Origin of the sequence: Paenibacillus sp. FSL H8-0537 (genome assembly GCF_038051995.1) — a bacterium.
Lineage (GTDB): Bacteria > Bacillota > Bacilli > Paenibacillales > Paenibacillaceae > Pristimantibacillus.
Genome location: NZ_CP150290.1, coordinates 4,637,966 through 4,753,308, shown reverse-complemented (window position 1 = coordinate 4,753,308; position 115,343 = coordinate 4,637,966). Strand labels below are relative to the sequence as shown.

At 48.2% G+C, this 115,343-nt stretch carries 92 protein-coding genes (2 of these 92 running past the window's edge); 51 read left to right on the top strand and 41 right to left on the bottom strand.

Going from position 1 to position 115,343, the window contains the following annotated elements:
* Nucleotides 1-951: the 3' portion of a Glu/Leu/Phe/Val dehydrogenase gene (locus MHB80_RS20005; RefSeq protein ID WP_341278617.1), read on the top strand. Its footprint begins 102 nt before the window's first position; only the last 951 of its 1,053 coding nucleotides appear in the window; its start codon lies off the left edge, out of view; its stop codon occupies nt 949-951.
* A 421-nt stretch (nt 952-1,372) separates the two neighbouring features.
* Here MHB80_RS20005 and MHB80_RS20000 read toward each other — a convergent pair whose 3' ends face one another.
* Nucleotides 1,373-2,617 carry an MFS transporter gene (locus tag MHB80_RS20000; RefSeq protein WP_341278616.1) on the bottom strand — a complete coding sequence of 415 codons (1,245 nt, stop codon included), beginning with the start codon at nt 2,615-2,617 and terminating at the stop codon, nt 1,373-1,375.
* A 175-nt stretch (nt 2,618-2,792) separates the two neighbouring features.
* Between MHB80_RS20000 and MHB80_RS19995 the strand changes: the two genes are divergently transcribed.
* The 8 genes from MHB80_RS19995 to MHB80_RS19960 all read left to right on the top strand — a co-directional run bounded on the left by MHB80_RS19995 (nt 2,793) and on the right by MHB80_RS19960 (nt 10,595).
* Complete coding sequence (locus tag MHB80_RS19995) at nt 2,793-3,377, top strand: TetR/AcrR family transcriptional regulator (RefSeq protein WP_341278615.1); 585 nt, start codon at nt 2,793-2,795, stop codon at nt 3,375-3,377.
* 233 nt (nt 3,378-3,610) lie between these two features.
* A complete protein-coding gene (locus MHB80_RS19990) occupies nt 3,611-3,937 on the top strand; it encodes an urease subunit gamma (RefSeq protein ID WP_341278614.1) in 327 nt (108 codons plus the stop codon).
* Nucleotides 3,934-6,000: an urease subunit alpha gene (gene ureC, locus MHB80_RS19985; protein WP_341278613.1), complete on the top strand. Its 2,067-nt coding sequence runs from the start codon at nt 3,934-3,936 to the stop codon at nt 5,998-6,000. The genes MHB80_RS19990 and ureC overlap by 4 nt, the downstream gene beginning before the upstream one ends.
* A gap of 27 nt (nt 6,001-6,027) precedes the next feature.
* The gene (locus MHB80_RS19980) at nt 6,028-6,750 is read left to right on the top strand and encodes an urease accessory UreF family protein (protein ID WP_341278612.1); all 723 of its coding nucleotides are present in this window, start codon (nt 6,028-6,030) and stop codon (nt 6,748-6,750) included.
* A 56-nt stretch (nt 6,751-6,806) separates the two neighbouring features.
* On the top strand, nt 6,807-7,523 hold the full coding sequence (gene ureG / locus MHB80_RS19975) for an urease accessory protein UreG (protein ID WP_341278611.1): 717 nt from the start codon (nt 6,807-6,809) through the stop codon (nt 7,521-7,523).
* Nucleotides 7,516-8,355, top strand: a complete 840-nt coding sequence (locus MHB80_RS19970) for an urease accessory protein UreD (protein WP_341278610.1) — start codon at nt 7,516-7,518, stop codon at nt 8,353-8,355. Before ureG ends, MHB80_RS19970 begins: the two co-directional genes overlap by 8 nt.
* Before the next feature lie 35 nt (nt 8,356-8,390).
* Complete coding sequence (locus tag MHB80_RS19965; protein ID WP_341278609.1) at nt 8,391-9,059, top strand: sulfite exporter TauE/SafE family protein; 669 nt, start codon at nt 8,391-8,393, stop codon at nt 9,057-9,059.
* Between the two features lie 181 nt (nt 9,060-9,240).
* A protein-coding gene (locus tag MHB80_RS19960) for an IS1182 family transposase (RefSeq protein WP_341278608.1) occupies nt 9,241-10,595 on the top strand; the annotation gives its coding sequence in 2 pieces (ribosomal slippage) (nt 9,241-9,808 and nt 9,808-10,595; 1,356 coding nt in all).
* 136 nt (nt 10,596-10,731) lie between these two features.
* Here MHB80_RS19960 and MHB80_RS19955 read toward each other — a convergent pair.
* Both MHB80_RS19955 and MHB80_RS19950 read right to left on the bottom strand, forming a co-directional pair.
* Nucleotides 10,732-18,468, bottom strand: coding sequence for an Ig-like domain-containing protein (locus MHB80_RS19955; RefSeq protein WP_341278607.1), 7,737 nt, complete (start codon nt 18,466-18,468; stop codon nt 10,732-10,734).
* Between the two features lie 9 nt (nt 18,469-18,477).
* On the bottom strand, nt 18,478-20,313 hold the full coding sequence (locus MHB80_RS19950) for a 6-hydroxymethylpterin diphosphokinase MptE-like protein (RefSeq protein WP_341278606.1): 1,836 nt from the start codon (nt 20,311-20,313) through the stop codon (nt 18,478-18,480).
* Nucleotides 20,314-20,680: 367 nt separating this feature from the next.
* On the opposite strand from MHB80_RS19950, the gene MHB80_RS19945 reads away from it, so the two are divergent.
* From MHB80_RS19945 to MHB80_RS19920, 6 genes are all read left to right on the top strand, one after another.
* The gene (locus MHB80_RS19945) at nt 20,681-22,948 is read left to right on the top strand and encodes a helix-turn-helix domain-containing protein (RefSeq protein ID WP_341278605.1); all 2,268 of its coding nucleotides are present in this window, start codon (nt 20,681-20,683) and stop codon (nt 22,946-22,948) included.
* A gap of 283 nt (nt 22,949-23,231) precedes the next feature.
* A complete protein-coding gene (locus MHB80_RS19940; RefSeq protein WP_341278604.1) occupies nt 23,232-24,830 on the top strand; it encodes an extracellular solute-binding protein in 1,599 nt (532 codons plus the stop codon).
* A gap of 119 nt (nt 24,831-24,949) precedes the next feature.
* Nucleotides 24,950-25,852, top strand: coding sequence for an ABC transporter permease subunit (locus MHB80_RS19935; RefSeq protein WP_341278603.1), 903 nt, complete (start codon nt 24,950-24,952; stop codon nt 25,850-25,852).
* A 26-nt stretch (nt 25,853-25,878) separates the two neighbouring features.
* A complete protein-coding gene (locus tag MHB80_RS19930; protein ID WP_341278602.1) occupies nt 25,879-26,754 on the top strand; it encodes a carbohydrate ABC transporter permease in 876 nt (291 codons plus the stop codon).
* Nucleotides 26,755-26,765: 11 nt separating this feature from the next.
* Nucleotides 26,766-27,929, top strand: coding sequence for an MFS transporter (locus MHB80_RS19925; protein WP_341278601.1), 1,164 nt, complete (start codon nt 26,766-26,768; stop codon nt 27,927-27,929).
* A gap of 54 nt (nt 27,930-27,983) precedes the next feature.
* Nucleotides 27,984-29,675, top strand: a complete 1,692-nt coding sequence (locus tag MHB80_RS19920; protein ID WP_341278600.1) for a hypothetical protein — start codon at nt 27,984-27,986, stop codon at nt 29,673-29,675.
* A 173-nt stretch (nt 29,676-29,848) separates the two neighbouring features.
* On the opposite strand, the gene MHB80_RS19915 is transcribed toward MHB80_RS19920, so the two are convergent.
* The 8 genes from MHB80_RS19915 to MHB80_RS19880 all read right to left on the bottom strand — a co-directional run bounded on the left by MHB80_RS19915 (nt 29,849) and on the right by MHB80_RS19880 (nt 38,555).
* Entirely contained in the window at nt 29,849-31,003 is a 1,155-nt protein-coding gene (locus tag MHB80_RS19915; RefSeq protein ID WP_341278599.1) for a PQQ-dependent sugar dehydrogenase, read from the bottom strand.
* A 216-nt stretch (nt 31,004-31,219) separates the two neighbouring features.
* The gene (locus MHB80_RS19910; protein WP_341278598.1) at nt 31,220-32,029 is read right to left on the bottom strand and encodes an alpha/beta hydrolase; all 810 of its coding nucleotides are present in this window, start codon (nt 32,027-32,029) and stop codon (nt 31,220-31,222) included.
* A 190-nt stretch (nt 32,030-32,219) separates the two neighbouring features.
* The gene (locus MHB80_RS19905; protein ID WP_341278597.1) at nt 32,220-33,623 is read right to left on the bottom strand and encodes a discoidin domain-containing protein; all 1,404 of its coding nucleotides are present in this window, start codon (nt 33,621-33,623) and stop codon (nt 32,220-32,222) included.
* 285 nt (nt 33,624-33,908) lie between these two features.
* Nucleotides 33,909-35,042 carry a hypothetical protein gene (locus MHB80_RS19900; protein ID WP_341278596.1) on the bottom strand — a complete coding sequence of 378 codons (1,134 nt, stop codon included), beginning with the start codon at nt 35,040-35,042 and terminating at the stop codon, nt 33,909-33,911.
* Nucleotides 35,043-35,077: 35 nt separating this feature from the next.
* On the bottom strand, nt 35,078-36,367 hold the full coding sequence (locus MHB80_RS19895) for an ABC transporter permease subunit (protein ID WP_341278595.1): 1,290 nt from the start codon (nt 36,365-36,367) through the stop codon (nt 35,078-35,080).
* Complete coding sequence (locus tag MHB80_RS19890; protein ID WP_341278594.1) at nt 36,364-37,245, bottom strand: ABC transporter ATP-binding protein; 882 nt, start codon at nt 37,243-37,245, stop codon at nt 36,364-36,366. Before MHB80_RS19890 ends, MHB80_RS19895 begins: the two co-directional genes overlap by 4 nt.
* A gap of 1 nt (nt 37,246) precedes the next feature.
* Entirely contained in the window at nt 37,247-38,014 is a 768-nt protein-coding gene (locus tag MHB80_RS19885) for a hypothetical protein (protein ID WP_341278593.1), read from the bottom strand.
* Nucleotides 37,998-38,555 (bottom strand): sigma-70 family RNA polymerase sigma factor, encoded by a 558-nt coding sequence (locus tag MHB80_RS19880; RefSeq protein ID WP_341278592.1) that lies wholly within the window; start codon nt 38,553-38,555, stop codon nt 37,998-38,000. Before MHB80_RS19880 ends, MHB80_RS19885 begins: the two co-directional genes overlap by 17 nt.
* Before the next feature lie 227 nt (nt 38,556-38,782).
* Between MHB80_RS19880 and MHB80_RS19875 the strand changes: the two genes are divergently transcribed.
* From MHB80_RS19875 to glpK, 3 genes are all read left to right on the top strand, one after another.
* Nucleotides 38,783-39,430: a hypothetical protein gene (locus MHB80_RS19875; RefSeq protein ID WP_341278591.1), complete on the top strand. Its 648-nt coding sequence runs from the start codon at nt 38,783-38,785 to the stop codon at nt 39,428-39,430.
* A 243-nt stretch (nt 39,431-39,673) separates the two neighbouring features.
* On the top strand, nt 39,674-40,216 hold the full coding sequence (locus MHB80_RS19870) for a glycerol-3-phosphate responsive antiterminator (RefSeq protein WP_341278590.1): 543 nt from the start codon (nt 39,674-39,676) through the stop codon (nt 40,214-40,216).
* A gap of 50 nt (nt 40,217-40,266) precedes the next feature.
* On the top strand, nt 40,267-41,757 hold the full coding sequence (gene glpK, locus MHB80_RS19865; RefSeq protein WP_341278589.1) for a glycerol kinase GlpK: 1,491 nt from the start codon (nt 40,267-40,269) through the stop codon (nt 41,755-41,757).
* Between the two features lie 101 nt (nt 41,758-41,858).
* Here the strand turns inward: glpK and MHB80_RS19860 are convergent, their stop codons facing one another.
* Genes MHB80_RS19860 through MHB80_RS19835 form a run of 6 tightly spaced genes read right to left on the bottom strand, consistent with a single transcriptional unit; the run spans nt 41,859 to nt 45,401 of the window.
* On the bottom strand, nt 41,859-42,797 hold the full coding sequence (locus MHB80_RS19860; protein ID WP_341278588.1) for an ABC transporter permease: 939 nt from the start codon (nt 42,795-42,797) through the stop codon (nt 41,859-41,861).
* Complete coding sequence (locus tag MHB80_RS19855; protein ID WP_341278587.1) at nt 42,766-43,713, bottom strand: ABC transporter ATP-binding protein; 948 nt, start codon at nt 43,711-43,713, stop codon at nt 42,766-42,768. Before MHB80_RS19855 ends, MHB80_RS19860 begins: the two co-directional genes overlap by 32 nt.
* Nucleotides 43,710-44,060: a LytTR family DNA-binding domain-containing protein gene (locus MHB80_RS19850; RefSeq protein ID WP_341278586.1), complete on the bottom strand. Its 351-nt coding sequence runs from the start codon at nt 44,058-44,060 to the stop codon at nt 43,710-43,712. The genes MHB80_RS19855 and MHB80_RS19850 overlap by 4 nt, the downstream gene beginning before the upstream one ends.
* 16 nt (nt 44,061-44,076) lie before the next feature.
* Nucleotides 44,077-44,601: a hypothetical protein gene (locus tag MHB80_RS19845; protein WP_341278585.1), complete on the bottom strand. Its 525-nt coding sequence runs from the start codon at nt 44,599-44,601 to the stop codon at nt 44,077-44,079.
* Between the two features lie 12 nt (nt 44,602-44,613).
* On the bottom strand, nt 44,614-45,129 hold the full coding sequence (locus MHB80_RS19840) for a hypothetical protein (RefSeq protein ID WP_341278584.1): 516 nt from the start codon (nt 45,127-45,129) through the stop codon (nt 44,614-44,616).
* 41 nt (nt 45,130-45,170) lie between these two features.
* Nucleotides 45,171-45,401, bottom strand: coding sequence for a sugar ABC transporter permease (locus tag MHB80_RS19835; RefSeq protein ID WP_341278583.1), 231 nt, complete (start codon nt 45,399-45,401; stop codon nt 45,171-45,173).
* 208 nt (nt 45,402-45,609) lie between these two features.
* Here MHB80_RS19835 and MHB80_RS19830 point away from each other — a divergent pair, with 208 nt between their 5' ends.
* The 5 genes from MHB80_RS19830 (at nt 45,610) to MHB80_RS19810 (ending at nt 49,156) form a co-directional block, all read left to right on the top strand.
* The gene (locus MHB80_RS19830; protein ID WP_063892464.1) at nt 45,610-45,894 is read left to right on the top strand and encodes a hypothetical protein; all 285 of its coding nucleotides are present in this window, start codon (nt 45,610-45,612) and stop codon (nt 45,892-45,894) included.
* A gap of 272 nt (nt 45,895-46,166) precedes the next feature.
* A complete protein-coding gene (locus MHB80_RS19825) occupies nt 46,167-46,538 on the top strand; it encodes a metalloregulator ArsR/SmtB family transcription factor (protein ID WP_341283035.1) in 372 nt (123 codons plus the stop codon).
* On the top strand, nt 46,531-47,028 hold the full coding sequence (locus MHB80_RS19820; protein ID WP_341278582.1) for an SRPBCC domain-containing protein: 498 nt from the start codon (nt 46,531-46,533) through the stop codon (nt 47,026-47,028). Before MHB80_RS19825 ends, MHB80_RS19820 begins: the two co-directional genes overlap by 8 nt.
* 253 nt (nt 47,029-47,281) lie before the next feature.
* Complete coding sequence (gene bioB, locus MHB80_RS19815) at nt 47,282-48,286, top strand: biotin synthase BioB (protein ID WP_341278581.1); 1,005 nt, start codon at nt 47,282-47,284, stop codon at nt 48,284-48,286.
* Between the two features lie 108 nt (nt 48,287-48,394).
* The gene (locus MHB80_RS19810; protein WP_341283034.1) at nt 48,395-49,156 is read left to right on the top strand and encodes a fused MFS/spermidine synthase; all 762 of its coding nucleotides are present in this window, start codon (nt 48,395-48,397) and stop codon (nt 49,154-49,156) included.
* 97 nt (nt 49,157-49,253) lie between these two features.
* Here MHB80_RS19810 and MHB80_RS19805 read toward each other — a convergent pair whose 3' ends face one another.
* The gene (locus MHB80_RS19805) at nt 49,254-51,086 is read right to left on the bottom strand and encodes a UbiD family decarboxylase (RefSeq protein WP_341278580.1); all 1,833 of its coding nucleotides are present in this window, start codon (nt 51,084-51,086) and stop codon (nt 49,254-49,256) included.
* 406 nt (nt 51,087-51,492) lie between these two features.
* Between MHB80_RS19805 and MHB80_RS19800 the strand changes: the two genes are divergently transcribed.
* From MHB80_RS19800 to MHB80_RS19775, 6 genes are all read left to right on the top strand, one after another.
* The gene (locus MHB80_RS19800; protein WP_341278579.1) at nt 51,493-52,650 is read left to right on the top strand and encodes a glycosyltransferase; all 1,158 of its coding nucleotides are present in this window, start codon (nt 51,493-51,495) and stop codon (nt 52,648-52,650) included.
* Between the two features lie 24 nt (nt 52,651-52,674).
* Nucleotides 52,675-53,943, top strand: coding sequence for an aminotransferase class III-fold pyridoxal phosphate-dependent enzyme (locus MHB80_RS19795; RefSeq protein ID WP_341278578.1), 1,269 nt, complete (start codon nt 52,675-52,677; stop codon nt 53,941-53,943).
* Nucleotides 53,944-53,979: 36 nt separating this feature from the next.
* On the top strand, nt 53,980-55,011 hold the full coding sequence (locus MHB80_RS19790; protein ID WP_341278577.1) for an alcohol dehydrogenase catalytic domain-containing protein: 1,032 nt from the start codon (nt 53,980-53,982) through the stop codon (nt 55,009-55,011).
* Between the two features lie 96 nt (nt 55,012-55,107).
* Entirely contained in the window at nt 55,108-56,352 is a 1,245-nt protein-coding gene (locus MHB80_RS19785; RefSeq protein ID WP_341278576.1) for an MFS transporter, read from the top strand.
* 76 nt (nt 56,353-56,428) lie between these two features.
* Complete coding sequence (locus tag MHB80_RS19780) at nt 56,429-57,022, top strand: DUF1349 domain-containing protein (protein WP_341278575.1); 594 nt, start codon at nt 56,429-56,431, stop codon at nt 57,020-57,022.
* A gap of 75 nt (nt 57,023-57,097) precedes the next feature.
* Nucleotides 57,098-57,742, top strand: a complete 645-nt coding sequence (locus MHB80_RS19775) for an HAD family hydrolase (RefSeq protein ID WP_341278574.1) — start codon at nt 57,098-57,100, stop codon at nt 57,740-57,742.
* Here MHB80_RS19775 and MHB80_RS19770 read toward each other — a convergent pair.
* The gene (locus MHB80_RS19770) at nt 57,697-58,545 is read right to left on the bottom strand and encodes an AraC family transcriptional regulator (RefSeq protein ID WP_341283033.1); all 849 of its coding nucleotides are present in this window, start codon (nt 58,543-58,545) and stop codon (nt 57,697-57,699) included. The genes MHB80_RS19775 and MHB80_RS19770 overlap by 46 nt on opposite strands.
* 334 nt (nt 58,546-58,879) lie before the next feature.
* Here MHB80_RS19770 and MHB80_RS19765 point away from each other — a divergent pair, with 334 nt between their 5' ends.
* Nucleotides 58,880-59,707 carry a uroporphyrinogen-III synthase gene (locus tag MHB80_RS19765; protein ID WP_341278573.1) on the top strand — a complete coding sequence of 276 codons (828 nt, stop codon included), beginning with the start codon at nt 58,880-58,882 and terminating at the stop codon, nt 59,705-59,707.
* Between the two features lie 101 nt (nt 59,708-59,808).
* A complete protein-coding gene (locus MHB80_RS19760) occupies nt 59,809-60,702 on the top strand; it encodes a hypothetical protein (RefSeq protein WP_341278572.1) in 894 nt (297 codons plus the stop codon).
* 47 nt (nt 60,703-60,749) lie between these two features.
* On the opposite strand, the gene nagZ is transcribed toward MHB80_RS19760, so the two are convergent.
* Entirely contained in the window at nt 60,750-62,060 is a 1,311-nt protein-coding gene (nagZ, locus tag MHB80_RS19755) for a beta-N-acetylhexosaminidase (RefSeq protein WP_341278571.1), read from the bottom strand.
* Between the two features lie 199 nt (nt 62,061-62,259).
* Here nagZ and MHB80_RS19750 point away from each other — a divergent pair, with 199 nt between their 5' ends.
* Nucleotides 62,260-62,907, top strand: a complete 648-nt coding sequence (locus MHB80_RS19750; RefSeq protein WP_341278570.1) for a GntR family transcriptional regulator — start codon at nt 62,260-62,262, stop codon at nt 62,905-62,907.
* A gap of 63 nt (nt 62,908-62,970) precedes the next feature.
* A complete protein-coding gene (locus MHB80_RS19745) occupies nt 62,971-64,146 on the top strand; it encodes a helix-turn-helix domain-containing protein (protein ID WP_341278569.1) in 1,176 nt (391 codons plus the stop codon).
* A gap of 103 nt (nt 64,147-64,249) precedes the next feature.
* On the opposite strand, the gene MHB80_RS19740 is transcribed toward MHB80_RS19745, so the two are convergent.
* Together MHB80_RS19740 and MHB80_RS19735 are read right to left on the bottom strand one after the other, a co-directional pair.
* Nucleotides 64,250-65,086 carry an Rpn family recombination-promoting nuclease/putative transposase gene (locus tag MHB80_RS19740; protein WP_341278568.1) on the bottom strand — a complete coding sequence of 279 codons (837 nt, stop codon included), beginning with the start codon at nt 65,084-65,086 and terminating at the stop codon, nt 64,250-64,252.
* Nucleotides 65,087-65,246: 160 nt separating this feature from the next.
* Nucleotides 65,247-66,152 carry an RraA family protein gene (locus MHB80_RS19735; protein WP_341278567.1) on the bottom strand — a complete coding sequence of 302 codons (906 nt, stop codon included), beginning with the start codon at nt 66,150-66,152 and terminating at the stop codon, nt 65,247-65,249.
* Between the two features lie 258 nt (nt 66,153-66,410).
* On the opposite strand from MHB80_RS19735, the gene MHB80_RS19730 reads away from it, so the two are divergent.
* The 4 genes from MHB80_RS19730 to MHB80_RS19715 are packed head-to-tail and all read left to right on the top strand — an operon-like array spanning nt 66,411 to nt 70,621.
* Nucleotides 66,411-67,313, top strand: a complete 903-nt coding sequence (locus MHB80_RS19730; RefSeq protein WP_341278566.1) for a sugar ABC transporter permease — start codon at nt 66,411-66,413, stop codon at nt 67,311-67,313.
* Nucleotides 67,310-68,140, top strand: coding sequence for a carbohydrate ABC transporter permease (locus tag MHB80_RS19725; RefSeq protein ID WP_341278565.1), 831 nt, complete (start codon nt 67,310-67,312; stop codon nt 68,138-68,140). Before MHB80_RS19730 ends, MHB80_RS19725 begins: the two co-directional genes overlap by 4 nt.
* 60 nt (nt 68,141-68,200) lie before the next feature.
* On the top strand, nt 68,201-69,550 hold the full coding sequence (locus MHB80_RS19720) for an extracellular solute-binding protein (protein ID WP_341278564.1): 1,350 nt from the start codon (nt 68,201-68,203) through the stop codon (nt 69,548-69,550).
* A 48-nt stretch (nt 69,551-69,598) separates the two neighbouring features.
* On the top strand, nt 69,599-70,621 hold the full coding sequence (locus MHB80_RS19715) for a mannonate dehydratase (RefSeq protein WP_341278563.1): 1,023 nt from the start codon (nt 69,599-69,601) through the stop codon (nt 70,619-70,621).
* 186 nt (nt 70,622-70,807) lie between these two features.
* Here the strand turns inward: MHB80_RS19715 and MHB80_RS19710 are convergent, their stop codons facing one another.
* The 4 genes from MHB80_RS19710 to MHB80_RS19695 form a co-directional block, all read right to left on the bottom strand.
* Nucleotides 70,808-71,683 carry an aldose epimerase gene (locus tag MHB80_RS19710; protein ID WP_341278562.1) on the bottom strand — a complete coding sequence of 292 codons (876 nt, stop codon included), beginning with the start codon at nt 71,681-71,683 and terminating at the stop codon, nt 70,808-70,810.
* Between the two features lie 271 nt (nt 71,684-71,954).
* Nucleotides 71,955-73,343 carry a mandelate racemase/muconate lactonizing enzyme family protein gene (locus tag MHB80_RS19705; protein WP_341278561.1) on the bottom strand — a complete coding sequence of 463 codons (1,389 nt, stop codon included), beginning with the start codon at nt 73,341-73,343 and terminating at the stop codon, nt 71,955-71,957.
* A 45-nt stretch (nt 73,344-73,388) separates the two neighbouring features.
* On the bottom strand, nt 73,389-74,204 hold the full coding sequence (locus tag MHB80_RS19700; protein ID WP_341278560.1) for an SDR family oxidoreductase: 816 nt from the start codon (nt 74,202-74,204) through the stop codon (nt 73,389-73,391).
* A 2-nt stretch (nt 74,205-74,206) separates the two neighbouring features.
* Entirely contained in the window at nt 74,207-75,019 is an 813-nt protein-coding gene (locus MHB80_RS19695; RefSeq protein WP_341278559.1) for an SDR family oxidoreductase, read from the bottom strand.
* A 295-nt stretch (nt 75,020-75,314) separates the two neighbouring features.
* Between MHB80_RS19695 and MHB80_RS19690 the strand changes: the two genes are divergently transcribed.
* The 6 genes from MHB80_RS19690 (at nt 75,315) to MHB80_RS19665 (ending at nt 86,217) form a co-directional block, all read left to right on the top strand.
* Nucleotides 75,315-76,343, top strand: coding sequence for an AI-2E family transporter (locus tag MHB80_RS19690; protein ID WP_341278558.1), 1,029 nt, complete (start codon nt 75,315-75,317; stop codon nt 76,341-76,343).
* 164 nt (nt 76,344-76,507) lie between these two features.
* Nucleotides 76,508-77,548, top strand: coding sequence for an ABC transporter substrate-binding protein (locus MHB80_RS19685; RefSeq protein WP_341278557.1), 1,041 nt, complete (start codon nt 76,508-76,510; stop codon nt 77,546-77,548).
* Between the two features lie 265 nt (nt 77,549-77,813).
* Nucleotides 77,814-79,454: a helix-turn-helix domain-containing protein gene (locus tag MHB80_RS19680; protein WP_341278556.1), complete on the top strand. Its 1,641-nt coding sequence runs from the start codon at nt 77,814-77,816 to the stop codon at nt 79,452-79,454.
* Between the two features lie 119 nt (nt 79,455-79,573).
* Complete coding sequence (locus MHB80_RS19675) at nt 79,574-80,227, top strand: stalk domain-containing protein (protein ID WP_341278555.1); 654 nt, start codon at nt 79,574-79,576, stop codon at nt 80,225-80,227.
* A gap of 474 nt (nt 80,228-80,701) precedes the next feature.
* Nucleotides 80,702-82,456 (top strand): HAMP domain-containing methyl-accepting chemotaxis protein, encoded by a 1,755-nt coding sequence (locus tag MHB80_RS19670; RefSeq protein ID WP_341278554.1) that lies wholly within the window; start codon nt 80,702-80,704, stop codon nt 82,454-82,456.
* Nucleotides 82,457-82,536: 80 nt separating this feature from the next.
* Nucleotides 82,537-86,217, top strand: coding sequence for an amino acid adenylation domain-containing protein (locus tag MHB80_RS19665; RefSeq protein WP_341278553.1), 3,681 nt, complete (start codon nt 82,537-82,539; stop codon nt 86,215-86,217).
* A 90-nt stretch (nt 86,218-86,307) separates the two neighbouring features.
* On the opposite strand, the gene MHB80_RS19660 is transcribed toward MHB80_RS19665, so the two are convergent.
* Nucleotides 86,308-86,604, bottom strand: a complete 297-nt coding sequence (locus tag MHB80_RS19660) for a hypothetical protein (protein ID WP_341278552.1) — start codon at nt 86,602-86,604, stop codon at nt 86,308-86,310.
* 256 nt (nt 86,605-86,860) lie between these two features.
* On the opposite strand from MHB80_RS19660, the gene MHB80_RS19655 reads away from it, so the two are divergent.
* A complete protein-coding gene (locus MHB80_RS19655) occupies nt 86,861-87,964 on the top strand; it encodes an MBL fold metallo-hydrolase (RefSeq protein ID WP_341278551.1) in 1,104 nt (367 codons plus the stop codon).
* 232 nt (nt 87,965-88,196) lie between these two features.
* Here the strand turns inward: MHB80_RS19655 and MHB80_RS19650 are convergent, their stop codons facing one another.
* Nucleotides 88,197-89,810, bottom strand: a complete 1,614-nt coding sequence (locus MHB80_RS19650; protein WP_341278550.1) for an AraC family transcriptional regulator — start codon at nt 89,808-89,810, stop codon at nt 88,197-88,199.
* A gap of 217 nt (nt 89,811-90,027) precedes the next feature.
* Nucleotides 90,028-91,041, bottom strand: a complete 1,014-nt coding sequence (locus tag MHB80_RS19645; RefSeq protein ID WP_341278549.1) for an ABC transporter substrate-binding protein — start codon at nt 91,039-91,041, stop codon at nt 90,028-90,030.
* A 233-nt stretch (nt 91,042-91,274) separates the two neighbouring features.
* Between MHB80_RS19645 and MHB80_RS19640 the strand changes: the two genes are divergently transcribed.
* Complete coding sequence (locus tag MHB80_RS19640) at nt 91,275-91,409, top strand: hypothetical protein (RefSeq protein WP_341278548.1); 135 nt, start codon at nt 91,275-91,277, stop codon at nt 91,407-91,409.
* Nucleotides 91,410-91,678: 269 nt separating this feature from the next.
* On the top strand, nt 91,679-92,380 hold the full coding sequence (locus MHB80_RS19635) for a metal-dependent hydrolase (protein ID WP_341278547.1): 702 nt from the start codon (nt 91,679-91,681) through the stop codon (nt 92,378-92,380).
* 80 nt (nt 92,381-92,460) lie between these two features.
* Here MHB80_RS19635 and MHB80_RS19630 read toward each other — a convergent pair whose 3' ends face one another.
* The 3 genes from MHB80_RS19630 to MHB80_RS19620 are packed head-to-tail and all read right to left on the bottom strand — an operon-like array spanning nt 92,461 to nt 96,178.
* Nucleotides 92,461-93,582: a Ger(x)C family spore germination protein gene (locus tag MHB80_RS19630; RefSeq protein WP_341278546.1), complete on the bottom strand. Its 1,122-nt coding sequence runs from the start codon at nt 93,580-93,582 to the stop codon at nt 92,461-92,463.
* On the bottom strand, nt 93,579-94,682 hold the full coding sequence (locus tag MHB80_RS19625) for an endospore germination permease (protein WP_341278545.1): 1,104 nt from the start codon (nt 94,680-94,682) through the stop codon (nt 93,579-93,581). The genes MHB80_RS19630 and MHB80_RS19625 overlap by 4 nt, the downstream gene beginning before the upstream one ends.
* Nucleotides 94,679-96,178: a spore germination protein gene (locus tag MHB80_RS19620; RefSeq protein ID WP_341278544.1), complete on the bottom strand. Its 1,500-nt coding sequence runs from the start codon at nt 96,176-96,178 to the stop codon at nt 94,679-94,681. The genes MHB80_RS19625 and MHB80_RS19620 overlap by 4 nt, the downstream gene beginning before the upstream one ends.
* 224 nt (nt 96,179-96,402) lie before the next feature.
* Between MHB80_RS19620 and MHB80_RS19615 the strand changes: the two genes are divergently transcribed.
* The 5 genes from MHB80_RS19615 (at nt 96,403) to MHB80_RS19595 (ending at nt 103,888) form a co-directional block, all read left to right on the top strand.
* Complete coding sequence (locus MHB80_RS19615; protein WP_341278543.1) at nt 96,403-98,028, top strand: helix-turn-helix domain-containing protein; 1,626 nt, start codon at nt 96,403-96,405, stop codon at nt 98,026-98,028.
* Between the two features lie 127 nt (nt 98,029-98,155).
* The gene (locus tag MHB80_RS19610) at nt 98,156-99,160 is read left to right on the top strand and encodes an iron ABC transporter permease (protein ID WP_341278542.1); all 1,005 of its coding nucleotides are present in this window, start codon (nt 98,156-98,158) and stop codon (nt 99,158-99,160) included.
* 2 nt (nt 99,161-99,162) lie between these two features.
* The gene (locus tag MHB80_RS19605) at nt 99,163-100,179 is read left to right on the top strand and encodes an iron ABC transporter permease (RefSeq protein ID WP_341278541.1); all 1,017 of its coding nucleotides are present in this window, start codon (nt 99,163-99,165) and stop codon (nt 100,177-100,179) included.
* A gap of 83 nt (nt 100,180-100,262) precedes the next feature.
* Nucleotides 100,263-101,249, top strand: a complete 987-nt coding sequence (locus tag MHB80_RS19600; RefSeq protein WP_341278540.1) for an iron-hydroxamate ABC transporter substrate-binding protein — start codon at nt 100,263-100,265, stop codon at nt 101,247-101,249.
* Nucleotides 101,250-101,602: 353 nt separating this feature from the next.
* Nucleotides 101,603-103,888: a glycoside hydrolase family 3 protein gene (locus MHB80_RS19595; protein ID WP_341278539.1), complete on the top strand. Its 2,286-nt coding sequence runs from the start codon at nt 101,603-101,605 to the stop codon at nt 103,886-103,888.
* 102 nt (nt 103,889-103,990) lie between these two features.
* Here MHB80_RS19595 and MHB80_RS19590 read toward each other — a convergent pair whose 3' ends face one another.
* The 9 genes from MHB80_RS19590 to MHB80_RS19550 all read right to left on the bottom strand — a co-directional run.
* A complete protein-coding gene (locus MHB80_RS19590) occupies nt 103,991-104,929 on the bottom strand; it encodes a ribose-phosphate pyrophosphokinase (RefSeq protein ID WP_056029736.1) in 939 nt (312 codons plus the stop codon).
* Between the two features lie 430 nt (nt 104,930-105,359).
* On the bottom strand, nt 105,360-106,553 hold the full coding sequence (gene fabV / locus MHB80_RS19585; RefSeq protein ID WP_341278538.1) for an enoyl-ACP reductase FabV: 1,194 nt from the start codon (nt 106,551-106,553) through the stop codon (nt 105,360-105,362).
* A 182-nt stretch (nt 106,554-106,735) separates the two neighbouring features.
* The gene (locus MHB80_RS19580; protein WP_099519611.1) at nt 106,736-106,996 is read right to left on the bottom strand and encodes an HPr family phosphocarrier protein; all 261 of its coding nucleotides are present in this window, start codon (nt 106,994-106,996) and stop codon (nt 106,736-106,738) included.
* A gap of 61 nt (nt 106,997-107,057) precedes the next feature.
* A complete protein-coding gene (ptsP, locus tag MHB80_RS19575) occupies nt 107,058-108,773 on the bottom strand; it encodes a phosphoenolpyruvate--protein phosphotransferase (protein ID WP_341278537.1) in 1,716 nt (571 codons plus the stop codon).
* 70 nt (nt 108,774-108,843) lie between these two features.
* Nucleotides 108,844-109,995, bottom strand: coding sequence for a mannitol-1-phosphate 5-dehydrogenase (locus MHB80_RS19570; RefSeq protein WP_341278536.1), 1,152 nt, complete (start codon nt 109,993-109,995; stop codon nt 108,844-108,846).
* The gene (locus MHB80_RS19565) at nt 109,992-110,429 is read right to left on the bottom strand and encodes a PTS sugar transporter subunit IIA (RefSeq protein ID WP_341278535.1); all 438 of its coding nucleotides are present in this window, start codon (nt 110,427-110,429) and stop codon (nt 109,992-109,994) included. The genes MHB80_RS19570 and MHB80_RS19565 overlap by 4 nt, the downstream gene beginning before the upstream one ends.
* Nucleotides 110,426-112,216: a BglG family transcription antiterminator gene (locus MHB80_RS19560; protein ID WP_341278534.1), complete on the bottom strand. Its 1,791-nt coding sequence runs from the start codon at nt 112,214-112,216 to the stop codon at nt 110,426-110,428. The genes MHB80_RS19565 and MHB80_RS19560 overlap by 4 nt, the downstream gene beginning before the upstream one ends.
* Before the next feature lie 370 nt (nt 112,217-112,586).
* Nucleotides 112,587-114,032 (bottom strand): PTS mannitol transporter subunit IICBA, encoded by a 1,446-nt coding sequence (locus MHB80_RS19555; protein ID WP_341278533.1) that lies wholly within the window; start codon nt 114,030-114,032, stop codon nt 112,587-112,589.
* Nucleotides 114,033-114,461: 429 nt separating this feature from the next.
* Nucleotides 114,462-115,343, bottom strand: partial view of a CotH kinase family protein gene (locus MHB80_RS19550; RefSeq protein ID WP_341278532.1) — the 3' portion only. It continues 789 nt past the right edge of the window; only the last 882 of its 1,671 coding nucleotides appear in the window; its start codon lies off the right edge, out of view — the gene reads right to left on this strand; its stop codon occupies nt 114,462-114,464.

Sequence of the window (115,343 nt, the reverse complement as noted above, 5' to 3'; positions counted from 1 at the left end):
GATACGACACTTGGACCGGCGCTTGGCGGTACTCGCATGTATCCCTATGCAACGGAGGAGGCCGCCGTCCACGATGTCGTCCGGCTTGCGCGAGGCATGACCTATAAATCGTCCGTAGCAGGGCTTAATCTGGGTGGGGGCAAGGCGGTCATTATCGGCAACCCCATGACGGATAAAAGCGAGGAGCTGTTTCATGCGTTTGGACGATTCATTGGAACATTGAACGGCCGATACATCACGGCGGAGGATGTAGGGACGACTGTGGCGGATATGGATTTTATTCGTCAGAAGACGAAGTTCGTTACAGGAGTATCTCCAGAATTTGGAAGTGGGGGCAATCCTTCGCCATTTACAGCACTCGGTGTATTTCACAGCATCAGAGCCGCTGCCCTTGAGGTTTTCGGGTCAACTGATCTGTTGGGGAAAACGATTGCGGTACAGGGTGTAGGCAGTGTTGCCTATCATTTATGCCGCTATTTGCATGAAGCGGGTGCTAAGCTGATTGTGACTGATGTCGTGCAAGCAAATGCAGAGCGTGCAGTGCTTGAGTTTGGGGCAAAAGCGGTCGGCGTGGATAATATTTATGGCGTCGAATGCGATATTTTTGCCCCATGCGCGATGGGGGGAATAATTAATGATGATACCCTTCCGCTGCTTAAGGCGAAAGTGGTTGCGGGTGCTGCCAATAATCAGCTAAAGGAAGAAAAGCATGGAGATCAGCTCGCGGCTCAAGGCATATTATATGCTCCAGACTACGTCGTCAACTCCGGCGGCTTAATGAATGTCGCTGACGAATTATATGGCTATAACAGGGAGCGAGTGCTCAGCAAGGTAGAGGGAATTTACAGCCAGCTCCAGCGTATTTTTGAACTATCGAAAGAGCAGCAAATTCCTTCTTTCCGTGCAGCGGATCGACTGGCGGAGATGCGGATAAATAAACATCGGGTATAAATGAGCGGTATTTAGTAATAGCCAATTGAACGCTAAATAAAAATGGCTAGCTAAAAGCATTCGCAAGCTTGTTACAGTAGCCGTTATATGCTCATTTATTTCCTGGGGAATTACTAGCTTGTTCGCATAAGCTTTTCCTATGTATTTAAACAGATGGTTTGGAACAACTGAATTTGCATTAAAGGTTTCATCGCGACTAGTGCTGACAATTCATATTGTTTTGCGCCTTTCCGCCGCAATTGTATCGTTCATTAATGCAAAACGCTGATGCTGTTTTTTGCGCTTTGCTAAGTTATCCCCTTAGCTCAGAAACTTTGTGTCAAATGGTGAGCCGATATTTTTTTCTGAGCTAAGGGGATAAGGGCCTAAAGCAATGGAAACCCCAATACAATTGGCGGATGCACCGTGGAAAAATGGAGAGCTAGGAAGCTACTTTCGGCAAGCGGGTTGCCGCCCAAAATAGAAGTGCTATGGCGCTAACGCCTGCTCCTAGCCAGCATACGCCGCTCCAGCCTGCATAAGCGTAAATGCTGGTAGAAGCAATCGAACCAGCTGCGCTTCCAATGGAATAAAACACCATATAACCAGCGGTTAGTCTGCTTCGCGCCTCCGGTCGAACGCTGAGGATCATGCTCTGATTGGTGACATGTACGGCCTGTACGGCTAAATCGAGCAAGATAATACCTATTATTAATGGGAAAAGGGATTGGTCGGCATAACGAATGGCCAACCAGGAAATAAGCAGCAGGACAAGCGCGATGCCTGTTGTTCGTTGGCCAAAGCCGCGGTCAGCAAGCCGTCCTGCTCTCGCTGCTGCTAAAGCTCCGGCTGCGCCGGCTAGACCGAAGGCGCCAATAGCAGTGTGCGAAAGCGAGAAGGGCTGAGCGCTAAGCGGCAGTACCAAAGACGTCCACAATATGCTGAAGGCGGCAAAAATGAGCAGCGCGAGCACAGCACGGACCCGAAGCACCCGTTCTTCGGCAAATAAGGTGAGTACAGAGCGCAGCAGCTGCCAGTACGATAGGCTGTCACGCTGCCGGTCATCGCGTGGCAATATGCGGTACAGCGTGACGGCCATCAGGAGAGTAAGGGCTGCAGAAGCTAAATAAACAGAGCGCCAGCCAGCGATGTCTGTCAAAATTCCAGCAAAGGTGCGAGCCAGCAATATACCCATCACGATGCCGCTCGTAACGACTCCAACGATTTGTCCGCGTTCAGAAGGTGAAGCTAGCGCGGCTGCGAAAGCGACCAAGGTTTGGGTGACAACAGCAAGCAGTCCGACGACGGCAATGCCTGCAAACAGAACAGCTGAGTTTGTGGAGAAGCCGACGACAAGTAAGGCGATGACGGATAATAGCATTTGCGAGGCAACAAGTGTGCGGCGATTCAAGAAATCGCCAAGCGGCACAAGCAATAGCAAGCCAAGCGCATAGCAAATTTGGGTAACGGTAATGACCGCACCTATTGAAGAGGCAGCAATGCCAAACTCGCCCGAAATAGTGTCCAGCAAGGGCTGGGCAAAATAAATATTTGCTACGGCAAGTCCGCAGGCGAAAGCGAATAGTAGAGCTGTTTTTCGCGATAAAGCCGGGGCAGGGTTGTCGTTTGCTTGAGCTAGTACGGTTGTGGCGGCGTGATCCGCAAATGGTGATTCTTTTTTCAGCATCAAAAATAACTCCTTTATGAATGTGTTTTTATGTACTGAACAGTACATAATTATGCTTGATTACTATAAAATTAAAGGTGGAATATTGTCAAGGTTTAATTGATTTTACGTTGACAATTCTCCTATTAGATTTTAATATAATAGTATACTGATCGTTGTTTAATTGGAGGTTTCTATGGCTCGTTTACGCGAATTTAATGAGGAGCAGGCATTGGATGCAGCACTGCGGATTTTTTGGGAGAAGGGCTTTGAAGCGACTTCCTTAAGTGACTTGACCGCGGCGATGGGCGTTCAGCGTCCAAGCATTTATGCGGCCTTTGGGGATAAGAAATCGCTGTTTGAAGCTGCGCTGCGAAAATATACAAGAGAACATGCTGCTCAAGTACGTGCGAGCCTGCAGAAGAAGACTTCGGTTAAAGCAGCGTTTCGTGATTTTTTTGAGCAAAAGCTGGATATAGAATACCGGGAAGGCTTAAAGTTGGGGTGCTTTTGCATCAATACGATGGTGGAGCTGTCCCCTCACGATGAGAAATTTGAAATTTTGACGAGAGAGCATCAGATGTACCTTTCGGTTATTTTTGAGGAGACGATTGAACGCGGCATTAGCACGGGCGAGCTTAATCGCAATATCAACGCTAAGGTTTTGGCGCAGACGCTGGTCGTGTCGTTAATTGGACTTACGGTTTTGATGAAAGCTCGCCCAGATCGTTCTTTTGTTGACAATAGCATGAATATGATATTAAGTTTGCTAGATTCATAACCGATATGAAAACAGGTAGAAGGATAGGGAAGAAGCGCCTTTGCCCAGCTTTCAGAACCACGGATTTCGTGGGGCTGGAGGCTTTTTTTTATGAGGCTGGCTGGCGTTCGGACGCAATATTTATTTTTTTATTCAAAATATCCAAAAATAAGGATTTTCATGTTAGTATATATGACAAGTAACTTGTAGTTTATACAACATGACGAAGATGACGCTATAAAGGGAGTGTAGCTATGTATTTGCTGGAGAGAGAGAAGGAAAAGCTGTTTATCGTTTTGGCGGCTGATTTGGCACGGAGAAGGCAGGCTCGCGGCCTGCGTCTTAATTATCCCGAAGCCGTTGCCATTATTACTTATGAAATTATGGAAGGCGCAAGGGATGGGAAGACGGTAGCTGAGCTCATGAGTTACGGCCGCACCATTCTTGCTGAAGATGAAGTCATGGAGGGCATCTCGTCGATGATTCATGAGGTACAGGTTGAGGCTACCTTTCCGGATGGAACGAAGCTGGTAACGATTCATGATCCAATCGTTCCGCGAAGGAAGGAGAGTCAAGCATGATTCCCGGTGAGGTGGTTCCAAAGCAGGATATGGTATGGCAAAATACAGGTCGCATCGTAAGAGACATATTAGTTATGAACCGCGGGGATCGTCCGATTCAGGTCGGGTCGCATTTTCCTTTTGCACAGGTGAATCCGAAGCTGGATTTTGACCGTGCGGCAGCAGAAGGCTTTCGCCTCAATATTCCATCAGGCACGGCTGTGCGCTTCGAGCCGGGCGAGGAGAAGCTGATACAGCTCGTAGCTTATGGCGGGGGGGCTGCGCCGCTCAGCACGGAAGGAGAGGATAAACAGGTAGGCTTGCCAATCTCTAGAGAAGCCTATGTCAGCATGTTTGGGCCGACGATAGGCGACCGGGTTAGGCTTGCAGATACAGAACTGTTTATAGAGATTGAACGCGATTATGCCCATTATGGCGATGAATGCAAGTTCGGCGGAGGCAAGGTGCTGCGCGACGGGATGGGACAGTCCGCATTTCGTACACGGGATGAGAATGTGCTCGATACGGTCATTACCAATGCCGTTATTATTGATTACACCGGGATTGTAAAGGGTGATATTGGCATCAAAAATGGGAAAATCGTTGCCATTGGCAAGGCGGGCAATCCGGACACGATGGACGGCGTTCATCCTGAACTCATCGTTGGCGCTTCGACAGAGGTTATTGCGGGGGAAGGGAAGCTCATCACTGCAGGCGGCATTGATACGCATATTCATTTTATTTGCCCTCAGCAAATAGAGACGGCGCTGTCTTCAGGCGTGACGACGATGATTGGCGGAGGAACGGGGCCGGCCGAGGGGACGAAAGCAACGACCTGTACGCCGGGCAGCTGGCATATCCACCGCATGCTGGAGGCGGCTGAGGAATACCCGATGAATATTGGTTTTCTCGGCAAAGGCAACTCATCCGGTCTGGATACGCTGCGCGAGCAAGTAGCTGCGGGGGCGATTGGTCTTAAAATTCATGAGGATTGGGGCTCAACGCCAGCTGTTATCGACGCGGCACTCACAGTCGCGGATGAAATGGACATCCAGGTAGCGATTCATACCGATACGCTGAATGAAGCGGGTTTTGTGGAAGAGACGATTAAAGCCATTAACGGACGGACGATTCATACGTACCATACCGAAGGGGCGGGTGGCGGCCATGCGCCGGATATTATTACGCTCGCAGGCCATCCGAACGTCATTCCATCTTCGACGAACCCTACAAAGCCTTTTACGATTAATACGATAGAAGAGCATTTGGATATGCTGATGGTTTGCCATCACCTCGATCGCAACATTCCCGAGGATGTCGCTTTTGCTGACTCTCGCATACGCCCTGAAACGATTGCCGCTGAAGATATTTTGCATGATTTAGGAGCGCTTAGCATTATTAGCTCCGATTCGCAGGCGATGGGCCGAGTGGGAGAGGTCATTTCCCGTACGTGGCAGACAGCCGATAAAATGAAGCGCCAGCGCGGTCCATTGGCTGGAGATGGCGGGGCTGGCACGGATGTCGAGGCTGTTGCGGATGGCAAAGCCGGAGAGGTGAGTGCTAACGACAACAGCAGGGTAAAGCGTTTTGTAGCTAAATATACGATAAATCCTGCCGTTGCCCATGGCATTTCGAAATATGTAGGCTCGGTCGAGGCGGGGAAATGGGCGGATCTCGTCTTGTGGAAGCCGGAATTTTTCGGGACGAAGCCGGAAATGGTGCTGAAGGGCGGCATGCCTGCTTTCGCGATCATGGGCGATCCTAATGCTTCGATTCCAACACCGGAACCAAAAATCGGTCGGCTCATGTTCGGAGCGCATGGGAAGGCCAAATACAGCAGCTGTATTACCTTCGTATCGAAGGCTGCTGCCGATGCTGGCATTAAGCAGCAGCTGGGCCTTGCAAAGCAGGTACTGCCGGTATCGGGCTGCCGAAACATCGGCAAGCGTGACATGCTGTTGAATGATTTAACGCCGGAAATTACCGTTAACCCAGATACGTATGAGGTACTCGTAGATGGCGAGCAGGCGATATGTGAGCCGCTAAGCGAGCTGCCGATGGCACAGCGGTATTACTTGTTTTAGCAGCTCGCTTGGAGGGAGAAGCCGAGAATGATATCTTTTTTGCAGGTGGCGCAGCTGGTGGACTCGGCCTTTCCAACAGGGGCCTTTTCCCATTCGTTCGGCTTGGAAACGTATGTGCAGGAGGAGCGGATTCGCACCATTCCCGATTTTTTGGCGTGGATGGATAGCTACATTTGCGCTACGGTTGCCCCCATTGAAGGAACTGGCGTGTATTGGAGCGCGATATGGGTGCCTGCTTACTTGCAGCAGCCTGAGCAGCAGGAGCAGGAAACGATTAAAGCGAAGCTGCTGGATTTATCGCGCAGGATGACGGGGGCGCGCCTGGCGCGGGAGTCAAGAGAAGGGGCAAGCAAAATCGGCAAACGGTATTTGCATACCGTGCAGGCGGTATATCCCGAATCGCTGCTGGGCGATTATGCGGCTTGGATTAAGCAGGAGCGCGGGGACGCAAACGCGGCGATCGTTCATGGCTGGATTTGCGCCTATTTGCAGCTGACGCCTCATATGGCGGTGCTCAGCTTTTTATATCAGACGGTTAACAGCATGCTGCAAAATTTAATTCGAATGTGGAGCTTGGGCCAGACAGATGGTCAAAAAATGATGACGGCCTTGTTCCCGCTTCTGGAGCGTGAGGCGGCAGCGATAGAGGCAAAGCCGCTTTTGCCAAAACAGATGTATACCGCGAACGTCATGCAGGAAATTGCGGCGATGCGCCATGAGAGCTTGTATTCCCGTTTATTTATGTCCTGATTGTGGAGAAGGCTAGCCATGTTGGCAATAAAAAAAGATGAAGGAGAGATGATTGTATGTGTGGAGGAGCAAATCATAGCCATGCCCATGACAGCTGGAGCAGCACGCCGTTTCAAGGAGGAAGAGCGCTTCGAATTGGAGTTGGCGGTCCTGTAGGCTCGGGGAAAACAGCGCTGCTGGAGAAAATCAGTGGAATCATGTATCCGGACTACAGCATTGGTATTATTACGAACGATATTTATACGAAAGAGGACGCGGTCATTTTGACCAAAACAGGTGTTTTGCCGCAGGAGCGCATCATTGGCGTGGAAACAGGAGGCTGCCCGCATACTGCTGTGCGCGAGGATGTATCGATGAATATGGAAGCGGTCGAGGATCTGGAGGCGCGTTTTAGCGACCTGGATCTGCTGTTCATTGAAAGCGGCGGCGATAATTTGGCGGCAGCATTCAGCCCTGAGCTGGTCGATATGTTTATCTACATCATTGATGTTGCCCAAGGCGAGAAAATTCCGCGCAAAGGCGGGCCGGGCATTACCCGCTCCGATCTGCTCGTCATTAATAAAATTGACCTCGCCCCCTATGTTGGCGCCAGCCTAGAGGTGATGAGCGAGGATTCCAAGCGGATGCGCGGTGATCGTCCATTTGTAATGACCAATCTCAAAAGTGAAGAAAGTGCCGCTAAAGTCGTGGAATGGATTATCGCAGCTTGCCCAGCCCTTAAGCAAAGTCATACTCATCACCACCATCACGAGCATCATCACGACCATGCATAGCCGATGGCAGGGTGAGATTGATTATATTAATGAAAAAAATGTTTTGAGCTATTCGGCTCATCAAGCACCGCTGAAAATTACCCGCCCGTTCAAGGGGCCGTCCGGCGAGATGATTATTTATTTAATGGAATCGTCTCCCGGCCTGTTTGGCGGAGATGTTCAGGAGTTGGATTGCACAGTTGGGGAAAATGCTCATCTTCTGCTTACGACACAGTCGTCATGCAAGCTGCATCCGGGAATGGGCGGGACAACGAGTGGACAGAGCAATCTTTTTCGAGTCGGGAAAGATGCAGTGCTGGAGTATTTTCCCGGTCCGCTCGTTCCTTATAAGGATGTTCGCTATAGAGGAATTACGTCGGTACATATGGAGCAGGGGGCGCAGCTGTTTATGAGCGATATGCTGACGCCCGGCCGCGCAGGTTTTGGGGAGATGTTTGAATACGAAATGCTGCATAGCGAGCTGTCGATCTATTGGGGGGATCGGCTGGTGGTGTGGGACTCGCTGCGTCTGGAGCCTTTGAGATTTTCGCCTGAATCGGTACTCGGGGGATATTCTCATTTCGGAAGCTTCTGGTGCTTATCCGAGGCTGTCGGGGCAGAGCATGTGGATGCGGTGCGGCGGGTGCTTGATCGTTATCTAAACGTGAAGACGTCAAGTGGAGGAGGAGCAGGGCAGAGGGTTTACGGCGGAGTGTCGCTCTTGGAGGCGAACGGGCTAGTCGTGCGCTGCCTTGGATATAGCGGGGCAGAGCTTGAGGCGCTGTTCCATGTCATTTGGAGCGAGCTGCGTCCACTGCTGCTGGGTAAGGATGCTTTTAAGCTGCGGAAGTAATTGTTTTAGGCATTAAAAACAGGGGGTTATGGGAGATGGACGCGGGTATACTCTCTGTGCTGGCCATCGGGTTTCTGCTCGGCATCAAGCATGCGCTTGAGCCGGATCATGTTATTGCGGTATCCACGATTGCGATTAAAAGCAAGCATATCGGCAAATCCGCTTTTTCTGGCGTATTTTGGGGGATCGGACATTCGCTGACGCTGTTTATTGTCGGGTTTATCCTCATGGCCATGAGAAGTGAAATGACGGAAAAATGGGCGATGTCCTTAGAGTTTCTCGTTGGAGTGATGATCGTAGTACTGGGAGTGAATACGATTATTTCGCTTAGAAGCATGCGAGCGAATGCGAATGTGGATGCGAGTGCTAAGGAAAGCCAGCATTTTCATGGCTCCTATCGTAAATCTTTGCTGATTGGCATCATTCATGGCCTCGCTGGCAGTGGAGCGATGGTCATCCTCACGATGAGCACTGTGAACAGTATTAGCGAAGGGCTGATCTATATCGCTGTATTTGGTGTTGGTACGGTAATCGGCATGCTGTGCTTTACCACCTTCATCAGCATTCCGTTTATTCTCTCTTCCAGCCGCTTTAAGCTCAATCGCGTCCTAATTGGGGCAACCGGCATCGTTAGCGCTGTATTTGGCTTGTATTATATGTATAATCTAGGTGTGAATGAAGGATTGTTCGGATTATGGGTTTAGCTTATTAGAAGCCTTGGTGTATTTGCGATTTGAGAAAAAGAAAGCTCAAGACCTCGTGGTCTTGAGCTTTCAGGCTGTCGAGAAAGTCTCGACAGCCATCTTTATAAGCATTTGGTTTAACACGACACCGCGTTACTATGGTATAATAAAGATAACTTATACGAACGGAAGGTGTCGCCCTATGCTGCGTTCTAATCGAGATAAACAACAAAGTTACGAGTTCGTTTCCATAGAAGACTTAGTGCCTGTTGATCATATGCTTCGCAAGATCGACAAGTATATTGATTTTTCCTTTATTGATGAAAAGGTTCGACATCTGTATTCACAAGATAACGGGCGTCCAGCCATTGATCCGCTTGTTCTTTTCAAGATGATCTTTCTGGGCTATTTCTACGGGATTCGTTCCGAACGTCAGCTTGAACGCGAAGTGCAAACGAATCTCGCGTATCGTTGGTTTTTAGGACTGGGATTAACGGATCGTGTGCCTGACCATACAACGATTAGTTGGAACCGGCGTACCCGGTTTAAAGATACTTCTGTTTTTCAAGACATCTTTGATGAGATTGTGCTGCAAGCCGTCTCGCATCGCATGGTTGGCGGCCGTGTGCTGGTTTCGGATTCGACCCATGTCAAAGCGAACGCGAACAAAAACAAATACACGAAAGAACAAGTCAAGCAAAACACAAGAGATTATCTCGATGAGCTAAATGCAGCCGTTGAAACGGATCGTCAAACCCAAGGAAAAAAGCACTAAAACCACGGGAGGAGGTGAACGAGGACAAGGAAGTGAAGGTGAGCACAACGGATCCGGACAGCGGATATATGTTTCGGGAAGGCAAGCCAGAAGGCTTCTTTTATTTGGATCATCGCACCGTTGATGTGAAGTACAACCTCATTACCGATGTTTTCGTAACCGCAGGCAACGTCCATGATTCCGTCCCGTATCTCTCTCGATTAGACCGTCAGCGTAAACGTTTTGGTTTTGAGGTAGAAGCCGTTGCTTTAGATTCAGGCTACATGACCACGCCCATTTGCAAAGGGCTGGAAGAACGTAAAATCTTTGGTGTCATCGCGCATCGCAGATTTCATCCCACGCAAGGGTTGTACCCGAAGTGGAAATTCACGTATGAGGCCGAGCGAAACGTGTACCGCTGTCCCGAGCAGCAGGAACTGGTGTACCGCACGACGGATCGTCACGGGTACCGACATTATGCTTCGGATCCGAAGAGGTGTGCCGCTTGTCCTGTCCTGGAAAAATGTACGCGATCTCGCAACAAGCGAAAGATCGTCACGCGGCACATCTGGGAGAATAGTAAGGAGCAAGTGCGATTAAACCGCCTCAGCAAGTCAGGCAAAAGGCTATACCGAAAACGAAAAGAGACGATTGAGCGAAGCTTCGCGGATGCTAAACAGCTCCATGGGTTTCGCTATTGCCGGTTGCGGGGACTGCGCAATGCTACGGAGCAAGCGCTGATGACCGCAGCCGTGCAAAACATGAAGAAGATCGCCCTCTATCTTGAAAGGAGGGCGCAATAGAGGAATCCTCCTCCTTTAGCTTCGTTTGGATCCCCAAAACAAAGAGAAACCCAAGCGTCTTGGAACAAGACGTAGGGTTTCTCGACAATCTGAAAGCTCAAGACCTCGCGGTCTTGAGCTTTTTTGGTTTGAATATTTATTGATTCGGCTGTTGGATCAAATAATCCATCAATCGCGTGATGACGGCCGCCATTTCAGCGCGCGTCAACGTTTTATCCGGTTGGAAGCTTCCGTCCGGGTAGCCTTTGAAGATGCCAAGCTCGATAGCTTTCTGAATACCATCAGAGGCCCAAGCTGGAATGGTGGATTGATCTTTGAACGATGAAGCTGTATTATTTTGTGCTTCTGGCAAAATCCGTCCCAGCATGGCAGCAAGCTGTGCGCGTGTTATGGATTCACTGCCTTGGAAGCCTTGCGCGCTGCCGAGCATAATATTATTTTGCAGCAGGGCGGCGACGGCCGGTTTTGCCCATTCTGGAATGCTGCCAGAGTCGGGAAGGCTGTTTAGCATTGATGCATTTGTGTTATCCAGCGGCAAGCCGAGTACCTTCGCCACCATAACAGCCATTTCATAGCGGTTGGTCACTTGATTAGGCTTGAAGGTTTGATCCTCGTAGCCTTGAATGATATTTAAGCTCATTAGCTTCATTATGTCTTCATTGGCCCAATTGCTTACTGTATCTACGGGCTGATAGACCGCTGGATTGTCCATAACGGCAACCCAGCTTTCTGGAGGCATATTGGCAGTGAGCGTATTGCCATCATGCTGCGTAGGAAGTGCAATCCATTTCTTGTATTTATCATCGTAGTAGTATACAAGAGCGGATGAACTAGTCTGACCGGCAGGCAAAGTAATGCTTTTTTCTTGTCCAGTTTTAAATGGTGCAGCTACTACATTAGCCTGCGCAGAATTTGGAATTACTGGTGCAGCTTCGCTTGAGACGACTACAGGATTGGATGGTGTCGTTGTTGGGCTTGGCTGACTCGGTTGACTGCCGCCAGTATTTCCACCGTTATTTCCTCCGTTATTGGTTTGGGCAGCCGTCGTGAAGTTCCAGTACGAATGATGCAAGCCAGAGAAAGGCTTGCCTTTTATATCGACAAAGGCTCCGCTAGAAATCTGAACGTAGTAGGATGTTGACGGCTCCAAGTTCAGATTTGGGTCAAGGGTCATCGCATTGCCGCTGAAGGAAATAGCGGCCCCTTGAATTTGCCCGCTGGAAATGGTGAACTGCTGCGCAACCGAATCATCTGCTGCCCGAACGATAGAGACGTTACCATTAGCGAGATTAACATACTCACTGAAATAGAAAGTGAGATTGGTATCTACAGGCAAGCCGGAAAGATTGCTTGGGCTGAAGCCTGTGAGATAGGGTGCATCGTTATAAGTTGTAAAGCTCCAAGTAGTAGAGTCTAGCAAGCCCATGAACGGATTACTGCTGAGATCGACGAACGTTCCGGAAGTAATGTGAACATAATAGCTCGTATCCTGCTCCAATCCAAATTCGGGATAGAAATTGAAATAACCACCGGAATAATGATCGAAAGTAGCATTAATGGCCTGATTATTAGCAATGGAAATGACCTGCACAGGTGCAGACTCTCCCTGCTTAAAGATTTGAATTTCGCCTTGTCCCAGCTCCACGCTCTCATTGAAGGTCACAGAATACGGTCCGTAATAGGATGCCTCATTACTTACTGGCGAAGTATAGACTACAACTGGCGGTGTGAAATCGCCGGTTGTAAAGCTCCAATGGGAGGCAGGGAAGCCAGAGAATAGTTGGCCTTTCAGGTCGCTAAAGGCACCGCTAGTAATCGTGACATAGTAGGAGGTAGAACTATCCAAATTGGTATCAGGATCAAGGGTCATCAGATTGCCACTGAAGGTAACTGCAGCGCCATTAATGTGCCCGCTGGAAATGACGAACTCCTGTGCAACAGAATCATCTCTCTCCCGAATCAGGGAAATAGAGCCGTTGGCAAGTTTTATAGGCTCGCTAAAATAGAATGATAAGTTCGTGTCGATAGGGATGCCAGATTCTTGGCGTGGTGAATAGTACCATAAAGATGGCTTCTCATCAATTGTCGTAAAGCTCCAAGAAGTGGAATCTAACAACCCAGCGAATAGATTGTTGCTGAGATCGACAAAGGTCCCAGAAGTAATATGAATATAGTAGTTTGTATCTTGTTCAAGGTGGAAAAATGGATTAAAAGAGAAAAATCGACCAGAAACCTGCTCGTAATAAGCATTGTTAACCTTATTGTTGGCAATAGATATGGTGTGTGCAGGCGTCGCTTCTCCTTGTTTGAAAATCTGAATTTCACCGTGACCAAGCTTGACCTCCTCATTGAAGGCAAGGGATAAAGGCTCATAATTAGAAACATTGCCACTCACCGGAGACGTGGATACAAGAGCCGGAGGTGTGAAATCACCGATAGTAAAGCTCCAGTCCAAATGATAAAAACCAGAGAAAGGCTTGCCTTTTATATCGACAAAGGCCCCGCTAGAAATTTGAACATAGTAAGTCGTATCCTGCTCCAAGTCCAGATTCGGATCAAGGGTCATCACATTGCCGCTGAAGGAAATAGCCGCTCCTTGAATTTGTCCGCTGGAAATGGTGAACTGCTGTGCAACCGAATCATCTGCTGCCCGAACGATAGAGACGTTACCATTAGCGAGATTAACATACTCACTGAAATAGAAAGTGAGATTGGTATCTACAGGCAAGCCGGAAAGATTGCTTGGGCTGTAGTCTGTGAGATAAGGTGCTTCGTTATAAGTTGTAAAGCTCCAAGTAGTGGAGTCTAGCAGACCTGTGAACGGAGTGCTGCTGAGATCGACAAACGTACCGGAAGTAATGTTGACATAATAGCGTGTATCCTGCTCCAATAGAAATTCTGGGTAGAAGTAGAAAACTCTCCCGGAATATTGCTCAAAGGAAGCATGAGTAGCTTGATTATTAGCAATGGAAATGGTCTGTACAGGTACAGTTTCTCCTTGCTTGAAAAATTGAATTTCACCCTGTCCTAGCTTGACATCTTCATCAAAGGCAAAGGAATATGGCCCGTAATAAGCGGCGTCTTCATTCATAGGAGAAGTGAAGACAAGAGCTGGCGGCGTCAAATTAGCAGTTGTGAAATTCCAGTTTGAAGTATGCAAGCCAGAGAAAGGCTTGCCTTTTATATCGACAAAGGCCCCGCTGGAAATCTGAATGTAGTAGGATGTTGACGGCTCCAAGTTCAGATTTGGGTCAAGGGTCATCGTACTGCCGCTAAAGGAAATAGCCGCCCCTTGAATTTGCCCGCTGGAAATGGTGAACTGCTGCGCAACGGAATCATCTGCTGCCCGAATGATTGCGACGTTGCCTTTAGCGAGATTAACATACTCACTGAAATAGAAAGTAAGGTTCGTGTCAATAGGCAGTCCCGAAATGGCAGTTGGATAATAATTCAACAAATATGGCGATACATTAATGGTTGTAAAATTCCAGGTCGTTGAATCAAGCAACCCAGTGAATTTGTTATTACTTTTATCGACAAAAGCACCAGAGGTAACATGGATGTAATAGCTCGAATCTTGATCGAGTGTAAAATAGGGCAAGAAATAGGCCGTATTTTCTTCTGCTGCATTTGCGCGATAAAAGTAGGCGTTTGATACCTGATTACCTGAAATCGTAATAATGTGATCAGGAGTAACGGCTCCTTGTTTGAAAATTTGAATTTCTCCATAACCTAACTTAATATTTTCGTTAAAATTAAAAGAGATGGCTTCGTCAAGATAAGTGTTATCGCTCACAGGAGAAACAGAAACGATAGTTGGTGCTGTGAAATCACCTGTTTTAAAGCTCATATTAGTGTCGTAAAACATTCTAGAAGGATTACCGTTCAGATCAACGAAAGCCCCGCTTGTAATAGAAATAAAATACTCAGTAGAATCGTTAAGATCCGCATCAGGATCCAAAACCAATATATTTCCGCTCAAGGAAAAGGCAGCATTACTAATGAGACCGCTTGAAATGATAAATTCACGAGCGACATTATTGTTCTGCTTGTTGATAAGAGAAATAATACCATGAGCTAATCGGATGTCTTCACTAAAACTCAAAGTAATATTAGTATCTACCGGTAAATTAGATTCATAGCTCACAGAGATTTCTGCTAAATAGGGCTCATAATCAACTGTTGTAAAGCTCCAAGTTGTAGAATCGAGCAGGCCAGCAAACTGATTATTATATAAGTCTACAAATGTGCCGGATGTCACATGAACATAATAATCCGTGGATTGATCCAGTACAAAATGAGGATGGAAATAAGCAGTATTGCCGGAGCTGCGATAAAACACAGCATTGCTGACCGTATCTCCAGAAATCGAAATCGTATGAACAGGCGTGACTTCACCTTGTTTGAAAAATTGAATTTCTCCATAGCCTAATTCGATATCCTCATTAAAAATAAAGGAGTAAGGACCTTTCAATGCGGCAGCACCACTAATAGGCGAAGCGTCCAACATGACTGGTGGTGAGAAATCTCCAACAGAGAAAGACCACGATGAATGATATAGCCCTGAGAACGGATTGTTTTTAAGGTCGACAAAGGAACCGCTTGAAATCTGAACATAGTAGCTGGTCAACTCTTCCAAATCGAAATCAGGATCTAAAATCATCGTATTACCGCTATAGAAAATAGTAGCGCCGTTGATAGGACCGCTGGAAATCGTAAACTCTCTTGCAATTGTGCCATCCTGCTCGCGTCTCAAGGTTATTTCTCCATTAGCAAGCTGCGTTGGCTCACTGAAGTAGAAGAAAAGATTCGTGTCAGCAGGCAGTCCTGAAAGATCGCTTGGGTAATATCTCAACAAATAAGGCGATACATCAATGGTTGTAAAATTCCAGGTCGTTGAATCAAGCAACCCAGTGAATTTGTTATTACTTTTATCGACAAAAGCACCAGAGGTAACATGGATATAATAGCTCGAATCTTGATCGAGTGTAAAATAGGGCAAGAAATAGGCTGTATTTTCTTTTGCTGCATTTGCGCGATAAAAGTAGGCGTTTGATACATGATTACCTGAAATCGTAATAATGTGATCAGGAGTAACGGCTCCTTGTTTGAAAATTTGAATTTCTCCATAACCTAACTTAATATTTTCGTTGAAATTAAAAGAGATGGGTTCGTCAAGATAAGTGTTATCGCTCATAGGAGAACCGGAAACGATAACTGGCGATTCAAAATCTCCAATAGAAAAATACCAACTGCTAAAATCTGTTCCCGAAAAAAGATTTCCCGTAGTATCTATAAAAGAACCACTGGATATTTTAACAAAGTAGCTTGTGGCGTTTTCCAAATCAAAATCAGGATTAAGCGTCATTGTACGACCGCTGAAGGAAACGGCAGCACCGTTAATGTGACCGCTCGAAATGACAAATTCTTGTGCTACAGAGCCGTCCTGTTGTCGGATTAAGGAAATGGCACCGTTGTTTAGTTGTACAGTCTCATTAAAATAAAAAGTGAGATTGGTGTCAATTGGTAGTCCGGAAAGATTGTTAGGCTCGTTGTTTGTTAGAAATGGACGAACATCCGCTGTTTTAAAACTCCAGATATCGGAATCTAATATTCCATCAAAAGGATTATTATCTAAATCTAAAAAGACATTCGGATCAGCTGTAATATAATACTGTGTATCTTGTTCCAAAAGAAACTCTAAATAAAAGTCGGCCCGTTTCCCGTTGTAAGAAAAGAATCTGGCATTAGAAACATTGTCTCCGTCAACCGTAATTGTATGGAGAAGGGCGTTGGTGCCTTTTTCGAATAATTGTATATTTCCATGTCCCAGTTTAATTTTTTCATTAAAATCTAAGCTAATCTTGTCATAGATGGATACTTCGTTTCCATTTGGATAAGTATTAACAATAGATGGAGGCGCAAAATCACCAGTCGAGAAACCCCAACGTGAGTGTGTTAGACCAGAGAACAAGTTCCCTTTAAGATCTACAAAAGTACCGCTGGAAATATTAAGATAATAATCAGTCGAACTGTCTAGATTAAGGTACGGATCGATTGTCAAGGATGTACCGCTGAAAGTCGCAGTTGCACCTTGAATAACACCGCTGGAGACAAGAAATTGCCTAGCAACGGATTGATTATCGGCACGCATTATAGAGATGGCACCATTAGATAGTTGTACCAATTCGTTAAATGTAAATGTTAAATTGACATTAGGCTGGAGCTCACTTAGACCTCGTAGCGAGAAATACTCTATAAAGGGGTTTTCCATTATTGTTGTGAAGTTCCAAGAAGTTGTATCATTGATCCCTCTATAGTTATTGCCATGTAAGTCCACAAAAGCGCCTGAAGTGATATTTATATAATAAGAAGTGCCATCTTCGAAACTAAAGTTAGGGTAGAAGGTATAGTAGCTTTTACTATACGAATAGTAGTCTCCATTGTACATATTGTTTCCGGATATGGTGATTGTACCGACAGGAAGATTGTCCCCTTGTTTGAAAAACTGAATCTCTCCATATCCAAATTTAACGTCCTCATTAAAAGTGATATCATAATATCCATAAATTGATGATAATCCACTGTTCATCGGATAAGTTGCAATGGCTTCTGGAGGGGTAAAATCTCCTGTAGTAAAGCTCATTTTAGTATTAAACAATCCAAAGGAAGGACGGCCATTTAAATCAGTAAAAGCTCCGCTGGAGAAATTAACATAATAGGTTGTAAAATCTTCAAAGTCCATGTCTGGATTAAGGGTGAAAGAATAACCACTGGAAGAAATAGCTGCAGTTGCCCCATGAATGTTTCCGCTTGAAATAACAAACTGCTGGTACACCGAATTATTTTGTGCATTTTTAATCGTAATAAAGCCATCTGCAAACAGCATAGGTTTATTAAAGTGGAAAGTGAGATCCGTGTCGTTACGGAGATTCATTTCCAAATTCTGCTCCATATATCTAACATAAGGATCCTCATGCGTGGTTGTAAACTGCCAAGAGGTTGGGTCTAGCAGACCGCCGTAGGCATTAGAACTCCAATCTGTAAAGGCGCCTGATGTAATATTCACATAATAGGAGGTATCTTCATCTAAATTAAAATAAGGTAAAAATTCGACTTGATGGTCATCTGTATAAAAATAATAATTGGCATTACTTACTTCGCTGCCAGATATGGATATGACATATTCAGGAATGACTTCGCCTTGTTTAATAATTTGAATTTGTCCGTATCCCAATTGGACACTTTCGTTGAAAGTCAGGTAGTACGGATCATACTGAGAAACGATTCCGCTTCCCGGTGTTGTAGAAATCAGCACAGGCGGAGTAGTGTCCTCCGTCATAAATGTCCACGAATATGGGGAAACACCTGAAAAAGCGGTCCCATTGCTTGAAACAAAGGCTCCGCTGGAAATATAGACATAATAAGATGTATTTTCATTAAGGTCAACATCAGGATCTATAACAACACTATTCCCGCTAAAGGTAATAGCTGCGCCATGAATAACTCCGCTTGCAATGTTGAAAAATTGTTCAGAGAAATCATCATTATAACGTCGAATCGATATAATACCGTCACCAAGTTCAAAGGAATCGTTAAAGGAAAGCGTCAAATTGGAATCTACAGGGATTCCGCTATAAATAGGAGAATACTGAGTGAGCTCCAGGCTGGAAGATGAGCTAAGAGAATAAATTAAGCCTGGGGAGTAAGTTACTTCGGTGACAGTGCTCATCAAAGCAGGTGCTGCCAACGGAGCGCGGGGTGCTGCATGCATAACAAAAGGAGCGAATATATTCGCTATTTGTGTGGAGGCTGCAGTAAGGGTAATAATTTTTTTAGCTCTGCCAAGCCTATTTTGATTCTTATTTTTCATTCTAGATGTCTACCCCTTTTCTGTAGTAACAAAAGTGTCGATTTCTTGGTTTAGCTTTTGAAAAAATGGTTGGATAAGTTTGTAATCCTCAAAGCATTCATATAAATATTCTCCAAACCCAGACAATAGTAAATTTGCTTTACTGTTTATATCGGTTTTAACTTTAATATTTACAATATGACTGTATAAAATTTCATACTTCACTCGGCTAAGCGGATGAAGTATAAATTTGAAAAACAAATTGTCCTGAAGGGATTTGAATATCTGGTCGAAAGCATGAAACTTTTCTATCTCAGGCTTGCTCTTGATAGTAGCCATAGCTCGCTGCAGCGCTGTAAATATAGCCTCTATTTGACCTGCCTGTTCTAGCATTTTTTGTTGACGCTGCTTTAAGAAGGTGTGTGGAACAGCCATTCTCCTTGGCTTCAAATACCATTCGTTGTCTATTGTTTGTTCGACCAACAGGCTATCCATAACAGAAGATAAAGTTTGATAGGGGGCTCCTTCAATTTTAGCTCCTTCTCGAGTCGTGTTGATTATAGTTTGCTGTGGATTAAGACGTATGAAATGCTCCATTTCCCTACGCATTGCATTAAAGCTGTTGTTGCTTTCAAGTATAGTGCCATCTACACCGATGCTTTGCTCTGCTACAACCCCTTTGTTTTCTCCATAAGGAACGCCAGCAGCGTAGTAATTTTTGTTGCGATAAGCGAAATTTTGACCAACTAAAATAATGGCAGAGCAGTTCATAAACATCAATGCTTGTAGTGTCACATTGGCAATACTGCTGGCATCGCTCAACACAGGCGATTGCTTGTTTCCGCTAAGATAAAATCCATATAACATATCCTGATTAATTGGCATATGAATTTTGGTCCAAGGGAATTGCGAGACGGTTCCTTTTCCGACAGAGGTTCCAAAAATCATGGGAAAAGGTATTGTATTCTCATTAATTGCCCGAGAAAACACATTGCGGTTAAAATCTCCCGGGTCATAGGTAAAGGCGGCATCCGGTAAAATGCCATATTCAACCAAGGTGTTAATGGCAGAGCCGACAGATACAATATAAGCGGAACGACTTTGCTTAATGACGCGTAAATGGTCAATTTCATCCTGTAAAGAAGGGCCGGCAGCTACAAGCAATACCGGTTTCTTATGAAAATGAGCATGAAAATCGAAAAAACTAGGTGTATTCAGTGTGGCACCAAAATTTTCAAAGCTGTTGGTTATCCATTTTTTTTCAAAATGATGATTTATACCAAGGCTCAGCTGCTTTTGTTTGATCGTATGCTGTATAAATTGAATGAAATATCCATGAGATTTTTGAAATAATTTCAAATAAGATGGAAGCGTAATCAGCGTAAAGCTCTTTGGAATTTGATAGAGCATAGATTTAATTTCCTCCAAAGAAAAACGACTATCCGCTGTACCGATACTGATATTGCGCAGCAAAGGTAGATTAATTTCGCTCATAGAGACAGAGGATAAAAAAGTATGCATAATCTTGGCTGATGGTTCAAAAATAGAGTAAGGAATGTTGGGATATGCCGAGGTGAATTGTTTAATGTGGTATCCTAGACCTACACCGAAAAAAATAACATATGGATCATTTTTTTTAAATTCGTTCTCTAATTTCATTAAAATTTGTGAAGCTTCCATAACAGGATTGTCAGGGTGATGTAAGCTAATTACCAGCTCATTCACTTCACATATAAGGTTGGGAGGGGGGGTTGCAAGCCTCTTCATTGACAAAGGGTCGACATGAGAGAGTTTTTCTACGGTTTGCAACGTTTGGAATAGATCTGGACGATGTTCTTTGATGATGGTTAAATTTTGTAGGAACATAGAACCTCTGCTTTCTTCTTGAATATGGGTAATTTATCATGCGCTACTTCCTTTATACTACAAAGTTCTACATATTACATTCTTTTCTTTGAAAATAAATGATTTGACTTCAAATTTGCAGAAGCAAGTGGAACCATTTCAAGGGAATGTGCGGGCTTATCGAGGCCTGGAGGCATTCCTTTTTTCTTTGTCCATTTTTGCAGCCAGCCTATACTGCAAATGTAAGGGTTTTCCTGCCATCATTTTTAGAATTAAGCTTTGTTTTCTCGATATATCTGATACAATGTTAGAAAACCTATCATTGAATGGCGTTGGTAATGAATAATTACAAGCCAATTTCAATGCTGTCAGATATGGAGTGAGGATTATGTCAAAGAATTGGTATCGCAGATTGCTTTTCTCCTATTTTCCGATTTTCATCTTGACGATATCTATGGTCATTTTCCTCTCCTTCCTCATTGTAAATGAGATTTCACGGAACGAAACGGAGAAGGCGGGCCGCATTTCGACTTCCTACGTCGTCGATAGTCTCGACAGAGCGGTCAATCAAGTGGAGATGGAAATATTGCGCCAAATGGAAAATGACCCGGTTTACGGACATTTTCTCGCGGGTGATGTGGAGAAGGGCAGTCCCGAATTTATGGAGCTCGCCAAAAAGCTGTGGATCATGGAAAGTAATAATGAACTGCTGGATTCCATGTATATATACCGTCTGTCCGATCAGCGTATCGTTAGTAAATATGGATTTACGACGCAGGAGGCGTTTGCTGATCGCGCTTATTTGGAGAATGCGCTGGATGAACCATCCTTTCAGCGCTGGTCGCAAATCCGTTCCTTCAAGCTGCTGGAATCCGATAAGCCGGAGGAAGTGATCAGCATGCATAAACGGCTGCCGCTTCCCTTCGGTCAGGAAGGCGTTTTAGTCATTAATCTCGGCGCCTATCCTTTAGGCCGAATGATAGATGATATGACACGCAGTAGCGTTTCCTTTCTTCATGTAACGGGCCAGGAAGGCGAAACTATTTTTCCTAAAGGTAATTTAGGGCTGGGTAGTATCGACGAGAAAGGCACTGTGCTAACGACGCTAGTGTCGCCAAAGCTGGGCTGGACGTTCAGCAGCGGCCTCCGCGCGGGTCAACTGTTCGCCTGGGTATCTGTCATTTCTTATGTATGGATTATTATTGGGCTTGCTACCTTGTTGTTAGCCGTCCTCTACATCATTTATATTACCCGCAAAAACTATAGGCCGATTAAAATCATGATGAACCGAATTCAGGCGCTTCCGGTGCGCTCCCTCGATGTCACGACTAGAGATGAGCTGACGTTAATCGATCATGCGCTGGAGCAGCTTATCCAGCAGACCGCAGATTATGAGCAGCAGCATCATGAGAATTTGCTTATACGCAGGCGGCAGTTTTTTATCGATTTAATCGAAGGTCATGCTGAGGCTCAAGGGGAGAGGGCTAAAAAATGCCACTCCTTAGCCGTACTGCAAGCGTCGGAGCATGCTGTGCACGCCGCAGTCGTTATTGCGGAAATGCATGATTTTGAGGTCGCCTACGGCGACTTCTCTCATCAGGATCAGCAAACGTTCCGTTTGACGCTCATGAATCTTTTTCAGGAGCTGGCACGGGAAAGAGAACTGGACAGCTGGGCGGAATGGATAAGCAGCAGCCAGTTGGGCATTATTTTTACAAGTGGTGCCGCAGAGGAAGAGGAAGAAGTTGAAAATTTCAAAAAGAGGCTGCGCTTGGCCGTCAGGAGCTCTCACCAGTGGGCCACAAGCCAATTTGAGCTGACGATGCAATTCGGTATTGGCATTGTGACGAATCTGGACGGCAGCTTAAAGGAATCCTACCAATCTGCTGGATCAGCGCTGCAATATGTATTGTCTCTGGGTGAAAATGAAATGGTGTTTGGCTCAGATGTGCCGCTGCAGCCGCATATGGAGTCTTATAAATATTTCCCTATCATGGCTGGTATCGTCAAAATGTTTCGCTTGACCAATCAGGAATGGCGGGAGCAGGTGCACACGCTGTTTCAAAGGGTCGGCTCCGAGCTGCTTGCGGATCAGGACATCCGAATGCTTATTCATTGGCTGCGCCAAATGCTGGGCAGAGAGCTGATGGATCTCTCCGACAGTCTGAAGGATTACTTTGTGGGCGAGCAGGCACAGCTGTGGCGTTCGGAGCTGGATAAGGCGCAGCGGCTGCCGGAGATGGAAGCCTTGCTGCTGGAAATGATGAACGAGGTTTACCGGGTCTATGTGTCCACTAACGAAAATAAAAGCTATCGGGCGATGATTAGTGAGATGAAAGCTTACATTGAAGAGCATTATACGAATCCGGATTTGTCCCTTACGATATTGAGCGATCGCTTCCAAGTGTCTGCGAAATATGCGAGCCATTTGTTCAAGGAAGAGTTTAATACAAAATTCGTTGATTTTCTGGCGCAGCTGCGCATTGTGCACGCCCAAAATTTACTGAGCCAAACCGACGAGGTTATCCAGCAAATCGCTTTGCAGGTCGGCTACGCCAATTCCGTTACCTTCGGACGGGTGTTTAAAAGAATAGTCGGTGTCACACCGGGAGACTATAGAAAATATGAAATGAAGCCAGAACCTGCAAGTGAATAAGCAGAAGCTAGAAGGTGGCTCCCGAACAAGTTCGGGGGCTTTTTTGATGGCTAATTCAAGCGAATCGGAAAAAGGTATGTTTACAGGAATAGCGTCACATCAGCGGAAATACAGGGCTTGCGACGATTTTCCACCCGATTTTTGAGGCGGAATTCTGTTTATTGTCAGATTTCCTGTCATCGTGTCATACTTGGCTCATCTCCACAAGCGGCATCGTCAACGAGAGGTTAGGAAAGCTCACCTCAATAGGCGAGGCAACCAAACAAAAAGGGGCTGTGAACAAATGAAGCGTAGCAAAAGTAAAATGGCGATTAGAAAATGGATGGCGGGTACGTTCGCATTAACTGTATTGGTTACGGGCTGTTCGAACGGAGGAGGAGCAACACCTGGCGCAAGCTCAAGCTCGAATGCAGGCGGTGCAGCAGCTTCTTCATTAAAAGTAGAAATTTTCGACCGCGGCAATACGCCGCAGGGCTACACGATTACAGACAGCTACTTAACCCGTTACGTGAAAGACAACTTCAGCAAAACGAGCAATATTGATGTTCAATTCGTGCCGATTCCCCGTTCAGAGGAAATTGCCAAGCTGAATGTACTCATGGCAAGCGGCGACGATGTGCCGGATATTGTTTTTACGTATGATCAAGCGGTATTCGAGCGCTACGCTGAGCAAGGTGGTCTTGCAGATTTAACGGATTTGTTAAATGAGCATGGACAAAACCTTAAGAAGTTTCTGGGAGACGATACGCTGGCCTATGGTCAACTGGAAGGAAAGCAATTTGCCATCCCTGGCAAAAGAATGTTAACCGAAAGATACTCCTCCTGGATTCGTAAGGATTGGTTGGACAAGGTGGGCTTGCCGATGCCTTCGTCAACAGACGAGCTTTATGAAGCGCTTAAAGCCTTTAAAGAAAAAGATCCCGGTGAAACGGGGGGCAGCGTTATTCCTCTCGGTATGACGATTGAGCCAGCTCAGCTTGAGCCTCTTCTCTGGTCATTCATTCAGCCGCAAAACGCCTTAACGACGGATGAGCAGTTGGCGAACCGTGATTATTTGCCAGTGCTTCCGGGCTTTAAAGAAGGACTGCGCTTTATGAACAAGCTGTACAATGAAGGGCTGATGAGCAAGGATTTTGGACTTGACCAAGATAAAAAGCAGCTGACGCAGGATATTCAAAGCGGCAAAATTGGGATGTTCAGCGACGATTATCCTAACATTTATTACAAAGATGGGGTATATGACAGCCTAGTGGCTAACAGTCCGAATGCTATTCTCGCACCAATCGATCCGTTTACGAATGCAGAAGGCTTGCATGCAAAACCGGAATATGCACCTAATGCCCTGTACATTATGGTTCCGAAATCAAGCAAGCACGCAGTCGAAGCGATTAAATATTTGGACTGGATGTCCGCGACAAATGTGCTTATTGATATGCAAAATGGTGTATTAGGCGAGAACTACGAGCTGAAGGATGGCATACCGGTTACCTTAGACAATGCATCGAAGGAAGCGACGGACAGAATCTATAACTTTGGCGATATTGTCATAGTAGCTAACGGTAAAATCGGAGGCGATGAAGAGAAAAACAAGAAGGCCTTTACTTTCAGTGTGGAGTCAAAATTCCAAAAGGATTTTGCGCAATCGATGGAATTTGCTGATACCGATACGATTGCACCGGTCATATTTAACCGCCCAATCGCTAGTAAAACCAAATATGGCACTACGCTTGACGGTAAGCTTGACGAAATGATTGTGAAAACGACGATGGCGGCCCCAGATAAATTCGACAGCATTTATGATGCGGCAATGGCAGATTACATGTCTCGTGGCGGTAAGGAAGTAATGGACGAGCGTACAAAGGCTTATACAGAAGCGAAATAAAGCTATTTGCGTTTTGGGTTTTAGGTTATGAGGACAAGTAAAGAGCAGGAGGACAGGGCGAGCCGAAGCAGGCTCCCTCTGCGCCAACTGCATATGAAGGAAAGAAGGGGCGAACAACATTGAACACAAACATTTATTTACGCAGGTATTGGCAGCTTTACGCGCTGATTTCACTCCCGCTCCTTTATTTTCTGGTGTTCAAATATGGACCGATGTGGGGCGTGCAAATCGCATTCAAGGATTTTAACCTGTTTCAAGGCATTTCGGGCAGTGAATGGATTGGCTTCGATGCTTTTGTTGAAGTTTTCAAAATGAAGGATTTTTATTTGACGCTTCGAAATACGTTAATGCTTAATATTTTGGATTTAATCGTATCCTTCCCGGCTCCATTGATTTTAGCGATCATGCTATATGAAGCGAAATGGGTTTGGTTCAAAAAAATATCGCAAACGATTTTGTATATTCCCCATTTTATCTCATGGGTCATTATAGGCGGCATTGTTTATCAAGTGTTTGGCACGCAATCCGGCATGATTAACAATGTATTAAGCTCGCTTGGCTTTGATGCGATTCCGTTTCTGACGGATAAAAAGGATTGGCTCGTTACGTATTTGGCAACTGGCGTGTGGCAAAGCGCAGGCTGGGGAACGATTTTATATTTGGCCGCATTGACGGGCATTAACCGCGAGCTGTTCGAAGCGGCGGAGGTTGATGGAGCGGGGCGCTTCAAACGGATTTGGCATATTACCCTTCCAGGCCTCAAAACGACAATTGTAACACTGCTCATTATCAATCTTGGCAATATGATTACAATAGGCTTTGAACGGCCGTATATAATAGGCAATTTGGCGGTTCGCGAGTATTCGGATGTGCTCAGCACCTTCGTGTACCGCGTCGGTATTCAGTCTGGCGAATATACGCTGGCGACAGTCGTCGGCTTGTTTCAGGCTATTGTAGGACTGATCTTCGTCCTAGGTGCCAATTATGCATCTAAAAAACTAACAGATGAGAGCATATTATAGCTCTTACGGAAAGGTGCGGAGGATTAATGAATGAACGTACGGCTAACCGCGTATTTGACACGGTAAATATGGTTTTGCTTACATTGGCAGTTGTTGTTTGTATTTTACCGTTTATGCATATTATTGCGGTATCGCTCAGCTCCAACCTTGCGATTACGTCGGGCAAGGTAACCCTTTTCCCTGTCGGGTTCAACTGGGATGCGTATGGCAAGGTTTTTTCGGATATGACGATGATTCGCTCATTAGGCTTTACTGTATTTCTGACGGCGCTTTGCGCTGCGCTATGTATGGCGATGACGATTGTGGCCGCCTATCCGTTAACAAAATCGCAGCTTAAAGGACGCAAGGTATTTATGATTTTAATCGTCATCACGATGTTTTTCACAGGCGGCATCATTCCTGAATATATTCTCGTGCGCGACTTGAATTTGCTCAATACAGTGTGGGCGCTTGTGCTGCCGGGTCTGATTAGCCCTTTTTATCTGATTATTCTGATTTCTTTCTTTAATGGTATTCCGAAAAGCTTGGAGGAAGCAGCTGAAATTGATGGCAGCTCGCATTTTGGAACGCTGATGCGCATCATATTGCCGCTTTCCCTGCCTGTTATGGCGACGCTTTGTCTCTTTTACGCCGTTGGGCGCTGGAATGGCTTTCAGGATACGCTTATGTATATTTCCAAGCCGGAGCTGTATCCGATTCAGCTCAAGCTGTATCAAATGATTCAGAACAATATGGTTTCAGAGCTAGCGATCCTTGAAGGCCACGGTGGCGCGCAGCAAATTACACCAGAAAGCTTGAAATCAGCGAGTGTCATTTTTGCTACTGTTCCGATTTTGCTCGTATACCCATGGCTGCAGCGTTATTTTGTCAGCGGCGTCATGCTTGGAGCAGTGAAAGGATAATCAACCTCATCATGAATGACGCGAAAAAAATGCTGCTAAAGCTGCGAGCCTTGTACTTGTTTACAGGGCTCGCTGGCGGTTTATTCAACCCTTATTTAACGACGCTGCTCGTTCATCAAGGCATGTCGGCGGGTCAGGTAGGCATGATGATGTCGCTTGGCACGCTGCTGTCCATCATCGTTCAGCCGTTCTGGGGCTACATGGTGGATCGTTACCGCCAGACAAAGCTGGTACTCATATGCAGCATCGGCATGCCCGCTGTGCTTGCTTACTTTTACAATGTTCAACTATTTGCGCTGCTCGTCATCGTGTATACGACGTCGATTATTTTCAGCGTGACGCAAAGCCCGATTGCCGATTCCTATGCCGTTACCGCTGCCCGCGAAGGACACACCTCCTATGGCACGATTCGCAGCCTCGGGAGTTTAGGAACGGCGCTTGGCGGTTATGCGGGCGGCTTGTATTTATCTTTTTTTCACATTACCCAGCTATGGCTGCCGTTTTTTATATTCAGTGCGGCTGGAGTGGCAATGGTGCTGACGCTTTCGAATAAGTCGGATAGTTATCGAACGACGGTGAGCTTGACCGAAGGGTTCAAAAAAATGCTCAGCAATCGCAATTTCCTCTGGTTTCTCGTGGCCTGTTTTTTTGTCAATCAGACGCTGACCGCATACAATTCCTTTTTTGTGCTTTCCTTTCAGGAGGCAGGGGGAAGCTTCTCCATGGTCGGCTTTGCGCTGCTGCTCGCTTCGATGACCAATGTGCCCTCGATGCTGCTTGCCGCTAAAATTATTGCCAAGCTTGGCAGGGAACGAACGCTCGTCATTGCCGCTTTTGCTTATGCGCTGCGCTGGGCTGTGCAATGGCTGTTTCCGTACCCGCCTGTCATGATCGGCATCCAAGCGCTGCATGGTCTGTCGTTCGGACTCTTTTATGTCGCAGCGGTCGAGTATGTAGCGAACGTGTCGGGCAAGGAAATGCAGGCGACCGGACAAAGTGTATTTAATATGGTTTTTGTCGGGCTGGGAGGCATTATTGGCAACCTGCTTAATGGATTTTTGTACAATGCGGGTGGCGCACAATTGATGTATCTGGCATGCACGGTCAGTGCTATAATGGGCTTGTTGCTGTTACATGGCGTGAATAAAAGAAGTCGTTCTGTGCCTGGGCATTAATTTAGATATGGAAGCAGGGCAGCAAATGGCTGAACTTCTAGGGGGAGAAAGGGCATGGCATTGAATGAGTGGAGCCAGTTGTCGGAGGAGCGCCGTTATTTGGTCGATCAAGCGCTGGCATATATGGATGCAAAGTATGATGAGGAGGCTAAGCTGATTGGCGACAGCGAGGAGTACGGCAAGCATGGCACGAGGGGCAGCGGACATTACGCGCTTGGACTGCTGCTGCGAGGCGAGCCGGGCGACGTAGAGCGGGCTTGCGAAGTGCTCCATAAAATTATCGATTTGCAGCTTGATGCGCCAGATGAAATTTACCATGGCACCTTCAAAAGCGCACTGCAATCGATCGACCCGCCAGCCGGCAACTATCCTTGGAAAAGCTTAGGGCCGGGTCATGCTTATTTTTTGGCGCAAACCTTTGAAAAAATAACGCAGCGCTTGGTAAGCGGCATAGAAGGCGAGCAAGCGAAGAAGGAATGGACTGACCGGCTTGTGACGGCTGTAGATGAAGTGCTGCCACCGGTTTGGAAGAGCTATGATCCGAACTGGCGGGAGTTCATCAGCTGTATTTTTGCGGTCATCCTGGAGCATTTCGAAGGCAAGCTGCCGCAGCCGCTGCTTGGGCGCATGGAGCAGTCGATGATCAAGGCCGTTACCGGCTCTATTGAGCGCCGATTGTCGGATGTCGTTCCGATGAATTCCAATATTGAGCTGATGCATACGTTTATTACCCATTACTACGGAACGCGCTTGCAGCGCAGCGATTGGATGGAGCATGCTGACCGCGAGGCGGAGAAGCTTCACGCCCGTTATGCAGAGTTTGGCTCCCTGTCTGAATTCAATACTACGACCTATTACGGCGTCGATCTGACGGTGCTTGGTTTATGGCGGCAATATGGCAAGACGGCAGCCTTCCAGCAGCTCGGCCATGCAATGGAGAAGGGGCTTTGGTCCAACATCGCCGACTTTTATAATCCTTATATCGAAAATCTTTCCGGCCCGTTTGCCCGTGCCTACGAAATGGAAATGACTGCTCACAGCTCGCTGGGCGTTATGCTGTATTTGGCACTCGGCAAAGGCTATGAGCATTTTACCGCAATCAACTGCGAGACGGAGCATGATATTATGATCGCCCTAGTCGGAGTAGACGTGCCGAAGGAATGGCTTCCACAGCTTGCCGAGCATCAGCGCGACCGGCTTGTGGAGCAGCCGTTCCGGGAGTTGTGTGAGCGGGATCAGCCGGATGTAAATACAAATTTATGTACAGCGAGAGCCTGGATTGAGAAAGAGATCATGATGGGCGCCATGTCAGGCAGCAAAAATACGAACGGTCAGCTCCATCCCGCCACGATTCATTGGAAAACGGCTGATGGGCATAAATACGATCTCCGGCTCATTCGGCGTGAAGTCGGCAAGCATTGGAACACCCATTTGCGAGGTGTCTATTATGAAGCGGCAGTGAACGAACGCCAGCTTGAGATAGAGGTTCAATGCAGCGCCGCTGTCGACATTGAATTTTATTTTGAAATTACGGGGCAAGGGGTAGACGCACGCGGTGTTTCAGCCAATCGCTGGATGCTGCCTGGGCTAACGCTTGGAGTGGAGGTGGATGCTCCGATTCCTGTTGTACAAGCTTTTGACAATCGTCTGGAAATCATCTATTTGGCACAAGCGAAACATGCAACAGCGGCTCCCGCGACTCCAGCTACTCCTACTACGATGAAATTTTTGCTCAGCCGAATGTAACGGAAGTAAAATGGTTGTTTTTCGTAGTCTAATTCTATATTTAGCACAGTACCCCCGTTCAGTTAGAAACGGGGGTACTGTGCATCGTCCGCCAAGCGGCGGGTTATTGCTGCCGCTCCTGCTGCGTCACTTCAGCTATTCTCTCCGCCCGAGCAAAAAGCAGCTCTGTACGTTTACTTCAATCCGTTCACGATCAGCAAGCGATCATCTGTATTTGAAGGATTTCCTCTGCCATCGGTATTATTGGTGATGACATATACGCGGCCATCCTTCATCTTTACATCGCGGAGTCGTCCCTCTCCATCAAAGACGACAGACATATCCTTTGTCGCCGGGTCATAGCGATACAGCGCACTGCCCGCGAGCGTAGCAATCAGCATCCGATTCTGGCCGTCGATTGCCGCACCGGAAGGGGCGATAGCCGGCTCGCCGGTATGATAGACAGGCGGAATCAAACCGCTCCCCGTCTGATTGCCGTATACATTCGGCCATCCATAATTGCCGCCAGGCTCAATGACGTTAATTTCATCATGTCCGCCAGGCGAGCCCGATGGGCCATGCTCCGTAACAAGCATAACGCCTTTATCTGTCCAAGCCAGTCCCTGCGGATTGCGGTGCCCATACGAATAAACGTAGGAGTCCGGGAATGGATTGTCTGCCGGTACTTTGCCATCGAGCGTCATGCGCAGTATTTTGCCTGCCAGACTGCCTTTATCCTGTGATAGCTCAGGCTGCTGAGCATCGCCTGTCGTAATATACAGCAGCTTGTCCGGTCCATAGGCCATTCTTCCGCCATCATGATTATAGGCGCCTGGAATACCCTCCAGCAATGCATATGTCTCATCCCAGCTCTCGCCCGTAAACTTCAGCTGCACGACGCGGTTAAGCATTTTTCCATCTTCCTCATAAGTATGGTAAGCATAGGCCTGCTGCGACTGTTCGAAATCCGGAGCAAGCAAGAAGCCCAGAAATCCGCTCTCGCCAACTCCCTGAACCGATTTAGTCAAATTAACGGTTTGTCTCGTTCTTTGCTCGCCATCGATTTGGACGACATTACCTTCCCGCTCACTAACGTAAATAACGTCACCGGAAAACGCAATGACCCATGGAGCTCGCAGCTCCTCTGCAACGACCTCATACGGTTCAGTTGATTCAGCGTTTGCTTCCGGTGCAGCCGTTGCCTCAGTAGTTGCTGTATCCGACGTCGCTTCTGGTGATGCAGTCGTGGAGGGCGGTATTGCCCCCGGCTCTTCATTTTGCCCACAGGCCGTGAGCAATCCTATGCATACGCTCAGCGTAAGCACAGTCGATATTCGTTTCAAGCTCAAAATAGGCTCCCCCTTATATTTCTTGGAATGAAACGAGCCGCTCCGCCAGAGGACGGCGACAGCCGTTTCACCTTGGTCTATCACCTATTATTACGCCTCGGACACATCGCCGAAACATCAAAGGGGATATTTCAAATCATACGTAATGGAAAGTAGCATAGTTGCAGTGTTTCTTCGCTGATTTCTTTGCAGCCTGAGCACTGGAAAGTCTCATGCTCAACACGTTATAGATGTGATAAAACGCTCCAATATGCGATTAAACGACTCTGGCGCATCAAGCTGGGCGCAATGGCCGGCACCGGGCAGCAGCACGAGCTGTGAAAATGTTTCTGCCATGTGCCAATTGCGCGCGTTATCCAAAAGCACCTTTAAATCTTGATCCCCGTATACGATTAGCATTTGGTAGGGGACGGGCGACTCTTTCTTCGTGAAAAAATCGCCTAGACCCGTCATCGCTGCGATAGAGCTCCGATTAAACAGCTTCGCGCCTTGGGCAAATATATCCCGGCCATAGCTGCTGGCGCAGGAAAAGCTAGTCACATGGCGGCGAAATCGCCCCATGGAAAATAAAAAATAAAACAGCCAACGCAGCCCCGCAAGCTTCTGCTCCTTCCAAATTTCTGCATGTTCGCGATGAATGGAGTAGCCTCCGACGATTGTAACAGAATGCAACCGCTCGTTATAACGTTCTGCGAAAGCTTGGGCTGCTAGTGAGCCGAGGGAAACGCCGACCACATGGCAGGCGGCAATGTTATGCTTAGCTAAAATCCCAGCTACAATGTGCGGCATGTCTTTTAACGTCACTTTGGTGCCTTGAACTTGGCTGCGTCCATGCCCTGGCATATCAACAGCTATCACCTGGTAGCCGTCCTTAAAATAGCTTATCTGCCTGCAAAAGACCCGATGATCCGTGAAGGCTGGATGGAGAAACAGCAGCGTTTGTTTGCCAGGGTTGGGCATGAATTGATAAAAAATGCTGCTATTGCGATACCGCAGGCGACGGTCAATTACTAGGAGCTCGTTCATTGAATAGGCCTCCACATTAGGATGCTTATCAGTATATTCGATCGATTAAGCCGTCATGTCAATAGCATGCAAGATGGAGGGGAGGTTAGCAGCTCTTTTAGAAGACATATAATATAGAAGGCAAAAAAACGCCGAAAGGGGGAAAGTCTCCTTTGGCGTTCCTTTTCTGCTGCACTTCTAGGCTTTAATGCTAGCTGGAAGCTTTGACCTTCCACTCTAAAATGCCGGTGGATGCCGGGTTTTTCGATACCATTTCGATTCGCAGCGATGTCGTTGTTACGGGAGTAAACGTTGTTGTATTGTATTGGTTGATGCTCGTTCCAAGGCCAACGGCGTTTTGGACGTCAACCCAGGCGCTGCCAGTCCAATATTTGATTTTATATGAGCTTGGCACGTCGATGCCGCCATTGTCCTTGAACCAGTAAACATCGGATTGTGTAACGGTGTAGCTTTTATTAAATGTATATTGGACCCATTGCGTCCCCGTTTCCGGCCAGTTTCCATAAACAGCATGGTTGCGGTCATTGGAATGAATCGGATCAAAGCCGTCATTTAACGCGCTTATACTTTCCCAAGGGGACACATAAGAGGATGTAACGGAAGCGCTAAGCGCAATGTTGCTCAAATTCGTATTGCCATTATCGGTTGTAGCTGGGAAGCGGGAAGCATCCTTTTTAATTTGGCTCCACGTATATCGCAGCATCCAAATGTCCCAGCTCGTAATCGTTGGTGAATTTCCTGCCCACATAATCGTTGGAACTGGGAAGCCGCCAGGAGGACGCTCATTCACTTCATAAAAGTCGGTTAAACCGAAGCCATGGCCGATTTCATGCTCTGTAATTTGAATTTCATTGGAGTTAACGGTGCTCAAAATGTAATCATCGGACATACGCTGTCCCCAATCGCCGCCTGCTCCGCCGCCAAAGCCTGACGTTGCCCATAAATACATATCAAAGCGCTTGTCGAGTCCGCCCGGATAAACATAGTTGGGGTTCGTAAAATGATCAAAGCGCGACAAAGCGCTCGGTGCGACAGGCAGCTTCGATGGGATAGCAGGATTAGAGGTGCTCAGTTGGTCCGTTATATAGTCTGTATAGATGATTTCATCTGCTTGCTTATTTAAAATTTGCGCAGAATTGGCTACGGCCCAGCCAACGATTTTCACTTGAATGTCTCCGTAAGGCCAGCCGTCATAATCTTTCAAATGCTTCGTCCAGTTGTTCATCTGGCGCTGCAGCATGGCGGCAAGGTCCTTGCGCTGCTGAAGCGTCAAGTTTTTGCCTGATTGCCAGCGCACGACGTAATTAATCGTACCTTTTCCAGCAAATATTTGATCGAAAATCAAGTTTTTGCGAGTCGTCGAGCCTTCCGTTACCATGCGATTGGTCCATACCCATTCAATGGAGTTTTTGAGATTGGCAGGCATGTCGGCAAGCGTAATGCTGCTGACCGCCGCGGCTGAAGCTTGGTAAGCGACCGCTGGCGTAATCGTTGGAGCTGCTGAGGCTGCGCCTGCTGCGACTGTAAGACTGCTTGCAAGCAGGGAAGCCGAGAGCAAGAAGGAAGTCAAGGTGAGGCTGGTTTTCTTAAACATTTGTATTCCTCCATATTCTGAAATTAGATTTGCTTTAAAACGCTAGTTGATCCTCATCCCTTCGTATACTTTGATTTTGAAATTATGGATACATCTAGGAAAATATCATTTCTTCTATCATTTTACAATAGATTAAAAAAATGGGAAAGTATTATTTTGTAAATTGCTGCTGGAAATTGTGGATAACTGTCGAAAGGTGCTCCTAGCGGAAATAATAAAAGGCTTGGCTTCCTGGAAGACGACAGGAGCCAAGCCTTTGTTGCTGTTCGATCCTTAAAACATGTATTATAGGAGCAAATCTCCTTTTCGTTCCCGATGCCACCGGTACGCGAGCAAGCCAGCGACGATGGCGAAAAACAACCCATAAGCGAGTGGCTGTACGTACTTTGGTCTATACAACATAATGAGCTCTTCAATCAGCACGCGGGAAAGCGGCTGTGTAATGAGATAAATATAAGGGATTTGCAGCGCAACGAGCGCCATGTAATTTGCCGAGATGCTGGAGAAGAAAGCTGCCGCCAGAGCGGTAATTAAGCCAAGAACATAAAGGATCGCGACCGTAAGCATCATAAACTGGACAAACGTAAGATCATACCAGAAGTAGGGGAAATTAAAGGCCGAATTAATGGGCGCATCATAAAATAAATCAATGCCTGGCTGCTGACTGTACAATAGAAAGAAGCAGCCGAGCTGTAAGGTAATAATAAGCACAGCGGACAGCATTGCCGCAATCAGCTTGCTGCGGAACAGGCTGCGTCCGATTCGCGAGGCATGCTGGAGATGAACGACCCGGCTGCGCCTGTCACGCAAAAAAATCGGAGATACGATTAGCAAAATGCTGATTATGCTTATGGCATAAACATAAAACATCACATTTTTAAAATTGCCATAAATCATCGATGGGAAAATCGTATTCAGCGTGCCAGACGCCACCATTTCATCCATCCGCTGTAGAGTCGCCGCATCCTCATTTGAAAGATTTGCATAAGGTCGCTCCAGCCTGCGTTCATAATTCTCGATTAAATACGCTCTGCCTTGCAGCTCCCAGAACAGATCGATGCCGGGGTTGAACATGGCGTAGCTGTTCAATTCATCCCATTCCTTATTGTCGATGAACACGTCCATTTCACGAAAAGCCTCATAAGTAGAAATGCCGGCCTTCATAAACTGCGGGTCATCATGCATAAACTGCTCAGCTTCCTGAACTCTTTCGTGATAGCTCTGCTTGAACTGTACGAATTCCGCTTCATCAAGCTCCAGCCCATATTGCTGCTGCATCTCAATGACAACCTTATACGTATCTTTATCGGGCCTGCCGTTCGCAAAATGTTCAAAATAAAACTGGATGTACATCAAATAAAAAAGGACGTTCAGCACACTGACTAAAACGATCATTTTCAGGCTAAAAAGCTTTTTCATCTCGTGAAGGACGATCCTCACAGCTGCACCTCCGATTAATGAATATTTTGGCGTTTAAATTGCTTTAGGCATGTGTAACAGAGAACAGTCAGCACAACGGCCCAGCCGCCTGCGGTCATCCATTCCCAATCTCGGATCATATTGAACGCACCGCCTGCTGTGAACCATATATGTGGATTGAGCATGAGGTGAAATGGAGTAAAGCTCGCATAAAATAACAGCTCCGAGCTCGCGGGTACGACTCTTCCTAGCAGCAGCAGGCTGCCGAATAGCACGGCAAAGCTTCCATATACAAGGTAGCTGCTGCGGATAAAAGAGCCGAGTACAAAGGCCAAGGCAGCGAAAATCAGCTGAAGCCCATACATAAGTGCTACAGCGCAGCCAAAATACTCGCCGAACGTAAGATTGCGCCAGGTCAGAAACGGAAAGATCATGCCGGGCTCCCAAGTGAAAAAGCTGCTGATCGGCACCTCCCACAGTCCCTTGTAGCTGAATGTGAGAAAGTAGACGGAAAGGGTAATCCCAACCACTATAGTTGTGAATACTGCTGTAGAAGCAAGCGCGGCAAGCAGCTTGTCTGTTTGCAGCTTTCGCCCATGCTTGGATGAATAAAACAATAAATGCGTATGCTGCTCAAATTCATTTTTACTCAAAAAGACGGAAAGGAGCACCGCTATAATCATAAGCTCGAACAGCAGCGTTCGAAACAGGCTTTTAAATAACATGGAATGTGTGCCATACACCTGGCCATCGAAAAATAAATGCTTATGTTCGCCGCTTGCCTCAAGCTGCTGCAGCCGTGTGTCCAGCCCGGCATAACGCTCTTTCAAGACTTCGGCAGCTTGCCCGCTAAGGCCGTGCAATTGAATTTGGCCTTTAGCCAACTGGCTCGTATCCAGCTTGGCATAGGCTTCATCGATGCTCTGCATTCTCGCAGCATAATGCTGCACAAGGCTCAGCCGATGAAAGCGGGCAATTTCCTGCTCCAGAAATAGGCCCGGCTGCTCATAAACGACCTCGTTGAAATTATCATAGATGAAGAAATCATCGGCCTGTGCATATATTTTTCCCGCACGTTCCTTGGTCAGCGCGTTCATTTCCGCGAGCTGCTGCTGATCATAACGCTCAAGCTTGGCCTGCATCTGATCGGTTATCTGTACGCCAAACTGTTCTGCCATTGCATTCAACACGGTCATATCCGGTCGTTTATGAAGCTGCTGGACAATGAGCAGCAAATTGAACGCGATGAAGAGACCTAGCAGCGCTAAAAGGACGGGGGACAGCAGCGCTTTTCTTAGCTCATATCGCCAGATGACTGACCTCATGGCGTTTCATCCGCCTGCGCCTCATCCTGGTAAATATAAATAAACACGTCCTCCAAATTGGGAATAGCTATCGTCCAATCCGGCTGCGGCTCGCCGCTGCTGATAAAACGGATTTTTAGCCTTCCTTGCTCCTGCCGCTCCGAGATGGATAAATAGTTGCCGCGAAAGTGATCAGCTTCCTCATAATCGACAGTCGTTTCGTATACCATTCCCGCAAGCAAGCGGCAAATGTCCGCGATCGGGCGTTTGTGCAGCACCCGCTTGTCCTTGATCATAATAATTTCATCGGCAATCGATTCCACATCAGAGACGATATGGGTCGATAAAATGACGATGCGATTGCGCGCCAGCTGCGCCAGCATATTGCGGAAACGGACGCGCTCCTTCGGATCAAGCCCCGCGGTTGGCTCGTCAAGGATGAGAATGCGCGGATCATTCAGCATCGCCTGTGCAATGCCTACGCGCTGTATCATGCCGCCGGAAAACTTGCGCATCTTTTTATCCATGACATCCTCCAGCGCAACGAGCTTCAGTAGCTCGGCAATTCGCGGTTTGGCGTCTGCTGCGCGCATGCCTTTCAAGGCAGCGATATACAGCAAATAGTTGCGCGGGCTGTAGTGCTTGTAATAGCCGAATTGCTGCGGAAGATAGCCGAGCTGCTCGCGATAGCGCTCATCCGCTTTAATAATATTTTCACCGTTGTATAAAATTTCGCCTTCGCTTGGAAACAGCAGCGTGACGAGCATTTTAATGAGCGTTGTTTTGCCAGCGCCATTCGGGGCAAGCAGCCCATATACGCCATTTGTAAATTCAAGATTAATGTCCTCCAGCGCGCTAAAGCTGCCGAAGCGTTTGGAAACCTGCTGTACAGTCAGCATCTTAAATCGCTCCTTCCGGATTTTGCAATTTTCGCAATTGGTTTAGGCTTTTGATATATAACGCCCCGCAGACAGCTGTTAAAAGCAAATAAACGGAGACAGGTATCGTTTGAAGCAGCTGCATATAACCTGTGCTGTACAAAGCTTTCAAGCCGATATTGCCAGCGAACCAGAGCGAAATCAGCACATATTTCATCATGTCCGAGCGAATGCGGAGAACGATATAGAGAAAAACAATGGAAAACAGAAACAGCGACGAGGCTGACAGAGCCAGCGCAAACAGCAATTGAATTTGCTGAAACATAGCGGAAGCAGCAAGCACGAGCGCTGCATTTAGCGCCAGACAGATTATGCTGAAAGCCAGCATCCGCAGCGAAGCAAGCTGGTACACATTGTATTTGCACACCATTTCCGTCTCATACGTTTCGCTATGCTTAGGGAGGATGAAGAAGAGGGTGGATACAAGGAGGTAGAGGACGGGCGACCCCATAAAGATAGCTGCATAAACCTCCTCAATCATGACCTGTGAATGGCTTGATTTCACATATAGGGCGAATAGCATAAGCAGGGAGCCGGCAGAGAGCGCAAAGACAATTTCCGTCCAGTCATGAAATATATAGCGAAAGCCCAGACGAGCGTGCATCAAGCGTAAATAGGCTAAAAAGGTTTGCTTTGGCACAAGTCCGTATGCCACAATCCTATTCACTTGCTGCTCCATTTCCAGCTCGCTTGGCAGCTCAATCGTCTCCCTTTTATCGGTTTTCATCATGATCGTCTCCCAATCTGTATTTCAGCTTTCTGAGCATAGTGTAATATTTCGTTTTGACGGTCGACTCCGGCATATGCAGCAGCGGCGCAATGTCGGCAAACGTATATTCGGCGAAAAATTTGAGCCGGAAAATATGCTGAGCGGCAGCATCCATCTCATTGACAAGCTGCAAAACGGCTTCGACCTGTTCTTTTTGCTCAAATTCCAGTGTGAAATCCTCATCCCCGGCGAGCTCTGCATCCATCGCTGTCGTCCGTTGATCGTAGCGATAATAACGCGAACGGTAATAGTCGACGATCCGGTTCGTTGCAAGCTTGTACAGCCATGAGCGGAAGGAACCCTTGCCTCCATCATAGCTTCCGATCGCCTGCAGCATATGGATAAAGATGTCCTGTGTGAGATCCATGGACAGCTGTTTATTTGTCGTCTGTCTATATACATAGCTGTACATTTCTTTGTAATAATGGCGGACCAGCGCATTCGCTGCCGCCTCGCTTGATTGCTTTTGAATTTGCTTAATCCATGCTGCTTCCGTCTTCATGCGCCCTCTCTTTTCCTCAAACGTTAAGTTGCCAGTCATTTTTCGCCGCTTATGTATATATTCGTAGTGTAGCGTAAAATAGTTTGGCAGAAAAAAACTTTTTCCAGCCCAATCGAAATAATACTGCCAGTACTCGTATTTCGGAGCGGGCGGTACGTCGGGTGCTTTTGCTGTATAATGGGAAATATACAGCTTAAATAGGATCACCGAGAAAGAGGTAGATACGAATGATAATATGGGAGAAGCCGCGGTTGCCCGCACCGAAGCAATTGGAGAAGCAAATGCGCATACTCGCTGCGCTGGATTTGATTATGTGTGAGGAAGACTGGCTTCGCGTTCATCGCTATGATTCCACATGGTCGGATGATGAAACGATGGGCAGCTTGAACAATGGCTCGGGCGATGTTGTATTTGTTGTTTTTGCACCGGAAGGGGCCGTTATTAAGGGCTTTGACCATGAATCCCCGTACAGTCCGCATGCGCAGGAGGAATACGGTACTTGGCCGGGTATTTATAATGAGGTGCCGGAAGCGCTGCTGCATCGTATACAGGATGTGGCATTCACCCACGAGGATGTCACCTTTTGCATTTGGCGGGAAAATGGCGATTCTGCGTGGCACACTAGCGAATATGAGCAGCCAGAAGGCTGGGAAAATGGAGCAGATTTTCTGCTGGGTTATTTGTGCGATTCCCCTGAGAGCTATCAGGAATGGGCGCAGGACTATTTCGAGGAGAAGCTGGAATTGGCAGCCGTGCGCGCGGTTTTTGAAGGCGCCGAAATCACACAAGAACTCATTGCCAGCCTGAATCCGCAGCGGGACGCTGAGGAAGCGCTTGAGGAACTGGAAGAGCTTGGCCTTCTTAAGCTTTCTTAAGGAATGAGTGGGTTTACAGCTTGACCTTAGTATATTATAATCGTCACTGACAAGTAAATAAAACTCGCTGTGAGACTAATGAGAACAGCCGCTGGATTGAGTATATAAATTCCGAAGATGGGGTGTATACATTCTTTCTGTCGGCTTTTTTTAATTGATAGCCGTTGAAATCGTTTACAGCTTTACAGCCGAAGCAGTGATTTTAGCAGCCGTGAATGGTTGCGAGGTTTGGAGGGAACAAGCATGCAGCCGAATACGGTTATTCCAGCGATTCGGAATTTCAAGGAATTAGAGCAGGCGCTGGCCTCGCCGCAGCAGATCTTATTTTTGCTCGAGGGCGAGCTTATACAATTGCAGGGCATCGCGGATGCGGTGAGAAGTGCGGGCAAAAAGCTGTTTTTGCATCTGGATATGGTCAAGGGCATTAAGGACGATGAGGCCTCCATTCATTATTTAGCCAAGGCAATCAAGATTGATGGCGTCATCAGCACAAGAACATCCAGCCTTCTGCTTGCCAAGAAACATAAGCTGGCGGCGATCCAACGCGGATTTCTCATTGATTCGCATTCGGTCAAGACGATTATTAATACGGCGGCGCATGTGAAGCCCGATTACATCGAGCTGCTGCCAAGCTTCGCCCACTCCATGGTCGGCAAAATCAGGCAGGAGACGAATACAGAAATTATTTTGGGCGGCTTTGTGCATACGCGCGAGGATTTGCCCGCCTTGTTCGGCTCTGGGGCCATTGCAGTTTCATCCAGCAATGCGGCGCTTTGGAAATTATAAATCGATGATTACGATTAGGTATAACGTGTAAATCAGGAGGTTTTAATCGAATGGAAAAATATATATTGGCGCTCGATCAAGGCACGACAAGCTCACGAGCTATTCTTTTTAATAAAAAAGGAGAAAAGGTTCATACAGCCCAGCAGGAGTTTAAGCAGTATTTTCCAAAATCAGGTTGGGTCGAGCACAATGCCAATGAAATTTGGGGCTCTATTTTGGCTGTTATTGCTGCGTGCCTGTCTGAGTCGGGCATTAAAACACAGCAGATTGCTGGAATCGGCATTACGAACCAGCGTGAAACGGCAATTGTGTGGGATCGCGAGACAGGAGTTCCGATTTACAATGCTGTCGTCTGGCAATCCCGCCAAACGGCAGAAATTTGCGAGCAGCTTAAAGCGGGCGGTCACGAGCCTTTGTTCCGCAGCAAGACAGGCTTGCTTATAGATGCTTATTTTTCCGGTACGAAGGTAAAATGGATTCTTGATCATGTGGAGGGTGCGCGTGAGAAGGCTGAGCGTGGCGAGCTTATGTTTGGAACGGTTGATACATGGCTGATCTGGCGTCTGTCTGGACGCAAAGTCCATGTGACGGATTATTCCAATGCATCACGGACACTAATGTATAACATTAACGAGCTAAAATGGGATGAAGAGCTGCTGGAGCTGCTCACCATACCAGCTAATATGCTTCCAGAGGTACGTCCTTCCTCCGAAGTTTACGGCTATACCGATGAATATCATTTCTTCGGCTGTAAAATTCCGATCTCCGGTATTGCAGGCGACCAGCAAGCAGCCTTGTTCGGTCAAGCCTGCTACCAGGAAGGCATGGCTAAAAATACGTATGGAACCGGCTGCTTCATGCTGATGAACACCGGAGAAAAAGCCGTTGTTTCCGAGCATGGCTTGCTGACCACGATCGCTTGGGGGATAGATGGAAAAGTTGAATATGCACTGGAGGGCAGTATTTTTGTTGCGGGCTCTGCTATTCAATGGCTGCGGGATGGTCTTCGCATGCTGCAAAATGCGACGGATAGCGAGCAGTACGCAGCACGAGTCGATTCAACGGAAGGCGTCTATGTCGTTCCAGCGTTTGTTGGACTCGGTACGCCTTATTGGGACAGCGACGTGCGCGGTGCGGTATTCGGGCTGACACGCGGCACGACCAAGGAGCATTTTATTAGAGCGACGCTGGAGGCGCTCGCTTATCAGGCGCGCGATGTGCTTGCCGCTATGGAGGCTGATTCAGGGCTGACGCTCAAAACGCTGCGCGTCGATGGCGGAGCTGTGAAAAATGACTTCCTGATGCAATTCCAAAGCGATATTCTTGGCGTTCCGGTCGAACGACCGGTTAATGCAGAAACGACGGCACTTGGCGCAGCCTATTTAGCTGGACTCGCCGTAGGCTTCTGGACCAGCCGCGAGGAAATTATGGAGCAGTGGCACAAGGAGCGGGCTTTCCAGCCGGCCATGGAGGAAGAACGTAAAGAAAAGCTCTATACCGGCTGGAAAAAAGCAGTGAACGCTGCGAGGGCGTTTAAATAATAGAGCTGCCTCGGGTTGCCGGAGCAGTCATAAATAAGGGCAATTCCTTTTGTCATGTAAGGTGACTTTAGGAATTGCCTCATTTTGTTTATACGTGAGTTTTAGCTCATTTCCCTTCTAGTGAATACGAACCAGCCGGCTGCGTAAAAACATAGCATATAACCAGAAAGAACAATCAGTGAAAATGACAAGGTAACACCTTCTACCGTTGGGGTACCTGTAAAGTAAGTTTCTAGATTCAAATGAGAAAATAAAAAATATTTTGCGAATTCCGGTTGAATTCGACTTAAAAAGGCAGAGATCATATTGCCGCCAAACAAGATGAATACTGAGAAAGCAATGGCAAGAGAATTACTTCGAAACAGTATAGAGATGACAAATGCCATAGTGACAATAACGCAAAGGGTAATGATTTTTAATCCATATGAAATTAATACATGCATAACCATAGGGATATCCTGATAATTTTGTTTATCCTTTGAAAATATGAATGGTTCTGATGCACCATCGATCCCAAATAAAATGGCTCCAATAATCCAAGATGAAAGAAATATCATACAGATAAGCAAGGCTGAGAACATAAGGACGGAACAATATTTGGCTAACAATATTTTATATCGGCTAACTGGACGTATGAGCAGCAGCTTCATGGTGTCCCATTTAAATTCACTAGCTACGATATCACTGGCAACAATAAGCGTAAATAACGTGACGAATGGAAGGAAATTGGAGACTAGGCTTACAAATTTCCAAGAAGTCATGCGATGGGGAGACACTCCATTTTCCAAGGCATACTCGTTACGTTGAATTTGTGAATTTAAATAGGGCAGAACATCCTCTGGAGCCTCCTTCATTTGTTCTTTTAACAATTGATTTTCTTCGTTTATAACGGTTTTCCAAGTGTCTGTTTGAGAATCGTTCCTTTTATCGATATTAAACAGTGCCGTCATCAAAACAATGATTACAAAAATGATAGCTATGGCCCATACCATAGGACGGCTGTATATTTTAAGTTGCTCTGCTCTTATAAGCCTTATCAATGGAAGCCTCCTCTGTCAAGCTCATGAACTTGTCTTCCAGGCTCAACTGTTTGCTTTGAACAGCATATACACTGATCTGATGATGAATAAGGAGATAAAGCATTTCCGAAATTTCTTCGCGAAGCAACAGGAAAACCAATTCGGATTCCTCTACTTTGAGCAAGTTCGACGTTCGTTCATGCTTATGAAGTACTTCTAACGCTCGTTCGGTTGAGTCTATCTCCATTGTAACGACTTGCCTAACGTTTTCTGTTTTTTGCATGGATTCAATCGATTTGACTTCACCATCCACTATAAACGCAACACGATCACAAATCATTTCCATTTCATTTAACAAATGGCTTGAAATAATGACGGTTTTGTTCTGCTCCTTGGTCAAATGATGGAGATAATCTCGGAACTCCTTCATACCGACAGGGTCCATGCCATTGGTTGGCTCATCAAGCAAAATAAGGTCGGGATTATGAAGCAGTGCCTGTGCTAGTCCGAGCCGTTGTTTCATCCCTAGCGAGAAGGTTTTCACTTTTTTTCTTGCAGCTTCTTGCAGGCCGACGACTTTTAAAATTTCCAAAATGTTGTTTTTATCTGGTTCCTGTTGGCTGTAGAGAGAAAAATGAACCAGATTTTGATAGGCGGTCAAAAAAGGGTACATATGCGGTGTTTCAATGACAGCCCCGATGTACGTTGCGGCGAGAACATGATTTTGATTAGCATTTATTCCATTTATATAGATGGAGCCTTGTGTTGGAAATATCAGGTTGGCAATTAGGCGAAATAGCGTTGTTTTACCTGCTCCATTGGGCCCAAGTAATCCGAAAATTTCGCCTCTTCTTACCTCAAGTGAAATATTTTGCAATATGCTTTTTCCTCGAATGGTCTTACTCACATTTTCGATTTGTAATGGATGAATGGTCACTGAGTTCCCACCTGGCTCAATGTAATAGATTGTCGTATTACACGTTTACTTACTAAAGCGGTTTTACGGTTTTTATAGTAAGCTTCATATGTATTACGGTTGAAAAAATTTAGCTCTTTTAAATTAAAGACATTTACTATAAAAGACTTATGCGACCTTACAAACATATCGGGCAATATGCCCATTAAATCTTTCAAAGAGACATATACATTAATTTCCTGTGTATCCGTGTGTATCAAGGTCTTTTGTCCAATACGCTCAATAAAAATAATTTCAGATAGGTCAAGGTAAATAATCTGATCTCTTTTCGCAATAATCAGTCGATTAAGCACTAGTTGAATATTCATTATTAACTCCTAAATATTAGCTATTTTTTAGAGAGAAAACATAATATAAAGACGCAATTTCATGAACTTCAAATCGAGAGTCGAATATTTTGAATGTAATGTGATTGGATTTCGGCGGTATTAGACCGTCTGGCACAGCTTCAGCAATAATCTGTCCATTTAAAGTAAAGCGGACAGTTTTATCAGCAAAATCTTTTTTGATCCAAATCTCTGCATTATGTTTTTTATATAAAAATTGTGGATTGGTTTTAATTTTTGTTTTTTTCTCGCAAACGAACTGATCTTCACCAATTTGTACATGCCATTTTTCTGTTACAAGCGTTTTCATTGTATTTATTTCTTTAATATCAACGATTAGATTGTTATATTCATCGTAGGCATGTACATTATTTACCATGTTATCAAATAAATAATTCATTAGCTTTTGTTTCTTGTTTGAGTAATAACGCTGCATACTCCCAACAGTGCTGCCGTTCTCATCTTCTAGTATTGACGATGAGGTACTCAGCCTTAGAAAAGGTAAAGTAGTTTTATAAATCATAGGACACCCTTCTTATTGAACCAGAATGAGCAACAGCCTATTAGATACATATACTTCAAAAAAAGCTGCGGCGAAAAGTATGAAAAGGGCCATTGGAATCGTTTTCTTTACAGTGACCCAGTAAAAGCTTTTCAATTGTTCATAAGAGATTTTTTTCCTGAAATATGAAGTTAAATGATAAAGATGATCGATTGTAAAAAGAAAGACAATAAGACAGGCTATCCATTCCAAAACACCGTGTGAAAATGAAGTACCGTAATAGAGTAAGGGAGAGATAGATAACGCATGCCAGCCTGTGCCCATACCGAAAATCGCTTTTAATATAAGCAATGGGGACAAGCCCGACAAAGAAAGCATGAACCAAATTAATAGATTGATACTATTGAAAACAAAGATAAATAGAGCATCATTGAAACCCAGTTGATTTATTTCATGATGTTCAGATTGTCCTGGCGAAAAAAAGCCGATTAGGAAAAAAATAAAGGACAAAATGCAGAAAAATAAAATCATTTTTTTTCGAAAATTCATAATTTGGATTACCCTTCAATGAATATAGAAGCATGGCCGAACTATGAAGCCACTTGCGATTTTGTGGATAATTGATAAGCATTAACAATGCTATAAATCCAGATAATAGGGTATAAAAAAATTCCGACAACGACTGAAATAAGAAGAATAGAAATAAATTCTACAACAAGCAAAACAATTCCCTTTTTGACATATCCTAAATATAAATGGCCGAGACCCGGATAAATAAAAGAAAGTAATATAGCTAGCCATGGTTTTTTCAACAAATACACCCCCTTTCATCTTGAAATTAATAATAACAAAAATGACCAAAATAATCAATAATGATTATTTAGATTATTTTATTTACCATTACGTAATGGTAAATGATTGTTTTAAGTATCAAACTAACCAGTTCGATTAGATTTGAAAAAAAATAGTAATAATCAGGTTACGATGGGTTTGTAATCAAAAACATATTTTTTAGGAGGAAATTGGATTATGTTATACAATGCTTTTACTGGTACGTCGAGTCTTGCCGATGCAGCTTGGTCTATTGCGCAATTAATTTTCAGAAAGCTTAATGTTGCGGGGGATGCTGTTTCACTTTATAACTCCTTGTTATGGAAGTTCCGCGCTATTTACAATTCATTTGGGGGTAATTTTTCTTGGGCAGATCTGGGCGGCGTCATTCTTGATCTAGGAGAATTCATTTTGAGTTTAACGCCAGCAGGGAAAATAGCAGACATTATCTCGGTCCTGTGGGGAAGCGCTAATATTCTTTAGTATTTAACTAGGGGAGTATTAGATTAAACAAACCTTATCCTTTTAATAGATTGATCAGGATAATAATGGGCAATCAAGTCGGTCGTTCTCGGTATTTTTCCGTGGACGGCCGTTTCTTGTGTTTATTTTCCTTCTGCTGTGGTACAAATCGGCAGGGCTTGTTATGATGAAGAGAATACCTGCAAAACATTTTGGAGTAAACATGCATTTACAGGAATATTCCTTTTGGAGTATACTTTAATGGATAACAAGTCTGGAGTAGATTTATAATGATGAAAGCGATGACCTTCAGCGCTTTAGCCGAGCCGAACCGCCTAAGTATCGTGGAGCTTCTGCGTGACGGGCCGCTGCCCGTAGGCGCTATTGCCCAGCAGCTGGAACTGAACCAGCCCCAGACGTCGAAGCATCTTCGCGTGCTCAGTGACGCGGGACTGGTGGAGGTGCAGCCGGCTGCCAATAAGCGAATTTACAAGCTGCGACCACAATCTTTACAGCAATTAAATGAATGGTCGGAGACGTTCCGCAGTATGTGGGAGCAGCGCTTCGACAATTTGGATGCTTATTTGAAGGAGCTTCAGAAGCAAGAGGCAGCACAAGCACAGCAGCCGATGACTAATCTAAAGACGGAGGATGAACATGACTGAGCAATTGGAAATTAGAAGGGAACTGCATGCGCCGCGCGAGCTTGTATTTAAAGTATGGTCTGAGGTAGAGCATTTGAAAAAGTGGTGGGGACCAACCGGGCTTGAAATTAGCTATGCCAAGCTGGATTTTAGACCGGGCGGCATGTTCCATTACAAGATGACGGCGCCGGATGGTGCTGAAATGTGGGGCAGATTCGTGTTTGGAGAAATTGTAGAGCCGGAAAAAATCGTTTTTGTTAACTCTTTTTCGGACAAGGATGGCAATGCCGTACGTGCCCCTTTCAGCGAAACGTTCCCGATTGAAATTTCCAATACGTTAACATTCACCGAGCAGGATGGCAAAACGATTCTTACCTTGCGCGGAGGACCGGTTAATGCGACGGAGGAAGAACGCCAATTTTTCATTGGCATGTTCGATTCCATGAGACAAGGCTTTGGCGGAACATTCGACCAGCTTGAAGCTTATTTGAAAGAGGTTCAGGCAGGCTAAGTCTATTTAATAAACACCAGAAGGCTATTTCTTTCGCAGTGCAAGCTGCAAAGGGGATAGTCTTTTTGTTATGCAATGCTCAGGCAAGAAATGAAGGCGATCTTTACAGCGGCGGCATGTTTTGCTAAAATAACAAAGATTAATTGTTAACTTATGATTATTAATTTTGGTTAACAATTAATCAAGCTTAAAATAAAAGGACTATGTCCAGATAAACAAGGGGTAGTTTTTTATTTGGTGGGAGGCAGGTAGTATGATGAAGGAGCAGCACCTTAGTTGGAGTATGTGGGAGGCAATGGCGCAAAAAGCGCTTGCTGGGGAACGTCTAACGTTAGCGGAGGGGCGGTCTATTCTTGAGGCGCAGCAGGAGGAGCTGCTGCCTCTTTTGCAGGCGGCATTTCGGGTGAGGCAGCATTTTTTTGGCAGGAAGGTAAAGCTTAATATGCTCATTAATGCGAAAAGCGGGCTCTGTCCCGAAGACTGCGGCTACTGCTCGCAATCGATTGTGTCAACTGCTTCCATTCCCAAATACACCTTGCTTGATAAAACGACGCTGCTAGCTGGCGCACGCGAAGCATTGGCCCGCAAGGCGGGAACCTACTGCATCGTTGCAGCAGGCCGGGGACCTACAGACAAGGAGATCAGTCAAGTGGTGGAAGCGGTGCGGGAAATTCGCGCGACGATGCCCCTGAAAATTTGTGCCTGCCTCGGGCTGTTGAAGGAGGAGCAGGCGAAGCGTTTAGCTGATGCAGGCGTTCATCGATACAATCATAATTTGAATACGAGCCCAAAGCATTATTCTTCCATTACAACGACACATACTTATGAACAGCGTGTACATACGTTACAAACCGCTAAAGTCCACGGTCTCTCGCCGTGCTCTGGCGTGATTATCGGAATGGGGGAAACAAACGAGGAAATAGTTGAAATGGCATTCGCCCTGCGCGAGCTTGAAGCGGACTCCATCCCCATTAACTTTCTTCATGCGATAAAAGGTACGCCGCTTGCAGATGCGGGCTGCGTACCGCCCTTGCAAGCTTTAAAGGTGCTGGCCCTGTTTCGTTTCATTTGCCCGTCGCGGGAAATTCGCGTCGCCGGGGGACGAGAGCGCAGCTTGCGATCGCTTCAGCCTTTAGCCCTATATGCCGCGAATTCGCTGTTTGTGGGCGATTACTTGACGACAGGGGGACAAGATATTACTGCCGATCATCAAATGATTGAAGATCTGGGCTTTGAAATTGAACGAAACGCATTATAATGAAGTATTGCCCCAGTCCTCTAAGCTTTGAAAAGGAATCCGTAGAATATTGTCGAATTTTTGGAGGTGCAAATGAAGCTCAGTAGGGAAAAGGAAGAACATGATGATATGGATCATTCAGGAACTAAAATAGAACGCGTTTGGTTTGAGGAGCATACTGCTCATCACGATATAGCCGTCTACGACACGACAGAGCTGGATGGGGAAAAAGGACGCTTTCGCGTTCTGCAATTTGCCAGAGATGCAACGCAGGGAGCGGTTGATCTGGAACGCCCGAGGCGTATATTGTTCGAATATCCGCGGGCAATCATTCATTTAATGGAAAGCAATCAGCAAGCTTTCGATAAGGTTTTTCTCATTGGGCATGGTATTGGCACGATAGCAAGTTATTTTGTAGAGAAGACGTTCAAGGTCGCTGAGCTTGATGAAACAGTCGTGGAGCTGAGTCGGACGTATTTTGACTATAATCAGGATAATGTCTTCATTGGGGATGGACGTGCTTTGCTTGAAGACGAAGCGGATCGTGCTTATGATTACGTCATTGTGGATGCTTTCACCCGTGAGGGGACGCCGCGGCGGCTTGTGTCGTTGGAGTTTTTTTTCTTGATTCAGCAGAAGCTGAGTGAAGGAGGATCAGTGATTTTGAATCTGATGGGCAAGGGAGCACGAGATGGGCAAATACATGCGATTATAACTACGCTGCATGAGCTGTTTGATTATACTAAAGCTTTTATTTTGCCAACGGGTGGAGCAGCTGACTTGCAAAATATCGTCATAATAAGCAGCAGCCGGCCCATCATCTTTCAAGCTCGCCACATGGCTGGATTCGTGGAGCTTGAGCCTAGTCAAGGCTATATTATTCGCGATTAAGGCGACAGCCACATATTAGTCAAATACAGGCAAAGGAGTACAGGACATGAGCCTGTACTCCTTTGTTTGTCTATTGATCATTCGGCATTCAACCAGCCTAGAGCTTAAGCCCGCCGAGGCTCGCGCCAGTTGTGAACAAGCGCTCAATTCGCTTCTCCACCGCAGGATCGGCGATGAGCGGCGGCGCTTGATGCGGCTTCGTCCGCGCATCAATAATAACGTTATCGCAGGCCCAGTGCTTATGCTCGTACCCGCTATTTACCCCGTAAATATCATGGGATGGGTTGCTGCGCGTAAACGTTGCCCACAGGAAGTTGTCCACCTTCGCGCTTAAAAACGTGCTGTCGTCGCATAAAATAATCATTGGGCAGGACGGCAGCGGCCCCTTCTCGGCAATTGCTTCGCTCAAGCTCTGTAATTGGACCTTCGCGTCGGCATAGCTTGTGAAAGCTGGCCCTTGAATCGCTACGATGCCAGGCATAACGAGACGTGCATTCTCAAATCCGCGCAGTTCCTTCAGCGCCTCAGGCGTTTCGCGGCACAGCTCGCGAATCTTCTCTCCATAGGCGGCAAAAACGACCTTGCTGCCTTCATTAAGCCCCGTTCCCGAATAATCGAGCGTATCAATCGTCGTATTCGTATAAAAATGAATATCGCGGCGCAGCTCCAGCCGTTCCAGCACATAGACGAGAAATTCCGCCTCATGATGCGTCGTTACAGGCTGCTTGTCCTCCGCTGTAATAAATAAATATTTGGCTAGGCTAAGCTGCCCCGTGCCCAAAATCCGGTTCGCCAGCGTCAAAATTTCCGTTGGACGTTTAACCTGCTGATACGGCGTATACCGCTCGCTGCCAATCGCGAACAGCAGAGGATGCACGCCTGCTGCATCGACGGCGTGGACTTCCTTCACGCCGGGAATTTCCTGCTTGATCGCATCTCCCGTAAGTTCATGGATAAGTGCTCCGAAGGCGGTATCCTCCTGCGGTGGCCTGCCGACAACGGTAAACGGCCAGATTGCATGGGGCTTTGCATACACTTTATGCACCTTCATTAGCGGAAACGGATGCGTCAGACTGTAATAGCCCAGGTGGTCGCCAAACGGACCTTCCGGCTTCGTCTCGCCGGGATGGATTTCCCCAGTAATGACGAAATCTGCGTCATTGCTAAGCACGAAGCCGTCCCGGTAGCTGTAGCGGAAACGGCGTCCCGCCAGCAAGCCGGCAAAGGTCATCTCGCTTAAGCCTTCTGGCAGCGGCATAACAGCCGCCAGCGTATGGGCTGGCGGACCGCCAACGAAAATGCTGACCTTAAGCGGCTTGCCCAGCTTATTCGCCATATCCTGATGAATGCCGATACCACGGTGAATCTGGTAATGAACGCCGATTTCCTTATTCAGCTCATAATCATTGCCGCTAAGCTGAACGCGGTACATGCCGAGATTCGCATTCATGAGTCCCGGCTTGCCCGGCTCCTCGGTAAACACCTGCGGCAGCGTCACGAAAGCGCCGCCGTCATCCGGCCAATGCTTAATGAGCGGCAGGTCGGAAATTTGAATTTCCTGCGCGGCTACTGGCACGCTGCCCGAGCTTTGCTTCGGCAGTGCTTTCCATGCTGCGAGACCTGTTCCAATATGTCCAAACGGGTTTTTTATCGCTTTCATGGGGTCGCCGCGCAAGTCCATGACGCGCTCGACTGCGTTCCATGTATGGCGAAACATAAATTTGCTCCGCTCAACCGTTCCAAACAAATTCGAGACGGCACGAAATTTGGAGCCTTTTACATTTTCAAATAATAGGGCGGGACCACCAGCTTCAAATACCTTCATATGAATCGCCGCCATTTCCAAATGGGGGTCGACCTCTTCTTTTATCCGGACGAGATGTCCGTTCTGCTCCAAATCCAGTACACATTGTTCCAAGTGGCGATACATGTTGAAATAGCTCCGATCTATATGAATTTTGCGAAATGATTCTCTGCCAAGGTGAAAAGGCTTTCGCCGTCCTTTGGCGGCGCGGCGCGTTTCAATCCGAGAAATATAAGCCGTTTTATAAGTGTGAAACTTATAAATTCTTATATTAAAAAAACCAGTTATCTCTAGTTAAAACGAATTAAAACCCCTTGTCAAATTTGCCGCCTAATCTAGTGAACAGGTTCAAAATTTAATAGAGTTCAGATGTTGATATTTACACAGCGAGGTGCATAAACATACACTGTAACCAGATTCTATTCCAGTCACATGTCATAAATTCCAAAATTAGATAGAGTTGAGTCGGGATAAAGGGAGGGCAGCTGGCGTCGAACGAAATTGAAACTATAAATCACGTGGAGGAGATTACATGCTACACACAGTTATTGTGCCAGTAAACCAGGATTATAACATTTTGAACTTATTTACGGATTCATTGCTGCGGACAGTAAGCCCATCCACCCAGATTATCTTCATCAATGACGGTTCCGGCACAGCAGTCAGACAGCATTTGGATAAGCTTCAGTCAGAGTGCAAGGAAGGCGTGACGGTGGAGATTTTGCAGCACGACTATCCGCTTGGATGCGCCGTTTCGATTAATAGCGCGCTAAAAATTGCACAGGGGCAATATATTTATTTTCTCGATTCCGACACGATCTTGAATCACAATTGGCAGCAGCTGATGAGCGAAACGCTGGACAGCAGCGACGAAATCGGCATGGCAGGCGGCGTACTGCTGTATCCGCAGACAGGCGGCGTTCAGCATTGTGGCATTGCCTTTGCGGACACGATTGGCCGTCATCTCTTCCTGAACGCTTCCCCTATGGATATTCCAAAGCATACGTTTTCCGTACAGCTCGTCATATTCGCGATGTTTGGCATGAAACGCGAAGTGTATGAGAAGGTGGGGCTGCTCGATGAGAAGTTTTTTAACGGCTACGAGGATTTCGATTACCAGATGAGAGCGCGGGCAGCCGGCTATGACATCGTTATTAATCCGGAAGTTTTGGCCTATCACTGGGAGCGCAGCAGCGGCATTCACCGCAGCTTCAATCGCAAAAACAATCTGGCCCGCTTCTGGAAAAAATGGGGCAGCGACATTAAGGCCGATATTTGGCCATTCATGTTTGACCATTTGAAGTCGCATCTGGAGCAGCAGGACGCAGCATCTGCATCGCTGCCGATGATTGGCGTCGATCTGGCTGAGGTGCGCAGCGATGCGGACATGTTCTGGAGCCAGCTTCGCGAGGCAGAGTTCGCTACGCTCACCGAAGTGTATGACTATTCAAACCGCTTCAACTCAAATGGGGCGATTTGGCTGCCGCAGGTGCTGGGCAAGGAGCTCATTCAGAGCCGGAGCCGTCTATTGTTCCTCGTAGACAACTTCACGCGGCTGCTGGAAAATCGCTACTGGATTGAAATGCGCCATGCCCACCGAGCACAGGATTTGATCATTGACCTCTACGGCAATGTCATCTCCATCGACCGGATTTACGAAAGCTGCTGGCCAGGAACAAAGGTGCGCTAGAACGCGCTAAATGGAGGAGAAACCATGAAGACGAGAGAGGAGCAGGCGGTATTTACCCAAAGCCTGCAATGGTTGGAGCGCGTGCAGCAATTGATTCCGAGCGGATGCAGCACGTTGGCGAAGACGCCAGAGCGCTTATTCCCCGGCGAAACGGCCATCTGCTGCGTAGAAGCCAGACAATCCAGATTTATCGATATTGATGGCAATGAGTGGCTCGATTGCGAGATGGCGATGGGCACCGCCTCATGGGGACATGCCCGCGAGGAAGTGCAAGCGGCGATTGTAAAGCAGCTCGCCAAAGGGACAAGCTTCTCGGTACCCGCTGATGTGGAGCTGACGGCAGCGGAGTTTATACTCGCCCGCTTCGAGCAGCGTTATGCGGCACTGCGCTTCTGCAAAGGCGGAGCCGATGCAGTTAGCGGCGCAGTCCGGCTGGCAAGAGCTTATACCCGCAGGCCAAAGGTGATGTCGACGGCTTACCATGGCTGGAGCGATTGGTCGGCCTATGGTTATTACGGCGGAGACGCGGAAGCGCTGGGGATTCCGGCGGAAATCCGCAGCAGTACCGTTTGGGTGCCGCATGCAAGCCTGCGGCGGATCGAAGACGAGGTGCGCCGGCATGGCGACCAGTTGGCCTGCATCGTGTTATGCCCGAGCGAGTGGCAGCGCGAGGAGCTGGGCAAGGTGATGGAGCTGGCCGCACGACACAGCATTCTAATCGTGTTCGACGAGGTAACGTCGGGTGCAAGAATGGGCAAGCAGGCGACCGCGGGCGAATACGGGCTGTGGCCGGATATTCTTTGCTTGTCGAAGGGGCTGGCCAATGGCCTGCCGCTGGGCGTCGTATTGGGATCAGAGCCGATTATGCGGCTATGTGGGCAGGTCAAGTTCAGCAGCGCCCATTCGAGCGAGACGATTGCGCTGGCAGCGCTTATTGCCTGCGAGAAGCTGATGCAGGCGGCACCGAGCTGGCCAAGCTGGCGCGGCGGTACGCAGAAGCTGATGGCAGAGCTGCAGGCTCAGCTGGATGCGCTAGGGCTGACAGAGGAGCTCGCACTGCACGGCACCTATGCGAGCTTCTGCCTGAGGTCGCGGGCGGAGCAGGACTTTTACCGCGATCCGTTCCGCGCTTATATGATGAAGCGGCTCGCTCAGCAGGGCATTTTTACGAAAGGCTTCTTCGTCTTCTCAGATGCGCATACGGAGACGGAGCTGCTGCTCGTACAAGAGTCGCTTAAGGAAGTTTTGCTGGAGTGGAGCCAAGAACATAGGCCTAGCAAGTCGGCTGTTTAATCTAATATTCACAAATAGAAAGAGGAGGCAAGTTTAATGAAAGCATTAGTATATCAGGATTATCGCAAGGTGGAACTTCTGGAGATGGAGGAGCCGACCATCGTGTCGCCGACAGGCGTCAAGGTTAAAATTTTTGGCTCAGGTATTTGCGGAACAGACCTTAACATTGTAAAAGGAAAAATTCCGGCCAATTCCGGCACGATTATCGGACATGAAGGGGTTGGAACCGTTGTTGAGGTTGGTCCTAAAGTAAGAAGCGTTAAAGTAGGCGACCGTGTGCTCATCGATCCGACCCAATCATGCGGCATTTGCTCCTATTGCCGTGAGGGGCTGCACTGTTATTGCGAAAATTTCGAGGATCATCAGGTTGGCATGACCATCCATGGCACTTTCGCGGAATATTACGCGGGCGAAGAACGATATGTGTTCAAAATTCCTGACACGATGAGCTGGGAAGCGGCAATGATGGTCGAGCCGCTCGGCTGCGTGCTCAACAGCTTCTTGAAAGCTCGCGTTAAACCTAGCGATTCGGTGCTTGTGCTTGGCTCCGGCGCAATCGGTTCCTTGTGCCAGCTCGTTGGCAAGCGGCTGGGCCGCCTGACCGTTGGCACAGAGGTGGATGAATACCGTAAAAGCTTTGCTGCGAACATTGCAGATTATGTGTTCCATCCTCAGGAGCTGACGCTTGAGAAAGTGCTCGAAATTAACAATGGCCATAAATTCGATATTATTATTGATGCGGTCGGCAATCAGCTGCATGTTGCTCTTGAGCTGATCGGCAAAGGCGGCAGAATTATCCCAATGGGCTATGACGACAGCTATGAAGTATCGTTTAAGCCGACTGATTTTATTAATAACGGTGTCAATGTCATTGGCGATGTTGCGGTTCATCAAATGATCAGCACGGCGCTCAAGTTTGCTCAGAGCATGCCGGAGCTCGAAAACATGGTCACTTCAACCAAAAAGCTGCAGGACTACGAAGGCGCTTTTAATGAAACGATTGGTTATGACATGAGTACAGGCGCGCCAAGAGCGATGACCTCCGTGAAGACAGCACTTATTTCATAATGTAGGGCAAGGCAAGGGCGTTATGGCTGCGCGGGGAAAGGCTTACGGGGCGCCGCGCAGCAATGACGCATGAAGAAGAGGGGATGAGCCTTAGAGATGAAGCTGCTTGCCGATTTGCCAAAAAATCCGCGGTATTCGATTTTTCTGGAGCCGCTCTGGGCGATTCCTGGAACGATCGTTTTGTTTTATGCGCCGCTCTATATGAAGGATGCTGGACTAAGCGATATTGAAATTGGACTGATTAATTCCATTAACCTGTATTTTGCTTTTGTATTTCAGTTGTTTGCCGGATCGATTACGAATAAGCTGGGCCGAAAACGCACCTCGCTCATTTTTGATATTGTAGCCTGGAGCGTTCCAATGTTTATTTGGGCGTTCTCGCAAAGCTTCTGGCTGTTTATGATTGCCTATCTATTAAATGCGACATCCAAGTTCGTCACCGTGTCGTTCAATTTGCTCATTATTGAAGATGTCGAGGAGCGAAAGCGACCGAAAGTATTTGGCATCATGAATATGATTATTACCGCAGCTGGAGTGCTTACGCCGCTAGCGGGTTTTGTCATCGCCGATTTTGGTATCGGGAAGACGCTCGCCGTCATTTATTTTGCCGGAGGCGTAATGATGACGATTATGTTTATTGTAAGGAACCGGCTGACGGAGGAGACGGAGGCGGGCAAAGAGCTCATTGCGGTACATAGCCAGACCAAGGTGCTGAAAAGCTTGGGAGCCAGCCTGCGGCTATTCGGCAAAGCGTTTTATACCCGAAGGCTGTTCCCGATTATTTTAATCACGGTGCTGTCCAATTTTATTTTGCAGCTGAATTTTTTCCAGGTCGTGTTTTTTAAAGAGGAGCTGCATTTCGGTGATTGGACTATTTCCTACATTCCAGTCGTCACTGCGGTAACGGTCATGGTGCTGTATTTGGTCGTCATTCCTCGGCTGAAACAGCGCTCGGATGAAAAATACGTCAGTCTGTCGATCACCTTATGCACCGCGGGCTCCTTGCTGCTGCTCTTTATTCCTTCCGGCAATGTGCCGCTGCTCATGCTGACGATTGTTATATTGGCGGCAGGAACGTTTATTTTGCAAACGTACCGGGATGCGCTGCTGATGAATCGCCTCGGCACGCATGAGAAAGCAGATATGTTTTCGGCCGTACAGACGGTCATGACACTGATTGCTATACCTTCTGGTTATTTGACGGGACTTATTTATAACTATAGTCCGAAGCTGCTGTTCACCGTCATTGTTGCGCTTTATATGGTGCTCATGGCTGTCGTGTTTTTCCTCCCGCTTCCTTCCCGGCAACAGCAGGTTATGGAAGCGAACCATCATGTCTAATAACCATTTACAAAAGAAGGGTTTTCGCCAATTAGGTCGAATGGTTATACAGAAAATGGCTGCGGAGGGATAATTAATGATTAATGTATTAAATCATGAAACACGCGATAAACTGGCATGGATTAACGAACCATCTCAGTGGCAGTTCACAGAGCAGGGCGGCGTTATTATTGAGGCGCCACCGGAGGCGGATTTCTTCTGCGATCCATCAGGCAAGCATATTGCCAGCTCCGCTCCTTTCTTGTATGCTCCGGTCAAGCGCTCCTTCGAATTGACGGCAAGGCTAACGGTGGAGATGAAGCAGCAGTATGACTCTGGATGCCTAATGCTGTACGTCGATAAAGACAATTGGTGTAAATTATGCTTTGAATTTAATGGGCGGGCTGCCTCAATCGTCTCGGTCGTCACTAAGGACGGCTGGTCAGATGATTGCAACTCGGAAGAGATCCAGTCGGACAATCCTTATTTGCGAATCAATAAAGTTGAGGACTGCGTGTCCTTCTATTATTCGCCTGATGGTGAGGAATGGAAGCTGATTCGTTATTTCGGCATGCGTACGCCGGATGAAGTGAAGGTCGGCATCGTTGCGCAATCGCCGAAAGGCGGCGGCAGCACAAGCGAGTTCAGCTTTGTTCATCTCACCGAGGCGAACGAGGAAAGCCGATTTTAGCAGCGGCAGCTGCAAGCTAAGAGTCGGCTCCAGGTAAGCTGCAAGTAAAAGCAGGAAAGGAAGCTGATAGCAGCGATGAGTCTGAAAGCAATCATTTTTGATTTCGACGGCTTGATTATGGATACGGAGACCCCTTGGTATTATGCTTTTCGGGACATTTATCAGGAGCATGGCGTAGAGTTGTCGCTAAGCCTATGGTCCCGCAATGTGGGTACAAACTTCGACGAATTCAATCCTTTCCACTATTTGGAGGAAGCGCTGCAAACGCCGATTGACCATGACCATATTAAAGAGCTCTCTGAGCAAAAATATGCGGTTTATATTGGCGAAGCCGGGCTATTGCCTGGTGTTGCGGAGCTGCTGGCGAGCGTGAAGCAGCGAAATCTGCGCCTTGCGGTTGCTTCGAGCTCTACAAGGGACTGGGTTCATAGTTATTTGAAGAAGCTCGGCATCTTTGAAGCCTTTGATGTCATCCACACCTCTGAAGATGTGGGGCGGGTAAAGCCTGATCCGGAGCTGTATGAGCTGACGCTGGCACGGCTTGGCATTGATGCCTCAGAAGCCATCGTCTTTGAAGATTCGCCAAATGGCTTAAAGGCTGCGAAAGCAGCTGGCATCCGCTGCATCATAGTGCCGAATGAAGTGACGAGGGATTTGGAATTTTTGAATTTTGATCAGCGGCTTGCCTCAATCGCCGAATTTGATTTAGAAGCTTTGTAGCTTTTGCGCAGCACCATCGGTGAGCAGCCTTCATGCTTTTTGAAAACGGAGCCAAAATAACTTGCGCTATTAAAACCGACCGCCTTGGCAATGTCATGAGCTGTCATGGAATCATCATGAATGAGCATTTCTTTTGCCTTGAGCAGTCGGTAGCGGGTTAAAAAATCGAGCGGGGTCATCGCATATTCTTTTTTGAACATGCGATTCAAATGCTGCTCGGTTATGTAGAGCTGCCCGGCCAGCATAGATAGGGAAATGTCGAGATGATAGTTTTGCTTAATATAGGTCAGGATACTGGACAGCTTCGGTGTATGCTCCTTGCGTTCAGGAACAAGGTAAAGGTCCTTGGAGAGCTTCAGCTTGATAAGCAGCATATACAAGAGCGCTGATCCTGTGAAAACACGCTCCTGACGAGTGGATTGCTGGCTTAAAATAATTTCATCAATGAGCATTTGCGTAGCGGGATCCAGCCGAAATACGGAAAGGTTGGCGATATGTAACGCCTGCAGAAATGCTGGCAGCAAATAACCGGTAAAGGTTAAATATTTGATGCTGAGCGTTTCACTAATTTCGCAGGAAATAGAAGCGGTGTGGGAAAAATAAAGAATGGCGACGCCTTCCTTCAGCTGAATTTCCCGTTCTTGAAAAACAAGGCGGCCTGTACCTCCTACGCAGTTTACGATTTTGTAATCAGGGCTGCCTCCAGGGCAACGGTCGGGCTCAGTGACGGTAACGCTTCCAGATCCGGTAATCAATAGGGGGAGCTCGTTGTAGATGCTGCCTGTGTCTATTGCTTCCTGCATCAACTTCCTCTTTTCTCCTAAAAGTGGAATTAAAATGTGATCAAAAATGTGGACGCCTGATTGACAATTGGAATTATAACATACAAAAAGAAATATATGTTATATCTAGTTTTCGATGTTTTTCTCTGTTTTTCGCTATTTATCGTTATTTTGGAACCATTTATTGATGTTAAGAAATTGCCGTTCTTGGCTTAGAGAACGGTTTTTTACATGTGTGCCGCAGTTATTAAAGGGTAAAACAAGTTTTGCCTACCTTGACATGGCGACAGCTGTTTCCGCTTGTGTTAAGATATATGACAAACACATTTGGAGAAAGCATGGTGACGGGGCAAGCATGGGAATGGGTGCATTGAAGGGGAAAAGATTGGTCATAGCAGGATCTCGCAAGACAGAGGAAATGAGCGCCATTATTGAAAAACAAGGCGGGACATCGGTCGTGCGTTCGCTTCAGGGAATGACATTGCTCGATGAGGAAACGTTGGAGGCGCCACTGCGACAGTTTGCAGTCGAGGGTGCTGATTGGGTTATTTTAACGACGGGTATTGGCTCGGAGACGCTTGCCAGCAATGCGGAAAAGCTGAATATACAGGAGCCGTTTTTGGAGCAGTTGTCGCAGGCATCGATTGCTTCCAGAGGTTACAAGACGACTGCTTATCTTAAGCGGGCAGGCTTGAAAGCAGTTGTAGCGGATGATGATGGCACGGTGCAAAATTTAATCGACAAGCTGGAGGAATTTGATTTTGCCGGGCAGCGTATTGTCATTCAGCTGCATGGCGAGCCTTCGCCCGAGCTGGAGCGTTTTTTTGCTGCGAAAAAAGCGGGTGAGGTTATTTCGCTGCTGCCCTACAAACATGTTCCGCCCGAGGTGAGCGTACTTACTCAGCTCATGGAAGAGCTTACGGCAGGCGAGGTTGACGTGGTCTGCTTTACAACTGCCGTTCAAGTGCAGTATTTATTCCGCTATGCAAGAAAAATAGGTCTTGAGCAGCAGCTTCTGGAAATATTCGCTGGGCAGGTCCTAGCAGCAGCTGTGGGCAAAGTAACCGCCGAGGCCCTGCAATTAAACGGGGTGCAACGTTATATCGTGCCGGATATTGAACGAATGGGTGCAATGATCATTGAAGTGGCACATTATTTTGAAGCGCAAGGCTTAAACAAATAATTAAATTCTAAATCGATTGCTTTTGGACTGCACCCTTTTAAATAGCTGCTTCGTCTTAAGCTTGTAGTCGTTGCATCATTTGTTTAAAGGGGTGGATTAGGATGAGAAAAAGCAGCTTGTTGATATTTATGTTCATATTGACGATATGTTTAGGCGCATGCTCCTCAGAGCTTAAGCCATCTGGAGAAGGTAGCGGCGAAGAGGCGACGAAGGAGCCCGTCGCTGAATGGGCAGCCGCACCGCTGCTGGATACCGCCGTGCTTGGCAAAGGAGCATTTGGCTTTGCGGATGAAGCGGGCAAACAGCTGCTTGTAGGCCCGACTGAAGGGGGCGGCGGTCAGTGGCCCGGCTTCAATCTCGCGGTTGGCCACAATGGGCAATTGCTCAAAATTAAATACAAAACGGAGCAAACGGCCACCGAAGCCGATAACGGCAGGCAAACGGCGCAAAATTTTGCAAATCAGCAGGGCCAGCTGTTTGAGGTCGTGGAGGGCAAGGCGGAGCCGAATGAAACGTATTTTCTAATCGATGATCAGTCGGTAAAGCCGGAAATGCTGCTGTCCATAACTGGAAAGCGAAGCGGGCAGGCAGCGGATGAGGTGTTGGCGGCAATCGCCAAGAGCAAGAACCGCAGCGTAGAGAAGCTGTGGCCGCTTGAGGAAATAGGGGACGAGGGGAATACCTTGTATCTGGTGCAGTTCGAGCGTCAGGGCAAGGATATGCTGGCGAGCTTGGCGCTGCAGACGGCAGACGGCTTCGTTTTCCAAGATTATCCGGCTGAGTTTAATGAAAGCTCGACTTGGCGTGTGGATGATGGCGGCGAGGTCATACCGGAAATGTTCTCCTTCCTTTTCGCTGCGAAGACGGCTGATGGTATCGTTCTTGGGGTCAAATGGATGGGGGCGGAAGGGGAAAATGTGTCATTCCTTTCAGAGAAGGATGGCAAGTTTTCCGAGCTCGATCTCAGCTATGGCCGTTATATGTCGCCAGTGTAATCTATGCCAGGAATTTATTTGAACAACGAAAAAAGCGCCGACTGCTTCTATTTAGAAGCGTTCAGCGCTTTTTTAATTTGACGGTTGACCGCATCGACGTTGGCACGGGTGATGAGCTCATCTTTTAGTGTAAAGGCGCTTTTGAGATGAATGATCCGATAAACGCTGTCATCGAGCGCTTGCATAGAGATGTCGCCTGCTTTGACCGCTTTTTTTAGCGCCTTCAGCACGGCGATCTGCTGCTTGGTATCATGTCCGACAAGAAGAATATCGTTGCCCGCTTGAACGGCTTTGACCGCCGCATCCTGAATGCCAAAATGCTTCGTAATGCCAAGCATCGTCATATCATCCGTAATCACAACACCCGTAAACCCGAGCTTGTCCCGTAAAAGCTCAGTAATGATCGTCTTGGACAAGGAAGCGGGGTATTGTTTGTCGATAGCCGGAATAAGCAAATGCCCGATCATGACAGCAGGAGCTTGCTGCTCAATCGCTTCCTTAAAAGGAAGAAGCTCGAACTGCTCTAATTGCTTCAAGCTTTTGTCTACCACCGGCAAATCCAGATGCGAATCGACCGACGTATCCCCATGGCCTGGAAAATGCTTAACGACAGGCACGACATGTCCCGCCTGTATGCCCTTCATCATCTCAATGCCGCTGGTTATGACGCTTTCCGCTGTGGAGCCAAACGCCCGGTTGCCAATGACCGGATTGTCCGGGTTGCTGTTAATATCGAGCACAGGGGCAAAATCCATATTAAACCCTAAGGAATACAGCTCTGCGCCAATAGCTTCACCTATTCCATAGGCGTATTGTGGTTTGTTTTTTCTGCCAATAGACTGTGCGGAAGGAATTTTTACGAAATCCTGGGGCATCCGGCTCACCGTTCCCCCTTCCTGATCGATGCTCAGCCACAGCGGGACGGGATTTTTTTTATTTTGTTTTTTAAGCTCGTTCAGCAGGGCTAGCGTCTGCGAAGCGTCCGTAATATTTCTTTTGTACAAAATAAAGCCGCCTACATGATAGGTATTCATCATTTCGATAGCATCAGCTTGTATGGTCGTGCCTTCAAGGCCAACGAGCACGAGCTGTCCGATTTTCTCATCGACTGACATGCTGGCCATTTCTTGTTTGATAGGGTCCGTTGCTTCCGTCGCCGTTGGCGTAGGCGCTATAGTTGGAATGGCTGCTGCTGCCGTTTCTGTAGCAGAAGGGGTTGGCGTCGAGGCAGTGGCTGGTTGATTAGAGCCGGAATGGCTGACGTTCCCGCTGTTGGTACGATCGACCGTGCTGCCGCAGGAACTCGCACTTATAACGAGAAACGAAGCAAGGATTAATGAAGTGATTTTTTTAAGCATGTGGGAAGTTCCTCCTTTTCTTGCAATATCCCCTTTAGGCCAGCTTCTCATACTTTAGGGGAAGTTAGAAGTAAAAGCTATTGCAAAGGCTGTTTCGGTCTTATTTCCAAAATTGGGTTGTGAAGCTGGAAATGAGTCGATATAATGGGAAGTATATAGATTAACGATAATCGATAATTTGAAATAGGGACGTGTTTATATGTCAGAAAATCCAGCAATCGTGCCCATTCATTCTATAAGTACACATGTATATATGAAGCTGAAGAAAGAGATTTTGGCTGGCGAGCTTCAACCGGGTGCCCGCCTTATTGTACTGGAAATCGCCGGACAATTCCAGATTAGCCAGGCTCCTGTAAGAGAGGCGCTTGAACGGCTCAAGCAAGAAGGGCTCATTATTGGCGTTCCGAACAAAGGCTCGGTGGTCTCCAACATCACGGCGAAGGAAATCAAGGACTTGTTCGTGCTGCGGGAAATGATTGAAGGCTTCGCGGTTAGGCAATCAATGCCGCTGCTTACGGAGCAGGATTTCTCCGAGCTGGCTGGCATTATTGAGCAGATGGACCAAGCGGTTAAGCAAAACGATATACTTAGCATATTGGAGCTGGACATGGATTTTCATGGTTTTTTCTACCGCAAATGTGATAATGGGGCTATTTTGACGCTATGGAAGGATATGAAGACGAAGCTTATGCGGTTTATGGCGATTTCCAATCGGTATTACACGACTCTAGGGCTGGCAGATTACCATACTGTACTTATTGACGTGCTGCGCAAAGGGGATGTTGCAGCGGCTGAGCGGGCGTTTATCGATCATATGCACGCTTACAAAATCATTCATCTGGAATAGGCCGTGACTAAAGTCGAGGGACAGCTTGCTTGTTAACCTTTCAATTTAAAGGGGAAATGGAGCATGGTGAAAGAGGAGAAATGGCTGAAGGACGATTATATGCTGACCTGGATGAGGGATCGTTTGCTGCAGGAGCTGGTGTTGGACAGAATCAGCAGCAGTGGAAAGGCGAATGTGAAGGAGCAGCTGGTGAAGCTGAATGTAAATCCATATTTTACGTATCCGGCTGTAGCCATGCTTGCAACAGCGGCTTATTTTCATCATGAACATGACCGGCTCGGCTATATGGAGAAAATAAGGGAATATTTGCAGCCGCGCATTCCGGCGGGAAGTGTTCTTTTTTTAGATGAGGAGCATCGGCTCGTGCTGCTGTTTTCCTGGGTGTCGAAGAGGATGCTCGATAATGTGCAGGCGATGCTGGGCGAGCAGTTTTCCGATCCGATTACGATTGGTGTTGGGAAGCCCTGTGGTTATTTGCACGAAGTAAAGCATTCCTATGAACAGGCGGGGCAGGCGCTCCAGCATCAATTTTATCAGGGCATTGGCGAAATCATTTATTTTAGCGAGCTCCGCGCGTATATGCCGCTTCAGGAATATCCGGAGCATTTGGAGAAGGAGCTGTTTGATGGCTGCAAGGCGGCGACGTCGGAGGGGCAGCTTGAAGAGGCGGTAAAGGCGTTTTTTCGCAGTGTGATGAGGGGCGGGACGATTGATATTTCACATATGTATGAGCTGACGCTGCGTTTGCTCGTGGGGATGGAGCGAAGAGTGCTAGCTGATACGGATACCGCTGCAGCTAATAAACCTTATGAAATTTTATCCATTTTGAAAATGAAAACGCTTCATGAATTGGTTCGCTGCGTCAGCGAGTTTGTAACAGGCTTGTGGAAAGCGGTAGCGCCCTACCAGGGCGAGAGCCATCGCAGCATCATTAAAAAAACGATGTATTATATGGAGCAGGAATGCCAGCATGTTTCGCTGCAAAGCGTGGCGGAGAAGGTGTACATGACGCCAACCTATTTGAGCCTGCTGTTCAAGACCAATACCGGCAAAACGTTCATCGAGCATTTGACCGATATCCGAATCGACAAGGCGAAAGCGATGCTCAAGTCGACGCATTTTAAAAACTACGAGGTGGCGGAAAAGGTCGGCTATCAGGATTCGCGCTATTTTAGCCAAATTTTCAAAAAGCGGGTCGGCTTGTCTCCAAGCGAGTACCGCGAGTCGGCGGGGCATTAGATCGGATGCATAAAGGAAGAGGGAGCCCACGCAATGGTGGGCTCCCTCTGTGCTATGGATCGTATAGCCGACTGATCAGTTACTGAATGATAGTGAGCTTCAGCTATAACGCTTTGACCTCCGTTTCAGACAAGCCGCTTGCTTTGGCGATGAGAGGAATTTCAATGCCCAATGCCAGCATGTTTTTGGCGATTTCAATCGCTTTTTGGCGTTCGCCTTGTTTCATACCCTTTTCCGTAGCCCATTCAATCATGGAAGCCTCATCGTGCAAAAATTTCTGCCGCTCCTCATACAAACGGCGAGCCTCCCCATCCTGACTTAAGAATTCCAAGGTATCCATCGCTTTGCCTAGTGTCGGTTCATTCATCTTTAGCACCTCCCAATTTGATTTATCGGCACCTTTCAGAAATAACAGCCAATTGATTAAGCCGCCCTCATGAGGCAGTAATTGATCATTTAGCTTGGAAAGCTCCATAAAATGAACTTCAATATCATCCGTTAAGGCGAGGCCGGTGTGGTCTTCCCGCAAATGGAACACGTTATGATAACGGTCATTAGACAGGAAGGAATAATTCAATATATTAATAGTCACACATTTTTTGAGCTCTTTATACGTATTTCCTTCCTGCAATTGACTGGAGTACCGTTTGCTCCAATAAAACAGAGTACGTTTCTCTATATCGTACTTATTAAATAACTGCATTTCAATATTAATCAGCTTACCCTCAGATGTTTTGGCCCAGATATCAAAAATAGACTGTTTGTCCAATGGGGCATCCTTATCCGTATAGGGGTTCAAAAGTACAATTTCAGTTAGCGGAGGTTCGTTTGACTCTGCAAAAGTGCGATTCAAAAAGGCAAGCAATACATCTTTATTTTCTTCACTGCCAAAAATGCGCTTAAAGACGAAATCATTACGAGGATCAAGCAACTCGTTCATCCCAAATCAGCTCCATTCAACATGATTATACCATGCAAAATAAGAAACCGGAATTTACTAAAAGAAAGCCATAGTCCGCTTTTGTAAAATAAAAAAACCGACAACGGCTCCATACCGTCATCGGCTGCTTCTAGTCTAGTTATCCTTCTACTCTAGTCCCCTACAGACGCACATCGCTCCGCGGCCCATCATGCTCTCTCTTCTTCGCATCCTCAAGCTCATCGTCCCAGCTCAAATGCCGATATTCCGCTGCGGCGTCATCGTTATTGAACCAGTTGATGAAATCCTGCCACAGCGCCGTATTCCAAGCAGCATCTATTTGTGCCGTTGAATACACCTGCTGCTTAAGGCGAATGAAGCCGAATACGTCGCGCACCTGCGACTTCTCCGCCTGCACAACGGTCAGCTCCGCCAAATGCGGCGGAATAAAAATAACTCCCGCAGGCGTGCCCAGCACGACATCCCCTGGCATACAGATCGCCTTGCCGATGCGCGTCGGCACATTCATTCCAACCATCGTCACATCGGCAATCGCCGTCGGATCGCTGCCCCGATAATAGACGTTAATGCCGCCGATTTCCTTCACCTGCTGATTATCGCGGATACCGCCCCAGATCACGGCGCCGCCGCGCTTCGTGCGAGTGGCAATCGCCGTAGATAAATTGCCGCCAACGTAAGTGCCGCTATGAATTTTATCAAACATATCGACGACGACCACATCATCCTCCACTAGAGAATCAATGACCCATTGGTTGAAAAAGCCGTGGCGATCCTCGTGCTCATGTCCGTAATCAAGCAGCGTTTCATGCAGGTCAGGCCGCTTGGGCACCATGACGGCAGTAACCGCACGCCCGACCATCACCTGCTCGGGATGCATGATTTTGAACTCTCCTTCGAATTGAAACGTATAGCCGCGATTCCACAGCGGGCCCCACGCTTCCTCCAGCGTTATTTTTCGCATGCGGCGCAATATATCTTCATCTACTTTAGGGCGGCCATTCTCAAAGCGCTCACCCTCCCAAAGCGGGGTCAATTGTCTTATATCTTCCGGATTATCGAACTTCATCTTGCAGCACCTCTTCCGCTACTGTAATTGGTTCAAATTAGAGCTGTTCAAGCTATAGTTTTATTGTTGCAGGCAGCGGCAAATTTGTCGATGCGACGTTTTTAAGGTATTACACAGCGGACTCTAAAAAAAACCAACCATTTCATAAAATTGTCTCCTTCATTTATGAAAGCGTTTTCGTATAAAGTAAGGCTAGACAAAAGCAACTGACTCAGGCAAGCATTTGACTTGAATAAGCAAAGGGAGGGGAGAAATGGGGTGAAGCGTAAAGATAACCGGATTACACATTTGGCTGGTTACGTATTTATTTCGCCATGGCTGCTAGGGTTTTTACTGCTGACATTATGGCCGATTGCCCAGTCATTTTATTTATCCTTTACGGAGTATTCGCTGCTTGAAGCGCCCGAGTGGACCGGGATGGACAACTATGTCAACATTTTTACGAATGATTCCACATTCACCACGTCGTTAAAAGTTACGTTTATGTTCGTGCTGTTCTCTGTGCCGCTCAAGCTGTTTTTCTCGCTTATGGTAGCAATGGCGCTGAATAAAAGCTTGCGCGGCATGAATATTTACCGCACCGCGATTTATTTTCCGTCGCTCATCGGCGGCAGTATTGCAGTAGCGGCATTGTGGCGCAACATGTTCAGCTTAGACGGGTATGTGAATCAGGTGCTTGGCTGGTTTGGCATTCAAGGCGTCGCCTGGATATCCAATCCCGATACGTCGCTGGCTACGCTCATCCTGCTCAATACGTGGCAGTTCGGCTCCACCATGGTTATCTTCCTGGCCGGGCTTAAGCAAATTCCGCAGGAGCTGTACGAATCCGCCTCGGTCGACGGAGCGGGCAAAACGCGGAAATTTATTAGCATTACACTCCCCATGCTCTCTCCCGTTATGTTTTTCAACCTGGTGCTTGGCATTATTGGTTCCTTTCAAACGTTTACGTCAGCCTACATTATTACGAAGGGCGGGCCGATCAACTCAACCTACATGTACGCCATGTTCCTCTATGAAAAAGCGTTCAAGCATTACCAGATGGGCTATGCCTCTGCACTGGCCTGGATTCTGCTCGTTATCGTAGCGCTGCTGACCATTATTAACTTTGCCGCTTCCCGCTATTGGGTATTTTACGAGTCGGATGGAGGGAAAGCGAAATGAGAAGGCTGGGTGCAAAAGGTTTCGATCATATCTTTCTGGCGCTGTTTTCCTTCATCATGATTTATCCCGTCATTTGGTGGGTGGGCGCTTCGCTCAAAAAAACGTCCGAGCTGAGCCTGCCGACGATCTGGCCCTCCATTCCGATGTGGGAAAATTACAGCAAGGGCTGGCGCTTTTCCGGCGAATATACATTTGCCCACTTTTTCGGCAATACGCTGCTGATGGAACTTGGCAATGTGGCAGGCGGCGTCTTGACGGCGGCGATTGTAGCTTATGGCTTTGGCCGCTTGTACTTCGGGCTTAAAGGCTTCTGGTTTTCGATTTTGCTGCTGACGATGATGCTTCCTGGCCAGGTAACGGTCGTGCCGCAATACATTTTGTTCAATAAGCTGGGGCTGGTCGACAGCTACGTTCCACTTGTGCTGCCGCATTTTTTCGGGGGCGGCGCCTTCTTTATTTTTTTGCTGGTGCAGTTTATTCGCGGTATCCCGCGTGATCTTGATGAGGCGGCCAAAATCGACGGAGCTTCCGTGTACGGCATTTTTCTGCGAATTATTTTTCCGCTCATTAAGCCAGCGCTGGTGACCGTGGGGATTTTCACCTTTATTTGGAGCTGGGACGATTTTTTTGCGCAGGTGCTGTATTTAAGCTCGGTTGAGAAGTTCACGGTCGGCCTCGCGCTGCGCATGTTCATCGACCAGTTCGATATTCAGTGGGGGCAGCTGCTCGCGATGTCGTTGCTGTCAATTATGCCTTCCGTTCTCATCTTTTTTCTGGCCCAGAAGCACTTTGTAGAAGGTATTGCTACAACAGGACTCAAAGGGTAACGGCTTTTGTGAAAATCGCTTATAGAGAAAGATATTTCATTTGAAGGGGATGAGCGGATAATGGGAAAAAGGTGGCTGAAAAGCAAAGGCTGGGCGGTGCTGACGCTCGCTGTGGTGCTGACAATGACCGCATGCAGCGGCAATAGCGGGAGCGGTGGAGGCAATCAGGGCGCGGAGCCAAGCTCGGCAACGGAGACAGCGGCGGCTGGGGAAGCAGGCGGGGCAGCGACGACGCTCAGCATTATGTGGTGGGGCTCGGATGCCCGTCATGAAGCGACGAAAAAAGCGCTGGACATCTATTCCCAGCAATTTTCAAACGTAAAATTCAAGCCGGAATTTATGGCCTGGGATGCTTATTGGCAGAAGCTTCCGACACTGGCAGCCTCCAAGTCGATTACCGACGTGCTGCAAATGGATGCGGCTTACATTCAGGAATATGTCGCCAGAGGCCAACTGGAGGATATATCCGACATTGATTTGACTGGCATAGTGGACCCGAATGTGCTGAAAAATTTGCAAATAGACGGCAAGCTGTATGGCATCCCGCTTAGTCAGAACGCGCAAGGCTTCGCCTACAACAAAACAGAGCTGGAGCAGCTCGGTATCCCGCTGCCGCATAAGGATTGGACATATGATGCGTTTTTTCAGTGGGCGAGGGATGCTCGTGCCAAGCTGCCGGAGGGCAAATATCCGATTGGCGATACATCGACCTGGGATGGCTTCAACTATTACCAGACGGCGATGGGCAAACCGCCCATTATGTCGGACGGCGGCAAAACGTTCACGCTCGATAAGGAGCTGTTCATGACGTTTTATGGCATTTATGACGATTTCCGCAAAAATAAAATCGTTCCACCAGCCGAGCTAGCCGCTTCTTTCCTGGAAAATGACCCGCAAGCCGACCCTATGGCTTCAGGCGTAGTGCTGACGCGAGGCGCGACGACTGGCTCCGTAAGCGCACTGGAGCAGCTGATGCCTGGCAAGCTGGGCGTTGTCAATTTGCAGACGGGACCAGCTGGCGGGGGCTGGGCGCAATCGACGATTTTTCTCAGCGTAAGCGCCAATTCAAAAAACAAGGAGGAAGCGAAGAAGTTTGTGAAATGGTTTATAACGGATCAGGAGGCAGGCAAAGCACTTGGCTTGACGCGCGGACTGCCGATTAATCCGGAAATATTCAAGGCGCTTGAGCCGACGCTTGAAGCCAAGGATTTGCTGGGCAAGGAGATTTATGATATGTCGGTGGACAAAGCGCTGCCGTTTTATTCACCTGCCGCTGGATTTTCGGAATGGGTGGATACGTACAAAAAGGAAATGGATGCCGTCTCCTTCGGCCAGCAGTCGATTGAAGACGCCTTTAATAAAATCGACAAGCTGGGCAAGGAACTGGCCGCCAAAGCGGGAAAATCTTAATTCACGTAATGGATGCAGAGCTTGTAAACGAGCTGGGAGGAATTTTTAATGCAGCTAGCAGAATTTTTCTCGCCGCGGCCTGACCGCCTGTGGCAGCTTGCGAAGCAAATGGATGTCAATTATGCGGTGAGCGGTCTGGCATGGGAAGAAAAAAGTGAAAAGCCTTGGGATCTAATGCCGCTGATCCGCATGAAGCAGCGGTTTGCCGACAGCGGCATCAACCTGGCCGTCATTGAATCGATGCCGCCAAGCAATGAAATTAAGCTTGGCACAGCAGGGCGCGATGCGGAAATTGAAACATTTCAGCAATTTATAGTTAATATGGGGAGGGCGGGTATCCCTGTGCTATGCTACAATTTTATGGCGCAGTTCAATTGGTTCCGCACCTCAACGACGACTCGTACGCGGGGCGGGGCGCTCGTCTCAAGCTACGATCACAGCTTGATGCGGAATTCTCCGCTTACCGAAGCGGGCATCGTTTCCGAACAGCAGCTGTGGGAAAATCTGCATTATTTTATGGAGCAGATTGTGCCTGTGGCGGAGGAAGCGAAGGTCAAGCTGGCGCTGCATCCCGATGATCCACCGATTACCCCTATTCGCGGAGTGTCGCGTATTTTGCGCAGTGCCGATGCCTTGCAGCGAGCCATTGATCTTGTGCCAAGCGCTTATAATGGCATTACGCTATGCCAAGGTACGCTGGCGACGGCGGGGGAGCATATCCCAAGCGTCATTCGCCATTTTGGCGGACAGGACAAAATGTTTTTTGTTCATTTTAGAGATGTGCGCGGCACAGCGGAAAAGTTTGAGGAAACGTTCCACGATGATGGCATTACCGACATGCTGGAGGCGATGTACACCTACTATGATGTTGGCTTTGCTGGACCGGCAAGGCCTGATCATGTGCCGACGATGGAAGGCGAAACGAATGATAACCCCGGCTATGAGCTGCTGGGACGATTGTTCGGGGTAGGGTACATTAAAGGGTTGATGGAGGCAGCGTCCCGACGGCAAGCGGAAAGCTCGCAAACCAGCACAAATACGGCAGCAGCACAAAAAATAGCCGTAGAATAAGCTGCGGGTAAAATAAAGGTACTGCCGCCGGCTGGCATGTTGACATGCTGGCCAAGAGCAGTACCTTTTTTAAAATATAGGAAAGGATAGGATAGGATTGTTCCATCCTTTCTCTATATTTCTACGCGAAACGGTAGCTTTGCCGCCAGAGGACGGCGACAGCCGTTTCACCTAGTTGCAGCTAAATTAAGCCTCCAACGCTATCGTAATGCTGGCCTCCAAAGCTTTGCCTGGCTCGACCATTACAAGCCCTTTTTTGTCGTTCAGCGCTTCATTCGGAGCAGTCCAAGGCTCTACGCATACAAAAGGCTTGCCTTCTACCGACCAAATGACGGTTGTTCCGAATACTTCGCTGTAGCTTAGCTTAATTTGCTGATCTCCAAACGGAAATGAAATTTCCGGTGTCGTAGCATCCAGCAAAGCGACAGATTCAACGAGACCGTTCAAATCCAGCGGGCCTGAAAACGGCTTCACCTGATTGTCATTGTAATCTAGCGCTTGCTGCGCGTCAGAGCGATAAGTTAGATTTTTTTCGGCAATTGCAAAATAAGGATGGAAGCCGGCATGTACAGGCATGCTAGTCTCGGACAAGTTGCTGTATGCTTGCTCAATGTCCAGTTTGCCGTCCTTCAAGCGATAGGTGAAAGTCAGCTTAAAGTTGAACGGATACGCAGCCTGTGTCTGTGCGCTGCTTTCCAGAGAAAGCGTAAGCGAGGCTCCATTTTCAGCAGACTGCCCTTCAACGTTCCATGAAGCTTGGCGGGCTACGCCATGATTGCGCATATTATATCTTACGCCATCCCATTCGTAGGCACCGTTTCGCACTTGCCCGCAAATCGGAAACAAAACCGGAATGCCGCCGCGAATGTTGGCAGCCGGATCAATAAAGGTATCGCGATCGAGGTACAGCAGCTCTTGGCCTTGCAGTTGGCAGCCAATTACGATGCCGCCGCGTTCAGGGCAGATGAGGACGCGGGAATTTGTTGCGTGTTCCTTTAGCTCAAAGATCTGATACGTATCGGTATAGCTGGTTACTTCATAGCCTGCTTGGTTTGCAGTCATTTCTCTACCTCCAATAGGTGCAATCCTGTTTTTATCTTGTGGTTAACACTTCCTGTCCATTATAACAAGTTCAGCGGCGATAAAGGAATGATTATCAAATTTGTTCCTCGTCATGAACGGCGGGGAGCTCATCAACAAGCTATCCTCAAAAAGGGAACTGCAAGAGCAAACAAGCTGCTTCACAAATCCCTTTAGGACATGTGAAGCAGCTTGTTTGCTATAAACACTTATCTTTACTAAAATGATGGTTCCTTCGTATTCTGCTGTTTGACTAGCTCCACAAACGGTCGTTCGACAGCAGCTTGTTCCACGAGTCGGTAGACTCCCAGATGCCGGGAATATCGGGATGCAGGTGCTCGGCAAGCACCTCGTCATTCAAATCATCAATGCCAAGTCCAGGCGCATCGCTGATCGTAATGAAGCCATCCTGCACCAGCTTGTTTGGCAGCTTGCTGCTAATTATAATATCATCCCACCAAGGCACCTCGCAGGAATGGTATTCGAGGGCGAGGAAATTTTCCGTTGCGGCTGCAACATGCGCGGCGGCCAAGCAGGCAATCGGGCTCTCCGCCATATGGATGGCCATCGCCGCCCCGTAATCCTGAGCCATATCACCGATTTTTTTCGTCTCCAAAATCCCCCCGGTCGTCAGCACATCCGGATGAATGACGGATACGCCGCCCGCTTCCAGCAAAGGCTTGAAGTTTTCCTTCAAATAGATGTCCTCGCCTGTACAGATCGGCGTGGCCACTGCCCGTGCAAGCTTAGCGTATTGCTCGGTATACTGCCACGGGAGCATATCCTCCATCCAAGCGAGGTTGAACTTCTCGACGCGGCGGCCAAGCTTGATGCAGCTTTCCAGCCCGATATGTCCAAAGTGGTCAATAGCGAGCGGCACTTGATAGCCGATAACGGAACGGACATCGGCTACATATTGCTCAAGCAGATCGAGCCCTTTTTCAGTCACCTGAATGGCGGTAAACGGGTGAGCAATATTATAAATATCATAATGGCGGTTCGTTATTTCGCGAAGCTGTTCATCTGACATGCCGTCAAAATTTTGATTGTAGCGGTTGCGCGATTTTTCCCGCATTTCCTCGAGAAAGCCGAGCGGCGCGCTTAAGGTGCCCGGTTCATGGATGATTTGGCCAATACCGAGATCCATTTTTAGAAAAGTAAAGCCTTCGTCCATACGCTTCTTCAAGGCTTCGCCCATTGCTTTACCGGTGTCTTTGCCCACGACTTCCGTGTCGCAGTACATGCGTATGCGGTCGCGAAAGCGTCCCCCTAACATTTGATAGACGGGAACGCCATACGCTTTTCCGGCCAAATCCCATAGGGCAATTTCAAGTCCGCTTACCCCGCCGCCTTGACGGGCGTGGCCGCCAAACTGCTTGATGCGGCGGAACAGCTTATCGACATGGCAAGGGTTTTCACCCAGCAGCCGTGCCTTCAGCATTTGTGCATACACCTTATCGGCTCCGTCACGAACTTCGCCAAACCCGATCAGTCCCTGATTTGTAAATACTTTAATGAGGCTGCTGTGGAAAGGTCCGCCTACAATGTCAGTAAACCGGATATCGGTAATGCGAAGCTGTGTCGGATTGGAGCTTGTTCGCACATGGGCTAGCGTTTCCTCATACGTTTCTTTATTAATCACAACCGTCACTCCCCTATTATCGTTATCGTAAGGATCACTCGGCTGCTACAGCAGCATGCTGCCCCCGTCCAATCGGATGGCGGAGCCGGTCATAAACTCGCTTTCATCAGATGCGATAAAGCAGACGAGCCGAGCGACATCAAGCGGCTTGCCGACGCGTCCGAGCGGAAACTTTTTGCGGATATCCCGCTTTGGGCGTACGGGCTTTGCTCCGTCCGTGTCTGAGGCAGCAGGTCCAATGGGCCGAGATTCTCTTGCAGACTGCACGCCAACGTTGATTTGCCCAGGCTCTATTGTATTAACGGTAATGCCATACTTAGCCAGCTCGATCGCCGCTTCCCGCCCCAGCATGCGGATACCGCCCTTGGTCATGGAATAAACGGCGTCGAAATCGGTTGGACGCTTGCTGTGAACCGAGGAGATAAGAATGATGCGGCCTCCAGCAGCGTTATTTATCATATAAGGAATAGCTGCTTGCATACACTGCCAATAACCCTTCAAATTAATGTTCATCATGCGGTCAAAGGACGTTTCATCATGGTCAAACAGCCCATAATTAAGCTGCAACGCGGCATTGTTGACTAAAATATCGATTGTGCCTCCAGACTCCGATGGAGGAAAGGCATGTGCGGCTTGCTTCATCAAACGTTCGATTTCTGCTTTGCTGGCAACATCGGCTTGCGCTATAACTGCCTCTCCACCGGCTGCCTGAATTTGCGCTAGTGTTTCTTTCGCTCCGGCATCGCTGCGATTATAATGAATGACGACTTTCGCGCCACATTGTGCGAGCTGGACGGCAACACCTTGGCCGATACCTGTTCCGGCACCCGTTACGAGGGCCACCTTGCCTGTCAGGTCCATGCTCATCCTCCTTGACTGTCCAGTAGTGGGGGCCGCTTCATTTTGAAATCCATATAATGCTGCAAAAATCCGCCATCCAATCGAATGTCCGCGCCATTTACGTATCGCGCCTCGCCAGAGGCTAAGAACAGCGAAAGCTGAGCCAAATCATCATAGCTGCCGAGTACTGCATTTGGCACTTTGTGCGCGTAATCCTCATATAGCGTAGATAGCTCACTCGCGAACCGTTCATCATCGCCTACGATTGGTCCCAGCTCAATCGTATTGACGGTTACGCCGCTGCGCCCAAGTACGAGAGCCGCTTCTTTCGCCAGCATGCTGACCGCGCCTTTGGACGCGCTGTAGGCGAAGGAGGAGCCCGTAGGCTTCTGCGCATGAATCGAGGAGACGAAGATAATCGACCCTGCCCCACCATCAGCCATTTGCTGGCCGATTACCTTTGTACATATAAAAGCGGATTTAGCATTCGTATTCAATAGATCCAGAAACAAATCCTCCTCGCCATATTCAATAGAGGTTGGTTTCATGAGATCATTATTATGAATAAGCACATCTACTCGGCCAAGTTTGAGCGTTGCTTGCTCTAGCACCGCATGCAGGCCACTGCTGCTGCAAAGATCTGCAGCGCTCACGAAGACATGGAGCCCCAAGGTGCTGGCCCGCTTAAGCTCCTCGTTAATATGGGCCCCACCAGACATGCTATTTAAAATAAAATGCGCGCCCTGCTCGGCAAAAAGGCGAAAAAGCGCTCTTCCAGATCCGCTGTCCGCATCGGTAATAAAGACGACTTTATCTTTAAGCTTCATCGTAGTCATAGATCCCCTCCAAAGGGCGGATTGCTTAAATAAACGGATGTTCCATCCTCCTTTATCTTAAAGGTTTGGCCGGGCTGGTTGCGATGCCGTAAATTTATGATTTTGTTTGAATTTTATAGGAAGGATAAAAACGCGGCGATTGCTTGTGTCTCGCTTAGGTATCAGGTACTATTAGTGATGAACACGTTGCTTTAAGTCGGTAGCCTTCTACAAAAAAAGTGAAACATGTACAGGCTTGCGCCGTATAAGGTGAAAGGGTTCAAGAGACGAGACTAGATAAAAATGAGGGAAGTCTATGGAAGCGATGCGCACATTTTTTGCCCATTCTGTTGTGAGAAGAATATTGTTTATTATGTTGGTTGTGCTGTTATTCTACAGCCTACACAATATGCTTAATTTACTGCTGCTGCTCTTTCTTGTAACGTTCGTTATGGGACGGCTTGAAGGATTTGTAACGAAAAAGCTTAGCAAGCTGTTTCCTATATCGCCCGTCTTGGTGACGGTTGTGTTGTACATATTGCTGGTGACCGGACTAGTTTTCGGGATATCAAATTATTTGCCTAAGATGATCAATCAAGTCGTGGATATGATTAATAATATTACGAGGTTTTTAGACACCTCTCAAGACAACCAGATTGTCGGAGTGCTGGTCGATGCCTTGGAGAAGGTGGACTACCAGAAGTATTTGGGCAATGCTGTTGATTATATTATGAAGCTGGGAAAATGGTTGGAAATTATTTTGTTCGTTATTCTGCTCAGCTTTTTCTACCTTTTACAAAAAAACAAGGTCAACCAGTTTACTGAGAAATTCCGTTATAGCAAAATTTCCTGGGCTTATCGGGAGTTTCATTATTTCGGCAGTAAATTTGCTTCTTCCTTCGGCAAGGTGATAGAGGTTCAACTGCTGATAGCCCTGTTTAATACAGCGCTGACGATGATTGGCCTCTGGATACTCGGTTTCCCTTATTTAATCGCGCTGACGATTATGGTATTCCTGCTCAGCCTGATTCCGGTGGCAGGCGTGATCATTTCGTTCATCCCGATTGGTATTATCGGCTACCAGATTGGCGGGCTGCCGATGGTATTGTGGGCGATCGGCATTATTTTGTTCATTCATGCAGTGGAGACGTATTTCTTGAATCCAAGGCTGTATGCACATAAAACAAAGCTTCCGATGTTTTACACCTTTATTATCCTCATCTTCTCCCAGCATTATATGGGCATATGGGGACTCATAATCGGTATCCCTATCTTCATGTTCCTTATGGATGTGCTGGATGTGGAGAAGCCGGAGAATGCAGAGCTTGACAAAAAACCACTGTAACCAAGTGGTTTTTTTTATTGTCGGCAGCCGTTTAGGTCAGGTTAGGCCGCCGCAAAATTCGTCTATTTAAAACTATGAAAAAGTCCATTGAAGGAAGCAAAGGGGCAGAGTAGAATAAAGGAGCTATCATTGAGAATTATTATCATATAAAAGGGAGAGGTTTTATGTTTGTTTCATTTGCATCAGCTTCAAAACGATTGTTTACTGTGAGCGCAGTAGCTTTGCTTATGCTGCTGCTTGCAGCCTGCGGCTCGAACGCAGGCAATAAAGTGGACGGCGCGAGCTCGGCACAGTCAACGAGAGCAGCATCAACTGAGGCTGCAGCTGCACAACCAGCCGCGACGGAAGAGCAGGCGGCAGTCCGCATCTATAAGGATGTAATGGGCAGAGAGGTAGAGCTGCCAAGCAATCCGCAGCGAATTGTAGCGCATTATTATGCTTCCGAGATGGTGGCGTTAGGTTTTCCAATGGTGGGTACGAACTTCTTGAATGCAAAAGCGGTACTCGGTGAGGAGAAGCTGCAAGGTATTGCAGACGTTAGCGGTGAGGGTGTATCGACGAATTTGGAGAAGGTGCTGGCCCTGGAGCCTGATCTTATTATCGTGCCAAACTTTCTGGATGCGGTGGAGTTTGAGGAATTGTCCAAAATCGCTCCTACGGTAGTCATGGATTACAGCGGCGATATTTTCAGCCGTCTGCGTACCTTGAGCGAAATTGTCGGCAAGCCGGAGCAGGCTGAGGATTGGATTAAAAAGTATGAGGCCAAAAGCGAAGAGAAGCGCGAGCTGCTGAAGCCCGTTGTCGCGGCGGGCGGTACCGCCTCTGCATTTGTCGTGCATATCGATGGCAAGCTTTATATTTATGGGCAGCAGCGTCTTGGGCCAACGATGTATGATGCCCTCGGATTTAAAGCCCCGGAGAAAGTGGCTGAACTGTTCAAGGACAGCAAGGACCTGTGGAAGGAAATCTCGCTGGAGGCGCTGCCCGATCTTGCTGGCGATCATATTTTCCTGATTTTGCAGGATGACAACGAGGATGCCGTGAAGGGGACGGAAGAAATAATGAATGGACCAGTATGGAAAAACATCCCTGCAGTGAAAAATGGCCATGCCTACGTCGTTGGCAAACGCTGGTCGTTCAACGATCCGCTTACCCTCGATTGGCTGCTGGATGAAATGACGTATGAGCTGCTAGCAAAGCAATAAGCGGCTAAGAGCGAGCCAAATACGAGTATAGTCGTAATTTTAAGAAGTCTTTATGCGCTTTTTTCGCGTATGAAGGCTTCTTTTTTAAAATATAGGAAAGGATATGATTTTTCCATCCTTTCACTATGTTTCTCGGAATGAAGCGCGCTGCGCCGCCAGAGGACGGCGACAGCCGTTTGACCTTGAGCCGTTTACGTCTCTGCAGGAATCTTTTATAATGGGAGCATGTTATTGATAACAGTTATCACTGGGCAGGGGGTAAAAGATGGCATATCAGCATGATGGACAAGCTTCTGCGTTTCCTCCTGCCCTCAAATTCTTGGGGCTGGAGTATCGGTTCTATGACGACTGCGAGGAAAATGAAGAGCAGGGCAGGGGACGGGCCTTCGTCTGGCTGACCGCCTACACACTGCTGGCCGTCACGCAGGGGCAGGGCACCATTTCGATAAATGGGGTGAGCCATCTCGCCACTTACGGCAAATGCTTTTTGCTGGCCCCCAACACAGCGATCAGCGTCGAAAGCGAGGCTTTTCAGCCGATTCGATTATATAAGCTCTCTTTCGAGATAGATGCACAGGATGAGGAATTGCTTGTTGGAAGCGGCGAAATGGTTTTTGAGCCGTTTACATTATTGGAAGACATGCTGCTGTCGCTTCGTGGCAAGCCGCCCCGTGGAAAGCTGGAGGCGCTCCAACGCCATATTCGTTTTCAGCAGCTCATGCTGGAGGTTTTGAAGCGCCAGCACAAAGCGGAGGATGAGCTGGATGCTAGAAGGGCAGTGGAGCGGACGATTTCTTTTATGCAGCATTCGTACAAAGAGGAAATTTCTATTGGGCGTCTGGCGCAGGAAGTGAATATAAGCCGTTGGCAATATGGGGAAAAGTTCAAAGCGTTGACGGGCAGCACGCCAACCGCCTATTTGGCTGCACTGCGGATTGAGCGGGCGAAGCAGCTGTTGCTGAGTCAAACGTCCCGCGTTCGCGATATTGCCGGGCGGGTCGGCTTCGGAGATGAATATTATTTTAGCCGGCGCTTCAAGCAAATGACTGGGCTTACACCGACGCAATACATGCAGGAGTTCGGTCGCGCTCCGCGTATATTTTCGATTCAATATATTGGGGAGCTGCTGGCGCTAGGCATTCGTCCGATTGCGGTGAACAGCGCGATGTTTCCTGTTTTTGAAGAAGAGCTGCTGCGCGGTGTTCATAGTATTGAGGAGCCTGTTGATGCAGAGCAAATTATGCGGCTCAATCCCGATTTGATTTTATATCCCAGTTTTACAAAGGCGGCGCTCGTCGATCAACTGGTGAAAATTGCGCCTATGGCGCACGTGAGCTGGCAGGATGATGTGTATGGACGGCTGCGTACGATGGGTGAGCTGCTGGGCAGACAAAAGGAGGCTGAGGAGTGGATTGCTGGCTATATGGAGAAGGCTGTGCTGGCACGCGAGCGGCTAGGGAATTGCATCCGGCCGGGCGAGACGGCTTCGGCGTTCGTTTATGTGGATCAGACGCTGTATATGTATGGGACGCATCATTTTGGGCATACGCTCTATCATGGGGTCGGCTTTGAGCAGCCGGAGCGATTGAAAGCACTGACGGAGCGGAATAAGCAGCTGAAATGGATGCCGATACAGCTGGAGGAGCTGCCCGTTTATGCAGGTGACCGGGTATTTTTTTCGCTTGCCCATACCGGGATCGATGAGCAGCAAGGAAGGGCGATTTTGAACAATCCAATATGGAACAGCCTGCCCGCCGTCCGCAGCGGCTGCGCCTATGTCTTCGATCAAGTATGGGGGAATTACAATCCGATTACGCTGGATAAGCATTTGGAGGAAGTCATAAGGCTGCTTGAAGAAACGGGCTCATGCAGCACCGCATCTGGTTCCTCAGATGCAGGCTTCTAGACGGCTGTCCGGAAGCGGCAAGGAAATTAGAACTATTTTTGCGGAAAATGGTTTTAAGCGCATGCAGAGGAGGTAATGATTGGGGGAATATTATTTTCAATAGATAGGGGTAGATAGATGTGAAAAGCAAAAAAATGGTCATTTCCGCAGCAGTATTCGGCATGGTGCTTACTGGCTCGGCAGGCGTATATGCAGGAAGCAATTTGGAGCAAATTAAAGCATATTTGAATAATGGCTTAAAAATCGAACTTAATGGCAGCACTTATACGCCAGTTGATGGCAATGGCGCCAAGCAGGCTCCAATTACTTATAAAGGCTCGACCTATTTGCCGGTGCGCTCGATTGCAGATGCCTTGAACGTGCCCGTTACTTACGATGCAGGGAGCAATAAAGTGAAAATTGGCAGCAGCAGTTCCACGGGAGGCGGCGGTACCAACAGCAATGTGTACACTGGCCAGCGCCCGAAATATTTGCCGGCAGATTTCCCGATTCCGAAAGATGCGAAAATGAAAGAAACGGTGGAAAACAACCGGGACAACAAAAAATCGGTGTACTTTGTCTATGAGACGCAAAATGATTTAGAATCGCTTGGCGTATCCTACAAAGCTTACTTCCAAATGAAAGAGCTGACGGATACTTCAGAGGATGTAAGCAGCACATCATTAACGATGGTCGGCAAAAAGGGTGAGGATTTAGCTGTAACGATTACCGGTGCTCCTGACCGGGACAAAGATGGCTATAACGAAATTACAGTGGTATGGTCAGGCAAGTGATATATTCGTTTTAGCAAGCTGTTATACTCGGTTTGAGAGCAGGCGGACACAGGGATTTCCTGTCGTCCGCTTGTTTGCGTTTTGCCGGTTGTATAAATTTTTACATAAGATAAATAACAATTTAGCAAAATCTATTACTATTCGTATCGAATAGGTCGATAGTATTAATAGTATCTGTTGAATAATGTATTGAGCTAGTTTGAGGGGAAACTTTCGGCAGATCAAATATAGAGAAATAGGTAGAAGAGCGAGGGAGTGATCAATGTTTAGAATTTTCTGATAAATAAACCGGTATAAGGCTAAAGTACGAATCTGGACTTGGAAAATTTCGACAATAGATCTTTAGTCTCAGTCATGGGTGGGAAGCAAATAGAATGCAGCCAACTGCAACAGCCGGATGACAGAGCCGTGAGCGAACCGCCACAATCATTTTTGAAAGTAGCATTACATCATACACATAGGAGCGTTGACAGAATGCAATTCATAAAACGAATGTCCTTTTTTTCTAAAAATTTGCTGCTTGCCTTCTTTAACATTGTATTAATTGGATCGATCTTAATTGCATCAGGCTACATCATTCAGAAGGATATTTTGATAAAGCAGCTTCGCGGACAAATTAGTGCAATTACACAGGAATGGGCACAGGAAATGGACCCTGCGAAAATCCAGCAAGCGATCAACGAGAAAAGCTACGAAGGCGCCACACAATTGGAATTGAAAGCAACACTGGACCTGATACATAAATATAATCCGAATATCGCGCAGGCTTATGTATTCGGAACAGAGCTGACGAATGGCAATCAAACGTCAATTATTGCTATGCCTACGAATCTGGTAGAAGCTTTCTCCAGCGAAAATATGGGCGTGGGCACGATGTATGAGCAGCCAGCGGCGATGTCTACCGCTATAGGGGAAATGCTGAATATAGGAGTACCTACATTCACCAGCTTTTACTCCGATGATTTTGGTATTTGGACGACAATTCTTTATCCGATTAAAGACAGCAGCGGCAATGTATTTGCTTTCTTCGCGGCGGATGTAGATGCGAGTGCTGTGCCTAACGGTCTGCAAACGCTGCTGATCAGCGGCATTTCGATCATGCTCATTTTCCTTGTGCTCATTTTCTTGCTTCAGTTCTTTATTTCACGTATGACAATGAAGCCGATTAAAGAGCTCATTAAAGGCATTGAGGAAGTGAGCGGAGGCAACTTGAATGTCGAGCTGGAAACGGGCGTCAGCGATCTAGGTATCGTCAATCATAAATTCAACATTATGATTCGCCGGATCAACGACATGATGGTCAAAGTGCGTCTAACGTCGAATGCTGTAACAGATTCTGCTAAATCCTTGTATGAGTTTTCAGAAAAGAACAGCAAGACGGTAGAAGAAATTACTGAAAACATGCGGGAAATCAACGTTGAAATTGCTAACCAGGAGCTGTCCTCCAGCGAAGCAGCCAAAGCGATGAACGAAATGTCAACCGTTATTCAAAACATTGCTCACAGCTCGTCGAGCGTAGCAGTTGAAGCTGGCGATATGGAACACAAATCGAAGGAAGGCAACAAGGTCGTTGGCCAAGTTGTTGAGCAAATGGAGCAGATTGAAAAGTTTGTGGTGGAGTCCTCCGGTGCGATTCAATCCCTTGCCAGCCGTTCACAGGAAATTGAAAACATCGTTTCGCTCATTATGGGAGTTGCGACGCAGACGAATCTTCTAGCGCTTAACGCAGCGATCGAAGCGGCTAGGGTCGGCGAACATGGCAAAGGTTTTGCAGTTGTAGCAGGCGAAGTTCGCAAGCTCGCTGAGCAGTCCAATAGCTCGGCAACTCAGATTTCCACATTGATTAAAGAAATCCAGCAGGAAATTACGACAGCTGTTGATGCATTGAATCTGGGGACAGGTCAAGTTCGTACGGGCTTGCAAATTTCCAGCGAGACGGGTTCGCTTCTGGACGATATTTTGTCCGCTACTCGCAGTGTAACGCTCCAAATTCAAGAAGTATCGAGCTCTACAGAGCAAATTTCTGCAGGTACGGAAGAGTTGACGGCTACGGCTGAAAATCTATCGGCTTCCGCAGGCATTACAGCAGCAAACAGTGCGAAAATTTCTAAATCGATTGCCGAGCAAAAAGAATCGATGAATGCCATTGTAGAATCGTCGACGCAATTGACACAAATGTCGGAAGAGCTGCAAGAGCTCATTAACCATTTCCAAGTCCGTACTTCTTAATCCCAGTATAACTATCATAAAGGGAGCCCTGCGGCTGCTTGCAGTTGCAGGGCAATTCCCCCACAGGAGGTTTTACAATTATGACGGAAAATAAACACACTACAATTAACCAGATTGCTTCCAGCGAATTTGTCTTATTAATCCCACTAGATTTTTCGCGTCATAACCGCACGTATTCTTATGCAACGGAAGAATACGCGCTGGGCGAACAGGTAAGCCAACTGATAGAAACGAGAAAAGAACAGGATTTAGAAGCAGAGGCCGCTGCGGCGTATGCAGCGCTCTTGTACCGACTTTCAAGTGAGAAGCAGCTGCTCATCGGCGTGCAGGGAGCCCAAGGCAAGGTTAAGCCATGGCTAGTCCATATCGAAGAAACGAACACATTTGCAAGTCTGAAAACCTCGTTATTGCATGCTGAAGATAATGGATCATCCTCGGACCAAGCCCATTATGATACTCTCTTCTCGCATCGACACCCGGTACAGCCTACTTCGGAAATGATTAACCTTCAGCTTCAAGAACGCAGTGGAAAGTGGCAGCTCAGCATTCAATATGATCAATCGTTGCTGGGAAAAGCGACCGTCGACCGCTATGCCGCTTATTATACGACGCTGTTCCAAGCAGCCTTAACTAATTCGGCCGCGAGTGTGGCAGCCATTGATCTATTAACCGATGCGGACCGGCTTGTCTATGAGAAAATGAATGCAACAACCGGCGCTTATGACCGCAAGCAGACGATTCATGGCATGATTGAGCTTGCAGCAGCGCAGCATGGCGAGCGAACGGCTGTATCATCTGTACACGGGGAGCTTACCTATCGTCAGCTCAATGAGCAGGCGAATCAAATGGCGAACCTGTTGATCAGCAAAGGCGTGAGCAAAGGCGATTTCGTCACCATTTATATGGAGCGAAGCTTGGAACTGATAGTCAGCTTGCTTGGCATTTTGAAGGCGGGAGCCGCTTATGTGCCACTAGACCCCGAGCATCCGGAGGAGCGCAACCGTTACATTTTGCAAGATACCCGGTCGGTGTTCGTGCTGACCAAAGCGAAATACGAGGAGCAGGCGCAGCATCAGTCCGAAGGGCTTGAGCAGTTGAAGGAAATCATCGTAGTGGAGCATATCGCTTATGACCGGGTAGAGGCTTCGAACCCGAATGCTCAGGTAGCGCCGGATGATTTGGCTTATATTATTTATACGTCCGGCTCTACGGGAAGACCGAAGGGAGCTCTCATTGCGCATGAAGGCGTCGTCAATCTAGGCGACACGGTGCGGCTGGACTGTGAAATCGGACATGAGGATATACTGACGCAGTTCGCCACCTACAGCTTTGACGCATCGGTATGGGATACGATTGGAGCGCTGTTCTATGGTGCGCATTTGTATTTGCTTTCTCCAGAGGAGCGCGTATCTGTTGAGGAATTTGCTTCAGCCATTGAAAGGACGAAAACGACGATTATTACGATTTTGCCAACCGTCTTTTTTAACCAGCTTTCTGCTTATTTATCGGATGAGGGTTACAAAAAGCTTGCAGGCGTAAAGCTGATCACTGTAGCAGGAGAGGCGCTTTATGGCGAGCAGGTTCGGGCGTTCCAGCGGAAGTTCCAGGACAACATTGCGATCGTCAATGTATATGGGCCAACGGAATGCACCGTGTGCACAACAACGCATAAAATCAGTAGCTATATTTCCGATGATTTGACAAACGTGCCAATTGGCAAGCCGATTCAAAACTACAAAGTGTATATCGTCAACGAGCTGAACCAGCTATGCCCCGTACATGTACATGGCGAAGTGCTTATTGAAACAATCGGACTTGCGAAAGGATATTTAAATCAACCGGAGAAAACGGCGGATGCGTTTGTAGCCAATCCATTTGGCGATGGTCAGATTTATAAGTCAGGCGATATTGCGAAGCTGCTGCCGGATGGCACAATCGAATATGTGGGACGCCGGGACTCGCAAATTAAAATTCGCGGACATCGCATTGAGATTGGGGAAATCGAAGACAGCTTTACCAAAATCGCCAATGTGCAAAACGTAGCAGTCATCTGCAAAAAGGATGCACAGGAGCAAAATATGCTCGTCGGCTTCTTTACTTCAAAGGACGGTAAGCCTCTTTCTACCGTTACCATCAAGCAAGAGCTGGGCGATAAGCTGCCCTCTTATTTTGTACCGAAATGGATCGTCCAATTGGACGAAATGCCGATTTCGCCAACCGGAAAAATCGACCGGAAAAAGCTGCAAAGCTATTCCTACCAAGAGGAGCAGATCAGCGTAGACTACGTTGCCCCTCAAAATGGCATTCAACGAATGATTGCGGGCGCATGGGCAGAGGCACTCAGCCTTGTGCATATCGGCATTCATGATGATTTCTTTACGATCGGCGGCGACTCGCTCGGAATTATTCATATTTTAGCAAGTCTTAAGCCATATTACCCAGAATTGAAAATTAATGATTTATTTCAATATAGAACGATTGAAGCGATTGCCGCGCGCATTGAGCAGCTTGCTTCCGAAGCGCCCGAGCAGCAGGAGACGGCCCGCCATGTTGGGCCAGCCTTGCCACTGGAAGAGTTGCCGGCTATGCGCTACAAGCCTGAGCTGCCTGTCAGCTTTGATCAGCAGCCGAAGGGCGTACTGTTGACTGGAGCTACCGGCTATTTAGGCGGATATTTGCTCTATGAGCTGCTTATGCAAAGCGATGCGACCATTTATTGCCTCGTACGGCCAGGAACAGAGTCGGGCGAAGCGAGACTTCGGAGCCATATTGCTTATTATTTTGGAGATGCGGCGATTCCATTAATGGAGGGGCGCGTTGTAGCGGTAGAAGGTAATTTGGAAGCGCCACGGCTCGGTCTTGAGGAGCAGCAGTATCAGCAGTTAATAAGCAGCTTGGATGCGATTATGCACAGTGCAGCGGATGTAAGGCATTTTGGCGAAGAGGGACAATTTGCCCGTACGAATGTGCTGGGGACAGCGTATTTGCTGGAGCTTGCCGCTGCTTGCAGACAAACGGTTCGCTTCCACCATATTTCTACGCTTGGCATTCCGGAAGATCTTGCTTTAAGCGGGCAATGGGAGGCCGTGGTAGCCGCAGGGGAGCTTGCGCCGGAGCTGCGAGTCGAGAGCTTATATACGAACAGCAAGATGGAAGCGGAGAAGCTGCTGTACGCTGCTGCTGAGCAGGGCGTTCCCGTCAGCATTTATCGGGCAGGAAATTTATCCTGCCACTCGGTAAGCGGCAGCTTCCAGCGAAACATTGACAGCAACGCGTTTTACCGGATGCTCAAATCGATGCTGCTGCTTGGACAAGCGCCAGAGGTTACCTGGGATATCGATATTACGCCAATTGATTATGCCGGACAATCGATTGTGAGCTTGGCACTTAAGCCGGATACAGCTGGAGGCGTCTACCATATTTGCAACCCGGAGCCGCTTCCATACGGGAGGTTGATGGACATGCTGCGCAGCAGCGGCTATTCCATCGAAACGTCAAGCCCAGCTGCCTATACGAAGTGGCTGCTTGATAAAGCCATTCCGAAAAATCAGGAGGGTGTGCAGCTCGCTATCGCGCAATTGGAAGGCGACGGGGCGAAGGACTCGGCCTATCGCTACAGCTGCGAGCTGACAAGCGCTGCCTTGCAGCCATCGAGCATTGCATGTGCAGCGCCTAATGAGCAGCTAATCGGAAATATGCTTGCGTATGCAACGTCAATTGGCTACTTCCCGCACGCAAGTGAGCGTCGTCCGGTCAGATAGTCCAATTACAAATTACACAAAACGCCAAGCTTCAGACCTGTGAAGGGCTGGAGCTTGGCGTTTTTTATACGATAAGAAAGGTGGAGCGGGTTAAAAGCTTGGGTTTGGCTTCTGGAAGCTTCTGCTGAGATTTTCAGCGTCAAGATCACGCACGCGCTTCTCGAAATCCTCCAAAACATCAATTAAATAGGATTGACCATCAGATTCTGCTTTGAAAATAAACTTATCGACATCGTGGATGACCACATCGTGGCCGCACAATTTAAGGCATTTGGCGTAATCCTCTACAGTAGGCTGCTGGTTTTCTTCCAGAAAAATCAACCCGTGCAGCGTCTTCGTTTCATGGGGGCGAATGATTTTGAAATGTACGGTATGTTGGATAGGCATATGGGCTTCCTCCTTATTCTTCCGGGCTCACTTCTATTATAATCCATTGGACGCAGGGAAGCTGTGAAAAATGTTACAATCTTTTAGATGATTAGCTAACAGGAGCAAAAGCGCATAGGTTGACATTAACTGAATGATCATTTATTATTAGCGAAGGTGTTCATTTTGCGCTTTATTAAATCTCTTTTATAATAAATGATCGTTCGTTTATGAGGTATCCAGCTTTTATTAACCATCACTTAAAGGAGTAATTGCCATGCTGACTGCTATTATTGTGCTTGCTATACTGCTGCTTGCGGTAGTGCTTGTTTTAAAATTCTATCCTGCGCTCGGAGGCGTGTTAACGAAGGAGCAGCAGGCGGCTTTCTCACATTTGCCCCATTACCAAGACGGCAAGTTTAAAAATTTGAGCACGACGGTCATGGACAACAATGCAGGGGGCTTACTTTCCATGCTGCGAGACTATATGAGAACAAACCCTAATCGCAGGCCGCAGGCTAAGCTGCCATTACAGCAGCTGCAATTTGGCGGGGATGATAAGGGAGAGCAAGCGCAAGTCACTTGGTTTGGACATTCGGCTATGCTGCTTGAACTGGATGGGAAACATATTTTGCTCGATCCGATGTTTGGCCAAGCGCCATCGCCGTTCCCTTTTTTCGGAAACAAGCGTTATAGCGGCAAATTGCCGTTTGAAATTGCCGAGCTGCCGCAAATTGACGCTGTTGTTTTATCCCATGATCATTATGACCATTTGGACTATGATTCCATTCTCAAGCTTAAAAACAAAGTTCGCCGCTTCATCGTTCCGCTCGGTGTAGGCAGCCATTTGGAGCGTTGGGGAGTAGATAAATCCATCATAACGGAGCATGACTGGTGGGAGGAGCTGGAATTTGAAGGCATTCGGTTAGCGGCTGCTCCAGCCCAGCATTTTTCAGGACGAAACTTGAACAATCGGGATTCTACGTTATGGTGCTCCTGGGTTATTACAGGACGCGCAGCTAATATATATTTTAGCGGAGATAGCGGTTATGGTGCGCATTTCAAAGAAATTGGCGAGAAATATGGCCCATTTGACCTGACTCTTATGGAATGTGGACAATATGATCCGCGTTGGGCGGCGATTCATATGATGCCGGAGGAAACGGTGCAGGCGCATGTCGATGTTAAAGGGAAAACGCTGCTTCCCATTCACTGGGGAGCTTTTACGCTCAGCTTTCACGACTGGAATGATCCAGTAGAGCGCGTGACGAGAGCAGCCCAGCAGCTGAATGTACAGGTTGCAACGCCAATCATTGGCGAGCCGGTAGCCGTTGGGGCCGACCGCCTTCCCTCTTCGATTTGGTGGAAAACCGCGCAGTAAAAGGCTAACCAAGGTGAAACGGCTGTCGCCATTCTTTGGCGGCACAGCGCGTTTCAGTCCGAGAAATAGAGAGAACGGATGGAAAAATCCTATCCTTTCCTATATTTCAAGGTGAAACGGCTGTCGCCGTCCTTTGGCGGCGCAGCGCGTTTCAGTCCGAGAAATAGAGAGAACGGATAGCGCATGGATCTACTTTCCTATATTTTCAATAAACCGTCCTGAAGCTCCGGCTTCAGGACGGTTTTTGTAATAGCTTGGGCAGCATGCCAAGCAGCTTGTTTCCTGTTTCCGCATCGCCGTAGTTCCATATATTATCAACTAAGTAAGCCTGCCCCCTTTGGACGGCCGCAAGCTGCTTCCAGAGCGGACTGCTTATGAGCGACTCCATCGCATGCCGCGAATCGTCTGTTTCGGGAACAATCATAAACAGGCGATCTCCGGCATATTGGGGCAACGAGGCTACTGTTATTTCTTTGTAAGCACGCTGAGCGGCAATGAGCATTTTCACTTCACTGACTGGGGCAAAGCCAAGCGGATGGTAGAGGGTGGATGCCAGCCCGCTGCCAGCCATAATAAACAGCCGATTTCCCCGTTCAAAAATAAATACGGAGGCTGTCTCGCCTGCCCTTAAATGGCTGCTTAGCTGCTGCCACATCTGTTCCGTCCGCCGCTTGTGCCTAGCTAACCAGCGCAGCGCCTCCTGTTTTTTGCCAAGCCAGTCTCCAAGCATAAGCAAACGCTCCTCCAGCGTTCCCCAAGAGTTAAAGGCAAGCGTCGGGGCAATGTCCGCCGCCTGCTCATAAATCTGCTCGTCGCCGCTTGCCAAAATAATCAAATCAGGCGCAAGCTCCGTCGCCTGCTCTTTATTGAACATGGGGAAGTCGGAAAAATCCTCCCCCCCGATAGATTGAAAGCCAAGTACATGCAAGTCGCCCAGCGTCTCGCCATAATACAAAATGCGCTGCGGCTCTGCTGGGATGATGACTTGATGTCCCAGCCAGTCTTTGATCTGAACGCGCTGCCGCATGGACAGGGCATATTGCCTTGGCGAACCGCCGGTCATTTGCCGGAAGCGGCGGCTGAAATAATATTCGTCGGCGAAGCCGCACCATTCGGCAATTTCACGCAGCGAGGCATGGGAGTTTGCGAGCCATTCCTTGGCATGGTCAATGCGCAGGGATACCAAATAATCGAGCGGTTTTTTCCCCGTTAGCGCTTTAAACAAGGAGCTGTATTGCCACTGGGCCATGTTCGTCAGCGCCGCGAGCTCCTTGACCGTAAGCGGGGATTTATAATGAAGCTGAATATAGTGCATGGTATCCTCAACTGAATATAGCTGGCGGTCACCTTGGCTTGCCGGAAGATGCTGTTCTAGCAGCATGCCCATTAGCTTCTGGAAAGCGAGATTTTGTTTATATGCCTCGATGCCTTGGAGTGACTTGCCAGCTACCAGTATCGATTCCAGCAGCTTGATATATGGAGCTAGCGGGTAAAGACGCAGCTCGTCCTTGCCAGGAAACAGCGATTGCTGATAAAACGATGGCTGCACATAGTCTACACGAACAACTGAATAGACGAGGCAGTAGTAGTCCATCGTCTCATTCGTCTGGCCATCAAATTGGTAGCAATCTCCGGGAGCTAATTGGAATGCACTGAACGCTTCAAACCGGATAAAGCGATTATTCAAATAAAGCGTGCCTTCACTGTCGACAATAATGAGCAGCGTATGGCTCTCGACGGTTTGCTCGGCAAAAGTAACGTCCGCGGACTTCGTTAGCCGCTTCATGCTCACAAGCTTAAGCAAGAGGTGGTGAAGCGGAACGGACGGGGTTTCATGGGCATTCATGCGAGCGATGCTCCTTACATTTAAGTTCTTTAGCAATACGATTGCTTTGTATCCTTTCATTATGCCACAGATAAGGGGGGAAGCGAATGGACGGAAAGAAGGATTGAACTTTTTGGCTGAAAAAGAAAACAGGCCGAGTCAGGGCTCAATGATGCCCTTTAACTCGACCTGTATCGTTTGTTATTTGCCATTCGTAGCGAGGCTTGCGCAGAAAGCGTTATTTTTTCAAAATTTCTGCTGGCAGCGCGTCAATCAGCCAATCGCGGGAAGTTGCATCGCTGGAAGCTTTCTGGATGTCAAAGTAATATACTTTTCCTGCTTTCACGGCTGGCAGGTTTTTCCAAATCGTGTTTTTTAGCAGCTCTTCTGTGTCTTTCTTGGCATCATCAGGTACGGGATTTAAAATAAAAATCCGATCGCCTGCAGCTTCAGGCAAAATTTCTGCGGAGATTTCCCGGAAGCCTTCGCGAGCGTCAATAATTTCCTGAATGAGTGGAGTCGGCTTGAAGCCATCCTCGTTGTAAACAGCCTGCGAAAGTCCAGCATTAGCCATAATGAACAGACGGTTGCCCGGATACATCGTGAAGATGGAAGCCGTTTCGCCTTCCTTCAGGCCATTCTCGTGCAGCATAGCCCACATTTCTTTGGTTTTCGCTGTATATTGGGCAATCCAGTCCTCGGCTTCTTGCTTCTTATTCAGCAGGTCACCCAAAATGCGCATGCGGTCCTCAAGCGGTGCAAACGTATCGAAGGTAACGGTAGGTGCGACTTTGGCAAGCGCCTCATACTGGGCATCATCTGAATTGCCGAAAATGATCAGATCAGGAGAAAGCGACAATGACTTTTCGACGCTGATGGGAAAGCCTACATCTTCCGCATCTTTAACTTGCTCCTCATAGACGGAGCCTTCTGTGTTTTTCATAACTCCGATAGGTGTAACGCCTAGAGCAAGCAAATCGCCTGTCGTTTCGCCATGGTAAATAACGCGCTGAGGCGTAACCGGCACTTCAACATCGTGGCCTGTCCAGTCCTTGAAAATTCGAGTCCCCGTTTCAGCTTCCGCCGAAGCCGCTGGGCTTTCTGCAGCTGGTGAACTGCTCACTTCTGTAGTAGGAGAGGTGAATACTTGTTCAGCTGAAGGCTGCTCCGTGTTGCTTCCGCATGCCAACAATAATGCCCCCATTAATGTGACAGTAGTAAGTAAAGAAATAATTCGTCCCGCTTGTTTCATTGTGTTTCTCCTCCTGCGTTATCTCAAAGATATTGATAATCATTATCGTCGACTAGCATAATGGATTGCTGCCAGTTGTACAATGGATAAAATTCAAAGCTGATTTTGGTTTGTACAAATGCATGCAAGGGCAGCTGCAGATGTTCACGATCCTGTTAAAATTTCCTGCGCCACTACACCCCATACTCTCCTATAATAAGGATAGAGGAAAATAGTTCAAGGGGGTGTAAGCGATGTTGGCATTATATTGCTTTTTAATTCTTACAGCATGTTTTTTTGGAGGCGTTATTTATATTATGAAAGCCGGAGCGACAATTGTTGAGGATGACTCGGTCATTCAGGATCGGATTCTTGAAGGATTGAGATAGGTTAGCGGCTTAAGGGCGGCCAAGCGATTTTTATCGTTTGGCCGCCTTTTGCTTGAAATATAGGAAAGGATATGATTTTTTCATCCTTCCTCTATATTTCTCGGACTGAAACGTGCCGCGCCGCCAAAGGACGGAGGGCAGCCGTTTCACCTTGGCCTTCGTATATTCAAGGCGATGCTCCTCGCGTTAGGTTGCAACTGTTCAGGCCGGAGCGTAATATGGAAATAAGGACTTCAAGCTAATTTATCGTTAAAGGAGTGTAGGAAGCGATGCAAATTATTTATCATGGTCATTCTGCTGTACAGCTCATAACAGGGGACAAGTCACTGATTATTGATCCGTTTATCAGCGGAAATGGGCAGGCGGTTACGAAATCCGAGGATATTAAAGTGAATGCTGTCCTTCTGACACATGCTCATCAAGATCATATTTTGGATGCGGCGCCAGTAGCTGAAGCTAACGATGCGCCTGTTGTAGCTAATTTTGAGCTTGCGGCATATATGTCCTGGAAAGGTGTTCAGACCATACCGATGAATATCGGAGGCACCGTCGATTTAGGCTTTGCGCAGGCGAAAATGGTGCCGGCTATCCATACGTCGGGCATTATTGACGAAGAAAAGCAGACGATTACATACGGAGGGCTTGCTTCGGGCTTTGTTATTCGCTCCGAAGGGCTGACGATCCTCCATGCCGGCGACACCGCCTTATTCAGCGATATGAAGCTGATCGGCGATCAAGAGGTTATCGATGTTGCCTTTATCCCTATTGGCGACCAGTTTACAATGGGGCCGGAGGAAGCGCTGCAGGCTGCGGAATGGTACCGGGCTAAGCTCGTAATACCGATTCATTATAATACGTTTGAGCCCATCAGGCAGGATGCCGAAAGCTTCGTGCAGGCTCTGGAAGCACGAGGCCTTAATGGCAAAGTGATGGCGCCGGGCGACAAGCTCGACATTATAAAGCAGGCGTAAACGAACCATTTAATGAAGCCATGTTGCTGTACGTTTGAAAATAAGCCAAGCAGGCCGTCATCAAGGACAGTCTGCTTGGCTTATTTTATCGGCCCCATTGCGGAGATTTTTACCTTGGTGGAAATATGGATATCGGCCTGTGACAGCACTTCTCCCCACTCGTTCTCCGTTTTTTTGAATGCTTGATATTCATATGCTCTGGCATAAACGCCTAGCCCAATAGGATCAATTTTGAGCTTTTGGATTTTGGCAATGAGCGCGTTGAACTGGGCGGTTAACTGCTCCTCAATCATTTTTTCAAGCTGCTTGCTGTCATGATAAACATCGAAGGGAAACAGATGCTCGGAGAGGCCGACGACTAGGCTTACTTTAAAATCATATTTGAAGCGGTTGTTTTGAAAACCCGTTTTTATTTTAGTTTTGACCTTGCCCGCAGTAAAGCTGACCATATTAGTTGCAAAAGGCGAGATTTCCGGCTCCTGTGGCAGTTGATAGGATAGGCTGAAGCCTGGCTCTGCATTTTTCTGCAAAATGCGCAGCAGCACCGTTTCCTGGGCGTCAAGGGTTCCCTTGTACAAGCCTGTCTGTGAAATAAGCGCTGTTCCCTGAAGCCGCACTTTTCCGCCAATGATTTTCACCTGTGAAACATAAGGGGTAATTCCTAAGTCTGTAAATTGTCGATGAAGCTCATGCGCTGTAGTGCTAACGGTTTCTGAGTGGGAGCTCGTTGAATCGACCATGCCGCGAAGCAAAATGGGTAGCATCGGCTGGTCTGGTGGATTCAAATACAGCATCTCGGGCACTGATCCATCAACGACAATGACCCGATCCGTTACTGTATTTCGGGCATCGCGGTAAATGACCTCTAGCATTTTGAACCAGCCCTCATAATTCAGCATTCGCTTGCCAATTAAAATAACCTGGTAATTTCGGCCTTGTGTTGCCCCTGAGCTTTGAGCATCCTGCGCGGCTTTGGACTGCCGCAGTGTTTTTGCTGTGCCTGTTAATTCATAGCTCTTTTTCTTAATGTTGTTGCTGAAAACGGGCGCAGTTAAATAAAAATGGAATTTTTCGTTTTTATCCAAATCCATTCCAAGCACAAGCGGGATATTCGCATTTTCCAAATTAAGCTGATCGCTGCAGCTCGAAAGGAAAAGAGACAAGATCATCATTAAACCGATTCGTGCGACGATAGGGCTCATGGACTGCTCCTTTCTTTTCTCCAAAGCTTGCTTAACCACAAATAACCAAGCAGGCATAATGGGAAAATGTATTCCATAAAAAATCCTACCGAGTTTAAAGAATTGGCCATATAGGTGCTGACATTGTAGGTGGGAAAATAAAAGTACGTCCCAATTGCCAGCGATATAATCAGCACTCGCAGCGGAACGATAATGCTATCCTGCTTGAACAGCCAGGCTGTGCAAAAGGAGACCAGATAAATCGTTGGAACCCAAATGAGTGAAAAGATGAGCAGATAGAAGGCAATGAACGGAACTTCAATGCGTTCGATAAATTTAAACTCAATGGACTTTAATACGCTGATGACTGGATCGTTATACAGCTTGTTTTCTTCGGGACTGAAATAAACATAGCAAGTAATCGTGACGAACAGGTAGAGGAGTGCCGTAATGGAATTGGCGATCACAATACCTTTTCCCGCATATTGCTTGTATTTCAAATGTGGATATAGCACGAAAATTTCGACCATGCCCAGCATCGGATAAATGGTTGATTTCACCGCCGCCAGCACAGGCATCCAGCCGTTTTTGAGAATAGGCAGCAAATACAGCCAGTGCGCATGCTTTAACGTATACAAGTAGATAAAGGGTATCCAAAGCGACATCCATATGACAAGCTCGGCATATCTCGCCACGTTGCGGATGCCATGTCTGACAATGGAATAGGCGGGAATGAGCATAAGCGGCATGAGTATGAACGTCTGTGTAGTGGGCAGAAGCCAAGTCTTGGTAACGAGAATAGTGCGCGCAAGCCCATCGTACATCAGGTAGAAAAAGTAGAGTGCAAACAGCAGGGCGGCCAGCTTGCCTGCCCATTTCCCAATATTCTCCGATAACAGGTCGAATAAGTTTCCATTCGGATGAAACTTCATGATACGAACAATCGAGAGCCCGGCAATCAGGCTTAGCGCCCAACCGATGATGAGAGCAATCCAGCCGTCTGTGTCTGCCGCTTCCGCTAGCCGTCTGGGCAAGCCTAGTACCGCGACGCTGACCTGGCTGCCAGAAATGATGGCAATGAACTGGAATAGCGTGATTTGCTTCCCCACGTAGCTTTTCATTCGGTATCCTCCTGAATCCGGCTTTGTCGTTGACGTTTGGATTGTTTAGGCGCTGTGCTGAGCGGACGCTTGTCCATGAGCCAGAGAGGGACGCGGATAAGCGTATCCTTCAAATCGGCTAGTCTCACAGGAGCGATAGGACTGCCATAGGAGGTACCCAGTGATTTAAGGGCTATAATATGCCCAATCATCGTCATAAAACCAATGACAAGACCAACGAATCCAAACATGGAGGCCAATATCATTAAAATAAAACGGATAAGCCGCACCGCCGCGACCATGTCATAGTTAGGCAGAATAAAGGAAGAGATGGCGGTAAAGGCGACAACGATAACCATAACATTACTGATTAGTCCCGCCTGCACGACAGCCTGTCCAATGACGATACCGCCAACGATGCCAACGGTTTGGCCGACCGGCGCAGGCAGACGGATCCCAGCTTCCCTAAGCAGCTCTAGCGTAATTTCCATTAGAATGGCTTCAACGAACGGCGGGAAGGGAACCTGCCCCCTGGATTCCCCAAGCGTGAGCAGCAGCTTGAGCGGAATGATTTCAAAGTGATAGGATACGACTGATATATAGATGGCGGGCAAAAAGGCAGCCGTAATAAAAGCGAACATGCGCAGCAGGCGAAGAAATGTTGCAATCGTCCAGCGCGAGCTGTAATCGTCAATATTTTGAAAGAAGGACATAAAGGTGACGGGAGCAATCAAAACGTTCGGGGAACGGTCGACAACAACCGCACAGCGTCCTTGCAGCAGCTGGGAAGCGGTCGTGTCGGGCCGCTCCGTCGTTATGAGCTGCGGGAACAGTGAAAAAGGATTATCTTCGATAAACTCGCACAGCTCACCTGTGTTTATGATGGCATCGACAGTGATTTTCCGAATTCGCTGCTCCAGCTCCGCCATATACTTGGCGTTTGCGATATCCTCTATGTACAAAATCGAAACGGTCGTTTGTCCTCTTTCGCCGACCATAATTCGTTTGATTTTGAGTCCGCGGTTGGGAAGATAACGGCGAATGAGGGCAATATTCAAATCGCCTGACTCCAGAAAGCCCTGATGCGCGCCCTTCAGCGATGATTCGAGCTGAGGATCTTCAATATTGCGCTGCGGCCATCCCTTTGTATCGAGGGAATAGGCTTGCTCTCCACCATCAATAAATAAGAGGCTGTTCCCCTGGAAAAATGCGAGCTCCGCTTGCTCCCAGCTGGACAAATGCCCCACATGGCCGACAGTGACGGCAATTTCCTGGCTATCCTCGCCGAGCTCTTGCTGCAGGGGACGTAGAACATTATCATTAATTGCCGCTTTGTCATTTAAGCCATCGATGTAGATCAGAACAGCCTGTTTGCCTGATTGCTTAATAGTCAGGTGGCGGGTAACCATATCGGGTGTTTCTGTGAAAAGCTGGTGAATTTTTGCGAGATTTTCCTGTAAGTCGGTGCTGATGGGTTCGCTATGCGGTATGTTTTGCTCCGTTTTTTTATCAGGCATAGCGTTAGACATCCTCCCTGTTGATTTGCTTAGGCTCAGGTATTTTTTCCAGTAGAGGCAAATTGTATGCAGGTGAGATAAAGCGCTAGCGGGGGATTAGAGTGCCAGCGGCTATTTTTTTCTATATAATGAATAGCAGCATGCCGCACAATCGGGCAAGGCCCAGCGCTAAGCATTCCAAGCTGTGCTTGTCCTGCTGCGGCAATTAAGGGAGCATCCAAGAAATGACGACATTTTTGACCGATATTTTATTGGAAATTAAACAAGCCAGGCAAGCCTCTTCCTCCCCAAGCTGGGCGGATGGTAGGCAACCGCTGCCAAGCCATACGCTGCTGTATGCAGCAAAAGGCAAGGGGGAGCTCATTATAAACGGGGAACGGGAGAAGCTTGCCCGCGATGGTTATTATATTTTTTCACCAAATACGGTAATGGAGCTGTCTCTCCATACAGCTGCTCCAGTGGAGCTGCGCTGGGTGATTTTTGACTTATTTCGCTTAAAGGAGCAGGGTGAGCATCAGCGGGCTTACGAACGCGAGCTGGAGTTTCCGGTGGAAGGGCTTATTAAGCTCAAAGGAAGCCGCTTCAAGCGGCTGCTTTATTTGCTGACGGCTGAAGAGAGCGGTATGGAGGAGAGCAGCCGGTTTCTGAAGCAGCATTATTTGCATGAAATGCTGAACGGCGTTATTGCACATGCGGCTCCTATGGCAGCTAATGATTTGGACAAGCGGCTGGAGCTGACGCTGCGCTATATGCAGTCCCATTTTCGCGAGGACATTCGAGTGGACAAGCTTGCTGAAATTGCCCAGCTGCACCCGTCCTATTATTCACAGGTGTTCAAGAAGGTGATGAATAAGACGCCGGTCGCTTTTCTGACCGATCTGCGGATGAACAAGGCGAAGGAGCTGCTGCTGCTGACCGATAAGCCGATTCATGATATTGCCGGTGATGTCGGCTATGGAGACGAATTTTATTTTAGCCGCCGTTTTAAGGCAACGAGCGGTTATGCGCCGACGGTGTACACGCGGAATCGGGATTTGAAAATAAGCTCGCTTTCCTATGCCTATACGGATCATCTGTTTACGCTGGGAGTAGAGCTCTGCGCTGCTCAAGTCCACTCCCATCTACCAATTGTGACAAGGGAGCTGGAGCTGCCAAAACATGCGGTTGACCGTTGGGAAATTGGGCGCCAAACCTTTCTTGAAGTGCAGCCGGATTTGTTTGTTTGCAAGGATAATGTGCTGGCAAAGGCGCTGAAGCATGTGAATGATGTAGCGCCAATCGTAGGCATTCCATGGACAACGATGGATATCTACAGCCATATGCATGAGCTGGCTGAGCTGACGGGCAAGCAGGAGGCTGCGCGAAAATGGCGGGATCGCCATGAACGCAAGGCGGAGCAGCTGCGCAGAAGCTTGATGCGCTTTTTGTCCATAGGCACAACAGCAACGATTTGCGTCGCGCGGCAGGAGGAGCTGCGCATTTATGGCACCCGCAATATTGGACACGTGCTTTATCGCTCGCTGCAGCTGTCACCGCCTGCCAAAATCCGTGAAAAACTCCAGCAGCATGCGCCGGGAACAGGTTTCAACTGGGTTTCGATAACGCCCGAGGAGCTGTCCGGCTATGAAGCTGATTATTTGTTTCTCGTTTTCTCGAATGAGGCGGAGCATAGGCTGCTGGTAGCTTTGCTGAAAACGAATCCGGTGTGGAGAAGCTTTCCGGCTGTGAAAAATGATCGTGTATATTTCCTCGATAAAACAAAATGGATCGTCTACGCCCCTTATGGCATTGATTTGCAGATCGAGGAAGCCGGGCAATTGCTGCTGTCACCGAATAGATTATCGCTGTAAACCTGAGAATAATCCATATGGCGATCTTGAATTATGTCATGTACGGGAAAGCGGGAATCGTTATAATGAAGAAGATGATAATGATTATCAATATTGATATTCGGGGAGGCTTTACGGGTAAAGGCGTATGAAATGGAACAAAGGATATACGATAAGCTTATCGCTTATTGCAGGCTGCGCATGGCTTGTGTTCTCGCTGTTTATGGCAGTATCGAATGGCGCGAAGGAAATGGATTTGCATACGGTTTGGACGGCTGTTTTTGATTATAATGCCAGCTTGACGCCGCATCAAATTATACATGAGCTGAGACTGCCACGTGTGCTGGGCGCCGCACTTACGGGTATGGCATTTGCTGTAGCAGGCGCTATTATGCAGGGGGTAACCCGCAATCCGATGGCGGATACGGGCTTGCTCGGCGTAAATGCCGGAGCGGCTTTCGTTGTGGCGCTTTGCTTTGCGCTGCTTCCGGCGTTATCCTATTCGCATTTGATGCTGCTGTCCTTCGTTGGCGCTGCTTTAAGCACCTTGTTCATCATGCTGCTGGGCTCGGCAGCTCCTGGCGGGCTGACGTCGCTGCGGCTTACGATAGCAGGCGCTGTTGTTGCTGCTATTTTGCATTCGCTCAGCACAGGCATTGCGATTTATTTTGACCTTAGCCAGGATTTGGCTTTCTGGTATGCAGGCGGCGTTGCGGGAATAAAGTGGATGCATCTGAAGCTGCTGGCCCCCGTTATACTGGCTGGTCTGGCAGGTGCGATGCTGCTCGGACGCCCGATTACGTTTCTCTCCCTTGGAGAAGAAGCGGCAACGGGACTCGGCATTAAAACAGCCCGCATCCGCATACTCGGCCTGCTCATAGCTGTAGTGCTGGCTGGAGCTTCGGTATCAGCCGCAGGCTCTATCGCTTTTGTCGGGCTTGTTATTCCGCATATGGCCCGCCGAATCGTCGGCGTCGATTACCGGTTTGTGCTGCCGTTTTCAGCGCTCCTCGGCGGAAGTCTGCTCGTCTGGGCTGATTTTGCATCGCGGATGGTCAATCCGCCGCGAGAATTTGCCATAGGCGCGATGGTTGCTATGGTCGGCGTTCCATTTTTCCTCTATTTAGCACGTAAAGAGAGGAGGGAGCTCTAGTTATGGATCAATCGGCATATCGGGCTCGCAGGGCGATTACGGTCAGCGTCGTCATGTTTATTTTAGCCATTGTAGTCATTTTGATCGGCTTAAATACAGGGACCATTCGTTTATCGCCGCTTGCGGTATGGCAGACGCTGCTGGGTGGGGGAACGACGGAGGAGCAAATGATTTTGTTCGATTACCGACTGCCGCGTATCGTTGTAACGATGCTTGGCGGCATCGGGCTTGGGGTTGCCGGAGCAGTGCTGCAGGGCGTATCACGCAATGCGCTGGCTGATCCGGGCATTTTGGGCCTGCATGCCGGAGCTGCCTTCGGACTAATCGTTTTTGTATCCTTCTTTCGGACGATGGAAGGCTCGCTTGCGATGCTCATTCCGATGTTCACCTTTGCCGGGGGCAGCATAATCGCCATCGTCATTATTTTGCTGGCGTATGACAGGCAGCGGGGCATTATGCCGATCCGGCTTATTCTTGTAGGGATTGCGATAGAAGCAGGTGTCAGTGCGATTACGCTGTTCCTCTCCCTTAAGCTGGACCCGGATACGTATACGTTTGCGGCACGTTGGCTGGCGGGAAGTGTATGGGGCAGAGATTGGATCAACGTTTGGGCGCTGCTGCCGTGGATCGTCATTTTGGTGCCGATCATTTATTTAAAATCGAAGACGCTGGATTTGTTCAGCTTTGGCGATGAAATCGCTTCAGGCGTAGGCAGCAGCGTTACGCGAAATCGGCTGCTCATGATGATTCTTGCCGTAGCTTTGTCCTGCGCCAGCGTCTCCATGACCGGCGGTATTGGCTTTATCGGTCTCGTAGCTCCACATCTGGCTCGCAGGCTAGCCGGCCCTCAGCATCGCTATTTTTTGCCGGCGGCGGCTAGCATCGGGCTTGTGATACTCGTAGCTGCGGATACGATTGGACGGTCTATTTTTCAGCCTAATGCGATTCCGGCCGGTGTCATCGTTGCCCTTATTGGGGGGCCGTATTTTCTGTACATGCTGTTTAGGAAGAAGGTTTGAGAAGGGCAGGGAAGTTTTTGCAATTTGAATCAGTGGATGCTGAACGAACGTTCAGACGATGAATACGGGGGACTTAACGAGTTATGAATAAATCACTATTTTCTTCTAAAGCGCTGCTGACGCTAATCAGCCTGATGGTTGTCGCCATGCTGGCGGCTTGTGGACAAGCTGGCTCGCCACAAAGCACGAATGGAGGCAATGCAGCCCAGGGAGCCGAAGCTTCTGCAGAAGCGAGCGCTTCACCGAGCGCTGGGCAAGTGGAGCCGCATGGCCCTAATGTGAAAATCGCCTCCATGTCGATTCATATTACGAACAATTTGCTTGCTCTAGGGATTAAACCTGCGGGTTCGGTTGTCGGCGGCGACGTGAAGGATTTCCTTCCCCACGTAGCGGATCGTCTGGAAGGCACAGCGAAGCTTGGTGTTGTTACAGATCCGGATATGGAAGCTGTGCTGGCGCTGAAGCCGGATGTTATTTACATCGATGAAGTATATTCTGGCGCAGACCTTGCCAAATTCGAGAAGATTGCTCCGACGATTTCCATCGATATGGACAATGGCACATGGAGAGATCATTTAAAGCGGATTGCCGAGCATGTCGACAAGCAGTCAGAAGCAGAGCAGTTTATTAAAGCTTATGAAGCAAAAGCGGCTACCATAAAGACGCTGATTAGTAGCAAGCTTGGCGCCAATGCCAAGGTGATGGCGATTCGCACAACAGCGAAGGAGCTTCGCGTCATGGGCATGAAACGTCCGGTAGGACCGATTATGTTCGAGGATTTGGGGCTGACACCAGCAACTGGTGTTGAAAAAATTACGGATGAGCCCTATGCGGTTATATCGCAGGAGGTGCTGCCCGATTTTGATGCGGATGCGATTTTCGTCATCATCAGCAAAGGCAATGAGGCGAAAGCGAATTTTGAGCAGCTGGAGCAAAATCCGGTATGGCTTAACTTAAAAGCGGTGAAAAACAATCACGTTTATGTGCTTGACGGGCAAAAATGGCTCGATTATTCGTCGCTAGGCCACAGCATGGCGCTTGACGATGCCCAGAGCCTGTTTGAGAAATAAACGTATCAGGTTGAGGGATGTCCTAATAAAACGGTGATGGAAAGGAAGTCACCGACCGATCTTCTAATGGCTGCAGAGCGCGAATGGGCTCTGCGGCCATTTTTTCAAAATATAAGAATGTTTATGTTTCCCCTTGAAATATAGGAAAGGATATTGTAACGCTATTCTTTCTCTATATTTTTCGGAATGAAACGCGCCGCCTCGCCAAAGGATGGCGACAGCCGTTTCACCTTGAAAATAGTCTTAATATCACAACTAAAAAGTCGGAATATGATTAGCCTGGGCATGGCCAAATTCGCTATAATTATAAGGTAAGCAAGGCATTTACAGGCACGCGAAGGGATGGGATCGGTTTGGCAGACAAGCGTGATCAGGCTACTACTATTCAATATATTCACAATAAAAACGGGCCCAAGCTCGGCTATTCCACTTTGTCAGGCGTCCGTATTTTGGAGCAGGACGGCTTTTATTTTAAAGATTTGAACAAGGATGGCAAGCTGGATAAATATGAGGATTGGCGGCTTAGTCCGCAGGAGCGGGCTGAGGATCTCGCTTCGAAAATGAGCGTCGAGCAAATTGCTGGGCTTATGCTCTACAGCAGCCATCAGGCCGTTCCGGCGAGCCTGGGCTGGCATCCGGGCACTTATGGAGGCAAGGCATTTGCGGATAGCGGTGCGGACTCACATGCGCTGACGGACCAGCAGCTTGCTTTTCTGGAGCAGGATCATTTGCGCCATGTGCTGCTGACGATGGTGGAAAGCCCGGAAACGGCAGCGCAGTGGAACAATACGATGCAGGCATACGTTGAAGGCTTAGGGCTGGGCATCCCGGTAAATACGAGCTCTGATCCGCGGCATGCGACAGATTCGACGAAGGAATTTAATGCTGGAGCTGGCGGCAGCATTTCGATGTGGCCGGAGACGATGGGGCTTGCCGCTACGTTCGATCCGGAGGAGGCGAAAAAATTCGGCGAGGTTGCTGCCAGGGAGTATCGGGCGCTTGGAATTGGCACGGCGTTGTCGCCGCAGGTCGATATTGGCACCGATCCGCGCTGGTTCCGTTTTGGCATGACCTTTGGCGAAGATCCCCAGCTATCGACTGATATGGGTCGCGCTTATATTGACGGCTTCCAGACGTCGGAGGGCGAGCATGAAATTGCCGAAGGCTGGGGCTATGACAGCGTTAATGCGATGGTGAAGCATTGGCCGGGCGGGGGCTCGGGCGAAGGCGGCCGCGATGCGCATTTTGGCTATGGCAAATATGCTGTTTATCCGGGAGAGCAATTTGAGCAGCATTTGCGTCCTTTTACGGAAGGAGCGTTCAAGCTGGCTGGCAAGACCGGCAAAGCTTCTGCGGTTATGCCTTATTATACGATTTCGCAAGGACAAGACCCGATTAATGGCGAAGATGTCGGCAACTCCTACAACAGCTACCTCATAAATGATTTGCTGCGCGAGCAGTACGGCTACGATGGCGTCGTCTGCACGGACTGGGGTATTACCGCGGATGAAGGCGATGATATTACGAGGCTGATGAGCGGCGGCCGCTGCTGGGGTGTTGAGGAAGGCTACAGCGTAGCGGAGCGCCACTACAAGCTGCTTATGGCTGGCGTTGACCAATTTGGCGGCAACAATGAGACGGGTCCGGTTATTGAAGCTTATCAGATCGGCGTACAGCAGCATGGCGAGGCGTTTATGCGCAGCCGCTTTGAGAAATCGGCAGTGAGGCTGCTGAAAAATATTTTCCGGCTTGGCCTCTTTGAAAACCCTTATTTGGAAGTGGCGCAGACGACTGCGACGGTCGGCTCCCCTACTTTCATGGCGGCTGGCTATGAAGCGCAGCTGAAATCGATTGTGCTGTTGAAAAATGAAGGGCAAACGCTGCCGCTGCCTGCTGCAAGCGGGCGCCTGACCGTCTATATTCCCCGGAAATTCCGGCCGGAGGGTGCGAGCTGGCTCGGTCTGCCGACACCGTCCTTCGAGGGTTACCCGATTAGCTTGGATACGGTCCAGAAGTATTTTGACGTGACGGACAATCCGGAGCAGGCAGATTTTGCATTGGTGTGCATTGAAAGCCCGCTTAGCACGATGGGCTACAGCAAGGCAGACGCTGAAGCGGGCGGAAATGGCTATGTGCCGGTCAGCCTTCAATACCGTCCGTATACGGCTGTGCATGCACGTGAGACGAGCCTTGCTGGCGATGCGCGCGATGTGCTGAATCGTACCTACAAAGGGAAGACGGTTACCGTTGCCAATGAATCCGATCTGGATATGGTGCTGGACACGAAAGCGAAAATGAAGGGCAAGCCCGTTATCGTTTCGATGACGCTCAGCAACCCGGCGGTAGTCGCTGAATTTGAAGCTGAAGCTGACGCTATTATTGCCCATTTTGGCTTGCAGGAGCAGGCGCTTCTGGAGACGATCATCGGCGCTTCCGAGCCGTCTGGCCTGCTGCCCTTCCAGATGCCGCGGGACATGTTGACAGTGGAAGAGCAGCTTGAAGACACGCCGCATGATATGGATGTGTATGTCGATACAGTAGGCCATGCCTATGGCTTTGGCTACGGTCTCAACTGGAGCGGTGTCATTCAAGATGCAAGAACGGCGAAATATGCAGGCGGCAAGCACAGTACGAAATAACACTTATTATCTGCCGAAAATAAAAACGCATGGGAGGTCTGCTTGCAGCACTCCCATGCGTTTTTGCGTTGCCGCGATTGCGGCCTGTATCACCAAAAAATATTAGCCGCCGATTTTGAAGAGCTTATCGAGCGAGCCGCCTTCGGAAATGATCTTAATGGCGGTTGCAATGAGCGGTGACATTGGCAGTACGAAAAATTTGTCCGAATGATCGCTTAGCGCAATCGTATCCGTTACAACCACTTGACGGATGTTCGGATGCGTCAGCTTCTCGATGGCGTTGGCCGAGAACAAGCCGTGCGTTGCACAAACGTAGGCATCATGGGCGCCTTTTTTGTGGAGCGCTTCAACGACGTTTACGATGGTGCTGCCTGTATCGATCAAATCCTCAATAATAATCGGCGTCATGCCTTCCACTTCACCGATAATATGGGTAATTTCCGACTGGTTGTGGGCCGGACGGTTTTTGATCATGATAGCAAACGGGCAATCCAAGTAGTTCGCCAGCTTCTCTGCTGTTGAAGCTCGTCCAGCATCCGGCGAAACGACGACGGGATTGACGATATTTTGGCTTTTCAAATGTCTGATAATGAGATCCAGAGCCGTCAGATGATCGACCGGGATTTCGAAAAAGCCTTGAATAGGATCTGCATGCAAATCCACGGTAATGATGCGATGAGCGCCGACCGTAGTCAGCACATCAGCCACCAGCTTGGCAGAAATCGGCTCACGAGGAGCGGATTTGCGTTCCTGGCGCGCATATCCATAATAAGGAATGACGAGATTAATGGTTTTGGCGGAAGCGCGCTTCGCCGCATCGATCATAATCATCAATTCCACTAAATGTTCATTAACCGGATGGGACAGTGCTTGTACAATAAAGACATGGCATGTCCGAATTGGTTCTTCATACGATACGTGAATTTCGCCGCTTTGCTGGCGGGATATGGCGACATTGCCCAGCGGAATACCGAGTGAACCACAAATTTCCTCGGCAAGCGCGCGATTGGATGATCCCGAAAATATTTTAACCTTCTGCATTGTGCTCCTCCTTCAAGTTTTGCGCAGCAAAACTGCTTCGAAAGCGTAAACTTAAGTTTTGCGCAGCAAAACTGCTTCGAAAACATAAACTTAAGTTTTGCTACGAAAAACTACTACATTCCATTATACATCGAAGGAGGTCAGATTCAAGTCATAGTTCGCTCGATTTAGGAAGTGAGCGTCAGCTTAATGTTGCCGTATGGCTGTATTTAAAATAGACAACATAATCAGATGCACCGGGCGAGCCGCCAATGCCAAAGCTTGCATTTTCCATAATTGGTATATATGCCGATTCGCCATTTTGCTTGATAAGCGGCGTTTGGTTTAAGGGCGGCTACTTTTTTGGTCATAAACATAACGCAAAACAGCCTCCAAGCCTGCGATTAACGCAAGTGTGGAGGCTTGGAGGCTGTTTTATTAAAAATAGCGACTAACGAAGGTTAGGGATGGCAACATCCGGGTTGGCATCGGCTTCATAATCAATGCCATCGGTTTCAAAGCCGAACAGCTGGAAAAACTCTTTGCGGTAGCCAGCAAGGTCGGACAGCTCGTACACATTTTCTGTAGTCAGCTCTGACCACAGCTTCGCAACCTCAGCTTGGATTTCAGGTCTCATTTCCCAATCGTCAACGCGGATTAGGCCTCTGTCGTCAACGAGTGTTTCGCCGGAAGCATTGTACAGGCGATCAGAGAACAGGCGGTACATTTGCTCGATACAGCCTTCATGCGTGCCATTTTCCTTCATAACCTTATACAGCGCGGAAATGTACAGTGGTACAACTGGAATCGCCGAGCTGGATTGGGTAACGAGCGCTTTGTTAACGGAAACGAAGGCCCGTCCGCCTTTCGTGCTGAGCTGCTTGCTCAGGCGCTTCGCCGTTGCTTCGAGATCATTTTTAGCATAACCAATTGTACCTTCACGGTAAACCGCATGCGTAATTTCCGGGCCGATATAGGAATAGGCAACAGTAGTTGCGCCGTCTGCCAGTAAGCCTGCTTCCTCAAGCTGATCGATCCACATTTGCCAGTCTTCGCCGCCCATAACGGCAATCGTCTGGCGAATTTCATCCTCAGTAGCCGGCTCGATTGTCGCTTCTGTTACGTCGCCGCTGTGGAAGTTAACCGTTTTGTTCGTGTAAGTGCCGCCAATCGGCTTAATGACCGAAGAAAAGGTTTCGCCGGTTTTTGGATGAGTACGGCGCGGTGATGCTACGCTGTACACGACAAGATCAATGGTGCCCAGCTCACTGCGGATCAGATCCAGCGTTTGGGTTTTGATTTCATCAGAGAAAGCGTCTCCGACGATGCTGAACGATTTGCGGCCTGCTTCTGCTGCCGCTTTCTCGAAAGCAGCGGAGTTGTACCAGCCTGCGGAAGCCGTGCGCGCGCCTTCAGCGGCTTTGTCGAAATAAACGCCAATCGTATTGGCGCCAGCTGCAAAGGAGGAGACGATGCGCGATGCTAGGCCGTAGCCTGTCGAAGCGCCGATTACGAGCACATTGCGCGGGCCTGCAATGGCCGGCTTGGATTTTACATACTCGACTTGACGAAGGACCTGCTCGGCGCAGCCTTCTGGATGTGCTGTCGTACAAATAAAACCGCGTGTTTTTGGTTGAATGATCATATCTAATTATTCCTTCCTATTTGTAAAATGGGCTTCCTATCCATATTACTGAACAATTCTCTACCATTTTACCGATTTTTTCGGGCAAATGGAAGGGCGCGAAAAAACGCAAGACCGAGTGGAGTCGGCCTTGCGTAAGATGCTGCTGGAATGGATCAAGCGGGATGGGCAATCAAGCCCGCTTATTCGTGAATTTGTGTCAGCAAATCGCCAAGGGCCTTCATCGCTTCGGCTTCCTGCTCGCCGTCGATTTCCAGCGTTACTTCCTCGTTCACGGCAATGCCGAGCGTCAGCATGCTGAGCGAGCTTTTGCCATTTACTTTTTTGCCCTTGTTCAGGACGGAAATTTTGCAGGGAAAGGCGCTTGCGGCCTGAACGAAAGTTTTAGCCGGGCGAACGTGAAAACCTGTTGGGTTAAGAATCGTAAACGTTTGACTGATCATGTGGAGATCACTCCATTTCGGATATATTTTTATTTGTAGTATTTAAATATTAGTCTAATTCTTATTTGCGTTTTTGCTCAACGAAATCGGTCACTTGCTCATAGCTGCGAATGAGAAGCGCTTGCTCAGCGTAAGCAGCCCACTCGGCCTGGTCCAGCTCGCCAACGAGCTGTCTAGCCTGCAAAATCGCGCCAGCGCTCATGCTGAATTCATCCAGCCCAAGCCCAAGCAGCAGCGGAATCGCCGTCGTATCGCCAGCCATTTCCCCGCACATGCCAACCCATTTGCCTTCCTGCTTCGCGGCTTTGATCACCATGCTGATGAGGCGCAAAATCGAAGGATGCCAAGGCTGGTACAAATACGATACCGTCTCGTTCATTCGATCTGCCGCCATCGTATATTGAATCAAATCATTCGTCCCGATGCTGAAAAAATCAACCTCTGGCGCGAACAGGTCAGCGGACACAGCAGCGGACGGAATTTCAACCATCATGCCGACTTCAATATGGTCTGCGACAGCAATTCCCTCGGCAGCAAGCTTTGCCTGTTCTTCGGCCAGCAGTTTTTTCGCCTCAAGCAGCTCTTCGATGACCGCAATCATCGGGAACATGATTTTGAGATTGCCGTGGCTGCTGGCACGAAGCAGGGCGCGCAGCTGCGTGCGGAAAATATCCTGGCGGTCGAGGCAAAGCCGCAGCGCGCGCTGACCAAGGAATGGATTGCTTTCCTTCGGCAAATCCATGTAAGGAAGCTCTTTGTCGCCGCCAATGTCGAGCGTGCGGATGACGACGGGCTTGCCGTTCATTTTTTCGAGTACATATTTGTAGCTGGTGTATTGCTCCTCTTCGGTTGGCAGCGAGCTGCGTCCCATATAAAGAAACTCGGTGCGGAACAAGCCGATCCCCTCGGCGCCATTATCGAGCGCGCGCTGCACATCCGCAAGCTTGCCGATGTTGGCAGCGAGCTCGACCTGCTTCCCGTCTCGGGAAAAGGAGGGCTGATCCCTCAGCTTGGTCAGCTCAGCCTTATGCTGGTCATATTGCTGCTTTTGCTGCTGGAAGACAGCGAGCTCGTCAGCGGACGGGTTGATGATGATGGAGCCAGCCTCGGCATCCATTAGGATGAAAGCATCCGCTGGCAATGAGCGGAGGGCGGAGCCGACGCCTACGATTGCCGGAATTTCCAGCGTCCGCGCCATAATGGCGGAATGGGAAGTGCGGCTGCCGATTTCGGTAATGAAGCCGCGTACGACGTCCAAATTGAGCTGCGCCGTATCCGAAGGCGTCAAATCCTCGGCAATAATAATACATTCCTCCGTCATATTCGCGAGATCGAGATGGGGCACTCCGCGCAAATGACTCATAATGCGGCCCGCCACATCTTTAATATCGACGGCGCGGCCTTGAAGCAGCTCATCCTCCATCGCTTGCAGCAGTTCAATGAAGGACGTTGCAACCTCATGAAGGGCATATTCAGCGTTAATGCCTTCTTCGCTCATTTTTTCTTCTGCAGCATCAATGAAATCAGGGTCTTCTAAAATCATTAAATGGCCTTCGAAAATTTCAGCTTTATCCGCGCCAAGCTTTTGCTCCGTGGATACCCTGATTGCTTCAATTTCTTCCTGCGCCTGGGCTACTGCGCTGCGAAAGCGTTGAATCTCCCCGGTTCTATTTACAGCTTCAAGCTTTTTCGGCGTATAGTGGTCTTGATGAATAAAGTAAGCGGGAGCTGCTGCAAGTCCTGGCGACGCTCCGGTACCCTTCCATTGTGTTGTCATGCAACCTCATTCCTTTCCTTAACCCTGTGACTCATGGATTTAAACCGAGAGCCATTCGTTTCAAAGATGATCAAAGCTTGCTGTAGGCTTCTACGATTTGTCCGTGCAGCGGATGATCCGCTGGCAGTGACGTATAACGCGCAATAACCTCGCTCAGTGTTGAGCTTGCAAGAGCTGCTTGAATTTCCGCAGCTTCGGGGTCTTCTGTATAGGCAAAGCGCAGCGCTGATGCCATTGCTTTAGTCAAATGGACAGTAGGCAGGCCAAGCTCGAAGGCGAGCAGGGCGGGCCGCACAAGACGGTCATCCGGCGACAGCTTGCGAATCGGCGAACGTCCAACACGCACCACTTCATCCGTCAAATAAGGATTAATAAAACGCTCTAAAATTTGCTCAATGTATGCTTGATGCTCGTTTTCTGAGAAGCTGTAAGTACGAACAAGCATCGCACCCGTTTCTTTAAGCGCGCCCTCGACTTCACTGCGGACAGCCGCGTCCTGCATTGCTTCCTGTATAGTGGCATACCCTTGCAAATAGCCATAATAAGCGGCAACGCAATGTCCGGTATTTACGGTGAACAGCTTGCGCTCAATATAGGGCTGGAGCTGATCGACATAATGGATGCCGGGAATTTCCGGCGTTCCTTGCGGCAGCGCAGAGCGGTCAACCGTCCACTCGTAAAAAGGCTCTACGGTCACTTGCAGTGGATCGTCATGCAGCTGTTGCGGAACGATGCGGTCAACAGCCGCATCTGGAAAAGCAATCGCTTGCTCCGCCTGTGCTCTAACGTCAGCGGCCAGATGGGAATAAACAAGCACCTTAAGCTGCGAACTGCCGCCAATCGCGTTTTCACAGGCGATAATAGGCAATGGGGAAGCGAAAGCTGCCGAGTTCTTCGCCAGACGAAGCGTGATGCCTTCAGCAATGGCTCCGGCAATATGCTTCAGGACTGACACGCCGACGGCTGTCGTGACGAGATCTGCCTCGGCAATCGCTGCGGCAACGAGCGCCGTATCATTGCCATTAATCGCGTCCACGCCCGAGACTGTGAACGACTCTGCTTGCTCGCTTGCAAGCTTAACGGTGTATTGCTGTTTTTCCTGCAGCAGCGCGACGAGGGAGGCATTTACATCGACGAAGGTTACGCTGCAGCCTGCTTGTGAGAGCAGGAGGCCGATGAAGCCTCTGCCGATGTTGCCGGCGCCAAAATGGACGGCCCTCATTCTTCCATACCTTGCTCGAAAATCGCGATAAGCTCAGCCTCTGAGCTAGCGTTCAAAATCCGCTCCATATCGTCTTCCTCGGATACGAGCATCGCAACGCTTGTTAAGATGTTCAGATGGTCATCGCCGACTGCTGCCAGGCCAATAATGAGCTTGGCTGGCTCGTCGCCGCCAAAGTCTACCCCGCCAGGCACGATTAGGATGGACATGCCCGTCGAGTGGATAAGGCTTTTGGAATCATTGGTGCCGTGGGGCATCGCCAGTCCGCCGCCAATATAGGTCGAGAGCAGCTCTTCGCGCTCAAGCATTTTGTCCACATAGGACGCCGGAACATGGCCTGCTTCAACAAGCAGTTGTCCCGCAAGGCGGATCGCCTCATATTTGTCATTAACTTGAACGTTCAATTTCACTTTGTCTGTGGATAAAATAGTCATGGCTCATTTCTCCAATCCAGTTTGAATTTGATTTCTTTCTCTAGGTGAAAGGATATAAAAGCTTGAATTTCCGCGGCGCTGCCGTGCTTGAGCAGCTCTGTCAGCTCCGACATCAGCAGCATCGCGCTCACTTCGCTCAAAATCTCCAAAGCGGTGCGGCGAAGCTCGGCAGGGCCAAGCATCAATAAAATTTGCTTCACGGGGACAGCGCTGCTGTCTCCAAATGGCAGCGGCTCATTAAACCGAAACAGACTGAGCACAGGAAAGGCAATGGCATCCGAGCGAGTATGGAACAATGCCAGCTCCGTGTCTGGAATGACCTGGCTGCCATGCTGCTCCCGTGTTAGGAGCAGTTGAACGACCTTCTGCTCGTCGGTCACAGCATGCAAATGCCGAATGCGCTCAATCAGCTCCTCGGTGACGCCCGCTAAATCGCCGCGCGGCAGGCCGGGCCGCTCCGGCATCGTATAAACCTGAAAGGTTTCCAGCAGCATAACCGCATCGGAAGCATACATTTTTAACTGCATCAACCGCTCCAGCGGCGAGTGGCTGCTCGTTTCCGGCGTTTTTGGCGACGGAGCATGCTTGAGCGTAATATTTTGAATAAAGGATCGCAGTCGTTCGACTTCCGCTTCCAGCAGCAGAGGGCTTAGCTTAATATAACGCTCGGCAGCTATCGGCAAATCAACGGTTGAAATAATAAGATCGTATTGCTGCTCCGGCATGCGAGCCGCTTCGTACCAAGAACGGTTGCCAATCAGCTCGATTTGCGGCAGCTCCTTGCTAATTCGAACGGCAAGCAGCTTTGAAGAACCGATACCGCTGGTGCATACGAGCACCGCTCTAACTTTTCGCGGAAACTGCCTCAGCCGTTCCATGGAGGCGCCAAAATGCATGACCATGTAGCCAATTTCCTCATCAGGCACTTCGATCGTGCTTATAATAGCATTAACGCCTTTGCGAATAAGGGTAAACAGCAATTCATAATCTTTCTTAATTTGTGCCAGCAGCGGATTGCGAATCGTGCTGCCTTCCTCAATTCTGCGAAAAGCAGGGAGCATATGCTGCTGCAGCCCTTCTCTGAGGGAACGGTCCTCGGTAAAAGGCTCACCGAGCTGCTCCTCCATAAAAGCAATCAGCTTCGTTACGCTTGCGCTGAGCGTCCAATCTCCCTGGGCGAGCAGCAGTCCGTCTTCTTCAGACGAATCGGTCGCTTTGAGCAGCTTAGCGATATAGCGGACTTCCTCAGCAGGCAGCTCCAATGCAAGCATGCGCAGCAGCTCCTCGGCTTTGCTTCCCCCTCTTGCTGAGTAGGAAGGCAGAGGTCCGTTCACATGCGGCGGAATCAAATGCCCTTCCTGAATTCGCGTCAGCGTGACAGCAAGCCGAATGAGCAGATGTAAATGCTCTTTTTCTGACAAATGCAGCTGCCAGCCATCCTCCAGCTTCCAAAACGCCTGCTCCAAGGAGAAAAAAGGCTTCCTGCCAACCATCGCCAGCAGCTCCTTGGATAAAGGATGCTGGGCTGCGGCTTCCTGAGCTTGGCCGAACAGGTCGGATTCGTCCAGATGCGTTTGCGCGAGCCAAGCAATGAACAGCCTTTTTGCTGGCTCTGGTCCGCTTATTTCTACGCCATAGCCGCGCCTGCGCACAAGTGTCAGCCCATGATTGCGAATCATTTGCTCCAGCTCATCAAGATCATGGCTAATCGTTGGCATCGTAACGCGCAGCTGGTGGGAGAGCGAAAATTGTTTAATCGGCTCGGTATGCTTAAGCAGCCTGCACAATATAAGCGCCTTGCGTTCCTCTGCTGAATATTCAAACAGATCTGCATGCTCGAGCGCCTGCTTAAAACGCTCTAGTCGCTCGCTGTCCGCTTCGAGTTTGATCCCGATTCCGGAACGCTTATGCAGCTTGATATGATTGGCAGCTAGTACAAGCTCAATGTCACTCAGCTCGCGGTGAATCGTCCGGGTGCTTGCCCCGACCTCAGCGGCAATATCGGCCGCTGTTATTTCATCCCGCTGCTCCAGCAGCAGCTCTACAATACGTCGCTGTCTCGTCGATACTTTGATAGGAGATCATCCTTATCCGGGAAATGGACTTAACGCCGACATTAAATGTCAGCGTTAAGCGCAAAGTCTAGACTTGCTTCGTTTAACTTAATCTTTTGATTAAAGCATCATACTCGGGGCTCTTCAAGAAATCTTCAATGGAGATGTGCTCAGCTCCAGGAACTTTAAGGCGCGCCCGTTCAGTCAGCGATTTATGGGTAATGACGATATCCGCATCAGACGGTAGATCATTGATCGCTGTGTTGGTCACCTGTACAGGGAGGCCAGCAGCTTTGACTTTCTTTTTCATAATGGAAGCGCCCATTGCACTAGAGCCCATTCCAGCGTCGCAGGCAAAAATAATTTTGTTTACTTCGTCTTTCGATCTCACCGTATTAGCAGCTGCGGAAGCCGTGCCAGCTTGAGTGCCAGCTGTTTCAGCGCCTTTAGAAGAGGCCTTCATATCTTGCATTTTATTCGTTGCTTCCTCAATATCGCCCTGCGTGTTTTTGCTTGTTTTCAGCAGAAGCGCGCCGATTACGAACGATACCGCCGCCGCAACGACAACGCCGCTAATCATGGCGAAGTAGCCATCTTTAGGCACTAGCGCAAAATAAGCGAGAATACTTCCAGGCGAAGGAGCGGCTGTAAGACCAGCGCCCAGCAGGGAGAAGGTGAATGTGCCAGCCATGCCGCCGCCGATTACCGCAAGGATAAGGCGCGGATTCATCAGGACGTATGGGAAATAAATTTCGTGAATACCGCCGAAAAATTGAATGATGATCGCACCAGGAGCAGAGCCTTTCGCTGCGCCTTTGCCAAACAGCCAATAAGCGAGCAAAATACCAAGGCCGGGACCTGGATTCGACTCCAGCATGAACATAATGGATTTGCCAGTAGCAAGCGATTGCTCAAGCCCGATTGGACTTAAAATACCGTGGTTGATCGCATTGTTCAGGAACAAAATTTTACCCGGCTCAATTAAAATGTTCGCCAGCGGCAATAGCCCGTGGTTGATGAGAAATTCAACGCCAGAAGAAATCATGTTGCTGAATGAAGTAACGAGGGGGCCAACACCTTTGTATGCTCCAATAGAGAGCGCAGCGCCAATGATTCCGGAAGAAAAGTTGTTAATAAGCATTTCAAAGCCAGATGGGATTTTGCCTTCCAGCGCTTGGTCAAATTTTTTCAATATCCATGCGGCCAGCGGACCTACGATCATGGCTCCGAGGAACATGGTAATGTCCGATCCGAGAATAACGCCCATTGTAACCATTGCCCCGATGACGCCGCCACGGGTGCCGTGAACCATTTTACCACCTGTATAACCGATCAGGAGCGGAAGCAAATAAGTAATGGTTGGGCCAACAAGCGTTGCCAAATCTTCATTTGGAAACCAGCCGGTAGGAATGAACAGGGTTGTAATAATCCCCCAGGCAATAAATGCACCGATATTCGGCATAACCATTCCACTTAGGAATCGGCCGAATTTTTGCACCCCTACCTTTACGCCGCCGGATGACGATGGTTGTACTTCTTGACTACTCATGACATGACTCCTCCTCAATGAATTGCGAAGCAATAACAGCTTCGATAAGCGCGGGTATATGAATGAGCGAAGCGATCATCACGCGCAACAAGTTTTCACCGTTTTTCATACAGCTATTAACAAACGGGAATATAATCATGTTAATGGATAGCGTTTACAGTCGCAATGAAAGGAAAAGAAGAAAGCGTCATGAGCGATGTTGACAGTATTTATATTGGCAGAAATAAAGGGGGAATATGCTAATAATCAGCTATTGAATGCTAAATATTTATCTGAAAAGCGAACGTTTAGCAGCTTGGGATTCCAAAAGGTACGGGGATATTGAATGCATCAAATAACGGTTTGTACAAAAAAACAGCGACAGTACAGGACTGGAAATTAGCCCTATACTGCCGCTATGTTGTTTTATGGCGATTCACAAAAAGCTGCTTACAGCCTTCTGCGGTTGTAGAATAAAACGAAAACACCCGACAAGATCAAAATGATTAAGGCGATGCCTGCAGTAATAGCTTCCGAAATGCTGCCCTGGGGCTGGGCATTTTGACCGCCGAAGCCCATGCCATTTGGTGGCATCATACCGCCAAAATCCATGCCATTCGGTGGCGCCATCATGCCGCCTTGTCCACCGGGAGCGCCGCCGGGAAAGCCACCACCACCGAAGCCCTGACCGCCCGCCGCGTTAGCACCATCAGCTGGAGGATTGCCGCCTGCTGCATTAGCACTGTCATTTGGAGCATTGCCCCCCGCTGCATTAGCCCCGTCATTTGGAGCGCCGTCTCCACCAGGGAAACCGCCGCCCATACCGCCCATGCCCTCTTCAAAGCCGTTGCTGCCGCTTCCGGAGCCATCGCCAGAGGAGGGGATTATACCGTTGAGCTGCTGCGTGACGCTTGCTACCTGCGTGCTTGCAAAGGAAAGCACCGTCGTAATGCCTTGCTCATACTCTTCATAAGAATAGAAGGAGGAAGGGTCCGCTTTTACATAAGGAGAAATAAGCTCGGATATTTCTTTAACACGGGCAGCAAGGGTATCGTCTGCCAAATATCCTTCAATCATTTCTTTTATAATCGCGTGGTATTGCTCCTTGTATTCATCTACTGCCAGCAATTTTGCGACGAGAGGCCGTTCCGCCAGTTTGCCTGACGTCGGTTCATCAATGAGTACGCCTGCGCCTCCAAAGCCGCCGAAGGACATATTGTAATCCCATGGCAAAATCGAGAACAGACCATCATCCTCATATAAATAGTAGTTATGCTTTGTCATCGACAAGTAGCTGTCCATATTGCCCGCGACTGTGTTCAAGGCGATAAA

Coding starts and splice junctions, on each gene's coding strand:
- MHB80_RS19805 (WP_341278580.1), bottom strand. CDS start 51,086: ATGTATCGCCACTTGGAACAATGTGTACTGGATTTGGAGCAGAACGGA.
- MHB80_RS19665 (WP_341278553.1), top strand. CDS start 82,537: ATGACGGAAAATAAACACACTACAATTAACCAGATTGCTTCCAGCGAA.
- MHB80_RS19785 (WP_341278576.1), top strand. CDS start 55,108: ATGAAGCTGCTTGCCGATTTGCCAAAAAATCCGCGGTATTCGATTTTT.
- MHB80_RS19580 (WP_099519611.1), bottom strand. CDS start 106,996: ATGATCAGTCAAACGTTTACGATTCTTAACCCAACAGGTTTTCACGTT.
- MHB80_RS19685 (WP_341278557.1), top strand. CDS start 76,508: ATGTTTGTTTCATTTGCATCAGCTTCAAAACGATTGTTTACTGTGAGC.
- MHB80_RS19645 (WP_341278549.1), bottom strand. CDS start 91,041: ATGAAACAAGCGGGACGAATTATTTCTTTACTTACTACTGTCACATTA.
- nagZ (WP_341278571.1), bottom strand. CDS start 62,060: ATGCTTAAAAAAATCACTTCATTAATCCTTGCTTCGTTTCTCGTTATA.
- MHB80_RS19810 (WP_341283034.1), top strand. CDS start 48,395: ATGGATCATTCAGGAACTAAAATAGAACGCGTTTGGTTTGAGGAGCAT.
- MHB80_RS19980 (WP_341278612.1), top strand. CDS start 6,028: ATGATATCTTTTTTGCAGGTGGCGCAGCTGGTGGACTCGGCCTTTCCA.
- MHB80_RS19945 (WP_341278605.1), top strand. CDS start 20,681: ATGTCAAAGAATTGGTATCGCAGATTGCTTTTCTCCTATTTTCCGATT.
- glpK (WP_341278589.1), top strand. CDS start 40,267: ATGGAAAAATATATATTGGCGCTCGATCAAGGCACGACAAGCTCACGA.
- MHB80_RS19910 (WP_341278598.1), bottom strand. CDS start 32,029: ATGAACGAGCTCCTAGTAATTGACCGTCGCCTGCGGTATCGCAATAGC.
- MHB80_RS19655 (WP_341278551.1), top strand. CDS start 86,861: ATGCTGACTGCTATTATTGTGCTTGCTATACTGCTGCTTGCGGTAGTG.
- MHB80_RS19640 (WP_341278548.1), top strand. CDS start 91,275: ATGTTGGCATTATATTGCTTTTTAATTCTTACAGCATGTTTTTTTGGA.
- MHB80_RS19600 (WP_341278540.1), top strand. CDS start 100,263: ATGAATAAATCACTATTTTCTTCTAAAGCGCTGCTGACGCTAATCAGC.
- MHB80_RS19830 (WP_063892464.1), top strand. CDS start 45,610: ATGTTATACAATGCTTTTACTGGTACGTCGAGTCTTGCCGATGCAGCT.
- MHB80_RS19925 (WP_341278601.1), top strand. CDS start 26,766: ATGAATGACGCGAAAAAAATGCTGCTAAAGCTGCGAGCCTTGTACTTG.
- MHB80_RS19995 (WP_341278615.1), top strand. CDS start 2,793: ATGGCTCGTTTACGCGAATTTAATGAGGAGCAGGCATTGGATGCAGCA.
- MHB80_RS19780 (WP_341278575.1), top strand. CDS start 56,429: ATGATTAATGTATTAAATCATGAAACACGCGATAAACTGGCATGGATT.
- fabV (WP_341278538.1), bottom strand. CDS start 106,553: ATGATCATTCAACCAAAAACACGCGGTTTTATTTGTACGACAGCACAT.
- MHB80_RS19760 (WP_341278572.1), top strand. CDS start 59,809: ATGAGAAAAAGCAGCTTGTTGATATTTATGTTCATATTGACGATATGT.
- MHB80_RS19950 (WP_341278606.1), bottom strand. CDS start 20,313: ATGTTCCTACAAAATTTAACCATCATCAAAGAACATCGTCCAGATCTA.
- MHB80_RS19920 (WP_341278600.1), top strand. CDS start 27,984: ATGGCATTGAATGAGTGGAGCCAGTTGTCGGAGGAGCGCCGTTATTTG.
- MHB80_RS19735 (WP_341278567.1), bottom strand. CDS start 66,152: ATGAAGTTCGATAATCCGGAAGATATAAGACAATTGACCCCGCTTTGG.
- MHB80_RS19670 (WP_341278554.1), top strand. CDS start 80,702: ATGCAATTCATAAAACGAATGTCCTTTTTTTCTAAAAATTTGCTGCTT.
- MHB80_RS20000 (WP_341278616.1), bottom strand. CDS start 2,617: ATGCTGAAAAAAGAATCACCATTTGCGGATCACGCCGCCACAACCGTA.
- MHB80_RS19630 (WP_341278546.1), bottom strand. CDS start 93,582: ATGAGCCCTATCGTCGCACGAATCGGTTTAATGATGATCTTGTCTCTT.
- ureG (WP_341278611.1), top strand. CDS start 6,807: ATGTGTGGAGGAGCAAATCATAGCCATGCCCATGACAGCTGGAGCAGC.
- MHB80_RS19930 (WP_341278602.1), top strand. CDS start 25,879: ATGAATGAACGTACGGCTAACCGCGTATTTGACACGGTAAATATGGTT.
- MHB80_RS19840 (WP_341278584.1), bottom strand. CDS start 45,129: ATGAATTTTCGAAAAAAAATGATTTTATTTTTCTGCATTTTGTCCTTT.
- MHB80_RS19895 (WP_341278595.1), bottom strand. CDS start 36,367: ATGAGGTCAGTCATCTGGCGATATGAGCTAAGAAAAGCGCTGCTGTCC.
- MHB80_RS19565 (WP_341278535.1), bottom strand. CDS start 110,429: ATGACTATTTTATCCACAGACAAAGTGAAATTGAACGTTCAAGTTAAT.
- MHB80_RS19800 (WP_341278579.1), top strand. CDS start 51,493: ATGCTACACACAGTTATTGTGCCAGTAAACCAGGATTATAACATTTTG.
- MHB80_RS19725 (WP_341278565.1), top strand. CDS start 67,310: ATGAGAAGGCTGGGTGCAAAAGGTTTCGATCATATCTTTCTGGCGCTG.
- MHB80_RS19625 (WP_341278545.1), bottom strand. CDS start 94,682: ATGAAAAGCTACGTGGGGAAGCAAATCACGCTATTCCAGTTCATTGCC.
- MHB80_RS19660 (WP_341278552.1), bottom strand. CDS start 86,604: ATGCCTATCCAACATACCGTACATTTCAAAATCATTCGCCCCCATGAA.
- MHB80_RS19740 (WP_341278568.1), bottom strand. CDS start 65,086: ATGAACGAGTTGCTTGATCCTCGTAATGATTTCGTCTTTAAGCGCATT.
- MHB80_RS19695 (WP_341278559.1), bottom strand. CDS start 75,019: ATGACTACGATGAAGCTTAAAGATAAAGTCGTCTTTATTACCGATGCG.
- MHB80_RS19610 (WP_341278542.1), top strand. CDS start 98,156: ATGAAATGGAACAAAGGATATACGATAAGCTTATCGCTTATTGCAGGC.
- MHB80_RS19940 (WP_341278604.1), top strand. CDS start 23,232: ATGAAGCGTAGCAAAAGTAAAATGGCGATTAGAAAATGGATGGCGGGT.
- MHB80_RS19750 (WP_341278570.1), top strand. CDS start 62,260: ATGTCAGAAAATCCAGCAATCGTGCCCATTCATTCTATAAGTACACAT.
- bioB (WP_341278581.1), top strand. CDS start 47,282: ATGATGAAGGAGCAGCACCTTAGTTGGAGTATGTGGGAGGCAATGGCG.
- MHB80_RS19635 (WP_341278547.1), top strand. CDS start 91,679: ATGCAAATTATTTATCATGGTCATTCTGCTGTACAGCTCATAACAGGG.
- ureC (WP_341278613.1), top strand. CDS start 3,934: ATGATTCCCGGTGAGGTGGTTCCAAAGCAGGATATGGTATGGCAAAAT.
- MHB80_RS19900 (WP_341278596.1), bottom strand. CDS start 35,042: ATGAAAAAGCTTTTTAGCCTGAAAATGATCGTTTTAGTCAGTGTGCTG.
- MHB80_RS19680 (WP_341278556.1), top strand. CDS start 77,814: ATGGCATATCAGCATGATGGACAAGCTTCTGCGTTTCCTCCTGCCCTC.
- MHB80_RS19965 (WP_341278609.1), top strand. CDS start 8,391: ATGGACGCGGGTATACTCTCTGTGCTGGCCATCGGGTTTCTGCTCGGC.
- MHB80_RS19820 (WP_341278582.1), top strand. CDS start 46,531: ATGACTGAGCAATTGGAAATTAGAAGGGAACTGCATGCGCCGCGCGAG.
- MHB80_RS19590 (WP_056029736.1), bottom strand. CDS start 104,929: ATGCAGAAGGTTAAAATATTTTCGGGATCATCCAATCGCGCGCTTGCC.
- MHB80_RS19905 (WP_341278597.1), bottom strand. CDS start 33,623: ATGTTTAAGAAAACCAGCCTCACCTTGACTTCCTTCTTGCTCTCGGCT.
- MHB80_RS19620 (WP_341278544.1), bottom strand. CDS start 96,178: ATGCCTGATAAAAAAACGGAGCAAAACATACCGCATAGCGAACCCATC.
- MHB80_RS19570 (WP_341278536.1), bottom strand. CDS start 109,995: ATGAGGGCCGTCCATTTTGGCGCCGGCAACATCGGCAGAGGCTTCATC.
- MHB80_RS19605 (WP_341278541.1), top strand. CDS start 99,163: ATGGATCAATCGGCATATCGGGCTCGCAGGGCGATTACGGTCAGCGTC.
- MHB80_RS19715 (WP_341278563.1), top strand. CDS start 69,599: ATGCAGCTAGCAGAATTTTTCTCGCCGCGGCCTGACCGCCTGTGGCAG.
- MHB80_RS19770 (WP_341283033.1), bottom strand. CDS start 58,545: ATGCAGGAAGCAATAGACACAGGCAGCATCTACAACGAGCTCCCCCTA.
- MHB80_RS19765 (WP_341278573.1), top strand. CDS start 58,880: ATGGGAATGGGTGCATTGAAGGGGAAAAGATTGGTCATAGCAGGATCT.
- MHB80_RS19845 (WP_341278585.1), bottom strand. CDS start 44,601: ATGATTTATAAAACTACTTTACCTTTTCTAAGGCTGAGTACCTCATCG.
- MHB80_RS19880 (WP_341278592.1), bottom strand. CDS start 38,555: ATGAAGACGGAAGCAGCATGGATTAAGCAAATTCAAAAGCAATCAAGC.
- MHB80_RS19990 (WP_341278614.1), top strand. CDS start 3,611: ATGTATTTGCTGGAGAGAGAGAAGGAAAAGCTGTTTATCGTTTTGGCG.
- MHB80_RS19690 (WP_341278558.1), top strand. CDS start 75,315: ATGGAAGCGATGCGCACATTTTTTGCCCATTCTGTTGTGAGAAGAATA.
- MHB80_RS19745 (WP_341278569.1), top strand. CDS start 62,971: ATGGTGAAAGAGGAGAAATGGCTGAAGGACGATTATATGCTGACCTGG.
- MHB80_RS19720 (WP_341278564.1), top strand. CDS start 68,201: ATGGGAAAAAGGTGGCTGAAAAGCAAAGGCTGGGCGGTGCTGACGCTC.
- MHB80_RS19710 (WP_341278562.1), bottom strand. CDS start 71,683: ATGACTGCAAACCAAGCAGGCTATGAAGTAACCAGCTATACCGATACG.
- MHB80_RS19955 (WP_341278607.1), bottom strand. CDS start 18,468: ATGAAAAATAAGAATCAAAATAGGCTTGGCAGAGCTAAAAAAATTATT.
- MHB80_RS19970 (WP_341278610.1), top strand. CDS start 7,516: ATGCATAGCCGATGGCAGGGTGAGATTGATTATATTAATGAAAAAAAT.
- MHB80_RS19555 (WP_341278533.1), bottom strand. CDS start 114,032: ATGAGTAGTCAAGAAGTACAACCATCGTCATCCGGCGGCGTAAAGGTA.
- MHB80_RS19795 (WP_341278578.1), top strand. CDS start 52,675: ATGAAGACGAGAGAGGAGCAGGCGGTATTTACCCAAAGCCTGCAATGG.
- MHB80_RS19885 (WP_341278593.1), bottom strand. CDS start 38,014: ATGATGAAAACCGATAAAAGGGAGACGATTGAGCTGCCAAGCGAGCTG.
- MHB80_RS19890 (WP_341278594.1), bottom strand. CDS start 37,245: ATGCTGACTGTACAGCAGGTTTCCAAACGCTTCGGCAGCTTTAGCGCG.
- MHB80_RS19850 (WP_341278586.1), bottom strand. CDS start 44,060: ATGAATATTCAACTAGTGCTTAATCGACTGATTATTGCGAAAAGAGAT.
- MHB80_RS19870 (WP_341278590.1), top strand. CDS start 39,674: ATGCAGCCGAATACGGTTATTCCAGCGATTCGGAATTTCAAGGAATTA.
- MHB80_RS19825 (WP_341283035.1), top strand. CDS start 46,167: ATGAAAGCGATGACCTTCAGCGCTTTAGCCGAGCCGAACCGCCTAAGT.
- MHB80_RS19615 (WP_341278543.1), top strand. CDS start 96,403: ATGACGACATTTTTGACCGATATTTTATTGGAAATTAAACAAGCCAGG.
- MHB80_RS19875 (WP_341278591.1), top strand. CDS start 38,783: ATGATAATATGGGAGAAGCCGCGGTTGCCCGCACCGAAGCAATTGGAG.
- MHB80_RS19650 (WP_341278550.1), bottom strand. CDS start 89,810: ATGAATGCCCATGAAACCCCGTCCGTTCCGCTTCACCACCTCTTGCTT.
- ptsP (WP_341278537.1), bottom strand. CDS start 108,773: ATGACAACACAATGGAAGGGTACCGGAGCGTCGCCAGGACTTGCAGCA.
- MHB80_RS19775 (WP_341278574.1), top strand. CDS start 57,098: ATGAGTCTGAAAGCAATCATTTTTGATTTCGACGGCTTGATTATGGAT.
- MHB80_RS19790 (WP_341278577.1), top strand. CDS start 53,980: ATGAAAGCATTAGTATATCAGGATTATCGCAAGGTGGAACTTCTGGAG.
- MHB80_RS19700 (WP_341278560.1), bottom strand. CDS start 74,204: ATGGACCTGACAGGCAAGGTGGCCCTCGTAACGGGTGCCGGAACAGGT.